The organism is Thermococcus thioreducens (assembly GCF_002214545.1).
GTDB classification, from domain to species: domain Archaea; phylum Methanobacteriota_B; class Thermococci; order Thermococcales; family Thermococcaceae; genus Thermococcus; species Thermococcus thioreducens.
The window spans coordinates 1,600,734-1,706,251 of record NZ_CP015105.1 but is presented as its reverse complement, the minus strand read 5'-3'; the positions used below and the strand labels follow the sequence as shown (position 1 = coordinate 1,706,251).

The window sequence follows — 105,518 nt, the reverse complement described above, 5'->3', positions numbered from 1 at the left end:
CCCAGGGCCAGGGTCAGGGGCAGAGCTATAGTCCTCACCGCGTCACCTCCTCTATCGTGAAGAGGAAGACGCCTATAACCACCGCACCGACGACTATCGCCGAGAGTGCTACATCCGGTGCCTTAAGCTCGAAGAGTGCCAAGACGAACAGCAGGCTGAGGAGAGAGTATTTAACGACCGCACTAACCAGGTTCTTCTCTTCAACGACTGCTATGGCCAGCAGTATCATCGCTATGAAGACCACGTCAAGGATTGTCCCAAGCATACATATCCACCACTACCTTAGGCTTCACACCGTATCTATAGGCCCCCCTCGCTATGGCGTGGCTCACCATGGGGTTTATCATCGCTATCAGGAAGGCCAAAACCAAGAACTTGGCCCTGACCACTGCGGGGGCGTCCATTATCAGGATTAGGGCCAGGATTATGCTCATCGCTCCCCCTGTGTCACACTTAGTGGCCGCGTGGAGGCGAGTGTAAACGTCGGGGAAGCGGAGTATCCCCAGAGCCCCGAAGACCATGACGGCCTCTCCAAACAGCAGGAGGATTATCTCAATCATGTAAAGCCCTCCTTTCCATGTATTTGGCGAGTATAAGCCCGCCGACGGCGTTCACCATCAGCAGGACTATCGCGAGGTCTATCAGGTAGTACTCTTCTCTCATGACTGAAACGACAGCTATTATGACGACCACCTTCGTCGTTATCGTGTTCAGGCCCACTATCCTGTCTGGCAGGGTCTGTCCCCTAACCACGCGGTAGGCTATCAGCATCGCCGTGAAGACGAGGACGTAGAAAGCGCTCACCAGAAGACCTTCTTGAGCCATTCCTCGATGTCCCCCTTTATCTTTTCTCCGGCCTTCTCGCGGTTGAGTGTCTCCAGGTCTATCCAGTGGACGTAGAGGTAGGTCTCGCCGAGCTTTTTGCTGACGTCAAGGGTGAGCGTCCCAGGGGTCAGGGTTATTGAGTTGGCCAGTATGGCTATTCCCGTATCTGAGTGGAGGTCGCTCTTTATCTTGACTATCCCCGGGTTGATGTCCATGAAAATTACGTTCTTTGCCACCTTCAGGTTGCTCTCCAGCAGGCGAAAGGCCATTATCACGAGGTACTGCGGGAGGTATATGAACGCAAAGTACAGGAGCTTCTCGACGATGTGCCCCGTCCTGCGTATGTCCTCCGTGAGCAGGTCGCGCATGAAAGCCGCTATCATCAAGGTAACGGCCGCGCCTAGGGCCAAATCCCCCGCTCTGGGGCTCCCGGTTATCACCACCCAGAAGGCCATAAGGACGACCCACGTTATGACGACCCTTTCCCAGGGCGGGAGCTTTGAGGCCTCAAACCCTTCGTGGATAACCCTTTCCCTCAGGCCTTCGAGCCTCTCCTTGAGGTAAAAGGGGACGCGGCTCATGTGGTATTTTAGTGATTGAGAGGTTATAACGGTTTTGCAGATGCAAAACTGTTGCCCAAAAATATGAAACAAGTTCGAAAAAACGGCCTCCAAACCCAGGCATCCTCGGTGGTCTTCCCCCACCCTGCGGCTAAGCTTTTTCCGGGGAAAGGTTTAAATCTCTGCCCGCGTAGGGAAAAACGGTGATGCTCATGATTGAGGTTGGGGAATACAAGGTCAAGGAAGGCCTTTACTACACCAAAGACCACGAGTGGGTTCAGGTTCTCGATGATGGGACTGTTCTCGTCGGAATAAGCGACTACGCCCAGAAGGAGCTCGGCGACCTTGCCTACGTCGAGCTCCCGGAGGTTGGGAAGGAGGTCAGCAAGGGCGAGGTTCTCTGTGAGCTTGAGAGCGTCAAAGCTGTGAGTGAAGTCTACGCTCCCGTTAGCGGCGAGGTCATAGAGGTCAACGAAGAGCTTGAGGACAGTCCCGAGCTCATCAACGAGGACCCCTACGAGAACTGGATCGCCAAGCTCAATCCGAGCAACCTCGACGAGGAGCTCGGCGAGCTTATGGACGCGAAGGCCTACGCCGAGTACCTTGAGAGCCTTTGAGGCCTTCCAACTTTTCTCTTCTCAGCTCGGAACCCTTAAGTATCTGGACGCCGATTAGTTTTTGGTGGTTTTCGTGAGGGTTCTCAAAGAATGGGATGTCAAGGTAAAGCTCGTGAAAACGAAGAGGGGAGCGGTTCTACACATGATCGAGCTCGAGCCCGGCCACTTCTACCTCGAGCAGAACCCGCTGAAGGACTCCAAGTACGGCGTTGCCTATCGGAAGATCAAGGAGAACTTCCCCGAGTTCTACATGTTCTGGGAGATAAAGAACAACCGCTATACGGGGAAGCTCCTGGCGGGGGCCTTCCTTGAGAAGTCCGAGATAGACGAGTTCGTTACACTCCTAGCGAAGACAGAGGACTTCAAGAAGTTCGAGGAGATGCTTGGAGAAATCGAGGAAATTGAAGAGGGTTGAGCTCAGTTCTTGACCGTCATCATTTTTCCGCGCGGAGCGCGGTCTCAGATACCCTAGAGGTCTTCATCGCCCGCTTTTTCCTCTCATCAAAGATGTTAAAAGCCTAGCGGCTCGGCCAGTATGCCCATCATCATATTATCCCTCAGCCACTCCAGGGCTCGTCATCGCCTTAGAACTACTCCTCTTGGAACTTTGATAAATGTGCCTCAACTACTGGGGCAGAAGTTAACTACTGGGGGGTAGTTGAAAAAAGAAGAGAGGCTCACGCGTTCTTGCTTTCCCTCTTCTTCGTGAGGTACTCGTGGATGGCCTTAGCCGCCAGCCTTCCGTCGCCCATAGCTAGGATAACTGTTGCCTCGCCCCTTATCGCGTCGCCACCGGCGAAGACACCGGGAATGCTGGTCATGAGGTTCTCGTCCACCACTATCTTTCCGCGCTCGACCTTGAGGCCGGGGGTGTTGACTATGAGCCTGTTGGGGTGCTTTCCGATGGCGATGATGACGGTGTCGGCTTCAAGCGTGACGTACTCGCCGGTGCCGACTATCTTCCTCTTGCCCCTGCCGTCCCTCTCGTCTAGGGGCTTCATCTTCTCGAACTTAACGGCCTTAATCCTGCCATTCCCGTCGCCGATGAACTCAACCGGGTTGACGAAGTAGACGAACTTTATGCCCTCCTCCTTTGCGTGCTCTACCTCTTCAACGCGCGCGCTAACATCCTCCGGGCCACGGCGGTAAGCTATGGTGACCTCAACGCCGAAGCGCCTCGCTGAGCGCGCCGCGTCCATTGCCGTGTTTCCTGCACCGATGACTATGACCTTCTTGCCGACCTTGACCGGTGTGTCGTACTCCGGGAACAGGTAGGCCTTCATGAGGTTGACCCTCGTGAGGAACTCGTTAGCTGTATAGATGCCGTTAAGGTTGATTCCCGGGGCATCCACGAGCCTTGGCGTTCCCGCTCCCGATGCTATGAAGACCGCATCGTACTCCTTCATGAGCTCCTCCATCGTGACGGTCTTCCCAACGACGTGGTCGGTGAGGATTTTAACGCCGAGCTTCCTCAGCTTGTCTATCTCGCTCTCGACGATGCTCTTCGGCAGCCTGAACTCCGGAATTCCGTACATCAGGACTCCTCCGGGCTCGTGGAGGGCCTCGTAGATTGTGACGTCGTAGCCGAGCTTCGCCAGCTCTCCAGCGGCGGTGAGTCCAGCCGGGCCGGCACCAATGATGGCAACTTTCTGGCCCTTCTTCTCTATCCTTGGCACCATCTCAAAGAGGAGCTCCTCGTCAATGCCCTTTTCGCGGGCGTAGTCGGCCACGAACCTCTCCAGCTTACCGATGTTGACCTTGTCGCCGACCCTGCCCATGACACAGTTCATCTCACACTGGTCCTCCTGCGGGCAGACCCTTCCGGTGGTTGCCGGCAGAGAGTTGCAGGCCCAGATGACGTTTAAAGCTTCTTTGACAGCCCTATCAGGGTCGTCGCGGTACTCCACGAGCTTGCTTATGAAGCCCGGAATGTCAATGTGAACGGGACAGCCCTTTATACAGGGCGCGTAGTCGTAGGGGCACTGCAGACAGCGCTCGGCCTCCTTAACCGCTAATTCAAAGGTGTAGCCGAGGTTGACCTCAACGAAGCTCTTAACCCTCTCCTCCGGCGGCCGCTCCGGCGTTGGAACGCGCTCCTTGATGATCCTCCTTTTGACGGCCATCACTGCCCACCCCCCTGGAGAGCTTTCATGTACTCCTGCATCGCCATCATCTCCATGTCGGTGTAGTAGCCGCTCCTTGATATGAGGACGTCCCAGTCGACCTTGTAGGCGTCGAACTCAGGCCCGTCTATGCAGGCGAACTTGACCTCGCCGCCTACTGTAACGCGGCAGGCACCGCACATACCGGTTCCGTCCACCATTATCGGGTGAAGGTCGGCCTTCATAGGGACGCCAAACTCCTTAACGACCTCAAAAACGGCTCTCTGGTCGCCGGACGGCCCGACCATGAAGACGAGATCCCACTCCTCCTTTTCGAGAAGCTCGCGCGCCTTCTCCGTGAGCCTCTTTGTCACGTTCTTCATGTTCTCGGGGAAGCTCTTGGTCATGTCTATCGGGACGGTCTCAAGGATGTGCCTGCCGACGGCCCTCTCCATCTCGTCCTTCAGGACGACCATCGGCTCAAAGGTGACGTGGAGCGTTGTGACGTCGTTTCCAAGCTCCTGCCAGGCCTTGGCTATTGGGTACACCTCGACTATTCCGGTGTAGGCACCGATGGCAAGTATCTTCCCGAACTTCTTCATCTCGACGGGGTTTCCGAGCGGGCCGGCTATGTTGAGTATCCCGTCGCCCTCCCTGAGCTCGGCCGCCATCCTTGCGGTGGTCTTCCCACGGGTGAACACTATGAGAACTATCCATCCCTCTTCCCTGTCCCACATAACCGGCGTGAGGGGAATCCTCTCGCCGTTTTTAAATGCCCTGACTATGACGAACTGGCCGGGCTGGACCTTCCTGGCCACGTGGGGGGCGTGAACCTTATACCACGTGTTCCTCATGGCGATTTCCCTTTTTTCGAGGATCTTATACACAATGAACACCTCCGTGCATGGGTTCAAAGTTGGACATCTAATGGTTCACAACTTTGGGTGCTTATAAATCTGTTGTTAACCTTTGGTTCAATACTCGGAAGGATTCTCGGCCCCGATGGGAAAAGACTAAAAAACGTTCGCAGAAAGGGGGCAGTGGGGTAAAGGCCATGAAGAAACTGGTGTACCAAATCTCGGTAGTCCTCACCGCCGTGTCGCTGTTCTGGCCCATCACCTACAGCAACGTTTCAGTGCTCCAGAGAATACCTGGCAACCCGGTGCTCCAAGCAATAGTCGGACTGCTGCTTTTCGGTAGCGTTGCATACATCAGCTACGATGGGAATGGTGGAGAAGGGGGCGCAGAAAAAAGCGACTTCACAGCTTCCTGATGAAGGTTATGTATCCGGTATGGGCCAGCATCGTTGTCTTTGGCCTCATGCACTCCTTCTTTACCTCGTGCTCCCTGACGAGGACTTCAACGACCTTTGGTTTGTAAAACTCCTCCCGGTACTCCTGGAAGGCCTGGAAGAAGCGGTGAACCTGGTTCATGCAGGGGGTGTATGCCACGAAGTAGCCGCCCGGCCTCAGAACCTCCACCGCATGGGGAAGGACGTTCTCCGGCTGGGGCAGGTCGAGGACGATGTGGTCGGCGCTTTCCTCATCAATGCCGTCGTAGATGTTTTTGAGCTTTATCGTTACCCTGTCGGAGAAGCCGGCAAGCTCGACGTTCTTCCTGGCTATCTCGGCGTGGTCTTCCCTGACCTCGTAGCTGATGACCCTTCCGCTCGGCCCGACGATGTTTGCCAGGAAAATTGTGAGCGCACCGCTCCCAACGCCGGCCTCTATGACGGTGTCTCCCGGAGAGATGCCGGCGTAGGCGATTATTATGCCCGCGTCCTTCGGGTGGACGATCTGGGGCCCGCGCCTCATCTTCGCTATGATGTCGTTGATGTCCGGTTTCAGAACGCGGAACTCCTCCCCCTTATGACTGGTTATCGAGGTTCCATAGTCCTTTCCGATGAGCTCACCGAGCTTGAGTATGCCCAGGTCGGTATGAAACTCCCTCTCCGAGACCATTACGAGGTATTTTTTTCCCCGTCTGTCGATAAGGAGAACCCTATCCCCCTCCCGAATCAAACGCCTCACCACCCTTTTTTACAATGACTTCTTCGTCCGACAGCTGGAACACTATCGACGCCATCTCTTCCAGCATAGCCAGATGAACCCTGCTGAGAACGTCCACATTGAGGAAGTGGATTCCGACCCAGTCCTCCATGGGGATGGTGCTTATTCCCGTCATTATGGCCTTCATTGCCTCGTCCCCGCCGAAGTGGACGTAGTGTGAGAGCCCAAAGGTTACGAAGTATTCCGGCTTCGTGGGAGAGTGCGTCATTCTGTTGACGACGGTGTGGTAGTTCTTGAGGAAGCTGTGGGAGTCGTAGACGGGGACAACCTCCTCTATGACCTCTCCGTAGCTGGCGGAGCCGGGGCCTATTTTAACGACCTTTATTTTCTTTATGAGCTCGATTATATCGGAGTACTCTTTGCCTGAAACCCTGCGTATGTAGTTTCTGAACAGCAGGTCACCTATGCCGAAGAAATCACCTATAACGACCCCTCCCCTCTCGATAAGGCTGGGTATGAGGAATCCCCACGAGAACTTTCCAAGAGGATACGTGGGTGGGTACTCAATAAGAACTGTGTCTCCCCTCTCAGCCCTTCCGAAGAGGTACTTTTCAAAGACAGAGGTCTCCATGGGACTCACCAAAAGGGTTTTTAACGCTCATCTTTTAAACCTTGTCAGGTGAAAGGGATGAAGAGGTTCATAGTGTGGCCCAGCGAGCTCGACTCCAGACTCAGCAGGCGGTATGGACGGGTGATAGGGAAGGAATTCGCGGTTGAAGGTCCCAGGATTCACGAAATAGCCGATGCCGCCAGGGCACTTGGCATGAAGATAGTTGAAATCGACGAGTCAAAGCTCAACCCCCGCTTGGCCGGCCTCGACGAGGAGTACCGCCTCAGGGGAATGCTCCGCATTGAGAGCAAGCACCCGAAGGGGAAGAGCCTCAGGATGCTGGGGCAGAAGATCAGGGAAATCAGGAAAACCCGGGCTAAAGCCAAAGGCAAGAAGAAGCACAAATCCAGGAAGAAAAAGAGGTGATCACTCCTCCTCTTCCATCTCCACGACTATGGCGGTAGTAGTGTCTATAACACCGTCGATGTTGTGTATGTCGTGGAGTATTTTTCTGGTGAGTTCTCCGAGGTCCTTGGCCTCGATGTGGACTATCGCGTCGTAGGGGCCGGTGACGGCGTCGGCTCTTATAACGCCCGGGATTCTCTTTAGGGCGTCTATAACGCTTTCGACCTTTCCAATCTCCACAGTCAATAAAACATACGACCTAACCATTTTCCACCACCGCTGAAAGGCTTTACGTCTTTATCTAGCCGACCATCTCATTTAAGCTTTTCGTAGGGCTTTCTGGGGTTTTCAAGCTGAAACCAAAAACCTATAAAGTGCCCTTCGGAGTTTTCGTGATTGGTATGAAGGTCGAGGAACTCCCGGTTGACGAACGCGTGAAAAGGCTCATAATCGAGAGGGGTATAGAGGAACTCTATCCGCCCCAGGCGGAAGCCCTTAAGAGCGGAGTTCTCGATGGGAAGAACTTAGTCCTCGCCATCCCCACCGCGAGCGGAAAGACACTTGTGAGTGAGGTAGTAATGGTCAACAAGCTCCTCCAAGAGGGCGGCAAGGCCGTCTATCTCGTTCCGCTGAAGGCTTTGGCTGAAGAAAAGTACCGTGAGTTCAAGGATTGGGAGGTTCTGGGTCTTCGCGTCGCGGCGACCACCGGCGATTACGACTCGACCGACGACTGGCTTGGGAGATACGACATAATCATCGCCACCTCCGAAAAGTTCGACTCGCTCCTGAGGCACGGCTCGAACTGGATAAAGGACGTCAAGCTGGTCGTTGCCGACGAGGTTCACCTTATAGGCTCCTATGACAGGGGAGCAACGCTGGAGATGATCCTCAGCCACATGCTCGACAGGGCCCAGATTCTGGCTCTGAGTGCCACCGTCGGAAACGCCGAGGAGCTGGCGGAGTGGCTCAACGCAGAGCTCGTCGTGAGCGACTGGCGGCCGGTTGAACTGAGGAAGGGAGTCTTCCACCTCGGGGAGCTCATCTGGGAGGACGGGAAGAGGGAGAGGTACCCGGAGAACTGGGAGAGTCTGGCGGTCGATGCTGTTAAAAGGGGAAAGCAGGCGCTGGTGTTCGTCAATACAAGGCGTTCAGCGGAAAAGGAGGCCGTCTCGCTGTCAACCAAGATAGCCCGCATTCTCACGAAGCCTGAAACGAGGCAGCTTAAGGAGCTCGCAGATTCCCTTGAGGAGAACCCGACCAACGAGAAGCTCAAAAAGGCCATCAGAGGTGGTGTGGCCTTCCACCACGCAGGGCTGAGCAGGGCGGAGAGGACGATGATAGAGGACGCCTTTAGGGGGGGTTTGATTAAGGTGATAACGGCCACTCCAACGCTGTGCATGCATCCAGAGACCCCGGTAATAACAAAAAACGGCGTTAAAAAAGTAAGCGAGCTTGGAGAAGGGGATGAAGTTCTAACTCACAGCGGCCATTTTAAGAAAGTTATAACACCCCTAAAAAGGCCTCACCGCGGTAAAATGCTAGTAATCAAAGCGAGGGGAACCGTTCCGGTGAGGGTAACTCCCGAACACATGGTGTGGGTCGTTAAGAGAATTCGCCATAAGTCCCATTACTCGGATGGTAGACAGGTAATCTGGTGGGAGTTCAAAGGGCCGGAGTGGATAACCGTTCAGGAACTCAAGGAACTCGTTGAAAACAATAAAGACAAAAAAGTGTCGTATATGCTCCTTCAGCCGGTTCCAGAGCCAAAAGTTGCAGTAGACAGAATCCCGCTGCGGGAACCAATCTATGTTTCAAATCAGTTCGGAAAAACGGATAAATTACACCCATCTATAGGGAGAACACCCGAATTCCTGCCTTTAAACTTTGAAACCGCAAGGCTGTTAGGCCTGTGGATTGCCGAGGGGTCTACCTCAAAAACAGGGGTCATAAACTTCGCCATTGGCTCCCATGAAAACCAGATTACAGAGTTCCTTGTACAGACCATCAAAAAGTATTTCCCACACGCTAACGTCGTTGTGAAGGACCACGAGCGGAACAGGAGGGTTGTCCGCTTCTGCAACAAGAGATTTGCTGAATGGCTCAGGGAAAACATCGGTCACCGGGCCTATGAGAAAAGGATTCCTGCGGTGCTTCTCTTTAATAGGAGCAGGGAGGTTCGGCTTGGCCTGGTTAGGGGCCTTATAGAGGGGGACGGCTATATACGGAGAGACGGTGAGAATAGAGCCAACTATATAAGTTACACCACAGTTTCGCCTACATTAGCCTATGGGCTTCAGCTCCTCCTTGGCTCACTCGGCTATGTGTCGTCGATTTCGAGAAGCGTGAGAAAGCCTGGAATTGGAAAAAGCAGGAAGCCAATCTACGAGGTTAAAATCAGCGGACGCTCCTACTATGAATTGCTCAAAGAGCTTGACCTTGAGGTTCCTCCGAAAGGAAATAGAACCTACAACGTGAACACAATATGGAACGGCTATCTTCTCTTTAAGGTACGCTCCGTTGAGGAAGAATTCTACGAAGGTGACGTCTATAATCTTGAGGTCGAGGATGACGAGAGTTACAGCGTTGGATTCATAGTCCACAACTCGGCCGGCGTGAATCTCCCTTCATTCAGAGTAATTATCCGCGACACCAAGCGCTACGCCGGCTTCGGCTGGACTGACATCCCCGTCCTCGAAATCCAGCAGATGATGGGTCGCGCCGGAAGGCCGAAGTACGACAGGGTTGGCGAAGCGATAATCGTAGCGAGAACCGAAGACCCAAGGAAGCTGATGGAGAAGTACATCCACGGTAAGCCGGAAAAGCTGTTCTCGATGCTCGCCAACGAGCAGGCCTTCAGGAGTCAGGTTCTGGCTTTGATAACGAACTTCGGCGTGTCAAACTTCAGGGAGATGATAGGCTTCCTTGAGAAGACCTTCTACTTCCACCAGAGGAAGGACACGAGCTCGATAGAGTACAAGGCGAAGGACATAGTCTACTTTCTTATCGAAAACGAGTTCGTGGACATGGACATGAACGACCGCTTCATAGCCCTTCCCTTTGGAAGGCGCACCTCTCAGCTCTACATCGACCCGCTGACGGCGAAGAAGTTCAAGGACGCCTTTCCGAGACTGGAGAACAACCCCAACCCCTTCGGAATCTTCCAGCTGATAGCCTCGACGCCGGACATGGCAACGCTGAACGCCCGGAGACGGGAGATGGAGGACTACCTCGACCTGGCGTATGAGTTCGAGGATAGGCTTTACACCAACATCCCCTACTACGAGGACTACAGGTTCCAGACCTTCCTCGGCGAGATAAAGACCGCAAAAATCCTCCTCGACTGGATAAACGAGGTTCCGGAGGCGAGGATATACGAGACGTACAGCATAGACCCCGGAGACCTCTACAGGATTCTGGAGCTGGCGGACTGGCTGATGTATTCGCTCATCGAACTCTACAAGCTCTTTGAGCCTGAGAAAGACGTGCTGGACTATCTGAGAGACCTGCACCTGAGGCTGAGGCACGGAGTTAGGGAGGAACTCCTCGAACTGGTCAGGCTGCCGAACATAGGAAGAAAGAGGGCGAGGGCGCTCTACAACGCCGGCTTCAGGACGCGGGAGGATATAATGCGCGCCAAGGTGAAGGACCTTCTGGAGGTCGAGGGAATCGGAATGAAGGTTGTTGAGGGGCTCTTTCGGCACTTCGGCGTGGAGCTCCCCAAGGGGGCTAAAAAGGATTCCAAAAAGGCTGAAAAGGCCCGGAAAGGGACCCTCGATGACTTCCTCAAGTAAGGGTCAAGCTTTTAAATCCAGCCCTTTTACTCTGGCGTGGGCACTATGATAATCATCGTGACTGGAATGCCTGGTTCGGGAAAGAGCAAAATCGTTAAGGAGTTTGAGCGGAGAGGTTTTCCAAGCGTTTCTATGGGGGACGTCGTGAGGGAAGAGACGGCAAAGCGCGGCCTAGAGCTGACCAAGGAAAACGTTGCCAAGGTCAGCATACGGTTGAGGCAGGAACTCGGACAGAACGCGGTGGCAAAGCTCACCGTCGAGAAGGTCAAGAGCCTCCTGAAAAAGAGCACGCTGGTTGTCATTGACGGTGTCCGCTCGCTCGACGAGGTTGGCACTTTCAGGAGCGCCTTCCCCGATGAGGAGATAGTCATCATTGCAGTCCACACACCTCCAAGGCTCCGCTTCGAGAGGCTCAAAGCCAGGGGGAGGCACGACGACCCCCAGACCTGGGAGGACTTCGAGGAAAGGGACTGGAAGGAGCTCAAGTTTGGCATAGGCAACGTTATAGCAATGGCAGACCACATGATAGTGAACGACGGGACGAAGGACGAGTACGATAAAAGGGTAAAGGAGCTGGTCGACAGGGTTCTAACCCAGCATTGAATCCAGGAACAGCATCACATAGAAGCCCAGGAAGAACCCGAGGGTTATGAGGGTCTCGTTCTTCTCCCCCCTGTATATTTCGGGTATCATCTCCTTCACTGTCACGTAAAGCATCGCCCCACCCGCCAGGCCGAGGCCGTAGGGGAGCATCCAGCTGAAGATGCTGAAGAAGTACGCCCCGAGGAGAACCATGGCCATCTCGGCGAAGCCGCTCAGCACGCCCATCGCTATCGGCTGGAGGCGCTTTTTCTGTATCGTGGCCAGGGGCAGGGAAACGACAGTTCCCTCGGGAAAGTCCTGAATCCCGATGGCCAGGGTGGTCACCAGACCGACCTCAAGGTTGTAGACGAGGGACGTTCCAACAGCGAGTCCCTCGGGCAGGTTGTGGATTATCACCGCTATGACCAGAAGCCAGACCTTTCTCAGCTTGTCCTTCATGGACTTGGGGCCCTCGTAGCCTTTGACGAGGTGCTCGTGGGGGAGGAAGCGGTCTATGGCGTAGATGAGCAGCACTCCAAGGGCTATCCCTATTCCTGCAGGTGCAAAGGAGCCGGTGCTCTCTATCGCTGGCAGGATGAGGGAAGTAAAGCTCGCCACTATCATAACTCCGGCGGCGAAGCTGAGGGCGAAGTCAACGCCTCCCTCTGGGAGGCTTTTCGAGAATATGGCCACCATGGCACCGAGGGACGTCATGAGTGCGACGAAAAGTCCGGCATAGAAGGCAACCCACATGATTTCGCCGTTCGAGATGCCCAGTATCCACTCCGCGAGGTTCGCTACAAAGCTCTCTAACACTATTAGGTCACCCTAACCATTTGGGCGGTTGGGTTTATAAGCATTCCCGCGAGCTTCTTCTGGGTGAGAAGATGGAGCTCTTTGAGGAAGTTGAGGTTGAGGCTTACGTTTATCCGACGGAGGATATCGAGAAGGTCAAGCGGGCGATGCTGAACCTGATTCCGGGGCTTGAGTTTGAGGTCCTTGACAGGGTCGATTACATCATTCTGACCGGAAAAACGAGGAGCAAAAAGGCCCTTAGCAGGCTCTACGAGCTCTTCCGGGGACAGGCCATATTAGACACCGCGCGCTCGTTCCTTGAGGAGGGCTACTTCGGCGAGGAGATAATCTTCAAAGTGAACAAGCAGGCGGCCTATGCAGGCGTCGTGAACTTCAACGAGGAGAGTCCTCTCGGCCCAATAACGATAATAATCCGCACGAAAGACCCGCAAAGGCTCATGAAGTGGCTCGCGCCGAGAACGAAGGACGGCGTGCCAATAGAGTAAAAAGGAAAGCTTTACCCGGTCTTCTTTTTCTTCTTGCCCCAGCTGACCCCTGCCGTGAGTATTCTCTCCGTGGAGAACAGCCATGCCGTGGTGTAGAGTACGAGGAGCGCCAGGACCGCCAGGTAAGCGGTGCTAATGATCAGCGGCGTGTAGTTGCTCAGGAGCACATGGCGGTAATCTATCACAGGATGCGTGAATGGTATTGCCAGCAGGACGTACCTGACGAGGGCCGGAAGGTCGTTGATGTCAGTGTACATCAGCAGGAAAGCCGGGAACGCCAGCGGGAGAATCACCGCACTTACAAGGGTCGTTGCACTCTGCACGTCTTCGGCGAAGGTCGCCACTATCATGGCCAGGCTGAGGGCGATTATTATCGTCAGGAACACCACCAGGGCGAACATCAGTGCCCCCGTTGGGGTAACGACTAAGCCCAGGTCTTCAAGGCTCACCCCGCCGGAGCCAAGCCCGAAGGAACTCATGTAGTAGCGCATGCCCACCATGTATGCCACCGCCGCCACCAGTCCCATCATGGCCGTCCCGAATATCTTCGCCGTGACTATCTTCGTCCTCGCCACCGGAAGGGTGAGGAGGGTTTCGAGGGTCTTGTTCTCCTTCTCGCTCGCTATTGCTCCAGCCGCCATCTGAGAGGTTATCATGACCATCATGAAGACTATGAGCGGTATCGTGAAAGCTTGGGCTGCTATAACGCTTGAAACCGCAGTTGGGGAGATGTCCACGACACGGTTGTTTATGACGGACCTGCTCTCGGTCCTTATCGGCTGGAGTATGGCGTCCGGATTGCTGGCTCCGAGGTTCTTCACCTTTATCCGGGCTATTTCGTCGCTGAGTATTCCCAAAACTGCGTTTATCCTTCCCTCGCTGACGCTCTCCTTTATACCGGTGCCTATGGTCGTGAAAATTCCATATATCCCAACTGTGGCTGTTTCGTTGGCCTGAAGCTTCGCCGTGAAGTCGGGAGGAATCACCACGAGAACGTTCTGTTTCTCTTGGGTGGCCTGCTGAATGGCCTCATCAAGTGTCGTCGCATTGACCACAGTTACCGTGACGTTGGGGGCAACATTTAAGGCCTTTATCAGCAGATTCCCATAGGCCCCCTCATCGAAGTTGACTATCGTGACCTGGGTCTCACCCTGTGCCTGCTCCATGCCGATGTTCACGGCCTTTCCCATCACCGGGAGCAGTATAAGCGGGACGACTACGAGGCCGAAGACGAGCTTCTTGTCCCTGAAGAGGTTCCACAGCTCCTTCTTGGCCATCACCCAGAAGTCGCTCAAGCTCCTTCACCCCCTATCGGCTCGCTGACGTTCGCTCCCACTGCCCTCATGAAGACTTCCTCAAGGTTCTCCGCGCTGTATCTGTCCTTCAGCTCTTTCGGCGTGCCTACCTCGACTATCCGCCCCTTATTTATCAGGGCCACTCTGTTGCAGAGGAACTCGACCTCAAGCATGTTGTGGCTCGATATGAGGAACGTGACCCCTTCGCTCCTCGCGAAGCGCCTTATCGTCTGCCTTATCGCGTAGGCGTTGACTATGTCCAGTCCGCTCGCCGGTTCGTCCAGTATCGCGAGCTTGGGTTTTACCATGAGCGCCCTCGCTATGAGCAGCTTCCTCGTCATTCCTTTGGAGTACGTAGACACCTTGTCGTACAGCCTCTCTCCCAGTCCGCTGAGCTCAACGCCCAGTTCGAGCATCTCCCTTGCTTTCCCCTCGTCCTTGGCGTAGAGCCGGGCCATGAACTGGAGGTACTCGTAGCCCGTCAGGTTCTTATAGGCGCCAGCCTCCTCCGGCAGGTAGCTGATGATCTCCCTGACCTTCTCGGCCTCCTTAACCACGTCGTGGCCGTCGATCCTCGCGGTTCCCGCGGTTGGTTTGAGAAGGGTTGCGAGGATCTTCAGCGTTGTGCTCTTTCCCGCACCGTTCGGACCGATGAGCCCGAAGATCTCACCCTCATTGATGGAGAAGCTTATCCCCTTGAGGGCCTTTATCTTCCCGTAGTCTTTTTCCAGGTTCAGAACTTCAACCATGGGCATTTTTGGCCCTCCCGGCGTCTTTTTGACCCTCCTCGTAGATAAAGATTTCCTCAATCCGCCTGTTGAAAAAGCGCGCTATCTTGAAGGCCAGCCTCAGAGATGGGTCGTAACGGCCCTTCTCGATGGCTATTATCGTCTGCCTTGTAACGCCGAGGGCTTTGGCAAGCTCCTCCTGGGTTATGCCCAGATCCTCCCTCAGCTCGCGCAGGCGGTTCTTCATGGGCTCACATCCTTTTAGCATAGTATGCCCTGAACGCCAAGTTGCCGAAGAATATGGTGGCGAATATAAGGGTAGCCAGGTTGGTGCACCGCTCGTCCCTGAGGATTAGCCATGAGTAGTAAAGCGCCGCCACTGTGACAAAAAGGACAAGCTTCAGCGTTTTCACCGCCGAGAGCTTGGCTATCTCAAAGGCCCTCTCGTCGGTGGGAACGCCGATATCTTTCATTATCGTCCGGATCATGAAATAGCCAAGAACTCCACCTCCAACCACTGCAACCAGCGAAATCAGGGCAAGCTCGTTCACTCACATCACCCTCGCGTACCAGTACTGGGAAACGAGGAGTACAAGGACACCTAGCGCGAGTGGAATGAGGAGCTTCGTTGCGGTTTCCGTGTTTCCGTTGGAGTACTCCCATAGGTACTCGGCAAAAAGAACTACGCTAATTACAGCAAATGCGTTCCTTGTGCTCTTGGTGCTTATCAGCTCTGTTCTTTCGTCCTCTATCTTCTCCACCCAGGAGTTGTAGTACCAGTTCAGGGCGTAGACCAGTAGGACTCCCAGGAGGAATATGCCTACCGCCAGATACGCCCTACCCGACTTCGTTGAGTAGGCTAGGCCGATAACCATCCCCCCGAGTAGAACCGCGAGCAGGCCTTCGTACTTCAGGTTCATTCACATCACCATGTAAAGTTTCCTTTACGTAAAGCTTCCTTTACATCATTATATGCCTTTCCCCTCAAAGTTTTTAAATTGAAGGCGAGAACTCTAACCCGCGCGGGGGTAGCCGAGCCTGGCCAAAGGCGCGGGATTTAGGGTCCCGTCCCGTAGGGGTTCCGGGGTTCAAATCCCCGCCCCCGCACCACACAAACTTCGCCTGCGTGAAGTTTGATTAAGGTTTGTGATTCCTTTTGAAAAAGTGTATTTTGGGTGGATTTCTTCTAGAGTTGTTTGGATGAGGTGAATCCGTCATGGGTAAGGCTCTTCTGGGGGTTCGAGTTTTTTAGCGCTCCTTTGGAGCGTGGTTCAAGTAGAACTCGCGTGGAAAAGCTTTATTTTAGAGGATTCGACCTTCTAAAGGCCAAGTTTAGAATTGAAATCCCTTTTGCAAAGGAGCCTTAATGGGAATCACGGACTTTTGGTCAAGCTTTGTTAAAGCTTGCTCTGTACTCTCAAACCCCTGGAGTGGGGCTACGCCCCACAGCCCCGCTCTTTCTCTAAAAACCTGGGAAACTACGTTTCCCCACCTTCCTTATTTCCTAATCCTTTGGGGGTTAATCCCCCACATCCCCTTACAGCCCTTGCTTCGCATGTTGAGGAAAGCCCCAATACCTCTGGAAACTTCGCTTCCCAATGAACGCTGGCGGAAGATTTTGTTAAAGCTTGCTTACGGCATCTTCAGCTCAGTCCTCACTTCCTCGTCCATCAGGACGAAGAGGATCAGGGCCGAGAGGAGGGTTAGAGTTACCGCCGGAAGGGACAGCCCCACCATTACCCAGAGGAGTCCGAAGAGCAGGTCGAGCAGGGCTATGTACGCCGCAAGGTCTACGATTGTCTCGTGGCCGACCCGGACCCCGTAGGCAAATAGGAGATGTATGCTCCCGACTACGACGTATCCCGGGAAGTTATACCTCTCTCCGAAGCTCATCGCCGCTATCCCGTAGAAAAAGAACGCAAGAAGAACGAAAAAGGAAACGATGAGGGGTTTAGGCCTCATCGCCCAGCTCCTCCACCGGGAGCCCCATCCTGGATACGACGACCAGCGTCAGGATTCCGAGGAGCGGCATCACCGCCAGCTCCCCAAGGGCAAGCCCTGTGCTCTGCCTGGCGAGGGCGTCAGTCAGGCCGGGGGCTATGACGTTGGCCGAGTTCGAGATGAGTCCAAGGGCAAAGCTGGCCTTCGGGAAGATGCTCTTTGGATACGTCGCCGGTGCGCTGGTCCAGAAGGCTGGCCCGGTTCCCTGGAGGGCACCGATGAGGACGACCGAGGCGAGGGCCAGGCTGTAGTTGCCCACCAGCATGGCCTTACCGTAGATGAGGAGACCGACGAACGCCACCGCGTAGGAGAATATCATGACCTGAACGATGGCCCTGAAAAGCCCTCTGGCGCTCGGGTTCTTCCTTGAGAGCAGATATCCGACATAGCCCATGCCTATGCTCCAGAGGGCTTTGGATACGTTGAGGCTCGTGCTCAGTGTTGCGACGTGCTCCTTTGTCCAGCCCATATCGTAGCCGAGGGAAGAGGAGAAGCCGACTATCGTGAATATCACCCACAGGGCCGGGAAGAACGTGAGGCCCAGCACCCAAGTGAAGGGCATCTTCCAGACGTTTGTCCTCTCTCCCCCTTCGGTCTTGTGGATTATCTCAAAGTCCTCCGTAAAGAGCCACCATAGGGCAAGGACCGCGTACATTATGAGAACCGTGACCCAGAAGCCGCCCTTCCAGCCGAAGGCTCCGACCGCGTACTTGGCGCTTATGCTTCCGAAGACACCTCCCCAGAAGATTCCGGAGAGGATTATGCCCTTGGCGAAGGGTCTTTCAGCCACAAAGAAGTGTGCTATCTGGGTGCTGAAGAGCGGCACGAGCGTGACCACGAAACCCTGGATGAACCTGAGGAAGACGACGGTGTACCAGTTGGGTGCGAGCGGTATGAGCGCCTGCGCTATGGCCGCCCAGCTGAGCGCTATGGCCACGCTCTTCTTAAAGCTCCCCTCGTATATCCGGGTGTGTCCGAGGAGGAACGCTATGAAGAGGCCGAAAACGTAAGCTATGTGCTGCCACTCGTACTCGGCACTTCCAATTCCGAAGTGGGCTATCACATCTGGCTTTGCGACCGCCATCATGGTCAGGGTTCCGAAGCCGGCGGTCATAACCAACGTGTCAAGCAGGACTGAACTCCACCGTTTGTCCATGTTTATCCCTCCTAGAGCTTTCCGAGTATCATGAGAACACCGAAAACAATGAAAAGTGCTCCCGCGAACTTGTGAACGACCTCCAGGGGCACCATGTTGCCGAGCTTGTCGCCGAGAAGTGCCCCGATGAGGTTTACCGCTGCGAGACCCAGAATGGCCCCCATAAACGCTACTCTCCAGCCGTACTTGGCCGCAAAAGCCATCGTCGCCAGCTGGGTTTTGTCACCTAGCTCTGCCAGAAAAATGGCAAAGAAGATGGCCAGAACCCCGTCCATTCCTTTCCCCCTTTATAGCTTTGACAGGGCCTCGTTCATCCTCTGCATTGCCTCGATGAGCTGGCTCTTCTTGGTGGCGTAGCTTATTCTTATCCAGCCCTCACCGGCCTTTCCAAAGGCAGTCCCTGGAATGACGACGACGCGAGTGTTTTCGAGGAGCCACTCCGCGAAGTCCTCGCTGCTCATGTCCAGGCCCGGGTCGATCTTTGCCCAGATGTAGAACGCTCCCTTTGGCTTGAACGGCGTTATGTGGGGCATCCTGTTGAGATGTTTGAGGACGAGCCTCCTCCTCTCGGCGTAGGTCTGGCGCATCTTTTCAACAGCTTCCCAGCTGCGCTTGTCCCTGAGAGCTGTTATTCCCGCTATCTGGATGAATGATGTGACGTTTCCAATGACGTAGGCGTGGAGCTTTATCATGTCCCTGATGACCTGGGTTGGGGCTATGGTGAAGCCAAGGCGCCAGCCTGTCATGGCAAATGTCTTGGAGAAGCTGTTCGCCAGAATCGTGTTGTCGGGGGCGTACTTTATCATCGGATAGTGCTTGGCACCCTCGTAGAGGAAGTGCTCGTAGGGCTCGTCGCTGAGTATGTAGAGGTTGTAGTCCTCTGCTATATCCGCTATTGCTTTCACGGTCTTCTTCTTGAGGATCGCACCGGTGGGGTTGTTGGGATAGTTGAGAACCAGCATCCTCGTGCGCTTGGTTATGGCCTCAACGAGCTCATCGGGGTCTATCTGGAAATCGTTCTCTTCCCTGAGGGGTATCCTGATGATCCCCGCCTCGGCTATCTTGGCGTCCTCTACGTAGCAGACGAACGCGGGGTCTGGGATGATAACGTCATCATCCTGCTCAAGGAGGGTCTGGAAGGCCAGGTAAGTGGCCTCATAGGCACCGGCCGTGACTATTATATCCCCGGGAGAAACGTCAACCTTGTAATGGGTCTTGTAGTATTCGGCAATAGCCTCGCGGAACTCGGGGATGCCCGCGTTGGGAGTGTAGTGGGTGTAGCCTTCATCTATCGCCCTTTTCGCGGCCTCCTTGATGACCTGGGGAGTGTCAAAGTCCGGTTCACCGATGCCGAGGGATATAACATCGTCCATCTTCTTTGCCTTCTCAAAAAGCTCCCTGATTTTTGAGCGCTGAATGAGGTTTATCCTGCCAGCAAGGAAATATTTGCGCTTTTTATACTTCATGAGCATCACCTCAGGCACTTCGAAAATGAGGAAGGGATTTTATAAACCTATCCTCAATTTGGTACAGAAACGGGCACAAAGTATCTACAAAACTTCAACAAGTGCCGCTTTTTCAAAAAAAGTTTTCACTTTTTCCCTCTCACAGTCGGCCATTGGAAGCTCGCTAAGGTTGAGTTCGCTCAGCACTTTCAAGGCCCTTTCGCGGGTCCCGAAGACAACCAAATAGTTCTCACCGTTTTTTATGCCGTTTCGGGCTATGGCATCTTTTATCTGGAGCGTCCCAGCCAGGCGAATGAGCAGTTCTCCCCCGAGGGTTCTCGCATGGTTTGTATTTCTCTCAAAAGAACGGAGCGCCATCAATGCTGCAAATGCCACGGCTTCCCAGCACTCGGCACTGACTATCTGAACGTCCCCTCCAAGTTTTGGAATAAGGCTCTCGGCGTTTTTCACGTGGACTTTTGTGATGTGGAGGTTTTCCTTTATCTCTCTCATTGAGCTCCCCGAAGTTGAGTGAAATATTCGATGTTAAAACCCTTTCTCCCCTCCAATTTTTATAAATCTGAAGCATTTTTTGTATTTTGGAGTATTTCCAAAAAATTTTTGAAATTAATAATATCATAATATTATCATGCATCCGCAAAGTATTTAACTAATTAAATCACTAGTTATTTCAGCGGCTTACTGAACTGGGTGGTGCAGGAATGAGCAGAATGCGTATCATCAGTGTACAGCTCCCCCAGGGCTTGATTAACGCCATGGATCAGCTGGTTAAGAAGGGTGTTTACCCCAACAGAAGCGAAATCATCAGGGAGGCTATTCGCGAGCTTTTGAAGAAGGAGCTTTATCAGCTTGAGACTGAGGAACGCTCAACGCCTGACTACATCCTGAAATAAGCCGCTAAAATCATGTAATAGAATCATTGTTATCCAAAGCCAGACATGTTGAGGGGGTTGGGGCGATGGTATTTAAACTCCTGGAACAGGCCGGAATAAAGCTTGATCTGGACGACGAGCCCAGAACCGCAAAGTTTGAGGGGTTCTCCGACGAAAACCTTGAGGATCTGATACGAATCGTCATAGTCGGCGTCGGCGGTTCTGGAAACAACACCATAACCAGGCTCTATGAGCTTGGCGTTCAGGGTGCGGAGCTCATAGCCATGAACACCGACGCCCAGCACCTTGCCAGGACGAAGGCCCATAAGAAGCTTCTCCTCGGCAAGGAGATAACTCAGGGGAAGGGCTCCGGCGGGAACCCTGAGATAGGCTACCGGGCGGCGGAGGCGAGCGCCCACGAGATTGCCGAGACCATTGGTGACGCCGATCTCGTGTTCATAACCGCTGGTATGGGCAACGGCACCGGTACAGGGGCCGCTCCAGTTGTTGCCAAGGTTATCAAGGAGCGTGCCAGGCACAACGGCCGCTTTAGGGAGCCCCTTGTAGTAAGCGTTGTAACCTACCCGTTCAAGAACGAGGGTAAGATAAGGATTGAGAAGGCCAAAGCGGGAATAAAGGCCCTCATGTACTACTCCGACACCGTCATCATAATCGAGAACGACAAGCTCCTCAAGCTCGTTCCGAAGCTCCCCATCAATGCCGCCTTCCGCTTCGCCGACGAGATAATAGCCAGGATGGTTAAGGGCATCACCGAGACCATAAAGCTCCCGTCGATGGTTAACATCGATTTCGCCGACGTTTATAGCGTCATGCACAACGGTGGTGCCGCTCTGATAGGAATCGGTGAGAGTGACTCAAGCAACAGAGCGGTCGACGCGGTCAAGAACGCGCTCGAAAACAAGATGCTTGAGGTCGAGTACGGTAGCGGGGACAGGGCACTGGTTCACTTCACCGTTGGTCCCGACGTGAGCCTCGGTGAGATAAACGACGCTATGAACATCGTTTACGAGAAGCTCGGCGAAAAGAGCGAAATCAAGTGGGGTGCAAGGATAGACGAGGACATGGGCAAGGTCGTCAGGGCGATGGTCATCATGACCGGCGTTAAGAGCCCGCACATCCTGGGCGGTGAGCACGCCCTCCGCGTTGGCTCCTCCTTCAAGGAGAACATCATAGCCCCGGAACCAGTTAAGCCATTCAAGTCGGCAGACAACGGCTTCGACAAGATATTCACGACAATCGCCAAGAAGGAGAAGAAGGAACTCCCGCCCTACGCGAAAAGGGTTCTCGATGACTTTATAGATATAGCCTGACCCCTTCTTTACCTTTGGCAGGTGGTTCCAGTGGCCGTCGTAATCAGCGTAGCCAATCAGAAGGGCGGGGTCGGGAAGACCACTCTGACCATGAACCTCGGCCATGCATTAGCGGCCATGGGCAAGAGGGTTCTTCTCGTTGACATAGACCCCCAGTTCAACCTTACCTTTGGACTGATAGGCATGGACGTCCTCCAGTACGGGGACAGCAACGTGGGGACGCTGATGACCAGGGAGAGCGATATCGAGGACACAATCGTCGAGGTGAGGGAGAACCTCCACCTAATTCCAAGCCACCTAAATCTCTCCGCCAGGGAGATAGAGATCATCAACGCCTACAACCGTGAAAGGCGCCTTGAGAAGGCCCTAACTCCGATACTGCCTGACTATGACTACGTCCTCATAGACAACCCACCGAGTATGGGAATTTTCCTGGTCAACTCGCTCACTGCCTCGGACTACGTTCTGATACCCCTTGAGCTGAGCTACTTTGGAGTCATAGGCATGCAGCTCATGTTCAACCTCATGCGCATGATCCGCGAGGAGACCAACGAGAACCTGAAGTTACTCGGCCTCGTCCCCAACAAGTTCACCCGCCAGACGAAGGTTCCGAAGATGCGTCTCAAGGAGCTTAAGGCCACCTACCCCGATGCCCCAATACTGACCACGATCCCGAAGGCGATAGCCCTGGAGAAGGCCCAGAGCCAGGGGATGAGCATATTTGAGTTCGACGGGGATGGTAGGGCCTCCAAGGCTCTTCTAAAACTCGCGAGAGAGGTGGTTGAGATTGTCGAAGGATAAAATCCCCAAGCTTTTTGATGGTTCCGTTAACGAGCTCACTAAGCCAAGGCCCAAGAAAGATCGAAAGGCCAGGTCAAAGGACATGAAAAGGGAGAAGAAGCAGAAGACCCTTTACATAAGCCTCGATATGAACAGAAAGCTCATCGAGCTCTACGGCGAGGAAGGCAGGAGGCAGAGCGTCATAGTCGAGGACGCGGTTAACCTCTACTACTACCTGAAGCTTGCCCTCGGGGAAAAGAAGTTCGATGAGCTGATGAGTGCGGTGAAAAGAGAAGACCCTGAGTTCCTGAGGGAGTACATGGGGAGATTCAAACTCTGACGTTAATCCAGACCACTCGATTCAGGGCTAGAATCAGCCCCCTAAAATCACGCCCCGGCTCCCTCTCACTCCAGTGGAATAAGGGGATAAAATCAGTCGCAGAACGTTTCTATTATCCTCTGGATTATTTTGCTGGTCTTCGCCCTGTCCCTCTTGTAGAGGTAGGGTATCCTTATGACCTCGGCGTCTATGCCGTGCTCCCTCAGTTCATCCTTAAGGCGCTCGCAGCTGAATCTCTGGTCGGGCCCTATTGCGACTATATCTGGGTTTATCCGCTTCACCAGCTCGTAGTCTATGCTCCCTGGGGAGCCTATGTAGACCTCGTCCACCATCTTGAGGGCCCTCAACAGTTCTGCCCTGTCTTCGGCACTGTTCACCGGTTCCCTACGCTTCTGTCTCCTAACGGTCTCGTCATGGGCGACTATTACTATCAACTCGTCTCCCAGTGCCTTGGCCTGGCTGAGAAAGTGGATGTGGCCGACGTGCAGGATGTCGAAAACTCCCCCAACCAAGACGCGGATTTTCCTTCCGCTTTCTTTTTCCCCCATCTCAGCCCACCGTCAGCTCCCAGATCCTGTCCTTGGCGTGGTGGATGTTCTTCACTGCTTTCCCCTTGGGCTTCTCCTTCATGGCCTTACCGCTCATCAGGGCGATGCCAATGGCCAAAGGCCTTCCGTAGTCCTCCTCCACCACGAAGACGAAGTCGCCCTCCCTGATGTTCTCATCGGCATCGGTTATTCCCGCGGCCATAACGTCCGCGCCCTTGATGATGAACGGCACCGCACCGGCGTCGACCACTACCCTTCTCGGCCACTTCCTCAAATCTTCTTCGTTGGAGAGCTCGTAGAGGGCTATGACCAGCGGGAATATGAGGTCTTTTCTCCTGATGAAGAATGGCCTGCCGTTAACGAGGAGTATCTCAGTTGTCTTGTCAAATTCAGCAACCTCGACCCTGTCCTTCTTGTTCAGCATCTTCTTCGCTATCTCCTCACCGAAAGTCTCGCTCATCTCACGGATTATCTCTTTGACTTCCTTCTTGCTGAGCGGGTGCTTGACTTTGAGCTCCATTAGACCACCTCCTTTATCTCCTCAAAAATCCTCCTCGCGCTCTCTCTGGGGTTCTCACTGGCGTAAATAGACCGCCCCACTATGATGTAGTCGGCACCGGCCTTTAAAACCTCTCTCACTTTACCGCCCTGGGCTCCGACGCCCGGGGTGAGAATTTTGAGCCCCGGCTTCAGCTTAGAGCGTATGTACGAAACGCGCTCTGGCCGCGTTGCGGGCGCTATAACTCCAAAGGGCTCAAGTTTGTTGGCCAGTTCGATTAGTTTGTCTGTCGCCGGCTGGATGAACTCCCTCGCTCCGGGGTGGCTCATCTCCACGACGATTATGGTATTCCCGAGCTCCATAACAGCCTTAACACTGTCCTTTCCAACGAAGCCGTGGGCTATTACGTAGTCCGCCCCGGCCTCGAAAACTTTACTCGCTATCAGCCTGTTGGTGTTTGGTATATCGGCGAGCTTCAAGTCGGCTATTATGGGCAGTCCCGTAACCTGTTTGAGCTCGGTGATGATGCCCAAGCCAGAGCCTATTATCAGCGGCCAGTTAACCTTAATTGCCCAGAGGTATTCCGCCGTGCACTCCGCTATCTCAAGTGCCCTCTTTCGGTCGTACACGTCAAGGGCGAGAATAAGCTTTTTCATACCTTCACCTCACGAGGGACTTTATCTCCTCAGGCAGTCCGTCGCCCTTGAGGGCCAGTGCAACGTGGTAGGCGCTCTTCATGGCGTCGGCCTCTTTCTCCGCCCAAGTTACCACGACCAGATCACCTTCGCTGGGCCTGAAGGATTGTTTGAGGTTCTTCGCAAGCTCTGGCATGGTTTCACCCAGGGGCCTCTCATCCTCCGGAAAAACTGGCTCACCATCTTTGACTACGAGTATCAGCGCGCCCCTCGCGAAGAACCTTATGGCCTCGTCGCGGAGCTCGATGCTCTTGAACTCCGGCGGATTTCTGACCACCAGGCCGTATGCAGGGTAGCCTTCGACCTCTCCAACCTTCTGAACCTCGGAGAAGTGCTCTGAGAGCCTCTCGAGGAGCTTCATTCCTTCATCGTTAAGTGAGTGTCCGCGCTGGGTTGAGCGTATAAGGCCTCGCCATGAAAGCTTCCTCAAAAGAGTCCTGACACTGCCCTCTCCAAGGTCTAAGGCCTCGGATATGGCCTTCCTCCCCGCCGGGTTCTGGAGCATAAAAAGAACCGCAACGGCATCCTCAAGCGTGAACTCGGGATAGGCTCCCCTCTTCCAGCTCATCGACTTCCCTCCGAGAAAAATAGGGCGAGGAGATTAAAAAGTTTTAGAGAATCAAAGCCATCTCGGTTTCAGACCGGCCCAAGCCCTCATCTTCTCGTGGGCGATGATGCGCGGTATGTTGCCCCTCTCCTTAGATCCCGGGTTCTTCATGTAGAAGGCGTTGACCTCGTAGACCGTTCCGAAGGCCCCCTTCTCAAGGGCTATCTTTCCAAGTCTCACAAGGTCGACGAGCAGTCCTGCCAGAGCCGGGCTGTCGTTTATCCTGCCGGTGATAACCAGCTCATCCCTGGCACCGTTGAAGCTGACGTACTCGATGTGCATGGCGATAAACTTCTTGTCTCCGAGCGGCTCAAGGAAGCCCGTCGGCTTGATGTAGTGCGGTGCATCGTAGCCGAGGAGCTCCTTGACGACCGAGCTCTTGGTGAACTCCTTGCTCTTGTTCCTCTCCTTGTCGGTCAAAGCCAGGAAGTCGTTGTTTCCGCCGATGTTGAACTGGGCTATGTCTAGGACATAGCGGTTCCTCTGGGCGAGGTGGCTCAGCACATCTGCGGTGAGCGGAGTGGCGCCGGTGGCGCCGTCGTCGCCGAAGATAACCATGTTGCTCTCCTTGGCGAGCTCGACGAAGGCCGGGTCGTTGGCTATCAGCGTTGGAATCGCGTTGACGAAGGCAGCGCCTCCGACCTCCTTGGCGTACTGGGCTATGGCATAGGCGTAGACCTGGGTCGCCGTGAGCCTCTCCCTGTTGTCCTCTGCGATGGCCTTCTCAAGCTCCTCCCTGCTTCCAAAGGGGACAAAAGCTTCGGTGGTGCAGACGTTGATGAAGACCTCCGCCTTGAGCTCCTTCCACTCGTTAACGAGGTGTTCGACCGCTTCTCTGAGCGTCATCTCGTCCTCAAGCCCAGTGGCCTCGATCGGAAGGTTCCTGAGGCTCCTCAAGTGGATTCCCTTCCTGATTGTGATGCCCTTGAGGCTCTCCGGTGCCTCCGGATCGTAGGCTTTGACGACCTCGTAGAGGTCCTTTCCGACCTTGCCTTTATCAACGTCGTAGGAACCGACTATCTGGATGTCCTTGATTTTAATCGGGAGCTCGTCGGCAAGGGGGACTCCGTACGGCTCCATCTTTCCGGCCTTTATCTTCTCAAGGCCGCTCGCAAAAATGCTAGCAACGTATCCCTGTCCGAGTATGACAACCCTGACCATTTCATCCACCTCCCTTTGTTGGTCTAAGATATTTTACAGTGGTTAAATAGTTTTCGGATACGAAACTTTTTTATGGACGAAATATGTGGTGAGGCCCACCCGCAGGTTCGTGAGCACAGCGAGCAGGAGGAAGAGTGCCTTAACCGAAGCCCCGACCGGATGCAGAAGAAAGAGCATGGTGGTGAAGATTCTCTCGTCCCTCTTGCCGGGGAGCTTTCTTAGGGCGGGAATCGAGCCGTAGGTGTCCTCACCGTAGGCGGCCTTGAACCTCTCGGTCGAGTAGCTCACCATCACTGAGCCGAGGAGTGCAAAGAGGGCTATTAGATACCAAAGGGGCTCTCTGAGGGCCGAATAGGCCAGGAGGGCCAGAAACGTGCCGTCAACGTAGCGGTCGAGGATAGAGTCGATGTAGCCCCCGAACCTGCTTTCCCTGAGCTGGGCCCTCGCCAGCTCCCCGTCAACGCCGTCGAGGATTGAGCTAATCTGATACAGTATTCCAGCCAGCGGAAGGCTGACTAGTGTCAGAAAGGCCGAGACCATTCCTAGGACAAATGTAATGACGGTCATCTGGTTCGGGGTGACCTTCTCGGCGAGGAGGCAGCTTATCTCGGTTGAAACTTTCCTGTTGAGGTGCCTGCTGATGAACCCGTCGCCCGTTCCCTTCACCGCGGTCTTGACGAGCATCCTCTTGGCCATCCTGAGGTCAGAGGGCGTGTCAACATCAATCCAGGGGAGGCCGTCGAGGAAGGTAACTGGCAGTTCGGCCCTCTTAACAATCTCGCTTAAGGGGTAGTCTCCTCCTCTCTCCCTCTCCAGCGCATCTGTTATCTCGAATATTGTGTCATCGAAGACAAAGAAGCCCGTATCGACCGCGTCCCATCCCTCAAGCTTCTTCCCTATCTCCGTCACCCTGCCGTCTTCAACCTTGAGCTTCGTCGCCTCGCCCACGTCCGTCCATCTCGGTTTTCTATCGGCTATCAGGCCGCTTCCCCTAAGGGCTTCCCTGATGAATTCCTCACCGTAAACGTGGTCGCCCATCACCAGAACGAATCTTCCAGAGACGTGGTTTTTGACCAGGTGGAGGGAGTGCCCGTTGCCCTTTTCAGGTTCGGGGTTGATTACCAGCTCGGCATTGAAACTGCTCTGCTTAAGGAATTCCCGGTAAAAAGGTGCATAGCGTTCGTTGGTGACTATCACGAACCTCTCAACGCCGTTTTGTCCGAGGAGGGTAAGCGTCCGGTACAGGATCTCCCTCCGGGCGACTTTCAGGAGCCCCTTGGGCCTCTCCCCCATCCTCGTCCCCAGGCCTGCCGCCAGAATTACCGCCGTTTTTGGCACCATTGGCATCACCTTTTTAAAGCCCCCGCCGAGCCTCTCTCAAGTGATGGTTATCCGACCAATGATTTGAAGCTTTCGGGTGAGAGAGATGCGCGTTGCCGTGCTGTATTCGGGCGGGAAGGACTCTAACTACGCCCTCTACTGGGCTCTGAAGCAGGGGTTCGAGGTCAAATACCTTGTCTCGATGGTAAGCGAGAGCGACGAGAGCTACATGTACCACGTGCCGAACATCCACCTCACAGAGCTCCAGGCGAAGGCGATAGGAATTCCCCTCGTCAAGGGCTTTACCAGCGGCGAGAAGGAGAAGGAAGTTGAGGACATGAAGGCCGTCCTTGAGGGGCTTAAGATAGAAGGCGTCGTTGCCGGTGCTCTGGCCAGTGAGTACCAGAAGAAGCGCGTTGACAGGGTAGCAAAGGAGCTCGGCATAGAGAGCTTTGCCCCGGCCTGGCACCGCGACCCAATCGAGTATATGCGCGAGATAATCGGCATCTTTGATGTTGTCATGGTCGGCACGGCCGCCTACGGCCTCGACGAGAGCTGGCTCGGAAGGAGGATTGACGAGAAAGCTTTGGAGGAACTTGTGAAGCTCCATGAGAAGTATAAAATCCACGTGGTCGGAGAGGGCGGTGAGTTCGAGACCTTTGTGAGAGATGCCCCCTTCTTCAGGGCGAGGATAGTCTTCGATGAGGTCGAGAAGAAGTGGAGCGAATGCAGCTATTCGGGCGTGCTTGAGGTGAAGAGGGCTCATCTTGAGTGGAAGTAGGCCATATTAATAACTCTTGTTTATCCTAAAACCCTTGTGAGGTTCCAAAAAGCTCTTATATTCTGACTTCGCCATATGGATAGGTGACTCTAGTGAGTGATAGAGAGGTTTACATAAGAGAAAGTTCCAAGCTCCAGAGGGCATTAGTAAGTGCCTTTAATGATTACATTGGTTCGGGAATGTATTTTGGACCCCCCAATGGAAAATTTCGAAGGATTCTCCTAGACAACGAGGTTCCCATGAGAAACCTCTACGACTGGGGTCACGCTCTTATTCACGACGATTATCGTCTTGGAGACGTACTGCTGGGGATAGTTAAATCTCAGGGTGTCATTGGTTATCAAAAGGACGTTAAGCAAATCTCAAGGGCACGGAGGGTATCGGACATACCCTCACCCCGTTCGGAATTCCTAATCCTGTGGGGAAAGCTATCAAATAATGGGGAAGGCATCCCAGTAGGATTGCTCGTGAACGGCGAGAGTTCGGAAGAGGTTATTGGGACCTACTATCGGGAGGTTCTGAGGGATGCCTTTGATTCAGAGGTGTTCAACAAGCTGTGGGAATCTCTAATGGACTATCTCACCTACAACTTCAACCCTTCCACAGGTCACCAGAAGTACAGGGACGTCCTGAAGACTCTCCCCAGCAAGAGTTCGGAGAAATTAATGAGACTGAACTACGAGGGCAAGAGCTTTCCGTCCTTTCCAGGGATAATAAGAACCGTCCGTCTGGCGGTCTTCCCAAACTCCGAGAAGTTCTATTCTGTCCCCCTCTTTGGAGAGGGCTGGGACGAGAACAGGAGTGTTCTAAGAATCCTCCTGAAGCATAAGGACAACCCACAGGTTGTTGAGTTTCTAAGGCATTATGGGATTGAGTGGTTGGAACCGGAGGAACTGAAGGCCCTCTTTGCCCTCAGGGAGAAGGTTTTTCCCAGAGTCCGAAAAAGGCTTGTCCAAATCTCACAAAAGCGTAAGCTCGGAGGGCTTGGCGCAATTCCCCTCTACGTACGTCGCACGGGAACAGTTAGAACAGGCTCAATCAGACCTACAAAGGTAGATAAAGTCACCAAAACAACATACCTCGTGAGTCTCTTCAAGAACAAAACAGGAACACCGAAGATCAAGAACATCCAGGAACTTCTCACGGTGATGATGGCCAACTCATATTACCTGCCAGAAACCATTGAAGTCCTCCAACAGAATCTTGGGTCGGTCTCAGGAAAAAGGTCAAAAGAAGTCGAAGAATGGACGAGCGTCATCAAGGCAACCTTTGATTCAGTCATCCTCTACGCGCTCTTGAGAAACGCCGTTAGAATTGAAGGACTGGAGCTTTCAAAGGGCCACATTGTTTTTCTGAATTTCCTCAACACGGCTGACAGGAACACGGTCGTTCACGACTACTATTACCACCTGCTGGATGGAGTGGAAGGCATGGACCTGCTCTATGGCACTGGAGAGAGGGCAAGGGTAAACGTTCAGAACTTTGGCCACGATGTCTATCCTTATGTACCAATTGGAGATGAGGAGGCGCTCAACCTCTGGGAAAAGGTACCGTCGAAAAAACGAAACGAAGTCGTTCCTTATCGCCTGTACGAATTCGAAGACGGTATTGGAGGGGTGGTCTACCTGCTTAATCCTTCGAAGAGAGGAAAACAGCCGTCCACGGCCTGGTACGTCGGAGCCTCGAAGCTACAGGCGTATGAGAACAATCTTGACAAGCACTGGGTCTGGGGAAGGATTTCCCAGCACAGGGAAGAATACTACGCCGCCATGTCCCTCAGGAACACCTCAACCGCGGGATATCTTCTTTCAATTGATGGGAGGGACGTTGCGACCCACGTCAGGGTTTATGCCCACGGAATATTTGCAAGGTCCCTTTACAGGGCAGGAGATTCAACGAGTAGCTCAAACTACTACATCAGGCTCCTGAAAACTTCCACATACGGCCTTTTGGACGGAAAGCGCGTTAGACTCCTCCCTGAAAGGATAATATACAGGAGGGACAATCCGAAGAAGGCCCTCGACAGTCACCCCCGGATATTTGAAGACCTTGAAAATGCTGTTAAAGAGGATGGGGTTCACTTGGTGCATGTGCAGAGCCTCAGGAACGTCGAAATTGGGGAGACCCTCAGTGGATTGCCTCCTTCCGCCATAATCGTGGACTGGGACGGGCTGGTTCTATCGAAGGAGGAGTTCGACAGAGCTATGGGCATCAAAAAGCATTACCGGTCGTGGCTGGCGGTGCTTGAGGTTGGGGGACATAACGCCCGGGTTTTTGTAACAAAGGACCTCCAGGAGAATTCCGAGTCCCGCATCTACAGGCATCCCCTGATGATGCTATTTTCGGAGGGCGTTCTCTCAGACGAGGAGATGCTGTTTACATTGGGATTGGCCGATGAGAAGGGAGGGGTTAGCTTGGCCGGAACGAAGCGTCTGTTCTATACTCCTTATCCTGATGTTTCGAGAAAGGTCATTCGGCCGTCCCTGCTCCTGGGAGGGGTTGTGGAATGAAGGAGAATCCTTTAACGGTACTTTATGGGGAGGCATTTGAGCTTGGAGTAAAAGCGGGCCTTGCTTCAAAGGCCTACCAACTACCCGACGGTTACGACGTGGAGGATTTTGAAGACGCCCTCCTTGAAGGAGACGATACCCTCTTAGAAATGGCGAGGGAGATTGCGGGGGAATCACTGCCCCTGTACAACTACGTTCTTGAAAATGGTCTGGATAGGGATGCAAGAATTTCCAGAATCGTTGAAGTATTTAGGAAGAAACAGGTCAAGAGGGCCCTCAAGTTCTCCATAGACGGGTCCCTCCTAGCAAACACGGATGTTGCCAACATTTTGTCTCTCCTTCAGATGGGGTACAGAACGGGAAAGATTTTAGGTGAGCGGTACGAAACGTTCCTTTTAGAGGCCCCTGTTGGATATTCCCTTGGTTATCTGTATCCAGATTTTATAGCTTTCAATGGAAGAACCCCAGTTGCCATTGGGGACTTCAAGGTGCTGTTCGGCTACTTTGACGCAGACTTGACCAACGTTGCCTGGAGCGTTAGTTTTGAGACGTATTCAATGGAAGAACTTCTGACGAGGGTGAAGAGGATTAGTGGATACAGTTTCAAAACCCTCTATAACGCCGCGGGCAAGTATGCAAAGGTTCTCAACTATGCGCGGAAATTCGACAGATTTCCAATTGAGGCCGTCGTTGTATTCCCGCTTGGGATTTCAATACTAGAACTCGGCTCCTTCTCTGCCATAGGCGAATACTACTCCAAGCTACTTGAACTGCTGGAAAAGATGATGCCTGAGTCTTTCATGGAGCATGCCAGGGAAATTCTCGACGGTTTCTACACCGGAAATGCATTCATAAAGTACGACGAGACAAGCGGGACCTTTTACTTCCACAAGAAAAGCAAGGATAAGGGGATCCAGCTCAGGTGGGACAAAAGACCAATACAGCAAAACATGGGGCACATTAAAACGCCGAGGCCATTCTATACCGGAGTTATGAAGAGAAGACTCAGGCATGAAAAGGACCTAATGAAGTATCTAGAGGAATTCGACCTCATCATTTTTATATCCCCCCGCCTGCACATTCTAAGCGAAACCAAGAGAAAACTAGAAAGAAACGGAATAAAAACTCTCCTTGTATCATCAAGTGCCCGAAGGAAGCTGAAAAAGAGAAAAACCTATGTTGAGACCCTTGAAGCACCTAAAACAGGGACTTATCAGGCATCTAGGAAACTTCTAAGGTCTCTTCGCACTGAAGAACCGGGGGTTGTCCTCGCAACTTCCCAGGCGTTCCAGTATCTAAATCCAGAGAGCTGGAAAAGTGTGCTCAAGTATACCGACCTAGTGGTATTCGACGAGTTCACCAACTCAGGAGCCGGGGCCGTTGAGAGCACGCTCAGTTTTCTTAGAACATTCTCCCGAAACCCTCGCGGGACTAAGGTAGCCATTCTCGACGCTTCCATGACGCACCCAGGCCTATACGTGGATGCCTTTAAGAAACATCTCTCGAGCAGAGGAATGGTTTACACGCCCCTTGAGGTCCTCGTGTCCAGGGTTGAGGAAGACCCCGCAGTTAGAGAGTTCAAAGTGAACTCGATAAGGGCTGTTTACTACCGCATCCATCTCGATTTCCCCCTCGAATACTACGCGATGGGTCTGGGTGTCCATTCCCAAATTCCGGACTGGAACGCAGTCATAGCTGGTGCCAGCGAACTTCTGGGGGAGAGGGAAGTAAATCTTGAAAACTTGTTAAAAGACGGGAAAGTCGTGTTCTACGTGGACAACCGTCTTTACGTCGATGACTTAACAGAGTTCCTCGTGGAAAGAGGGTACCCCACAACACCAGTCCACTCAGAGATTGGTCTTTCCAACGAGGAACTCGGGGGCAACGTTGTTGGAACATCAAGCTTGGCCTTTGGTGTGAACCTCGAAAACCACGACGTTCTTGTGTTTATCTCCCCCTACCCCGGCTACAGGCACGACAACAACGCATATGGGATAGAACTGTATCGTCAGGTGATAAAACGACTCAGAGGGTATGAGGGAGGAAAGAAGCACGTAATCTTTGTTGGACTGACGGGAAACGACGAAAACTACTCAGAGGGGGTGGCTTACCTTTCACTCGTAGGGTTCATCAGAAACCTGCTTCTGAACAGGGACTTTCACATCAGACTGCCGATGTTCTCGGGGGGTGGGCGTTTCTTCAAGCCTTCTGGAGGGAACATGAAGCCGGGAGAGAGCAGGGAGGTTTCATTCGAGGCTTTCATGAGGGACTACTATCCGTCCCTTAAACGTCTATTTATGGCCTCTGGATTTTCCCTTAGGCCGGTTTTCAAGTTTGAATTTGCCCTGAGTGAGGATTGGGAGCTTCCGGTTCCCTTCAGGGTCCACAGGATAACCGGAGAATACGTGGCCAACAATTTCACCCTCGAAGTGCTACCCCTGAGGGTCCAGTTTGACCACGTTGAACGCTTCCAGGAGGTTCTTGCGGACCGAAAGTACAGGAGAAGTGCAGAACTCCTCCGAAACTTAGTTCCCAAGATTGACGAGTATCTGTCTTCGGTGAAAAACGAGCACGAGCTTGCTAGAAAGCTCGAAAAAGCTCTTCGTCCTAGCTACATTCTCGCGGGCTACTCATCACTCCTGCTTGTGCCATTCCTGTATCCCCTCCACGTCGATGAAATGCCCCACAGAATAGAGTCCCCCCTGAAGAGACTCTTCTTTGGAGAATCAAGATACACAGAGATTCCCGTTAAGGTTGTGGAAAAGGATAAGGGAGTCGAAAACTTCGGCATACTGGCTATACATCCGGTTTTCGGAATGACAACGGGCAGAAGAGACGTTCCAGTTCAAGAAAAGTTAAGAATGGCGATGGTTGAGGAACGGCTGAGGAAAAACCGCTTCTACCTCCCCAACGTGTGGAAGGGACATGACTGGAGGAAATAAAAGAGACTAACCCTCCTCGACGTCCGCCCACAGACTGACCCGCGAACAGCCTCCGGAAACGCCGCAGACGTTGAAGCTCAGACCAAAGGCCTTGGTCGGAATCGCCGATGTTTGGTCCCAGTCGAAGTATTCGCCATCGAAGAGCAGGGTTATCCCCACGTTCCCCATGGGGTCGTCGTTGCCCCACTTTCCTGAATCCTGCTCCCAGCCGGAGTACTCCATGTACAGGAAGGGGACGTCGGCCCTGTCTCTCTTCAGGAGTTCCTTGTAGAGGAAGAGTGATTCCTTTGAAGTTGCCCCGTGCTCCAGCTTTCCTGAGGGCATGCATGACTCAACGTCATAGGTCAGTTCACCGCCCTGCGTTCTAAGTTTGGGGTAGGAGTAGGCACTTCCCACAGGTGCCATCGACGTTATCTCAAGCTTATGGAAGTCCTGGGGAACGTTCACACCGCTCGCCTCGGCAAAACCAGCACAGGCGCGGGCGTAGATGTAGTATTCGTCCGGCCCTATCTCGGTGTCCTTCGTGAAGTCCACTGAATGGAGCTGGGAGCTTAGAGATGCGTACCTGAGCGTCCTCGGCACCTCGACCGTGTAGAGGAGGTACGTGACGAGCATGTTTCCATCCTCTGACGGGGCCTCTACGAGGGCCCCCTTACTGAACTCGGCGGAGTTCGGCGGTAAAGCGTAGGAAGAAACCCCGACCATGTCCGGCTCGGCCCCAACGAGCCAGTTGAAAACCTCTCCCCAGACGTCCGTGGCGCTCTTTCCGCTTATGAGTTGGTTAGTCCACATGCCCCCTGTGTAGGCGTATTTGAGGGCGGTGCTTAGCTCTCCAGTCGCGAAGCCTATGGCGGTATCCATGAGGAATCCCGCACCCATGCTCACGTATTCGCCCGGCTCGTCCCTGTCCCACGCGGCCGTTTTAAACGCTATCAGCCTGTACTTCTCTGCCTCTTCAAGGGGCATCGCCAAGACCGGGTAGCCGTTTATGAAGGCGTAGTCAAGGCTGATGGCCTTATCGTCGTGGTAGAGCAGCCTGCTTCTGTCCTCCGCTTCAACCCAGTGGGCAACCGGGTAGCCGAAGGTGTATATCGGACTGTAGTTGATGGGCATGACCTTGCCCTCCGGCCAGTCAACGCCATAGGCCCACGAGACGAGCTGTATCTCGCCCTCAGCCCGGTCTTTGTTGCCCTTTATGTAGACATCCTCCACCACAATGACCAAGTATTTCTCAACGTCCTTCTCCACCGAAAACCCTTCGGTCGCGTTGAACCAGAGGTTTGCCTTCGCAGGGAATCTGAGCCGTGAATTACCGAACCATCCCCTGAAGTATCTCCAGGGGATCAGGCTGAAAATGTTCTCCAGGGTGACGTTGAGGACGTTGCCGTCCGCAAAGGCTTTTCCCTTGCGGTAGACGTTTCCGTTTGAGTCCTCCAGGATGTAGTGGTCAGCATAGATGTATGCAATCCAGTCGGCCTTTCCGTTGTCGGTGCTGTCGATGTAGAAGAACACCGGCAGTTTCCTCAGTTCCTCTTCACTCTCGAAGTAGAGGCTCAGGCTCAGGTCGTAGGAGTGGGCCTTTGCGCTTAGTCTGAGCTTCCCGCCGGGCTCCCCGTAGTAGGAAAAACTGGTGTAGTCAATCCACCCCCTCTCGTACTCGATGACGAAGACCCCGTTGCCGGGGTAGCGCACGACATCTCCGTCGCCCATGGGGACGGCCCTGATGCGCATATAGACCCTTCTCGGGAAAACGTCCCTGAAGTTCTCGATTGTGAAGCTCACGGAGGAGTCCTTGACGCTAACCTCTCCGCTTGAAAGCTCAACTGGACCGTTTTTTCCTATCTCGTAAAGGGTGAATCCACCGCTGTAAAGATGGAGCTCCCACATCCTTCCGAACTCGCTCCCCTCATCTAAGTACAGAACGGTTGGCTCAAGGGGTATCTTTTTCCCCGTCACTATATTGTAGAAGGCCGCAGGATGGACGTATGTCTCCGCCAGTTCTTTGTCGGCGAACTTTATCGTGAAGACGAGGTTCTTCCCTGGATCGGTGCTTGAGGTGAGAACGCTCACCCAGTCGATAACGTCCCTTTCTCCCGGCGAGAAGGCCATCGAGCTTATCGGCCCGGCGTAGCTGAAGTTGGCCTTAACCATCGTCACCGGCACTATTACTGGAGTTAGGCTCACGTTGAAGTCGAAGTTGAGCGAGAACCCAGGCCCTGTTCCGTTCCCGTTGGTCTCTCCGGCTTCACAGCCGAGGTCAGGGTCTTCACCTTCGCAGAGGATGTTTCCGTCCTCGTCGTAGCTTAGGCTTTCATTGGGTGGTGTTTCGGTTGGAGCTTCAGTGCCTGTATCTGTGGATGTTTGGGTCTCGGTTACAGTTTCGGTTGTTCCCGTCTCGGTTGTTGAGCTTTCCATCGTTGAGGTTGTCCCACCGTCATCTTCCTCCGAATTTCCAGTCATTGTGCCCGTGGAGGAGGGGGTGTTCCCGATACATCCGCCCACGAGCACCATGACACTCAATAATGTAAGGAGTAAGAGCTTAACGGTTTTTCTCATGAGTTTCCCTCCCGCTCCAAACCCGGGGCAGAAAAGGAAAGATAGCTCCAAACGGCTTGGACTTTACCCAATTATGCCCCCCATTTTATTTAAGAGTTTCTACGTCGACAAGTCACTCGACGATGGACTTAAGATAACTTTATTAATCCATTCCTGTTATTACCATCGGTGGTGGAATGATAGAGGTCGAAGGCCTCGTCAAGAGGTTCGGTTCTAACGTGGCACTCAAAGGGATAACCTTCACGGTCAAAGACGGCGAAATTTACGGCCTTCTCGGCCCCAACGGGAGCGGAAAGAGCACGACGATGAAAATCCTGGCCGGAATAATTCCCCCAAGCGGAGGAAAGGCCATCGTCAACGGGATAGACGTTTCCAAGGACCCCCTCCGGGTGAAGAGGATAGCCGGCTACGTCCCGGAAACGCCGGTCCTCTACGAGAGCCTCACACCGGTTGAGTTCTTCAACTTCATCGGAAGCGTGAGGAGGATTCCGAAGGAGGAGCTCCAGGAGCGCGTGGAGACCTTTGTGAGGGCGTTCGGAATAGAAAAATACCTCGGCGAGATGATAGGTTCCCTCAGCTTTGGAACCAGACAGAAAATCTCCCTGATAAGTGCCATGCTCCACGACCCGAAGGTTCTTGTCCTGGATGAGGCCATGAACGGTCTCGACCCCAAGAGCGCGAGGATCCTGAGGGAGCTTCTGCTCCAATTCCGAGAGGAGGGGAGGAGCATAGTCTTCTCCACCCACGTGCTGGCTCTGGCCGAGACGATATGCGACCGCGTTGGTGTCATATACAACGGTGAGATAATTGCTGAAGGAACTGTGGAGCAGCTCAAAGAGTTCGCCCACGAGGAGAGCCTTGAAGATGTGTTCCTCAAGCTCACCGAAAGCCAGGAAGAGGTGGCCGGAATAGTTAGGGCGCTTAAAGATGCTCTTTAGGGTGGGAGCATGTTAGAGATAGTCAGGATACTCTACAAGGAGCTCCACTACCGGCGTTTGAAGAGCAACCCCCAGATAGCCGCCGACCCGAAGAAGTTCAAAGAGCAGTTGCGGAAAACTGGGGGCATAAAGAGGGGGATAGCCTTCCAGTCGGTTGCGTTCCTGTTCTTTGGAATCATGATGGCCGGTGCGGTGGTAGCGGCCGGGGATGAGAGCCGGGCGGCGGTTATATTCGCCACATACGCCCTGCTTCCCTTCATAATGGCGCTCTACACGACAACGGTTAATGCCTCCTACGCCACATCCATGGGAATCTTTGAGCCCCTCAGACCGCTTCCCCTAAAGACCAGTTCCGTCTACCTCAGCGTACTCCTGGCGATTGATAACGTCCCCGCTGTCGTTGCCCTCCTGCCGGCGGTTGCCGCCATGACTGCAAAATACGGAATCCCCGGGGTACTGAGCCTCTTATGGATACTGACCGGGGCTTTTCTCGGCCACGTCCTTGGATTGGCCGTCTTCACCTTCTTCGGCTCGGCGAGCGTCGGCGGCAGATTTTCGAAGCTCAAAACCCTCGCCAGAACCCTTGGGGTTATCCTGTTCATCAGCATGTTCTATGCCATCAACTACCTCCAGCAGTACGTCAACGAGCACTACGAGGAGGTTCTGCCCTTCTTTTCGAAGTATTCTCTGGCATACCCTTTCTCGGTCGCCTCGATAACCGAGCCCTTCCATTCCTTCCTCCTAATTCTGGGCTACGTCGCGATCCTCGTTCCGCTCTACCGGTTCCTCCTCGGAAGACTATGGGGCAAGATGGAGGGGGCCGTGACCGTCTCCCTCACGAGGATCCTGAGGTTCAGGGCGGAGACCCATCATCCCGTCCTGGCGCTTGCGCTAAAGGATTTGAGGATAGCGTTCAGGAGGAGCGCACTGCTCGTAGGTTTAATATTCCCCCTCTTCATAATCCTTCCGAGTGCCATTGGCATTCTCTCTTCCGGAGAAGTTGAGGGTTGGGCAGTTGCATCGGTTCTCCTTATGATATCCTGGGTGGCCTCCGTGGGAATCGACACGGTGCTCAAAATAGACGGTCGGGAGTTCGAGTTCCTGCGGAGTCTCCCCATAACGGTGAACCAGTTCGTCAGGGCAAAGCTCATAGTCATGAACGCAGTCCCGGTGACCGCTGGGGCAGGGATGGTTCTGGTGGCTTCTTATTTTGATGTCCGCCTTCTTGCCCTGCTACCGGCGGCGGTGTTCCTCCCCTTCCTCACTTCATCGATAGCGATGGCATTCTTCTACCACGGCGAGAGCGAGTTGTCAGTTCCTGAGACCAGCTTCGGGCACGTTCTTGCGCTCATGGTGATAAACGGGATCGCACTGGGAGTGGTCGCGGGGATGTGGTATTTCATCGGGTATTCCTACGCGCTTGCCCTTACGCTCCTCGGGGTTCTGGTAATTCAGAAATCCCTCAGCAGGTGATGTGGAATATCGCAAGGACTTTTCTTTTTCCGTGGAGTTCGTTGAAGAGCTCCGCCGCTTCCTTGGTTGGCCTCTCAATTATCTACCTATCTCTCACGAGGGCCCTGCTTTTCGGGAGCAGCGACAGCCTCCCCCAGGCGCCAGTTCCGACTATCAAAACGTCGAAGTCCTCGCTCAGGTATTCCCTCAGCTCGTCCGGGTCGAGCCTATGGCTGGTGCCGTGCTTTTCTTTGCTCAGCCACTTTTTGCGCCTCTCGATTTTTCCGCTGGGGTAGATCACGATGTCGCCTTCGTAAACCTTCCCGTCCACGGCTATCTTGCCGAATCTCGGAAATTCTACCCTCATGATATCACCTCGGGCTCAGGGCGTCCCTCAGAATCTTCCCGTGGTCGAAGGCCAGCGGCAGCTTGAGGGCATCCTCTATCGGAACTATGTGGACGTCCTTTGCATCATCCCCTGCCTTGAGTTCCCCCGACCCAACCGCCAGAAAGGCCACCGTCACCGTGTGTCCCCTCGGGTCGCGCTTCGGGTCGGAGTAAACGCCGACGAGCTTGATGAGCCTCACGTCGAGGCCGGTCTCTTCCTTTGCCTCTCTCTTTGCCGCATCCTCAACGGTCTCGCCGTACTCAACGAAGCCGCCGGGCAGGGCGTAGTGGCCTTTAAACGGTTCGTGCTTCCGTTTTATGAGGACAACGCCGCCGTTGTAGAGGATGACGATGTCAACGGTAAGGCCTATGCACCTGTGCATCTCGACCCTGAGTTCCGGATGGGTTCTGGAGAGAAACTCTCTGAGCTCCTCCCGTACGGGGGTTATATCGTAGCCCTTCGGGGCCTTTACGAGCAGAACGTAGCGGTCCATAACACCACCTCAGGGAAGTCCCTTGTCATCATCTTCAGCATGCTGACGTTTCATCATCGGTGGTTATAGTTATCCCCGTGGATTTATATCGTTAAGCTTCTTGACCGAAACCTTCATCGCCAGCTCATTGACCTCTTCCATGGAGAAGGAGAAGCTTCTGTGCTTCAGAAAGAGCGCAGTAAACGTGTTCGCCCTCTTCAGCGCCTGGACGAAGGGACAGCGGGTGTAGAAGTACGAAAAGCTGGCGAGAAAGACATCGCCTGCCCCAGTTGATTCCTTAACTTCTACCCTAACGGGCCTGTATGCATACCTGCTACCCCTGAAATAGGCAAAGCCCGTCTCGGGGCCGTTGGAGGCCAAGAAAACTTCCACTTCCCCGGGCCTTAGGTTCTTCAGGTAATCCATCTCTGAGATATCCGCGTGGACGGCCTTCAGCCCCTTGAGAAATGACACGTCTGTCCTCTGGAGCATTACATTTCCTGGCACTGGGGCCCGTATAAACCCCTGGACGTCTGCGGCTAAAAACACCGCCTTTTTCTTCAACTTCTCGACAAGCTCAGGGGGGATTTCGTTAGCGACTGGGTTCAGCAGAACCATGTCGTACCTTTTTACGGGTGCTTTGGATATGGGTGCTGCCTTTGAGAGAAGTCTGAGTTCCCTCCAGTTGACATCGAGGTAGCGGAGCTCGTAGGCGGTGCTCTTCTCGGAGGGTATTATCCTGAGCTTTATCCCTACAGCCCTTAATTCATCGAGCCATTCGTCCGGGAAGTCTTCACCGACGCTCGTCAGCACCTCAACGTCGCAGAAATTCGAGAGGGTTATTGCCGAGTAGTACGCTCCCCCGCCTATCCTGGTCTCGGATTTTGAGCCCCCCACAATCGTGTCGATGACGAGGTGTCCGACTAGAAGGCACTTCATTTTAACCAGCCTAATTTTTTGTCCTAGAGGTCACTTAAATAAAAACCTTTTGGAAATTTTGCGAAAAGTTTATAAAGTCAAAATCGAAAAGCTTAAAAGGATATGTCCTTTTGGGGTGGGGCTATGAGGCGCCTGGGCAAAGTTTCTCACTATGCAAAGCAGGGGTTCCTTATTCTGCGCACTGACTGGGTTCCTTCGCTCAACGACCCGGTGGTTGACAAAAAGCTCACCGTGGTTGGGGTGGTGAAGGACGTCTTCGGGCCCGTCAAGAGGCCGTACGTTGCGGTCAAGCCCAGGGTAAAAAATCCCGAGGGCTACACTGGGGCTCTGCTCTACGTCGATACAAAACGCAGGAAGTCAAAGCCGGGGAAGACCGGCAGAAAGCGCACCAAGGGCGGAAAGGCTAGACGCCCTGCCCCCAGAAAGAGGGGGTGAGAGCTTTTGGCTGATAAGAATATCTGTCCGATATGTGGCTCCGATAAGCTGTTTTATGACCCGCGGAGGGGCGAAATTGTCTGTTCTGTCTGCGGTTACGTCGTTCAGCAGAACGTCATCGATGAGGGTCCCGAGTGGCGCGCCTTCGATCCGGATCAGAGGGCAAAGCGCGCCAGAACCGGCGCACCCATGACACTGATGATCCACGATAAGGGCCTCTCCACTGACATAGACTGGCGCGATAGGGACATACACGGCAACCAGATAACCGGAATGTACAGGACGAAGATGCGCCGCTTGAGGATGTGGCAGCGCAGGATGAGGATAAACGACGCCGCCGAGCGTAACCTGGCCTTTGCCCTCAGCGAGCTGGACAGAATGGCCGCCCAGATGATGCTTCCGAGGCGCGTCAAGGAAGTTGCCGCATCGCTCTACCGTAAGGCGGTTATGAAGAAGCTCATCCGTGGAAGGTCCATAGAGGGCATGGTTTCCGCCGCTCTGTATGCCGCCTGCAGGATGGAGGGCATCCCGAGAACTCTCGACGAGATTGCAGCGGTTTCAAAGGTCACGAAGAAAGAGATAGGCAGGAGCTACCGCTTCCTCGCGAGGGGGCTCGGTCTTAACCTCAGGCCGACCAGCCCGATAGAGTACGTTGACAGGTTTGGAGACGCACTCGGCGTCAGCCAGAGGACGAAGAAGCGCGCCAAGGAGATACTTCAGGAGGCCATCAAAAGGGGTATCACGAGCGGAAAGGGTCCAACAGGATTGGCGGCCGCTGCACTGTATGTCGCCTCGCTTTTGGAGGGTGAGAAGAAGACCCAGCGCGAGGTGGCAGAGGTAGCGCACGTAACCGAGGTCACGGTGAGGAACAGGTATAAGGAACTCGTCGAGAAGCTCGGCATAAACGTTCCAATATGAGGGATGCCCTTGCTGATAGCGGTAACGGGCGATACACACCACGGGGACAAAACGAGAAACCTTCCTTCTCTTCTTTTCGAACATCTCGGAAAAAGGGAGCCAGATTTAATCCTTCATACGGGCGATATTACTTCCCCCGATCTCCTGGAGGGGCTTGAGGATTTTGCGCCGGTAGTGGCCGTTAGGGGCAACGCCGACCATCTAAGTCTTCCAGAGGAGCAGATCGTCGATGTGGAAGACATGAGAATTGGCGTTCTCCACGGACACCAGTTTTTCTCGCTCAACGCTCAGTTTTTAACCTTGAAGGCCCTCGATATGGGGGTTGATATTCTCATATTCGGCCACACGCACCGTTTCTACTACGATACCTACTTGATTCACGGTGAAAGGGTAATTCTGCTCAATCCCGGCTCGCCCACGTTTCCAAGAATGGACTCCCCGGGTTTTGCGTTTCTGGAGGTTAACGGAGAGAGCGTTAGGGTGAGGAGAATACGTTTCTGGTGAAAGGTCTAAACTCAGAGAAAAGCGGAAAATGATGGAAAAGAAAGGTCATCAGCTCTTGATGGCGAGCTTTATGTCCTCGGCCTTGACGGTCTTCCTGCCGGCGTGGTGGGCGAGGTCGACGGCCTTCTTGGCGATCTCAAGGGCCTTCTCCTCAAGGTGCTCGGCCAGGAGCTTGGCGGCGTCCTCGCTGACGCGGGCGGCGCCGGCCTTCCTTATCAACCTGTCAACTGGGGCAATCGGCAACTCAGCCATTTTCCCAACCTCCTAAACGTTGTTTTGCAGGTATCTGCGTTCTATTCTAAGAACAAAGGTCTATATAAACCTTTCGGAAACCGGGCCCTCTGGGGGCAATAATCGGCCATTTTAGGGTGAGTTGTTGAGAAATTTGATATCCTTAGGCTGTTAACTTATAAACAGCCTAATGCTAGCCCGAGGACAAAGTTTTGAAAAAGGTTATCTGCCCCCGAAATTGAGTTTATGGGCTGGATACGGCTTTGGTTTTTAAAAGGAGGGCAGGAGTTTGGAGCGCTGGCGCTGGAAAAGCGTCTCCAATCACCACATAGAGCCATGAATGTCCCAATTATGCACCGTAGCCTTTTTATAGGGATTGATGCAATCATGAATTTACCAAGGAGGTGAAAGCATGAGCGAAAGATTCGACAAGATATATGACTACTACGTGGACAAGGGCTATGAGCCCAACAAGAAGAGGGACATCATAGCCGTGTTCCGCATAACCCCTGCGGAGGGATACAGCATAGAGGCTGTTGCTGGCGGTGTTGCCGCTGAGAGCTCAACCGGAACCTGGACGACGCTCTACAACTGGTACGAGGAGGAGCGCTGGGCTGATCTCTCTGCCAAGGCCTATGACTTCCATGACATGGGCGACGGCAGCTGGATAGTGAAAATAGCCTACCCTTTCCATGCCTTTGAAGAGGCCAACCTCCCCGGGCTTCTGGCCAGCATAGCCGGAAACGTCTTCGGCATGAGACGCGCTAAAGCGCTCCGGCTTGAGGACATGTACCTTCCGGAGAAGCTCATCAGGGAGTTCGACGGCCCTGCATTCGGTATCGAGGGCGTCAGAAAGATGCTTGAAATAAAGGACAGGCCAATCTACGGTGTCGTTCCAAAGCCGAAGGTCGGCTACTCGCCGGAAGAGTTCGAGAAACTTGCCACCGAGCTGCTCCTCAACGGAGCTGACTACATGAAGGACGACGAGAACCTTACCAGCCCCTGGTACAACCGCTTCGAGGAGAGGGCCGAGATAATAGCCAAAATAATCGACAAGGTCGAGAACGAGACCGGCGAAAAGAAGACTTGGTTCGCCAACATAACCGCCAACCTCCCGGAGATGGAGGAGAGGCTTGAAATCTTAGCGGATCTTGGACTGAAGCACGCGATGGTTGACGTTGTCATAACGGGCTGGGGAGCACTGCAGTACATCCGTGATTTGGCAGCCGACTATGGATTAGCTATTCACGGCCACAGGGCAATGCATGCGACCTTTACAAGGAACCCCTACCACGGTATCTCAATGTTCGTTCTGGCCAAGCTCTACAGGCTCATAGGTATCGACCAGCTCCACGTCGGAACGGCGGGAGCCGGCAAGCTCGAAGGAGGAAAGTGGGACGTCATCCAGAACGCGAGGATATTCAGGGAGAGCCACTACAAGCCGGACGAGGACGATGTCTTCCACCTCGAGCAGAAGTTCTATGGCATAAAAGCCGGATTTCCAACTAGCTCTGGTGGACTGCACCCCGGAAACCTCCCAATAGTCTTCGATGCCCTCGGAACCGACCTCGTCATACAGCTCGGCGGTGGAACCCTTGGACACCCGGACGGACCGGCCGCTGGAGCGAGGGCCGTCAGGCAGGCCATAGATGCCTACATGCAGGGAATTCCTTTGGAGGAATACGCCAAGACCCACAAGGAGCTCGCCAGGGCCCTCGAAAAGTGGGGCCACGTCACCCCTGTCTGACAGGTCTGACGGCTTTTTTCTTCCATTTTCGTCTTCCGTTCAACTTTTTGGCCGGAGGAGATTTAACAGCCGGAAGCCTTCTTTTCTTGGTGGGAATCATGGTTCACCCGGGAGGATTCCTAGAGGTGATCACCGGACCAATGTTCGCTGGGAAAACGACCGAGCTGATAAAGCGCATCGAGAGGCAGATGTTCGCGAAAAGAAAGGCGGCGCTCTTCAAGCCTGCCATCGACAACAGATACTCCGAAGACGAGGTGGTTGCCCACAACGGCCTCCGCTACGAGGCCTTCGTCATACCGACCGATGAGGAAGGGGTTGGCAGGATTGTGGAAATAACGAAAAGGGAAGGCTACGAGGTCATAGGCATCGACGAGGTCCAGTTCTTCCCGATGTCCATTGTGGAAGCCCTTGAGAGGCTCGCCGATGAGGGGGTCTACGTCATCGCCAGCGGGCTCAATCTGGACTTCAAGGGGGACCCCTTCCCGGTTACGAGGGAGCTCCTTGTGAGGGCGGACAACATAGTTTACCTCACAGCCGTCTGCACGGTCTGCGGGAGGCCCGCAACCAGGAGCCAGAGGCTGATAGACGGGAAGCCCGCCCCCAGAGATTCACCCGTCATCCTCGTCGGCGGAAGCGAGAGCTATGAGGCCAGATGCAGGGAGCACCACGAGGTCCCTAGCTCTGAATGACCCTGTTCCACGTGTCCGTGTCCTTGAGTCCGTGTCCGGTTGCCACAACGACGACGCTGTCCCCGCTCTCTATTATTCCTTCTTCCCTCATCTTCCTCGCGAGCGCCAGGGCAGTCGCGGATGAGGGCTCGACGAAGAGCCCCTCCCTTCCGAGGAGCATGCCAGCTTTGAGGGTTTCTTCGTTTGTAACGGTGCCGAGATGGCCGTCGCTTTCCCTAACGGCCCTTATGACGTTCTCCCCGTCCACGGGCTTTTTGACCGCTATTGCACTCGCTATGGTAGGCACTTTTTCAGTTATTCTCTCTACCGGTTTTCCTGTCTCCCATGCTCTAACTATTGCGTCGTAGCCCTCTATCTGGACTCCCGCTATCCTGGGAAGCTCGTCTATCAAGCCAACCCTCTGGAACTCTTTGAGCCCCTTCCATATGGCCCTCAAGTGGGTGCCGGCACCTATCGGCACGATTATCCAGTCCGGAACCTTAAAGTGGAGCTGGTCAATGATTTCGAAGCCAGTGGTTTTTTGCCCCTCAACCCTGAAGTGGTAGTTCCCGGTCAGATAGTAGCCCTCCTCCGTGGCCCTCCTCTCTGCCTCGGCCAGCGCTTCGTCGTAGGTCTTCCCGAAAACCTCCACCTTAGCGCCGTACATCCTGGCCTGAAGGAGCTTGCCCTCCGGCGTACCCTCGGGAACCACTATCGTTACATCAAGCCCCGCCTTTGCACCGTATGCGCTTATAGAGGCCGCCATGTTGCCCGTCGATGCCACTATGACCCTTCTGGCGTGAAACTCAAGGGCCTTTGTTATTTCAACGCTCGAACCCCTGTCCTTGAAGGCCCCCGTTGGGTTTTCGCCCTCGTTCTTGACGTACAGCATGGAAATTCCGAGCTTCTCTTCGAGCCGTTTCACCCGGTACAGTCTGGTGCCGCCCTCGTTCAGGGTGACGACCTTTCTCAGATTTGAAACCGGAAGGAACATCCAGTACTTCCACATGTGGGGGTGCTCCCTGAACCAGGGGTCGTTATCCTGGATAACCTCGGCTATGTCCTCGTAGTGATACCGAACGTCCAAAGGGGAGCCGCACTTCCTGCACTTGTAAACCCCACACGCGGAGGAGTACTCCTCTCCACATTTCGTGCAGACGAGCTTTGAAGCGAACATACCTATCACCGGTACTGATTTCAACGACGCCTTTTAAACCTGAAGCCGACCGAAAAGCTTAAAGTAATCTTTTCTTACATCAAGTTAGGGAAAGAGGGGGGTGAGAGCATGAAATCAAATAAGAACATGGGGAAGTTACTTGACATACTGGGGAACGAGACGCGGAGAAGAATACTCATCCTGCTCACTAAAAGGCCGTACTTCGTAAGCGAGCTCAGCCAGGAGCTTGGAGTGGGCCAGAAGGCAGTACTTGAGCACCTCAGGATACTTGAGAGCGCCGGCCTCATCGAGGGCAGGACTGAAAAGATACCGCGCGGCAGGCCCAGGAAGTACTACACAATAAAGCGCGGCTTCCGCCTTGAGGTCCTGCTCACACCCTACGCTTTCGGCACGGAGATGTACGAGCCCAAGGCCCCGAGACAGACCAAGGAGTACGCCCAGGCCAGGGCGCTTATAAAGTCCACCGAGCCGATGGAGGCGAAGATAGACGAGCTCCTCACCTTCCTGACGGAGATACAGGACAGGATAGAGGAAATCATCAGAACGAAGCAGGAGCTTGAGGAGGTTCGTCTCCTCACGGAGACCTACATTGAAAACCTGTTCCGCCGCATCGCTCAGGAGAACGAGATGGAATTCGAGAGGCTCCTGAAGGAGTTCAGAACAAGACTCCCGAGGAAAATACTTGAAGACCTTGAGGGCTTTTAGGAAGGAGCTTGAAGGGAATAAATCCTAGAAAAGGACCTCAGAGCATCTTGCCCTCTTCCTTCATCCTCACGAGCCGGGTTATGTAGCCCGCTATCCTGTTCCTGATGGTCTTGCTGGTGACGTTGGTGAGCTCTTCAACCTTCTTCTTGTTGTGCTCGAAGTCCCCGGTGAACTCGTTCGGGTAGCGGTCAAACAGCTCGCGGGCAACCCTCTTGATGAACGTCTGCTTGATGTTTCCCATCATCAATCCCCCCGTTAGCTTGATTCTTACAGCCGTAACTCACATCATAAGAGGCCTTTTAAAAGTTTTCCCAGAACAATTGAAAACAAAGGGGTTCTTCACTTTTTCCTGAGCTTCCTGCGGAAGAGTTCGAGCACGTCAACGCTGGTTTTTCCGGGATAGACTTTCCCAAGGGAGTTTATCCTTACGATAGCAAACCCCGAGTTGATCCTCAGGAGGGCCTTAACGGCGCGTCCCAGGTTCATCCTATCACCCTGTGTGGTATTTCTCCGCTACACTTAAAAAGTTTTTCACTCATTTGACCGGAGATTTATAAACCCCCGCTCGAAGCTGGAACCATGTTGAGGGAGGTAATCCGCTGCAGGGGTCACGAGAACGTCAGGGCAACGCACAGATCAACGCTGGAGTTCACGAAGGAGGATTACCTAACACCCCGCGGGGACTGCATACTCTGCATCGAGGCCGACAAGGGGTTAAACGACCTTAGCGATGAGTTCAAGGCCGCTCTAAAGGCCGGAAGGAAGCTCCTAATACGAATAAAGGTTGGGGATCTGGTTGATGAGGTTCTCGCCGAGGGAAGCCCAGACCTGATCCTCGACCATGACTACTCGATGGTCGTCAGAAAGAGCACCTACATTGACTCCAGGACACTCGCAATAAGGGCAAACAAGGCGGCTAAGGACATAGACAGGGAAATAGTGGAGCTCCTGAAGAACCCCAAAACGGAGGCTGAGATCGAGCTTATCCTCTTTGAGTAGGGGCCGTTGTAGTCACTGTCCCCTCGGGTTCTCCTCTTTCCTGGCCTCCAGGTTATCCCGGGAGAGCGCTCCAAAGAGCGTTATTTCCTCTGCCTCAGTGAGCACCCTCTCAATGTCAATGCGGGGAAGCTCTCTCCGTAGAATCGACAGCTGGGTCTCCGAAAATGAGCCCTCATCAATGGCGACGATTAGGGTCGATCCCGTCAGCACCATATAGTCCCTCAGAGTTGTGAGGAACTTCATCAGACTCCTGAAATCGTTGTAGAGCAGAAGGTGCTCCACACCATCTATGATTACCAGGGCCCCACTGCCATTCTCCGATATGAATCTCATTATCTCCCCCTGCAGAACGTGGAGCTTGGACGGGTCAACCGAGCCGGGGGCACCTATGCGGGTTATCCATACAACCTTGTCGAATGAAGGACATCCCTTGGGCTCAAGGCTTCTCCCGGCGTAGAGTACCGCGGTGGCCAATCTGCACAGCGGCTTTATCTTTGAAAGCTCTGAAACCTGGACTGTAAACCCCCCAACGGGCAGAGGGGTCCCCTCTTGTTCCTCCTTTGGTGCGGGGAATGTTCCTGATGGTATCTCGGGGATCTCTGGGACTTTCCCCTGGCCGATCTGATGGAGGAGCCTGAGATAGGTAAATATTGCGGTGAGGATAGTAACGTACGAAAGCGTGAAAAACGTCGCCATTACCCACCATGCCCTGAGGCCGGTCCCTGATTCTATTATAGTCCCCACGCTCCCGACGATGGAAAAGACGCTGGAGAGGAGGGCAAGATAGGCTAACCTCCTTGAGATTGGGGTCTCAAGTGTCTTAAGGTATCCGTACGCCCTGTACGCCGCCACCACTGATACGGAGAGGATTATGAGGCCCGCGACCAGGCCCGGAGGATTGTAGATTTCCATAGGGGGCCCCTCTTAGCCACCTTGTCTCCGGCCCTACTTAAAACTTGCTGAGCTTGGACCTATCGTCCCTATGGCAAGCCCGACGTGCCTGTCTGCTCCCCCGTAGTAGAGGTAGTATTTGCCCCCGTGCTCTATCATTGCCTCCGCGAACACCACGTTGTCAACCCACCCGTGCAGCTCCCAGTCGAAGGTCGGCCTGAGGATGGACTTCTCTGTTCTCCATATGAGCTTTCTTGGGTCTTCCAGATCAAAGAGAGCCGCGTGCGTGTAATAAACGAGCTTTTCGCCCTCGTGGAAGGCTTCGCTGTGTATCAGGAGTATTCCGTCCCCCGTGCGGATTGGAGGGGGTCCGGGCTCAACGAGATGACCCCTAGGCATCAGGACGGGCTCCCTCTCGTACTCCCAGTGGATTAAATCCTTTGAATAGGCGAGCCAGACGTTTGAGTCGCCGAAGTACATGATGTAGTGCCCCTTAAACGGCCCGGACTTCATTTTCTCCGGCAGAATGGCCCCACTCTTTGTCCAGTTGAGCTTTCCGTTCTTGGGGCAAGGAAACTCTTCAAAAACCACTCCATGTTTCTCCCAGTTCAGCAGATTCTTCGAGGTGGCGATGCAGAGCCGTGCCGTCTTTCCATCGTAGCCGGTGTAGGTCATGTAGTAGGTCTCTCCAATTCTCACAACGCGTGGATCCTCAACGCCGAGGCCCTCCCAACTGTATTCCGGCTCCATGACCGGCTCGGGGTGCCTGATGAAGTTGACTCCGTCCTCACTCAGTGCCAGTCCGATTCTCCCGGTTATCTTCTCCCTTTTAGCCTCCGCACGGTAGAGCATGACCACCTTTCCTCTCCTTTTGACCACCGCGGGGTTGTAGACGTTCTTTGAGTCGAATCCTTCATCTGAAGGGGAAAGCACGGGTTTTGGAAGCTTTTCAAACCTGAACTCATAGGGGCTCAACGCTAACACCCCCATTGGCCACTACGAGATATTTCCTTCCTCCAAATGAAAGGCCTCTCAGGACGATGTTTATTCCTTCTGCCGGCTGGATGGTAAGCCCATCCCCCGCCTCCATTCCCAGTGAGGCTGTGACGAAGGCAAAAACGCTCGCCGCGCTCCAGACCTGGGGGGAGTTGGCCCTAGGGACGGGAACGAGCTCGTTAAGGCCGCTGTACAGCTCCGGAAGCTCCCTCTCCGGCAGAAGCTTCGCGGCGGTGAAAACCCTCTCCATAAGCTCCTTCGCAAGGTCGGCCCTTCCAACCCTCGCGAGACCGAGGGCTATCAGCGCGTTGTCGTGCGGCCATACGCTTCCGCGGTGGTAGCTGAAGGGGTTGTAGGCTTTCTCTCTGGCACTGAGGGTTCTTATCCCGTACCGGGAGAGCATGTCCGGCTGGAAAAGCCTCTCCGCTAGTTCCCTCTCGTGATCGGCTATACCCGTCAGGAGCAGGTGCCCCATGTTCGAGGAGACGACTCTGAGTGGCCTTCCATCCCCGTCCAGCGCGAGGGCGTAGTAGGAGCCGAGCCAGAAGTCGCGGTTGAACCTTTTCCTGAGCCGTTCTGCCTCCCCGATTAAGGCCCCTCCATCGAGGTCGGTCAGCCCAAGCTCCCCTGCGAGCTTGAGCGCCCAGTAGGCGTAGCCCTGTACCTCGACGAGCGCTATCGGCGGCTTTGGAAGCTTCCCCTCTTCATCAACTATGGCATCCCTAGAATCCTTCCACCCCTTGTTGCCGAGTATCCCCGGGACGTAGGTTATGTAACCATCATCGAGCTTTCCGAGTATCCACTCGACGGCAGCGGTCAGGTTCGGCTTCAGTTCCTCTATCAGCCTCCTATCCTTGGTCCAGCGCAGGTACTCGCCCGCCAGCGCCACGTAGAGTGGGGTGGCATCGACCGTGCCGTAGTAGGGCGCGAAGGGAACCCTCCCAGACTGGGCGAGCTGACCAAGGCGGAACTCATGCGGTATCTTCCCCGGCTCCTCCTCGTTCTTCGGGTCGGTTTTCTTCCCCTGGAGTCTCCCGAAGAGCCTCAGCGTGCCGGCGGCGTATTCCGGGTAGTACGGCAGGAGAAAGAGTGAGGTTATTATAGCGTCCCTTCCGAAGGGGCATGCGAAGTAGGGAATTCCCGCGAGGGGAACCAGCCCGAAGCGCGTGAACAGCGTCAGGGCGTTTATGTTCTCAACCGCCCTCTCGAATATCCCGTCGATGGCGGGTGAGCCTGTGAAGGCGACGTTTTTTATCGTTTCCCTTTTCTCTGCGAGTATCTCCGAGACCCTGCCCTCGATTTTAGGAATGAACCGGACGTAGAGGACCGCCTTCCCGAGGGGAGGTAGCTCAAGTTCCGCCCTTAAGAGACTTTCCTCCCTTTCCATGTTGGTCTCGATGAAAAGGCTCCTCCTTCCGGCGGGGCTTTCCCTCAGGTGCCTTCCTCCGGCTGGGGCTATTGCCTCCCCGCCCTTCAGCCCCATGAAGCCCCGGACTTGGAATATGTCCTCAAGGGGAGCCTCGTAGGTGTATCTGACCTTGACACCTAGCGGTTTTTCGGATGTATTGTAAAAGGAGAACTTCTCCTCGTAAACCCCGTCAAGGGTTCTCAGCCTCACAAGGATTCCCCGTTCGCCGAGGGTGAAGTGTGAAACCGCCCTGGTGAAGGTCGAGGAGGCTCCTAGGAAGCCCGGCTCCGGAGAAACTTCAAGCTTGGCTTTTCTGACGAATCTGGTGTCGAGAAAATAAAAGCCGTCGTAGTGGGAGGGCATGTCTCCCCTCTCGTCGCTCAGGACGAAGGCCCCGTTGCCGGCTAGGATGGTTCTCATGGCTACCCCTCAAGGAAGGACTTTACCTCACCTGCATCGCCAAGGTCTATCGCCTTTACCTCCCATATCCTCGCGGTAAAGCGGAGCTCCTCGGTGTAGTCGCCGGGGACCAGCGAGAGGTGGTTGGCCCCCATGACCGAGATAAAGCCCTCCTTGTCGAGCGGGTTCCTTATGGCCGTATGCGGCCACTGCCTGCCCCATCTGAGCTTTGACTCCATTTCCTCTGTTATATCAATCCCCTCCGCGAGGAAGTAGAGCAGGTAGTACTCTCCACCGCGGCGTATGAGCCTGGCCACGGTGAAGGTAGCCGGTGGAGTCCTGTACGTGAGCGCCCCGCCGCTCGCCCCCTGGCACTGTCCCTGGACGGTTGTTGCTTTGAGGTTCTCCTCTGGGTTCTCGCTCAGCCTTGCGTAGTAGAGCGAAGCCGCGCCGCAGTTGGCTATCATGACGACCTCGTCGTCCACGTACTTTATATCTCCAAAGAGCGGGGGCTTTCCGCTCAGATAGAAGAGGAGCGCCGAGCTTATCGTGCCCTTGACGTCGCCCTCGCACGTCGCCGGGACTACCTCCTTCTCGCCCTCTGCATCGAGGCTGAACGGAAAGAGTGCGGGAATCAGACAGGCCGTAACGCCGTAGACCTCGCTCAGCTCCGGCTGACACTTTACCGAGACGGCCGAAACGCCTTTCTGCTCTTTCCAGCTCTCCTTTGCGGCGAGATATATGGCTATCTGCCTCCTCAAAGCCTCCGGTGTCAGCATGAGGTCGTCGAACTTCACCTCCATCTCCTCGGTCAGCCAGTCGTAGAACTCCTCCACCCGGACCCTCAGCATCTCGTCCGAGAGCATCTTCTCCGCTTTCCTCACCAGGATGTACTGGTCGAGCATTATGAAGTCGCCGATGATTCTCTTAAGCCCTGGCAGGTCGTCCATGAGGTGCTCCATTCCGAGGGTGTACGGGGCTCCCCAGAGGAGGAGGGACTTCTTAGACAGCTTTGAGACGGCTTCAACGGCCCTTGCCCAGGCCTTTACCTTTTCAACGTCTCCCTTGAGGCGGACGTGGTTCAGCGCGTACTCATTCACCCTACTCTCCCAGAGGGAAGCACCCACCGAGGTGATGCAAGTCGTCCCTGCCCAGGCCGGGTCGTCGTCGGCGTAGAGGAGGAGGGGCTTTTTCGCCTCCCTAACCATCGCCGTGACGAGGTTGCTCTCCGTCCAGTGCCAGAGGCCGGCTATTATTCCTGAGGCGGAGCTTCCTGCTATAATCTCCCCGGCCCTGAAGCTCTCATCCATCGAATCTATCCCGAAGTTCTTACCGGCTTTTAAAGCCTCGTATTTTCCAAGCCTCTCGTTCACGTCGAGGACTTCAAAGCCGGCCTTTCTCAGCTCCTCGATGAGGGCGGAGTGCTTCTCCATCAAAGCCCTCTCGCGCTCAATCGAGAGGGCAGTTGGCCGGGGGTCGGTGAAGGTGATTATGGCTATCATGGGACAACACCTAGGGAAAATCGGCAAAAAGGCATATATAACCGTTGTGTTATAAACCACCTTCAATGGTTGCATTTTGGTGGTGGGGATGATTGTCTCGATCGGTGAGGTGCTCATAGACTTCATAGCCCTCCAGGAGGGGAAGCTTAAGGAGGTAAAGTCCTTCGAGAAGCACCCCGGCGGCGCTCCTGCGAACGTTGCCGTCGGCCTTTCCAGGCTCGGAGTTGAGAGCGCCCTGGTGAGCAAGGTCGGAGACGACCCTTTCGGGGACTTCCTGATCGAAAGGCTCACAGATGAAGGTGTTAAGACATTCATCCCGAGAGACCTTGAGAGGCACACCGGCGTCGTTTTCGTCCAGCTCATCGGTGCTAGGCCGGAGTTCATACTCTACGACGGCGTTGCCTACTTCAACCTGAAGCCTGAGGACGTGGAGACTGCCCTTCTTGAGAGGGCGGAAGTTGTCCACTTCGGGAGCGTTCTCTTCGCCAGGGAGCCTTCGCGTTCGACGCTCTTCGGGATTCTGGAGGAACTTAAGGGAAAGGTTCCGCTGAGCTACGACGTCAACATAAGGCTCGACCTCTGGCGCGGAAGGGAAGATGAGATGCTCCAAGATATTGAGAGGGCCCTGAAACTTGCCGATATAGTCAAGCTCGGTGATGGGGAGCTGGCGTACCTTAGAGACAACGGAATAAGCCCCGAAGACTTCGACTTCAAACTATTCGCGGTGACTCTGGGTGCAGAGGGAAGCGAGCTGAGGAGCGGAGGCGCTGAGGTTCATGTCCCTGCTTACAGTGTCGAACCGGTTGACACCACCGGGGCTGGAGATGCCTTTATGGCCGCCCTCCTTGCTGGCCTTCACTACTCGAACATGGTTGGGCAAGAAGCCATCGATGGGGAACAGCTCAGAAAAATCGGCCGCTTCGCAAACCTCGTAGCGGCCCTCTCGACGACCCTACGGGGGGCCTGGAGCGTTCCAAAAATGGAGGAAATAGTCCTGATGAAAGAGGTGAGGGAGCTCTACCACCGCTCCAAGAGGTAGTCTTTCTCCTCAAGGAATACCTTAGCCCTCTCCTCTATCAGTTTTTCAGCCTCAAGGGTGCTCATGTCCATCGTTCTTTTGACGAAGTCCGCCGTCTTCGCGAAGTAGAGCGGCACAAGGGGTTCCGCCTCGGTTAGAATTCCGTTCCTGTACGCCACGGCTCCGTCGTAGAGGACGTGGCTCCAGAGCCTGTCGTCGAACTCGAAGGTCTTGAGTGCACTCACCACCCCCTTGAGCGTCTCTTCACTAAGCGCCCTCCTCAGCACAGGTTCGTGCTGGGCGAATAGCTCCTTCGCCCTTATCTCCAGGAGCTCCAGGGTCACCTTTACGGGCTCAGGTTCGCCCTTCTCGAGCTCCCCGAATACCGGGACGGGCTCTATCGTTCTCACGTGCTTCCAGATGTCCTCGTATTTCTTCATCAGCATGAACAGCGTCCCGACGACCTGGTTAAACATGGGGCCGAGGGAAGCTGCCGGATCCTTGGGGTCGTGTATCTTCATTCCCAGGGCAGTCTGAGTGATTTTGAAGCCCCTAGCTATGGCAGTCGTCGTCAGGAAAATATCCACGCCGAAGCGCGCCACGTGTGTCTTCCAGACCTCCTCGTCTTCGAGGTAGGCCTCCATGAGCTTCCTGCTTACTCCGAAGTCTCCTCCTATCGGCTGCCTGACGTTCTTCCCGTAGAGCGAGGCCGTCATCGGGTAGGCTATGTTGTTGGTTATGGTTCCGTCCCATTTGTGCCTTATGTAGAGCGGCGCCACGAAGTCGTAGCCTTCCTCGATGGGCCTGGCAAAGCGGTATATCCACTCGGGGGTTATGCTCCTTAAATCACTGTCGACGAAGACTATGGCATCGGCGTCTCTCCCGAGGGCGAACTCCATGAGCTCCTTCATGGCACTGCCCTTTCCCGGGATGGGCCATCTGTAAACGAAGCTGTGAACCTCGACACCGTCTGGGACATCTGTCCCCAGCACTGCGTCCCTCGTCCCGTCGCTGCTCCCCCCGTCGGCGTTGACGACTATTCCGCCTCCGAAATATCTTTTCAGCCCTTTTGCAGCCTGTTTAACGACAAAGGAAATCGTTTCTTCATTGTTGTAACTGGGAATCCCAACGACAACCCTCATTTTCTCCACCCTCGTAAGTTACAACCATTTAAAGTGGTTTATTTTGAAAAGGGTTATATACCTTTCGACCGTATCTGGAAGCAGGCGATGTCCATGGAGCTGAGGGTGGGAGTGATAGGCTGTGGAAACATATTCAACCTCGCCCACAAAAAGGCGCTGAGGGGAATAGAGGGGATTAAGGTCGTTGCCTGCATGGACATAGACGATGCCAGAGCGGAGGAAGGTGCCAAAGCTTTTGGAGCGAAGGCGTTCACGGGCCTCGATGAGTTCCTTGACCTTGACCTCGACGTTGTGGAAATACTGACGCCGACTTATACCCATGCCGAGCTGGCCCTCGCGGCCCTTAAGGCTGGAAAGCACGTGGTAGTGGAGAAGCCAATAGCCCTCACCGTCGAAGAGGGCGAGAGGATGATAAGGACCGCGGAGAAAGAAGGCCTGCACCTCTTCGTTGGCCACGTGAGGCGCTTTGACCTCAGATGGATTCAGATGAAGGAGGTTATAAAGAAGCGCAACATCCTCCCCATGCACATCAGGAAGGCCGAAGTCCAGAACCTCCCCTTCCCGAAGGACTACTGGTACTGGGACGAGAACAGGAGCGGCGGTGTTGCCGTTGACCTTGGAGTCCACGTCACGGACTTCCTGCGCTGGTTCTTTGAGAGCGAGCCCCTGAGGGTCTACGCAGTTGGAAAGTCCATCAAGGAGGAGGCAAGGGCAAACGAAACGTTCGACCACTTCATGATGATGATAGCGTTCGAGGGGGGAAAGACGGGCATAGCCGAGGTCAGCTGGGCGTACCCCTATCCCTCTCGCTACGGTGTGTTTTACCACCACGTTGACATCATAGGCAAGAACGGCAGGATACGCTATACCCCGCTGGATACTCCGGTCGTCGGTGTTGCCAAGGCCAACTTCGAGATGCCCCGTTTCTCACCGCTCCTGTCGACGTTTCCAGATGCCTTCGAGAGGGAGCTGAGGCACTTCTTCAACTGCATCAGGGGCAGGGAGGAGCCAATGGTTACAGCGGAGGACGCTCTTATTGCGCTGAAGATTGCAGAAAAGGCCAAGGAAAGCGCCCGGAAGGGGGAGGTGGTTGAGGTATGAGGAAGCTCAACTTCGGAGTAATCAGCTACGCCCATCCGCATGCCCTTCGTTTTGCCTCGGTAATTGCGGGGGGCAAGAGGACAAAGCTCGTTGCTATATCCGGGGACGGCTCGAACTCCGACGTGGCCAAGACCGAGGCGAGGAAGTACGGGGCGAAGTTCTATAGGGACTACGAGGCCCTCCTGGGGGACAAAAACGTGGAGGCCGTTTACATTGCCATAGAAACATATAGACACAAGGAAGTAGCCGTCAGGGCCGCGGAGGAGGGCAAGCACATACTCCTTGAGAAGCCCATCGCCCTGAACCTCAGGGACGCTGATGAGGTGATAAAGGCCGCTAAAAAGGCAGGGGTTAAGCTCATGCTGCCCTTCAACCCGCGCTTTACGGATCCTCTGAGAAAAGCCAAGGAGATGATAGACGCCGGCGAGATAGGTGCTCTGGAGTACATACAAACGATTTCTGAAAACGTCAAGCCGCCCATATTCCTTCAGGGACTCGATATGAGCTGGTTTCTGGATGCCAAAAAGTCCGGCGGCGGGGGGTTCATGGACACCGCACCCCACGGCGTTGACTCCCTCCTCTGGCTCACCGGCGATGTGCCCAGGAAGGTCTACGCCGACATAGGGAGCAAGATATACGGTTTTCCGGTGGATGACATAGGGACGGCCGTCCTTGAGTTCAGGAAAGGCGTCCTGGCGGTTCTTACCGCGGGCTGGGGCAACCCCAAGGGCTACTCCTACGGTATTGAGATAAAGTACTACCTCGTTGGCAGGGAGGGCTTCCTCGACGTCAGAACCGCCTACCCGGACTTCACGGTGTATCAGGACAGGGCAGAAAAGATATACTGGGACAGGCCGGACGTTAGGGGGATAGTGAACTCCTTCACCGAGGCCGTGCTCAAGGGCCGGGAGATCCCCATAACTGGAGAGGACGCCAAGAAGAACCTCGCCATAATCCTGGCGGCGTACGAATCCTCCAGGACGGGGAGGACAGTGAAGCTCAGGCTTTAATCTCAAACTTTTACTTTTGTGTAAATACAACCACTTTCAGTGGTTTTAAACACAAATCTTATATATGTTGTCCACATAAGTTCGTTGAAGTACCTTACTTAAGGTATCGGGTGATGCCCCATGAAGAGGTTGTTTGGACTTTTGTTGGCCGGTATTGTGGTTTTTGCAGTGGTGGCCAGCGGCTGTATCTCTCCCGGAGGGGAGACCAAGGTAACAGTGACGTTTCTATCGACCCAGCTGAACCCGCCCGAAGAGAGGGCCTTCGTTCAGGAGGAACTTTTGAAGGGCTTCACTGACGAGACGGGAATTGACGTAAACTTCGTCCCCATAGCATATACAGACCTGATTACAAGGCTGGAAGGCGAGCAGCAGACCGGAAAGGTTACCATAGACGTTATAGGCGACCTCCACGGCGGTCTTGATTACATGGCCGCCAAAGGATGGCTTGAAGATTTGGGAGGAATGCCAAAACTTGAGGGAAGGACGTTCATCAACACACTTGAGAAGTACTCCTACATCCGTGGTCAGAAGGTCTACGTTCCATGGATGAGCGCTACCTATGTGATGGTCGTCAACAAGGATGCCTTCAAGTACCTCCCGGAGGGTCTCACAGAAGAGGACGTTATGAAGGGCACGGAGAAGTGGACTTACGATGCCCTTCTCCAGTGGGCCAAGAACCTGAAAGAGGCAACAGGACAGCCGCAGCTTGGCTTCCCTGCAGGACCAAAGGGCCTGTGGCACAGGTTCCTCCATGGATACATCTACCCAAGCTACACGGGTTACCAGGCCAAGAAGTTCAACAGTCCCGAGGCAGTTGAGATGTGGAACTACATGAAGGGGCTCTGGCCCTACGTTCACCCCTCGAGCACCGTCTGGGACGCAATGGCAGACCCGCTCCTCAAGGGGGAGGTTATGATAGCCTGGGATCACACAGCGAGGATTAAGAACGCCATAGAGACCAAGCCCGACCAGTTCGTCGTCGTCCCGGTTCCAAGGGGACCCAAGGGAAGGGGCTTCATTGTTGTCATCGCTGGCCTTGCCATACCTAAGAACGCCCCCAACAAGGAGGAGGCCTGGAAGCTGATAGACTACCTCACCAGGCCGGAGACTCAGGTTAAGGTTCTGGAGAAGGTCGGGTTCTTCCCGACGGTCGAGGAAGCAAGCGGAAAGCTACCTGAAGGACCGCTCAAGATACTTGCTGAGGGTGTTCAGGCGCAGGCAAGCACGGAAGATGCCCTAATAGCCATAATTCCAAACCTTGGCGAGAAAGGAGGACAGTTCACAAGCCTCTACAGGGAAGCCTTTGAGAGGATTGTCCTTAAGAATGAGGATCCACAGGCGGTTCTCAACGAGCTTGGGCCGCAAATGGAGCAGATATTCCAGGAGGTAGGCATTCCAATGCCGTGAGGGATGGTGATGGAGAGAAGAGACTTTCTCCCTTATCTTTTACTTTTGCCTGCAATCCTGTATCTGCTGGGTTTTATTGGCTACCCTCTAATCCAGGCGTTTTATCTGGCCTTCACGAAGGATGGTGCCCTCTCTCTTGAGACATTTAGACGGGCCATTAGCGATTACTACTTTTGGGATGCCCTTAAAAATACGCTCCTCTTTGGGGCGGTTATAGTCCCAATCCAGCTGGCGCTGGCCGTTTTGCTGGCGCTGTTTATGAACAGGACGTTTAAAGGGCGTGACCTGGGTATCTACGCCCTTATAATACCTCTCACTATTAGCGATGTCGCCGCAGGTTTGATATGGTTTTCCATGCTCTCGCCCTACGGGTTTGTTAATAAGATCCTGATAAACCTCGGCATAACTGATGCCCCGATATATTTCTTTGGGTACCAGTTCAGAGCCAGGGAGTTCTTTGTGATAGTACTTGCTGAGATCTGGAGGGCGACCTCTATAGTCTTCGTCATAATTCTGGCGGGCCTCCAGATGATAAGCAAGGAGTACATCGAGGCGGCGGAGGTGTTTGGGGCGGGCTACTGGACAAGGCTCAGGCATATCGTCCTCCCAATGCTGAAACCGAGCATACAGAGCGCCCTCATAATAAGAACCCTCTTCGCGATGCAGATCTTCGGTATAGTCCTAATCCTGGCCGGAAGGGACATACCTGTTTTGGCAGCCGAAGGATTCCGGCAGATGGTTGATCTGAAAGATCCAGGCGTGGCCTCCATATACGCCCTGATAATCGCCGCAATCTCCCTTGTACTGGCTGGTCTCTACGTAAAGTTCCTTAAGGCTGAGTATCTGGAGGTGGGAGAGCGATGAACGACGAGACCAGATACCTGCTGAAAAGGATAGCAACTTACGCTGTGGTCTTCACTATAGTCCTCTGGATACTGCTCCCTCTGGTCATTGCGTTTTTGTACGGTTTCACCACGGCTGAGGACTACTACAACCCAACCAAAATAATTCCAACGAACTTTACCACTAAATACATCGAGACGATACTGTTCACCCTCGGAGCATGGAACGGCATCAAGAACAGCATCATAGTGGCTCTGATGACCATAGGGATCAGCTTTCTTCTGGGAATTCCCGCGGGGTATGCCATGGCGAGGTTCATCTTTCCGGGCAAGGACACCATAAAGCTATCCATAGTCGGAATCAGGATGTTCCCCGTGATAGTGATGGCAATTCCCCTTGTCGTCCTCTATATAAACCTGCGCCTTATAGACACACTCCTTGGGGTTGCGCTCGCCCACACAGCGATGGCGTTGCCCTTTGTGATACTTATAACCTCCAGCATCTTTGCGGGGGTTTCAAAGGAGCTTGAGGAGGCCGCACTGGTATTTGGCCTCACGAGGTTTGGATCCTTCCGAAAGATTACTCTGCCTCTAGCCCTTCCAGGACTGGCGGCGGCAGCCATGTTTACCTTTGTCATGAGCTGGAACGAGGTGTTCATGGCGTCAATACTCACCCTCAACAACAGGACGTTGCCGGCTCTCATACTCTCCATAGTGGCGGGGGCGGGGGGTGGAGCGGCACCGGACTACTACAAGTTTGCCGCGGCGTTCATAATGACGCTTCCCGCGATGGTGTTCGTGTTCTTCACAAGAAAATATCTGGTCACGATGTGGGGTATAACGCTCAAGTGAGGTGTTAACATGGTCGAGGTTAAGCTCGATAGGATAACCAAAAGGTTTGGGAGCTTTGAAGCGGTTAAAGAATTAAGCCTGAAAATAGATAACGGTGAATTCCTTGTGCTCCTCGGGCCAAGCGGCTGCGGGAAGACGACGACGCTGAGGATGATTTCCGGCCTTGAGACACCCACCGAGGGGAGGATATACTTCGGGGACAGGGATGTTACCTACCTACCCCCCAAGGACAGGAACATTTCGATGGTCTTCCAGAGCTATGCAGTGTGGCCCCACATGAAGGTCTTCGATAACATAGCCTTCCCGCTCAAGGTAAAGAAGTACCCCGAGGACGAGATAAGACGGCGCGTCAAATGGGCGGCTGAACTGCTCCAGATAGAGGAGCTCCTTGACCGCTATCCAGGACAGCTGAGCGGCGGCCAGAGGCAGCGTGTGGCCGTTGCAAGGGCGATAGTGGTCGAACCGGACGTTCTGCTGATGGACGAGCCTCTCAGCAATCTCGACGCCAAGCTGAGGGTCGCGATGCGTGCCGAGATAAAGAAGCTCCAGACTAAGCTCAAGGTCACGACGATATACGTCACCCACGACCAGGTCGAGGCAATGACCATGGGCGACAGGATAGCGGTCATGAACCAGGGGAGACTCCTCCAGGTGGGCCCTCCGACGGAGGTTTACCTCAAGCCGAACTCCCTTTTCGTGGCGACTTTCATAGGTGCCCCCGAGATGAACATTCTGGATGCCAGCCTCGTTGAGAATGAGGGGATAGCCCTTGAGGGTGACGGCTTCAGGATACCCCTACCCGAGGACTTCAGGGATATTCTCCTCGACTACCTCGGGAAGGATGTTCTGGTCGGCATAAGGCCGGAGCACATGACTGTGAAGGGAGTATCCACGCTGGAACATGTGACCAGAAGCGTTGAGATAGATGGGGTCGTCGATTTCATCGAGGCCCTTGGAACGGACACTATAGTGCATGCCAAGGTCGGTGGGAGCATCATCAAGATAAAGCTGCCCGGACACATACCCTTACCCATCGGAGAAAAGATTAAAATAGAGGTCGACCTTGATAACCTCCATATCTTTGACAAGACCACCGAAAAAGCGATAATCTGAGGCCTGCCTATGGAGGAGAAGGAGATAAAGTCCCTGCTCAAGGAGCTCGGCCTGAACGAGTACGAGGTTAGGGCGTACCTTACCCTCATCAGGAACGGCCCGTTGACCGCTGGAGAGCTCGCGACGCTCTCAAAGGTGCCCCAGCCCAGGATATACGACGTTATAAGAACCCTCATGGCCAAGGGCTTCGTGACGACGAGCCAGGGACGGCCGAAGCAGGTCATTCCCCTCAGCCCGGACAGCGTCATGGACGCCATAAAGAGGCGCTACGACGAAAAGATAGAGACCCTCAAGGCCGCCCTGGAGAAGCTCTACACTCCCCGGGGAGAGATCGGAAGCGTTACGGTCGTTAAGAGCAGAATAACCCTGGAGGAGTACATCAGGCGGGCGATACGGAACAGCCGGTTCCATCTCAGCATCGCGGTACCCAGGGAACTCCTCGACAGGCTTAAGGACGACCTCGGCGTGAAGAGAGACTCCGTCAGGATAAACCTCTTCGTCTACGGTGAGGGGGAAGTGCCTCCCATCGCTACAGAGATCCGCATGCGTGAAGTTCCAGACCCCATAATCATAATTCAGGACAGGGACATGGGCATATACCTGCCCTACGAGGCGTTAACTGCCGGCAGTTCCCTCCACGGCTACGGGCTGGTCATACACGACAACAACCTCCTATTCATGCTCGACCGCTACTTTTACCATGCCCTCTGGCCGACAGGGAGGGTCGTTTACAGGGAAGAGCGGGCGCTCCGGCTTCCGAGGGAGTACATACACATAAGGGAGCTTGTTTCGGATCTGCGGCGGTTCAGCATTCAGAACGCCAAGGTGGAGGTTTTCGGCCGCTTCGTCCGTTCGGGAGAGCCGGTTCATCTCGTGGGGAGGATTGTTGAGTTCTACGAGGACGAGGGCAAAGTTATCTCGAACATAACTGTGGAGACTGAAGACGGTGAGAGGCACGTGGTGGGCGGCTGGAACGCTTCCCTGGAGGACATAGAGGCCGAGAGGATAATACTCTTTGAGTAAGTTCTTCCTGCTGGAGGCAAGTGAGATGGACGCCGAAACCGCCGCGTTGGAGATTATGAACGCGGCTATCAAGAGTGCCGACCCCTACAGGGCAGTGCGTAGGAGCATCAGCGTCGATGGAAACCGCCTGATGGTTTTTGGAAAGGAACTTCCAGTACGGGGAAAAATCTATCTTCTGGCCTTCGGCAAGGCCGCCTGTTCAATGGCGCGAGCGGTGGTTGACCTCCTCGGAGAGAGGATTGAGGAAGGAGTAATAGTCACCAAGCACGGCTACGCCGGAAACTGCCCCAAGCTGGGAAGGCTGAGGGTCATTGAGGCCGGACATCCCGTTCCGGACGGGAACTCCCTCCTGGGTGGAAGGCTCGGCCTCGAACTGGCCGAGAAGGTTGGGGAGGATGACGTCCTCCTCGTCCTTATCTCCGGTGGCGGAAGTGCGCTCTTCCTCCTCCCGGAGAGGGGGATAACCCTGGAGGACAAAATTAGAACGAACGAGCTCCTTCTGGAGAGCGGGGCAAAGATATACGAGATAAACACAGTGAGGAAGCACATCTCTGCGGTTAAAGGCGGTAAGCTGGCAAAACGTGTAAAAGGTACCGTGATAAGTCTCATCCTCTCGGACGTCGTTGGCGACCCGCTTGAGGCGATAGCCTCTGGTCCGACCGTAAAGGACCCCACCACATTCCAGGACGCCTTCAGGATACTGAAGCTCTACGGCGTCTGGGAGAAGCTTCCAGAGAGTGTTAAGAGGCACATCGAGCTGGGACTTGAGGGAAAAGCCGAGGAAACCCTCAAGGAAGATCTGCCCAACGTCCACAACTTCATAGTTGGAGGCAACACCCTCGCCTGTGAATCTGCCCTGGAGAAGGCGGAGGAACTCGGCTACAACGCGGCGATACTCACAACGACCCTCGAAGGGGAGGCCAGGGAGGTAGCTTTAGCGATAGGCTCTATAGTCCAGGAGGTAGCCAGATACGACCGCCCGGTTCCAAAGCCCGCCGTCCTGATAGCCGGCGGAGAGTGGACAGTGACCATCGGGGAGAAGGCCGGCCTCGGCGGACCGAACCAGGAGTTTGCCCTGAGCATTGCCCGGAAGATAGAGGGGCTGAACGCCGTCGTCCTGGCGGTTGACACCGACGGGACGGACGGGCCGACCGACGCCGCCGGCGGGATAGTGGACGGGAAAACGCTTGGGCTTCTAAGGGAAGCGGGAATCGACGTCGAGGAAGTCCTCAGGGGGCACGACGCATATAATGCGCTGGAAAAGGCCGGCGCGCTCCTCAAAACAGGACCGACCGGAACGAACGTGAACTCTCTGGTTATAGCGGTCATACCAAGTCCTGCCACTCCCTCTGGAAATACAAAATCATGAGTGCGAGGATTATCATTGGAGTGCTCACTAGGAGGATTGCCACCAAAACCCTAATGTCCCTGGTGTCCCTGTACATATCTTGGATGGTCTTTATGAGGGGAACAAGGTAGATCATTCCGGCGAGCAAAGAGGCCGCTTTATAAGTCCTCTCGTTTCTTTTGAAGATTGCGATTTCCTTCCCGTGTCTGACGGCGATTTTGGCATTTCCAGGCGTTAGTCCGAGGACTAATATCAAAAGGGTTAGGGCAAAGAGGTATGGATTTAACCACAGGAGAACTCCTCCAAGGGCAGCGAGAGCCAGAAGCGATGTGATATTCAGCCCGGCTGTTCTCTGCAGGTTCACCCTCCGGTTCAGGGGGTCGAGGAAGTGGAGTTTTAGCCTCTTGGCGATGGAATTCCTGCTCCCCTCGAGCATTAGAACTTTCCGGCAGGGGACGGATATTTTAAGGGGCACCGTTGAGGCTATCAGGAAGCTCTTTTCTGGGAAGTCGATCAGATAAAAGTAGGTTTCGTAACGTTCTTTGATGTATCTCGGAGCGTAGTTCCAGATTTCCTCGTTCGCGCCTTGGACGTAGTGTATAAATCTCAGTCCGAGCACAACTCTCTCTACCGTTTTGACATCGTCATCCTCGAAGGGAATGAGCCTCTCAAACCTTACTTGCATGAGTGTCCCTGGGATTATGTCTTTTTATAGTTGTCGGAGAAAAAGTGATAAATGACCTCGTGGAATCAGTATGGGTGAAATCATGAACCGCATTCCACGAAGGGAGCTCGTGAGAAAGGGCTGGCACGTCCTCCCCGGGATCCTCGGTGCCCCTATAATCGTCTTCACCCCGAAGTGGGTTACCTTGGTGGTCGTCTGGTTCTTCGCCTTTCTCTACACGCTCCAGCACCTCAAGCTCCTCCGCGGCTGGAGCTTTACCGTGCCCATAGCAGACCTGAGCTACAGGACGATGGCGAGAGAGGACGAGAGGGACAACTTTCTAGGGAGCTTTCTGCTGTGGGTCACAATGGCCATAATCTGCACGGTCTTTCCTAAAATAGCCGCCCTCTCGGCCCTGTGGGTTTCGACCTTCGGCGACTGCTGCAACGCCATAGCCGGCCAGCTCCTCGGAGGGCCGAGAATTCCCTGGAACCGGAGAAAAACCCTCATCGGGAGCACCGTGATGCTGGCGGTTTCAATCCTGGCACTCTGGGCCAGTCACAGGGTTCTTGAGCTTGACCCATCTCCCGCTATCATAATGGGGGTTGCGATGGTCGCAACCCTCCTTGAAAGCCTCCCTCTCCAATCCGCCTACGATGAGTTCACCGTTCCATTCTCAACCGCGTTCCTTGTCTGGCTGGCCTACGGAGGGGCTCTGCTCTCTCCGACGTGGTAAGTCAGGGCTCTATGAACTCCCAGCCTCCCCTGTGGGTCTCTATTCCCCCCGCCTTCACGTGTAGGCCTCTTATCTCCTTCTTCAGCTCCCACAGAAACTCTTCAAAGGCACTGCCATCGGTCAGAACCTCGTAGCTTTCCGGGTACTCATCGCGGAGGAGCTCCTGGAATTCCCTTCCGGAGGCGCGGAGGTTGAGCACCTCGAAGAAGTAGTAGTCCGCAAAGCCCCTCGTGTCCTCTACTATGGCGGAGACGTCAGTTATCTCTGGAATTATGGGGCTGACGAAGACGTACGTCTTCAGGCCCGCCTCGCGGAGTTCCTTAAGGGCATTAACCCTCGCCTCGTGAACCGGCGTTAGAGGTTCGAAGAGCCTCTTTTCTCTACCCCTAAAGCCGTTTATCGTGAGGCCGACCTCTATCGTTCGGAACTCCTTGAAAAGGTCGATGTCCCGGGTTGCCAGGGGGGACTTGGTGAGCACCGAGAGTTCGTTCCTCTTGTCCATGTACCTCAGAACCTTCCGGGTGAGCTTTAACTCGGCCTCTATCGGCTGATACGGGTCGCTCACCGTTGACATGACGATGCTCCCGGAAACGTGCTTTCTAGCTAGGTCGGGCGCGTTGGTCTTGACCTCGACCCAGCTCCCCCATCTCCCGTAGTCCTTCCACCTCGTTAGAAACTTGGCGTAGCAGTACTCACAGGCGAAGGCACAGCCGACGTACTGGTTGACCGCCCACTCTACGCCAGGAATTTTGGATCTGGTGTAGATGCTCTTGGCGCGCCTCTCTATGACCCGAACCTTCATAAGGACTTTTTATCCATTCTTCTTAAAAGGTGAGCGGCAATGCTGAGGGTTCGCCGTCGGCCGGTTAAGTACGCGAGGCTTGAGGTGAGGCCGGACGGGACGGTCGTGGTCACGGCTCCGGATGGCTTCGACGTCGATGCCCTGATCGAGAGGCACCGCGGCTGGCTTGAGGGCAAGCTGGCCGAGATAGAGGGCCTTCGCGAGATAGCTGAGTCGGGCTTTCCCATCAACGGCGAGTTCTACGGGGTCATCCACGGGAGAAAGCCCAAGGTTCACGAGCGGTTCAAGACCGTCGTCCTCTCACCCAATCCCAGCGATGTCCTTGACTGCCTGAAGAAAATCCTCCGAAGGGAACTCCTGCCCCTTGTGGATTCCTACGCCCACAGGATGGGAGTTAAATATGGAAAGGTCTATATTCGCCATCAAAAGAGCCGGTGGGGGAGCTGTTCCCCCAGGGGGAACCTGAACTTCAACGTCCGTCTTATAGCCCTTCCTAGGGAGCTTAGGGAGTACGTTGTAGTCCATGAGCTTGCCCATCTGAAGCACATGAACCACTCGAAGGCCTTCTGGCAGCTCGTCGAAAGGTTCTACCCCGACTACAAAACCGCGAGGAAGGAGCTCAAGAAGTGGTGGACGATAGTCGAGCTGAACCCGTACTGGAAGTGGCTGGCCAGGGGCGAGGTTTAAAAATGAAGCGTATAAAAGCTGGGAATCTTCTCAAGCTCCTCGCGCTGATGGCCGACGAGGTAATAGTCGGCATTTTTATCTTTCTGATACTCCCAGGGGTGGGGATAGAGATCCCCCTCTGGGCGGGATTGCCCCTGATGCTACTTCTTCTGGCCAAGGACTTTCTAATAGCCCCCTTCGTTCTCGGCGGTGGAGCGGACAAAAGGCCCGAAACCGGCCCCGAGAGTCTGATGGGGAGGACTGCCCTCGTTGTTGAAGACCTTTCACCTGAGGGAGTCGTCAAAATTGACGGGGAGCTCTGGAAGGCGAGATGCTTAAACGGAACCGCAAAGGCCGGCGAGGGGGTCAGGGTGGTATCAGTTCGGGGCACTAAGGTGCTCGTGGAACGCCGAGGGTGACTAAAACCCTCGCGACCTCCTCCGGGTTGTTGGTTGAGAAGGATACAGTTTTTCCGTTCCTCTTTCTTATGAGGACGCAACCCTTGGCGGGCAAGTTGAAGTGAACGAAACCACTGCAGGCCTTCCAGTCGTGCGCTACGTAAAAGCTCTTGATTTCATCTATCGGAACCGTTATCCTGATTAAGCCAAGGCCTCCCCGGATTTTTACCGCCCTTTCGTCTATGGTCAACCTGAAGTTCGAGACCTCAAAGGCCAAAAGTAGGGTAATTATTAGGCCTGTCCCCACTCCCCAGAGGCCTTGGCCTTCTTGATACGCGAAGTAGAGGCCAACGCCAAGCGCCACAAAGGCAGGGATGAGCAACAGGAAAATCCATCTTACTGAAAACCTCTCCTCGTAGAGCAAAGCCCTCACCGCAGAGAGTTTTCGGTTAGTGCTTTAAAGGTTGAGGTCGAGACGCTTCCGGTGATAGCATGGTCAGGATAATGCCCGTTGACAGGCTGAGCGACGATGAGATTAGGGAGATTTTGACAAAGTACAGAAAGATCGCCCTCGTGGGCGCTTCACCGAAGCCCCAACGCGACGCAAACGACGTGATGCGCTACCTCCTCGAACACGGCTATGAGGTCTATCCAGTCAACCCCCGCTATTCCGAAGTCCTCGGAAGGAAGTGCTACCCGAGTGTTCTCGATATCCCTGATGACGTCGAGATAGTCGACCTCTTCATAAGGCCGGAGTTCACGATGGACTACGTCGAGCAGGCGGTAAAGAAGGGCGCAAAGGTCGTCTGGTTCCAGTTCAACACCTACAACAGGGAGGCGTTCAAAAAGGCCAAGGAGGCCGGTTTAATAGTTGTGGCACATAGATGCATAAAGCAGGAGCACGCGAGGCTCCTTTAGCCCCGGTACCTCAGCACGTGGATGTCCCTAACCAGGCGGTGCCTCTCCTCATAGTCGGTGTACTTTCCAAGGACTTCAAAGCCGAGCTTGGTCAGCCACTTCCTCTCCTTCCTGTATATTCCCCCTCCGCTCAGCCTGTAGGCAGGGAAGACGAAGACCACCCTCCCGTTTCTCTTGAGAACATCTCCGAAGCTCTCGAAGACGGAATAATAGAACCTGTCCAGCTCGTTGGCGAGCTTTATCGCCTCCCCCCTGCCCGGGTTCCTTTTGAGGGGCTTCCCGAGGTATGGCTCGGTGACTACCGCGTCGAACCGCTGGCGGAAGCACCGCCTCAGCTTCCTCGCGTCGCAGACCTCAAGGTGTGCCGAGTTTTTGATCCGGAACTCCTTTCTGAGCCATGCAAGGTTCTTCTTGGCTTCGCTTATTCTCTCCGGGTCGCGGTCGCTTCCATAGGCGTTTAACCCTTGCAGGACGAACTCCTGGACGATTGTCCCTATGCCGCAGAATGGGTCGAGGAAGGCGCCCTTCCTCACCTCCGTCAGGTTCACCATTATCCTCGCGAGCCTGGGAGGGATTGAGAGTATCGGTCTCTGGATGGGCCTCTCAACGTCGAGCTTCTTCAGCTCAAACGGGTCGGTGACCTTTACTGTCTCGCCTACGAGAAAGCTTCCGTCTTCCCTAAAGAGGAATACGAAGTCCTTAACTTCGGGGAAGCCTTTCAGGATTAGCTCTGCTGGCATCGCGTAAACTTTAGCCGGCTTGAAGAACTTTGAGGGGCCTTCCACTCTGAACTCCCTCTTTACCGCGCTCCCCAGCTTCCTCCAGAGCTTCCAGTCGTTCCTGCCGTAGAGGCTCACGGTGAAGAGCTTCGCGTATTCCAGGTCTTTTATGGCATCTTCGCCTTCACCAAGGATCTTCACCAACTTGAGAGAGCCACCGAGCCAGTGGAAGTACCTCTCGATCTTTGAGCTTGAGTCAAATACCATCCAGTCACGGTCTGCCTCGATAATATTCACCTTTAGGTTAAACCTTTTCGTGAACGCGTGAAACTCTGCCTCACTCAGGCGGGGATTTTTTCCAAATATCGCGGCGTACATAGTCGTTCACTCCACGCCGGTTCTTAAAAACATTCCGAGGGTTAGATTAATAAGAAGAAGCGCGTAATATGTTAAATGATAGTTTGGGTAAAATCTACAATCATGCGGGGGATATGTCGTATGATTGCCAAAGAAGTGCTGGCATCTGTTGAGGTAATTCCAGACCCCTATATAAAATCTGCAACGTATGCTAAAATCGGTGAGAGATTAGCCAAAGCCAAGAACAACCTGTACAGAACCGCTTTTCTACGTGCCGTTGAGACCGCCAAGGAGATAGACGATCCAGTGGCGATGTTCCGCGCCCTGCTGTCCGTTGGCTACTCTATGGGGAAAGCGGGGCTTAAGTCGGCCAAAAGGATATACCTGAGGGTTCTAGAGGATTCCAAAATGCTCCCGGCGCCCCAGAGGGACATGCTCATGCAGAGCGCCGCGGCCTACATGCTGGCCCTTGGGGAGGTGAACGAGGCCATAACCTATGCCATGGAGATAGAAAACCGCAGGGTTAGAAACGAGATGCTCCTCGAAATCCTCCGCACCAACACGCGCATGATAGAAAAAGAACGTCTGAAGGTGGCCTACCGGCTCAGAAAGAGCAAGCTCATTGTGGATTACATAGATTCCGAACCCCACCGCTCCAAGGCAATGCTGGAGCTCATAAAGGCCTATCTTTTCCTCGAAAGCTACGAGAACGCTATCTCTCTCCTCAGGGAAATAGGCGTCAAAGACTGGGCCAGGCAGGCCTTCAAGGAAGTTGCCTTCTACCTGAAGGAAAAGGAGGTTCTCGGGCACTATATAGACACGCTGGAGGCCGTGGCCAACGACCTCATAGAGAAGTTCGGGGATGACTTCACGGTAGAGCTTGCCTTTGTTTTCGCCCTCAGCGGTGAAGGCACTCCTGCCCTCGACCTTATCAGGGGCCTCGACAACAGGGAAGCCATACTGGTCGAGATGGCCCTGGAGCTCCTTGAGAGGGACCATGACGTTCTCCCGAACTTCATCTCCGCCATGAACGAGGAGGAGGTAGCCCTTGCAGGAAAGGCCGTGATGAACAGAATCCTTGAAAAGCCCGAGAGGGGTAGCTTGGCCATTGTAAAGGCGATAGGGAACGGCACAACCAGTGAGGAGGTGTGGGCCAAGATAGCTCGCTACTACGTTATCAAGGGCGAGCTGGAAGGTGCAGTGAAGATAGGAAACCTGATTCGGGACGAGCGGTTACGTTCGATAATAATGGCCGATGTCGCCCACCACCTCGTTAAGAGGGGGGATGTTGAGAAGGCAATAGATGCCGCGCTTGAGGTCAGAAACCCGAGGTTCTCCTCGATTCTCATCTCGGAGATACTCATTAAGGCTCTGGAGCAAGAGCTTCCGGGGAGGGTTAGGTCATGGAACGGCTCAAGGCACTGATAGGCAGAAAAGAGGACAGGGTTGATTTCGTCAGCTACCTCATAACAATTCTCCTGACGAACAAGGAACTGTACTCCGACGAGGTGCTATTCAGAGACGCTGTTGAGGAGATATACAGAACCCTCCGCTCGGAGGTCGTGGAAGGGGGCCGGAAGGATCTTATAGATGCGTATGAAACCGCCGTTCTCCTCAGGGCGGCTGTTTCTGGCCCCCTGGATTCCCCGGATAAGCTTCTCCTGGAGCTCAAGAAAAACCTCGCCCGGTGGGGCTGATGCTGTTTGAGGTTAAGGTTCCCACGGAGAAGAAGTTCCAGGTGGTTGACATAACCGACGAGATTCAGCACCTCGTGTGGAAGAGCGACGTGACCTCTGGTATAGCCGTTGTCTTCACCACCCACACCACGACGGGACTGGTAATAAACGAAAACGAAAGTGGATTGCTTGAGGACATTAAGGCAAAGATGAAAGAGCTCGTTCCTAGAGGGGCAGGATATTCCCACGACCGCATAGACAGCAACGCCCACTCACACCTGAGGGCGACCCTCTTTCTGAATCCAGAGGTCGTCGTCCCGATAGATAACGGCGAACTGCTCCTCGGAACCTGGCAGAGAATCCTGTTCATTGAGCTGGACGGCCCGAGACACCGAAAGGTTCTGGTGAAAATCTGCAGGTGCTAGACGTACTGTGCGTAATACGCCAGCCTCCTGATTAGCTCGTTGAACCCCTCGTAGGTGACCAGTGACAGGGGTATTGCATCCTGCTCAAGGCGCTTCTTTATTATCTGCCTTATCTCCTCCACCTTCTCCTGTGGAACGAGATCTATCTTGTTGATGACAACGATTATCGGCTTCTCGTAGCGGAACTTGAGCATGTGGTGAAGCTTCTCCATGCCCCTGTGCAGGCCGACCGTGGCATCGACCATGTGGATGATTATGTCAGACGAGACTATCTCGTTGATTATCTCCCTGAACTTCTCCTCGCTCAGAACTTTGCCCCTCAGCTCCTTCTGGGGGTCAAAGAGTCCGGCGGTGTCTATGAGGACGAACTCGTCGGCTCCTCCGAGGGGGTTCTTCATGCTCTTCGGTATCTTGAGCTTTCCGAAGCGTCTCCGTATCGTCCCCTTGGTCGTCCCGGGGAGGTCCTCCACCTCCGATATTTTACCTCCTATGAGGGCGTTCATGAGCGTTGACTTGCCGACGTTCTCGGCACCGATAATCGCAACCTTTATCATACCCTCACCCCACAGATATTTACAAGGCTGGCCTATAAAGGTGATGAGCATGCCCAAGCGGGTCAAACTGGGTCATCATTACTATTACATCGTTACGGTTGATGAGCTGAATTCCGGCGGTTTTCGCGGTAAGAACGTCGTCATCGAGGGCACCATCGAGGACAAACCCCTGGTGGAGTTCCTCCCCATGGAGTTGCCTGGATACAGAACCACCTTTAAAGTTTCCGGGCTCAGGGTGGAGTTCTCTGGAAGTCCGTGCCTCGGAAAGGGCGAGTGGGTGAAGGTCTACGGCCGCTTTCTCGGCGACTGCATAATGGCCAGCGCCATTGAAACTGAAAGAACTCTCTACACGACGGAGGAGTGAAAATGTCCCTTCTTGACCTTTTCCTGGAAGCCGGAAACCTGAAGAGGCTTCCCAGGACTGGCTGGCTCCTGCGGGGTGTTTCTAACCCCGAGAGCATAGCAGACCACAGCTACCGAGTGGCGTTGATAACCCTCTTTCTGGCCGACGAGCTGAAGGCTAATGGCGTTGAGATAGACGTTGAGCGGGCCCTCAAGATAGCCCTTCTCCACGACCTGGCGGAGGCGAGGGTCACAGACATACCCCTGACGGCGCAGTACTACCTCGACAAGGGCAAGGCCGAGAAGAAGGCCGTGATGGAGCTCTTCATCAAAACATCGACTCCGAGGGAGTACTTCAGGCTGTGGAGGGAGTACGAGGAGGGGCTTAGCTTGGAGGGCAGGCTCGTGAAGTTCGCCGACAGGCTGGAGATGCTGATTCAGGCGCTCGAATACGAAAGGGCCGGCTTTTCCAATCTCGGCGAGTTCTGGAAGGCCGTGGATTCCCTCCGGAAGAGCGAGTTCTACGGGCACTTCCGGGAGATTGTTGAGGAGCTGGCTGAAGGGAGAAAAGAGGAACGGTAGGCCTCACCTTGGATCGCGGTGCCACCTCAGCCGATCCTTTATCTCAACCGGCAGATTCCCATATATCTCCATCAGCGCCTCGATGAGTTCCACCAGCTCTTTCGCCGTAAGCACGGATGTCTTTGGCCCCAGCTCAAGGACCAGCGCCTCGTACTCCTCGGGCGAGACCTCCTCCAGCTCGTCGAGGTGCTCGCTCTTCCGGGGTATCAGGTTGACCTCTCCTATCTGCCTCGATGAGGGTATATCAAGCTCCTCCTCCGGAACAGGAGTCTCTCCCGGGCAGTCAAGCCTCTCCACGAGAATCTTGATGTCAAGGACAGGCGTCCCCTCCATCGCGTCTATCCAGTCGATGTAGAGCCTGTTCTCCTCGATGCGGTTTATTCTCACCGCGTAAATCGCCAGAGGGTTTGGCCTGACCGGTGAGCGCGTGGCAAAAACTCCTCTGAGCGGATTTTCCGGGTTGTTGTAGGGGTGAACCTTCAGGACGTTCCTCCTTTCCGGGGTGTCGCTGGCGTGGAACCATAGGATCAGCTTTATCCAGTCGCCCTCGTGGAGGCCATCGAGGGCTTCTCTGAACTCCGGGGCAATTTCGATGAGGGTCTCCCCGTTCTTCCTCACGTAGCCGACGGGAACGAGTTTGAAGGGTTCGAAGTCCATAATCATCACCCGAAAAGAAAAGGAGGGGCTTAAGTCCCGTGCTCCCAGCTCTCCAGGTATTTCCTCTGCTCCTCCGTGAGCTCCTCGATTTTTATTCCCATGGCGTTCAGCTTGATCCTTGCCACCATCTCGTCTATCTCCCTTGGAAGGACGTAGACCTTTGGCTCAAGCCTCTCGTGGTTGTTCAGTATGTATTCGGCCGCCTTCGCCTGCAGAGCGAAGCTCATATCCATTATTTCCGCTGGGTGCCCGTCTGCCGCGGCGAGATTTACAAGCCTGCCCTCCGCGAGGAGATAGAGCCTCCTTCCATCTTTGAGCTTGTACTCGGTTATGTTCGGCCTGGGCTGGTTTATTTCAACTGCAAGTGCCTCAAGGTCCGGCTTCCATATCTCAACGTCGAAGTGGCCGGCGTTGGCGAGGATTACACCGTCCTTCATGACCCTGAAGTGCTCTCCCCGGATGCACTTGATGTCGCCCGTCGAGGTGACGAAGATGTCTCCGACCTTGGCGGCTTCCTTCATGTCCATGACGAGGAAGCCGTCCATCCTCGCCTCTAACGCTCTAATCGGGTCAACCTCGACGACTATGACGGTAGCCCCGAGGCCTTTAGCCCTCATCGCTATGCCCCTTCCGCACCAGCCGTAGCCGACAACGACGACGTTCTTGCCCGCTATGAGGAGGTTCGTCGTCCTAAGGATTCCGTCCCACGTTGACTGGCCGGTGCCGTAGCGGTTGTCAAAGAGGTACTTGGTATAGCTGTCGTTCACGGCTATAATGGGGAACTTCAGAACGCCGTCATTCTCCATCGCACGGAGCCTTATCACTCCTGTGGTGGTTTCCTCGCTCGCGCCCCATACGTTATCAACGAGCTCCTGCCTCTCCCTCATCAGGGTGCTTATCATGTCGGCCCCGTCGTCTATGATTATGTTGGGCTCTATGTCCAGAGCTTTGTGCATGAACTCGTAGTACTGCTCCCGATCCTCTCCTCTAATGGCATAGACCTTGACGCCTGCCTTTGCCAGTGCCGCGACGACGTCGTCCTGGGTTGAGAGGGGGTTGCTCGCGGCGGCGGAAACCTCTGCCCCCCCTGCCTTCAGAGTAAGGAGCAGGAAAGCCGTTTTCATCTCAAGGTGCAGCGTTGTCGCGATTCTGACTCCCTTGAAGGGTTTCTTCTCCTCAAACTCCTTCCTTATCGCCTGAAGAACCGGCATAAACCGGGAGACCCAGTCTATTTTTCTCTCGCCTTCCGGAGCAAGATTGAGGTTCTTAATGCAGTAATCCTTCGTGCACTCCACTTTCATCACCGGTGAAAACTTTGGGGCACCCCTTAAAACACTTGGGCTACCATTTTTGTGTATTTGATTTCATATTTAAAGTGCTTCATCCTATTCCGGAAAGGTTTTTAGGCTGATATGGATACACCTTTTGGTGTTCCCATGATAGTTGACCTCTCGGTGCCTCTCTCAGATGAGACCCCGGTATATCCCGATGACCCCCCGGTGAGCGTTAGGCTCTGGGCGGTTATCGATAGGGATGGCTACTACATGAACGCCCTTAAGCTCGGTGAGCACACCGGAACCCACGTTGACGCCCCTGCGCACTTCATTCCCGGTGGGAAGACCGTTGATGAGATGCCTCTTGAGAAGTTCATCGGCCGCGGCCTTGTCCTGGACGTTCGCGCCGGGGACGGGCCGGTAAAGCTCGACGAGATTCCAGATGAAGGATATTTTGACAGGGTGGTGCTGTTCTTAACTGGAGGGAGGGAGCTCTCGCCGGAGGTTGCGCTGTTCCTGGTGGCCGAGGGGGCAAAAGCCGTCGGAACCGACGCGATGAGCATCGGCGACGACGCCGTTCACAGAATACTCCTAAGCGCGGAGGTGCCCGTGTTCGAGAACCTGGCCAACCTGGAACTTCTCGTGGGCAGGGAGTTCACATTCATGGCATTCCCACTTAAGATCGAAGGTGGTTCCGGGAGTCCCGTGAGGGCTGTGGCCTTTGTGGAGTGATGCTAACGCTTGTTTTTCAATCCAAGTGTCATTGATCCTTTGTGGGACTATTATTCCTGATTTAGCGGAGATTAAACGCAGTTAAACGTTGTAAAACCTTCTTTAACAGTTAAAGATGAAAAGTCTCCTCCCAGGGCTTTTTTCTAAACAATCGACAATGTAAGTAGACGATTTCGTGAAAAAAGCTTAAATATTGCTTTTTTCATAAAGATATCCGAGGTGAGGGCTAATGATGGGGGAGAAAGTGCTGGCAATCCTCCTCGGGTTGCTGATGGTAGCGACGTCAGTAACGTTCAGCAATGTAAGTGCGAGCACGAGTGTGACGGTGATCTTAGTGAGTGACAACGCGGCAGATAAAGCAGTTGCCGAGTACCTGGCGAACGTTACTGGGGCCGTGGTGGTTACCACTACCTGGGGTGTTTATGATCCTAACGTTACGGCGGAGATTATGAGCTACGCTCCGGACGAGGTCATCATAATCGGGGGACCAGATGCTGTGGTTGAGCAGTATGTGGCTGACCTTGAAGAGCTCGGCATAACCGTTGAGCGCTGGGGCGGCCAGAACAGATACGAAACAAACTTCATTGTAATGGAACAGGCGAGGATAAAGTTCCGGCTCCAGTTCAGCGGGAGTGTTATCGTTGCTGGAAACGACAGCCTGGCTATAAGGAACGCCCTTCAGATCGCGGTTCAGAACGGGGCAGTGATTGTCTACGTTAACAAGAGCACCAACGTCACGGGGGTCATGGGGAGGTTCCAGGTGAAAACGGCCACTATGGTCGGGACACCGGCATCAGAGAGGGTCATGGAGCACGTTAAGGAGCAGCTCCGCGAGTGCAACTGCACCGCCGAGGAGGTTCAGGTTAACATCACCAAGGAGACGGTTCTTCAGCTGATGGTTCAGGTTAGGGAGAGGGTCAGAGCGATAGAGGAAATAGCCAACGAAACCAACTCCACCCAGCTCATGCAGCAGGTCAGGGTCATGGAAATGACGATGGAGAAGGCCAACCAGGCCCTCCAGGCGGGCAACTGCACCTACGCGTACCAGCTCATGCTTGAACTCCAGGTAAAGACGCAGTTCAGCCTCAAAGTCGCGAACAGTGAGATGAGGATCGCCATGAAGAACAGCGAGAAGATCGCCCTTGAAAGGGAAATGGCCAAGCTCCAGGCGCAGGTATCGGTGATGGAAAGGGCGGGCATCAACGTTACCGAGATAAACTCCCTCATGGAGCAGCTCAGGGTTGCAATTCAAAACGGCCAGTACGAGCAGGCGAGGCAGCTCATGAACCAGATTAAGGCGATGATAAGGGAGGCCTATCAGAACGGGAGGCGGAGCATCAGGGAGAGCGCCCAGAGAACCCCTGGAATGGGCTCCTCGCGTCCCTGAACAGGCCAACACACGTTGAGCACCACCAACCCCCGGTATGGGCGGTAAAATCAGGGGCTTGAATCAATTTCTTTTTGCCGCGCTCTTCTTCTCTCTTTCTGCTCCCTGGTGTACGGATACCTCATGATGTGGCCGCAGTTGAGGCACTTGATGACAACGTGGCCGTTTCTGAGCCTTACTCTGGCGTTGACGCCCGGGACAAGGAAGGAATGACAGCGCTTGCAGTAACGGCGCTTCCACTTTCTCGGCATTCTGATTCTGGCCTTCTGCTGTACCGCGAGGGCTATCTCAACGTAGCGGTTGGCTAATTCTGGCTCGTAGGGAAAGGCCCTTTCCGCGAGGGTAAAGAGAACGTTTATCCTCTCTCGGGCGATCCTGCGCTTTTCCCTCTGCTCCCTCTGGCGAATGAATTTCTTGGACATATCATCACCCTATCAGCCTGAGCTTTCCCGGGAACGGCTCGTATACGTAGCCGGTGGCTATAAACCTTTCAAGGAGTTCGGAGGCGTCACTCTCGGAGAAGCCGTCCCTGACCAGTTCACGGAGGAAGACCTCCCTCGTTACCTCGTTTGAGGGGCTCACAGAGGCCAGGTCGTGGAGTATCTCCAGCGCCCTCTGAGCTTTGAGTGTTCCCGGGACGTACATACGGTATTCCCTCAGGAGCTTTATCATCTCCGAGGGGTGATCCCTGAGAACGACCATCCAGTCGTTTACGATGGCTTCATTTATTAGTTTGACGTCTCTGGCGGCCTTTTTGGTGATCCTGCCGTTGAACCTGACGATTGACCCGAAGAGCCTCTTGCCGAGCTCCACCCTGAGTCTAATGTTCATCGGGCCGCTGGGAGCAGTTAAAGCCCTGAACGGGTCCCCGTAGTCGTCCCGTGATTCTCTGAGCCACCTCAGGAATTCTTCCTCAACGACACGGGTCTTTTTTCTGTCAAGGGCCCCCAGCTTTTCTCTCTGGGTGAAAACGGTAACGAGAAGGTTTGGTATGAGCTGAAGGAACTCCCTGTTCTCTTCGAAGTAGGGTTTTTCCTCGGAAGGCAGGAGGACAAAGGGAGTCTCCGAGACCCTCGCCATCCTGTCGAGGGGATTAGCGTCGACATTCTTGGGGAGCAGACCAATGGCGCGCTTGCTCAGTATTCTATCCGCGGCCCATTTGGGCAGGCTGAGGGTTCCTTTCTTAGTTGGAGGCACGTAGTACCTCATGTCGCTTTCGTTGGGGTTTCCGAGCCTGAAGTCTATGCCAAGAAACGGGTCGTCTATTTCAAGAACCCTTTTTCTGGTGAGGCGAACCTCCCAGGGAAGGCTTGAGTGGAAATACTTGAGGGCCTTCCAGAGCGCGAGAAGCCCTGAATCCTCCCGGTATTTAAACACGGTGAACTCAAATCCTTCACCCCACCCCTCCCCTGGTATGTAGGGGACGCCGTATATCGAGTAGATGAGGGCCTTTCGCATGTCATCACGCAGATAAACCGTTCTTTCAAACAGATCCAGCACTTCCTGCCTGCTGAGCGCAAACTCACGGTGGTCCTTCCAGTACTCCGAGTAGTCCCGCCCTTCAATTCTGGACGCGTGGATCATCCTCAGGTTTCCCCAGCGGTAGGCATCAATGATTCCCCTCACGAGAACGTAGCTACCGGGTTTTACCTCTCCGGAGAATTTTGTCCCCTCCGTTGCCCGAATAACCAGATACGTGCGGAAGGCGTTTTTGTCAATGTAAGACAGTTCGGATGGCGACAGGGGAGAGAGCATGTAGTAGAGGGCATCCGCCGGCGCGTGGGGCGGCTTCCTGCCCAGCAGAAAACCGGCTATCTCGATTTCATCTCCGTTCTTGAGCCGCTGGATCTTCATCTGGAACTCTCTCAGTCTTTTCCCGGGACTGAGGGGCTCTCGTGTTCTTTCCAGCCTCAGCAGTTCAACTAACTCCTCCATCACGGGGTCACACCCGGTCTCGTTTCGACCCCGGAAGTTAAGCCCGCCAGCGATCCCGGTTGTACTGCCCTCCGGGAGGGGGCGGGAAGCCGGGGACGCCGCCGGCCACTATCCTTCTGAGACACTTCTCGCAAGTCTTAAATCGTTTGGGTGCATACTCCTTTTCGATGAGTCCTATGGTTTCCGAGGAGGAACTCCTGAGAAGATGGGAGAGAACCGTTGAGAGGCTTTTCAGGGAGGGGGTTATCCGAAGTGAGGCCGTTAGGAGGGCTTTTCTCAAGTATCCGCGCTACCTCTTCGTCCAGAAACGCCACTGGGACTATGCCCACGTTGATGAGCCCCTTCCGATTCCCGCCGGGCAGACGATAAGTGCCCCCCATATGGTGGCGATAATGCTGGAACTGGCGGAGCTTAGGCCGGGAATGAACGTCCTTGAGGTGGGAACAGGCAGCGGATGGAATGCCGCTCTTATTGCTGAGCTCGTGAAGACCGACGTTTACACTATCGAACGGATTCCCGAGCTGGTGGAGTTCGCCAGGAGGAATCTTGAGAAAGCTGGAGTGGAAAACGTCCACGTGATTCCCGGGGACGGCACCAGGGGCTTTCCCCCAAAGGCTCCCTATGACAGGATAATAGTCACCGCAGGAGCGCCGAAGGTTCCCGAGCCCCTTCTGGAGCAACTGAATCCTGGAGGAAGGCTGATAATCCCCGTGGGGGGCTATCACCTCTGGCAGGATTTATATGTAGTCGAGAAGACCGAGGGCGGGAGAATAAAGAAAAAGCGGTGGGGAGGCGTCGCCTTCGTGCCCCTCATAGGGGAGCACGGCTGGAGGGAATAGGCTTTTAAGACCAAAACCGGCTCTCCTTTAAGGTGGTAAGATGGTAAGACTCATAGCCTTTGATCTCGAAGGAACTCTGGTTAAATCCGTATCCAGCTGGGTGGAGCTCCACAAGAAGTTCGGAACCTGGGAGAAGGGAAAGGAATATGCTGAACTCTTCTTCTCGGGCGAGATAGATTACGTAAAGTGGGCCGAGCTGGATGCTTCCCTCTGGAAGGGCCACACGAGGGAGGAGATCATGGAATGGGCGAACTCGGTCGAGTACATGGATGGAGCAAAGGAGCTCATCGAGTTTCTGAAGGAGAACGACTTCAGAATAGCGATACTCAGCAGTGGATTGATGTGCCTCGCTGGAAGAGTGGCTAGGGAGCTCGGGGGTGACTACGTCTTTTCCAACGAGCTGATCTTTGAAAACGGTGTCGTTACCGGGAAAGTTAATCCCCTCGTTGACTTCAAGAGCAAGGGGACCTTACTCCGGGAGCTTAAAGATGAACTCAGGCCCGAGCTGACGGTAGCGGTCGGCGACGGATACAACGACCTGAGCATGTTTAAAGAGGCCGACGTCAGCATAGCGATAAACCCACACGAGGGAGTGGAAGGAGACCACAACGTCGAGAGCCTCTATGAGGTCATGGAGATCGTCAGGGGGCTCATAGAAGAGCGGGGTCAGTGAAGGGCGTGCTCATCACAGTCAGCAAAGCAAAAGCTCGTCATCCCCCTGTCGGCCCGACCGGAACCCCCGCCTCACTCCTCCGCGGGGTGGGCGGGTGCCGGGCCGGATAAAGGTTCGGCGACGGTTTTAAATCCTTTTCTCAAAGTCCGGCTATTTTGAGCTGTATCCACCAGAACATGTCGCCCCAGAAGTAGCTTATCAGGAAGCCGAGGAAGAGCGCCGGGGCGAAGGGCATCGACTTCTTTCTTAGGAAGCTGTTTTCAAGCCTTCCCTCATCAACGAGGCGCTTCAGCTCCTCGATCTGTTCCCCCGTCAGCCCCTCGGCGGTCGGGGAGGCTATGACCCTGCCGTAATCCGGGTGGAGTGCGCCTAGATCGGCGTTCAGGATGGAGTTCTTTATCCTTGTGAACGGGTCGGTTCTGTCCCTGAGGATTTTTCCGTCCCTCTCAAAGACAGTCTCGCCCAGGATGTCCCACTCCCTGAGATCCTCCACAGTGACCTCTTCCATCAGAACTTCGGTGCGCATGAACTTCACGAGGGATAGGAAGGCCTTGAAGAGGTACAGCACGACGAGGAGCTTCAGAAACGCCCCCACAGCAGTTGCAGGTTCCTGATAGACCAGGTATGTCAGGACGCCGATCCCTATAACATCCCCAACTCTCCTGAACTTTCCGAGGACGTATATCACGGCGATTGTGAATACCCACGACCACAGTCCAACGATTGAGGCCCCCGTGACCTCGTAGATTATCAGCCTGAGGCCCAGGGCGGCCATTATCCAGAGGGATACCTCAAGGGTGAGCCCGGCCTTGTCTATGAATATCTCCCTCAGCTCGGCGAACTTCCTCCTGGCGATGAGCACCCCGAGGGAGTATACGAATATGAAGGGGAATATAGCTATGATGCTGTTGAGCAGTATAGTCAGGGGGTAGAGGGGATATCCAACGGTGTAGGGGGCGACGATGGAAGCCGTTGCCGGTGCATATGGCAGGAGCGCGGAAAAGCCGGCGAGTATCACCGCGTCGCCGCTCGCCCATGCCCCGATGTAGTAGAGGAGCAACCCCAAGACGAAGCCCAGTACAAGCCCGATGAGGCCCGAGGCTGCTAGGAGTGCATCCCCTCGGCTGATTCCAAGGTAGAGATAGTATATTATCCCCACCTCGACGGCGGGTATTATGAGCCTGGGAATCCATCTTGGGAGGCCCTGTTCTTCTTCCTCCCCCTCCTCCCATCCGAGGAGCCTTCCTATCAGCGTGAGCGTCGGGAAGATGTGGTTGTCAAAAACGAATCCGGTCTTCATGTCGGTATAGGAAGTAACGACTCCCATAACCAGCCCCAGAATCAGGGGGACGTAATCCATGATTCCACCTCATAGGTCTTCGAGAATCTGTTTCCTTACCTGGGCCGTGTAGTTTGATATCGCCTCGTTGAGGTTTCTCGTGCTGTTGAGGACGACCCTGGCCGCTATGGTCACCAGGATGAGAACCGCCGCCAGCATGAAAAGGTACTCAAGGGCTCCCTGGGCTCGTCTCATCTCTCACACCTCAACCATCTAAGGTGCTAAAGGATTTAAAAGTTTCCATAGGGTAAGCTTTTAAGGAAAAGGGGAAGGCGGTATGTGGTGAAAATGAGGGTCTATCACCTGAGGGTTCGCGAGGAATACCTGGAATACATAAAGTCCGGAGAGAAAAGGATAGAGGTTCGCGTGGCCTACCCCCAGCTTAGGGGCATCAAGCCCGGCGACAAGCTAATCTTCAACGACTCGATCCCGGCAGTTGTCACCGAAGTCAAACGCTACGAGACCTTCCGGCAGGTTCTGAGGGAAGAGCCGATAAAGAAAATCTTCCCGGACGAACCGAGCTTTGAAAGGGCAGTTAAGAGATTTCACGGCATGTATCCGAAGTGGAAGGAGAACCGCTACGGGGTTATAGCGATAAAGTTCAAGCTCCTCGGTGAGGGGAGATGAGGCACTTAGAGTTCGATGGACGCTACGCTGAGGCCATACTGAGCGGAAGGAAAAGGGCAACGGTAAGGCTTGGAAGAAAGCCGAACCTCAAACCCGGCGACGAGGTTCTCATACATTCGGGAGGCCGCGTTATAGCGAGGGCGGTTATCGAGAGGGTCGATAGCAAGACCGTCGGCGAGCTTACCGATGAGGACGCCTTTCTGGACGGGTTTTCCAGCAGGGAAGAGCTGGTAATGGCCCTCAAAAGCCACTACAAGTACGTTAACGATGACTCAAAGGCCCACATTATAATCTTTCGCATCGTGGAGCGGTTCGAGAAGCCTGTTATGAGTTCGGACTACGCCTATGAAGGGAACCTGCCGGTGGAGATTGCCGAGAAGGCCCTGAAGTACCTCAACCTGTCGGAGGAGGACAGAAAACTCCTCGAACTTTTCCTCCAGGCGGGAAGTCTGAGAAAAGCAGCTTACAGGCTTGGTGGTATGAACAAGAGGTACTTGATTAGGGACGCCCTCAGGAGGGCCTACGAGGAGCTGAAAAGGAGGGGGATTATGGGGCCAAAGGTTTGAGCCCCTCAAGAACGCTTGTTTCTCCACCGTTTTTAACGGCTGAAATAACAACCGGAATGAGCTTAAAGGTCCCACCGTGGATTATCCGCTTGAGACCCCTCATAAACTCCTCCATCTCGAACTCGTCTCGAAATTCCACCTTCGCTATGAAGTCGTACTCCCCGTAGAGCCAGTACCCTTCGACGGGGAGCTTTTCCAGAACCTCGTCCCGAACGCCCCAGACGAGGAGTATCGCCTCGATCTCCACCACCCCTGCTTCGTCCCCGGGAGCGGATAAAAGTCTTTCTAAGGTTTTTCTGTCATGGATGCAACTTTTTGAAGGATTTTAGAGTTCAACTTGTCGTTCTGCCGGGCAAGTGTTTTAACGTCCGCACCCAATACCCTCCGGTGGTCTCGATGAAGGCCGTCTTCTTTGACTTCGTGGGCACGCTCATAACGAAGGAGGGCGAAAACGTTACCCATCAGAACATCGTGAGGGAGGTACTCAAAAAGGCCGGGAGGGAAGACCTCGATTACATGAGGCTCTGGGAGGAGTACGAGGCTGAAAGCTCCGCGATGTTCAAGGAGCTGGCCGGCAAGCCCTACGTCAAAATCCGGGACGTTGACACCCGGGCCATGCGGAAGGTGGCCGAGCGCTACGGTTTTACAGTTCCGGAGGACTTCTGGGAGATAAGCATTGCCATGCACGAGCGCTATGGGGGCCTCTTTCCCGACGCCGTTGAGACGGTTAAGGCCCTCAAAGACCTCGGCCTCCACGTCGGAATCATAACCGACTCGGACAACGACTACATCGAGGCCCACCTGAAGGCACTCGGCATCTACGGCCTCTTTGACTCGATAACGACCAGCGAGGATGCGGGCTTCTACAAGCCCCATGAGGGGCCTTTCCTTCTGGCGCTTGAGAGGGCGGGCGTTGAAGCAGGTGAGGCCATCTACGTCGGCGACAACCCGTCAAAGGACTGCGTTGGGGCCAAGAAGGTCGGCATGATGAGTGTCCTCCTCGACCTGAATGGAGAAAAGCGGGGGCTGTGGAGGGAATGTGACTTTGTGGTTTCAAAGCTGGACGAGGTAGTCGAAATCGTAAGGAGCCTGATGGAAAGTAGGTCATCCAGACAATAAAAAGAAGGACAGCAAGGGTCGGCAACGGCAGGGCTCTTCATCGGCGGAGCCTCACCTAGCGAAATTCTCGTCATCCCCTTTATTTTCACTCCCTGAGCCTCTGGTAGGCCGCGTAGAGCCTCTGGAGAACGGTTATCCACGAAAGGATTGCGACGGCGTAGACACCGTACTCAACGTAGCCGAAGAGCGCGGTGATGATTATTATAAGCAATCTCTCGGCCCTCTCGGCTATCCCAACGGCCAGCCTTCCTGAGCCGGCCAGCTCGGCCCTGCACCTCTCGTAGCTCACCAGGTAGCTTCCCATGAAGGCGATGAATGCAACGCGCCAGTCGGCGAGGTTGCCAAGGGCTATTCCGAAGAGCACAGCACCGTCGCTTATCCTGTCGAAGGTGGAGTCAAGGAAGGCCCCAAAGCGGCTCGTCTTCCCTGTTAATCTTGCGAGCGTTCCGTCGAGGGCATCTATGAGCGAGCCGAAGAGCAGAACGAGTGCCGCGATGACCTGTTCGCCGCGGTAGAAGAAGTAAGCACCGGTGAGGCTTATCAGCAGGCCGAGGACGGTTATCTGATTTGGCGTAACTCCGGCCCTCGCGAGGGGTCGGACGATGGCTTCAAGGTAACCCCTGACGTTTTCGCGGTAGTTATTGAGCACCATCCCTAACCCTCACTCCAGCTCGATTACCTTCTTGCCTTTCTCCTGGGGGATTATCCTCAGCTTAGCGTTCTCAAAGCTCTTCCTCAGGCCTTCGCCCTCCAGAAGCCTGTCCAGGAAGACCGCCAGGGCTGCAACCTCGCTGTGGGGCTGGTTCCCAACGCCGACGTTGTAGTCGGAGATATCGTAGACCTCCCTGGGCACCTTCTCGGCACCGACCACGATGAGAACGTCCCGGTCATCCTTCAGCTCGCTCTTGATTCTTGGCACGGCGTCGTCGATGTGAACCCCATACATCGTGAGGTGGACTATTATGCCTTTTTCCTTCCATTCTCTCATAATTCTCTTCCAGCTTGGATTGAACTCTATCTCAAAGGGCCCTCCCCACCTCCTGACAACGTCCTCGACGCTCTCCCTGACGTGCTCGTCTTCTTCGGCTGCAATGATTATTTTATCGGCCCCGAAGGCCCTCGCCGTCAGTGCCACGTGGGTGGTTATCCGCTTGTCCCTCTCGGGCCTGTGTCCGAGCCTTAGAACGGCTATCATCACACCTCCCCCGCAAATATCTTCCAGTATCTGGTAAAGTCGTCCCTCCAGCTCATGTCCTTATAGAACTCGTACATGGTTTTTACGTCTTGCTCTATCTTGTCCGTGCTGTACTCGCTCAACACCCTGTTCAGGTCATCCTCGCTGGGTGCTGAGGCAAAGATGAAGAGGGCGTATAGCCTCTCGTTCTCATCGAGGTTGTTCATGACTATCATGAGCTTTGAGCGGAGCTCGGGGTTCAGCCTCTCATTCACTATCTTGAGGAGCCTGTCCTCCAAGTTCGCGAGGAAATCGCCGGTGACGTCGACGTGTTCGTGTCCTTTCAGAGTGGCCGGTGCCTGGGCGACTATCCGGTATCCATCCCTAGTCACAAGCTGGTAAACCTTCGGGAAGTACGGGCTGGCGATGTACTCGTCAATCGAGCCGACGAACCCGTGCCTCACGTCCACTATGTACCAGCCGTCGGCGGTGTAGAACTCCGTCATGGGCCTCGCTGTACAGTCTGTTCCGTTCGAGAGCGTTATTATCCTCGCCGGAACATCCACCGAGCGGAGCATAGCAGTGATCAGTATCTGTGCCTCGGCGTAGCTTATCCTGTCCTGCTGGAGTATCTTTGAAGGTTCGAGGCTGGAAGTTGTATCGCCCAGGGAATATGTTCTCATCATCCATTCGTATATTGCCTCCGCGGCCTGGAACTCGGATTCGGAGTTCCCTATTATCTTAAGGGTGATGTTCCTGAACTCGATCCTGTTGAACTCCGACGTTGAGTTGTAGCGCTCCGTCCAGTAGCCGTCAACTATGTATCCGTCGGTTACCCAGTGGTACTTCAGACCGTAGGCCTCTTTGAGGATTTCACTGCTCTGGTTCCATGGCCTCCACACCACCTTCATTGGAAAGCTTTTAACGGTGCTGCCCTCGGCGCCGCTTATCGCGTACTTGAGGATCGCCGAGATGTACCCCTCGCGGTAGGCGTAGGGAGCCTTTACCGTGTAGCTTACCCTGACCTCCCCCTTTCCGTCAACCGTTGCGGGGAGGGCTGTGGCGCTTACGACCTTCATGCCGTTGAACAGGTTGAAGCTGAGGTCACGGAGCTCCACCGGGACATCGAGCTTGTTTTTGATTACCACCGTTAGGTTTGCGGTTTCTCCACCGCCGATCATCCTGGGCGCCTCCACGCTGACCTCGACCTCGTCTGATGGCCCGGCCTCGCTCGATACCGTTATCCTGAACTGTCCGTAAAAGCCCGTCCAGGAGCGTTTGAGCTCGTCTGTAAGCTCAAGGGACAGCTTCAGGTTGTAAACTCCGGGCTTCATAGGCGCCCTCAGAATCCAGACAAGCTGCACTGCATCTCCTACAGGGAGTATCTCCGGGAACTTTGGCTCTTGGAGTATCTGGAAGCTGTCATCGCCCAGGACAAGCGTCGCACCGGTAAGGCCAACTTTGCCGGTGTTGTTGACAAGGATCATCACGTGAATCGTTCCGCCCGGCCGTACAAGAGTTCTGTCAACGGAGAACCTCACCTCGGCCGGTGGTTTGAAGAGGCAGCCCGAAACCACCACGATGAGAATCAGCAGGAGGGGGATCAGCCTTCTCATGACCATCTTCCAAACCCTTTAAAGCCCCAACCGTTAATAAGCTTTAGGTGGTGCCCATGATAACGCTGACGACTGACTTCGGCCTTAGGGGCCCTTATGTTGGAGAGATGAAGGCTGCCATGCTGAGGCTCAACCCGGAGGCGGTAATCGTTGACGTCAGCCATTCAATAACCCGGCATTCCATTCTTGAGGGCTCTTTTGTGATGGAGCAGGTGGTCAAGTACTCCCCCGAGGGGACGGTTCACGTTGGCGTTATAGACCCCGGCGTTGGAACCGAGAGAAAAGCAATAATAATCGAGGGCGAGCAGTTCCTCGTCGTTCCGGACAACGGCCTGGCCACGCTTCCGCTCAAGCACATTAAGGCGAGGAAAGCTTGGGAGATAGACTTTGAGAAGGTGAAGCGCTTCACGAAGTGGGGGATAAGCTCGACCTTCCACGGAAGGGACGTCTTTGGGCCGGTTGGTGCCCTGCTTGATGCATGGGTCGAGCCGGATAAGCTCGGAAGCGAGATTCCTCTGGAAAGCTTAATCAGGCTGGACATCGAGCCGAGAAAGGAAGACGACCTCTGGCTGCTCAAGGTGATTTACGTCGACGACTTTGGCAACGTCATACTGAACCTTGAGGACTACGGAAGGCCCGGGGAAGTCGAGCTGGTTGATCTGGGGCTCAAAATACCCTATCTGGACACCTACGGCCAGGTGGAGCCCGGCAAACTGCTGGCTCTCCCAGGAAGCCACGACTACCTTGAGATAGCCGTCAACCAGGGGAGCGCCGCTGAAATGCTCGGTCTGAAGGTTGGGGATGAGGTCAGGGTGAGGTTGATTTAGAAAGCGTTTTGAGGAGAATAGTGGTAATTGATTTGGGTGAAAGGAATGGGGAAATAACAATTCGGGTTCGTGTTCCAGATGGCATGGAGCGACTGTTTGAGCGGGAAGTAAAGGCACTGGTTAAAGCGTTCGAAGGGGAAAGAAAGGGACCGAGGGTTACACTCGATGAGGTGTTCGGCATCGTCAGGAGCGAAAAGAGTGCTAAGGAGTTGAGGTTGGAGGCCTATGAGGAGCTCTTTGGTTGATTCATCGGTTATCATTGAGGCTCTAAAGGGTAATCCCGTTGCCAAGCGACTGCTTCAGTCAATTGAGAACGACCCGAAGTTCATAAACCCAATAATTTTCAGTGAAGTCCCCTTTGTTTTTCTGAAACTCGTTACTGGTAAGAGCTACCTTACACTGAGGGGCAATCCTGAGGCGATTGAAAAACACCGTGACAAACTTGAGAAGGTGTATCTTTATCTCAGGGACAATTTCTCGGAGCTTCCCCTTACGGAGGAAATCGAGGAAAAAGCCTTTGAGTTTATTCTAAATTACGGCCTGCTCCCCAACGATGCCCTAATACTTTCCACCGCGAAGTTCTATGGGCTGGCACTCGTGACCCCTGATGTGGACTTTTCCTTCCCTGCCAGCTCGGAGGGGATAGCCCTTATCACGGGCGATTCGTTCGGCGAAACTGAACGAGTCGTTCAGAAAGATTGAACGAGGTGGTTATCATGGTCAAGCGCGGCCTCTTCGTCGGCCGGTTTCAGCCGGTCCACAACGGCCATATAAAGGCTCTCGAATTCGTTTTTTCACAGGTCGATGAGGTCATCATAGGCATCGGAAGCGCCCAGGCGAGCCATACGCTGAAAAACCCCTTCACGACGAGCGAGAGGATGGAGATGCTTATCAGGGCCCTGAACGAGGCCGGCATGGACAAACGCTACTACCTGATTCCGCTCCCGGACATCAACTTCAACGCCATCTGGGCGGCCTACGTGGTGAGCATGGTTCCCCGCTTCGACGTCGTCTTCACCGGCAACTCCTTGGTTGCACAGCTCTTCCGCGAGAAGGGCTATGAGGTCATCGTCCAGCCCATGTTCAGGAAGGACATCCTCTCTGCCACAGAGATAAGGAAGCGCATGGTTGAAGGAAAACCCTGGGAGGAGCTGGTTCCAAAGAGCGTGGCCGAGTTCATCAGGGAGATAAAGGGCTGCGAGAGGATAAAAATGCTCGCCACGAACCTTGAGAAGAACGAGAAGGAGCTCCAGGCGCCGATAAGGATTCCGGAGTTTTGAGCTCTCTACCTCTTCAATTTTTCTTCAATGATCCTCAGAACGTCCTCCAGTGAAACCTCCTTGGAAGGCCGAACGTTATCCTTGGAACCGACGTGCTTATGATGTGGAAATGTTTCTACGTTTTTGTGATGGGGCGCGTTGTCCCAGCGGACTATAAGTTTTCCGTTTTTCTGCCATTGGAAAGAGTAGTTGTAATCTTCTTCCGATACAAATTCCCTGATGTAAAGAACGCTTCTATCTATCAGTTCTACCCTGATTTTCAGAAAGTAAAAACTGTCCCCCTGCTTGTAGTCTAGAATCTCGTAGCTTTTGACTGCTAAGCTCTTCTCAAGCAACTCTAACTCTCTCTGAGCCTGCTTTTAAGCTCTTCCAGTCTCTTTACGTAGGCTTTCCACTCAATGTAGTCGTCCCATGCCTCAAAGGACTCCTCCGAGCTTTTGATTTTTTCTCGAACTCTTCAAACCTCATCCCGTATTTCTCCTCAAATAGCTTGATTTTCTCGCGTATCAGGGCAAGCTCGGAGATTACCCTCAGCCTCTCGTGGGCCAGCACGTCCCTCTTCGAAATCACGACCTCGCTCGTTTCTATCACGTCCCTAACTCGCGGTTTTTGAATAGATACCTTTCCCAGCCAGCCACCAGAACATAGCTCCAGCCGCCAAAAACAGCACCAGACTCGCCGCGTACGGGAGCGTCGCGTGAAGGCTTGCCAGTGCTCCGGCAACGAAGGGCGTGAAGAGGCCGATAAGCCTGTTGTAGCTCGATATCGCCGCATGAAACTCGCTGGTGCGCTCCTTTGGAATCAATGAGAACTGCCAGGAGCGGTAGAAGGGGAACCAGAGGGTGTTTCCGAAGTCTCCCAGCGTGTAGATGACCAACACAAGCCAGAAGGGCGGTGCTAGAGCCATCACGAGGGCATAGAGGGCGTTGATGAACATCCCGAGGCCTATGACCTGGAATCCCTTCCCCTTCGGAACCCTCTCGCTTGCGTAGGTGCCGATTATTGAGGCCAGACTGCTCGCGCAGGCTATCAGCGTTACCTCAAACACTGTCTTGTGAAGCACGAAGACGACGTAGTTGATGAGCACCAGCTCTGGAGCTAAAGCCCAGGCGAGGGTCAGCAAAGCCTCGAACGCCAGCAGGAGCTTGAACTCGCCGGCCTTAAACGTGAAGCCCTCCGGCGTTATTCTCTCCTCCCTGCCGACCGGGGGCAGGAAGAACCAGATGTAGGCAACAGTTACGGCTGAAAAGAGGCCGAAGAAGACGAACGCCCAGCGGTAGTTCTCCGCGCCGGGATAGAGGTAGCCGAAGATATAGCCGAGAACCGGGAAGGTTATCAGCCTCGCTATCTCCGGCAGACGGAGGTGCCATGCGAATATCTCCTCGTACTTGTCCTCGGGGTAGATTATCTGCTCGTAGGCCCTGTAGAGGGGGTAAAGCACGGTTGATAGCTTCTCCACGGTTCTTCCGGCGAAGAGTATTAGCGGGGCGACGGCGCCCTTGGCGAGGCCATACAAAACGTAGGCGATGCCGTCGAGGAGGTCTATAACTATAAGGCCCTTCTTGATATCCCAGCGGTTGAAGAGCCGGCCGAAGAGATAAGTTAGGGGAACCGCGACGATGTTTATGGCGGTAAAGAACGCCCCGACCTCAAGAACGGAGTAGCCGGTCTCCATTAGGTAGAGCGGGAAGAGTATCCAGACTATTAAACCGGGAGCGATGAGCGTGTGGTAGAGCATGTACGCCTTAGCATCTCGCGGAACTTCGCTCCAGCGCATCTGAAGCCCCGTTCATGTTACGATTGGAGTTTTTAAACGTTTCTCAGGCATTTGGCGTAAATCAGCGCCGGCTCGCCCCACTCGGGGTAGGGGTCAATCAGCGCTATCCTGACGAAGCCCCTCCGCTCGTAGAAGCGCCTCGTCTCGTCGTAGGGCTTATACGAGAGGTCGCCCGAGGTCTTGACGACGAGGAGCTCGAAACCCTCCCCTTTTGCCCAGTTTTCCACGAAGCGAAGCAGTTTCGTACCTATCCCCTTACCCCTCAGCTCCCGCCTAACGGCCATCCAGAGGATTTCAAGGGCTTTTTCGTTGAGGGGCTTGAGGATTATGAAACCGAGGACTTCCTGCTCCCTGTCATTAACGGCTATGAACGTCTTTTCACTTCTCAGGTCGCGCTTCATCGTCCTAAGCCCGGCCTCGTTGAACCACTCCGGCAGGTCCTTGGCAATCTCAAGGCATTTTCTTAGCTCAGTATCGGTTTCAAGGAGTTTGATCCTCATTTAGCTTCTCCTCGCTTCCACGTTTAAACCAGCTTTTTCCTGAATACCAGCACGTTCGGTTCCTCGGTTTCGTCCCAGAGGAAGAGGCCGAGCCTCTTCAGTCCCGGCAGGACTGGTTTCATGCCGCTGGGGATCATGATGTCGAACTCTCCCCGTCCCTTCTCTCGTGCAACCCACGCCATTCCGGGAAGCATAGCCTTTAAGCACGCCAGACCGGTGGAAAGCGGAGTGAAGGTAACCTCGCCCTTCGGGGCAAGGAACTTGAAGCCGTTGATCTCGTACACCTCACCCTTTTCCCTCAGCCAGTCGAGGGCTTCCCCGCTTCTGTGGACGAACTTCCAGCCAAGAGGGATGATGCCAAAGGCAAGGTCCTCCATACTCAGCTCCGTCCTCCCCGCCCTCTCCGGCTCAAAGGTCTCCACACTCGCCCCCAGGTTGAAGAACTTCGCGGTTATCGAGAATCCGTCCCTCTTTGCCATTGCTATGCTCTCCCTGTTCAGGAAGTACGTGGAGAACTCAAGGGCCTCAATCTCCCCCTCACGGGCGAGCCTTTCGCCCAGTTCGAGCATGAAGCTGTGGAGCTTCCTCCCGTAGCCCCTGCCCCTGTAGTCCGGATGAACCCTCAGTCCCTCCAGCCAGCCGACCTTTCCCGGGAGAAGCGTCAGCTTAGCCGTGCCTATAACCTTTCCATCGACCTCAAGGACGTAGAAGTTATCGCCGAGCCACTCATCGAAAACCCTCGCCAGGTAGTCCTCACCACCCCACGTCAGGCTCGCTATCTCCTCTATGAAGGGTTTATCCTCAAGCTTGGCCTCGCGGATGATGGGTTTCATAAGGCTTCACCTGATAAATATGTTAATGCCTTAGATTTTATGCTTTTGTCTCTCTGGGTACTTCCTGGATGAACAGAGATGTAGTAACAGCCAGAGACCTCTATGACGAAAGTAAATTTTGGACTCACGCCTTGGTTTAGGAGTCACCTGCCTCGATGAGCACCGGACACTCCCCTTTTCCCATGCTGTACACTCTACCCTCCCATTTTTTACTTCCATCAGTATAAACAACCTTTATCCATCCCCTCTCAAGCCCTTTCTGGTGTTCTGCTATGATATTTGACCGAATAATCTCAACTTCTTCACCATTTCCAGGGGATAATAAAACGATCAGAGTATTATTTTCAAATTTTAGCTCTCTGAATCCGTATCCTTCCAAAATCCTAATCTTCGCAATCTCGGTCAAGTTGTAAGGACTAACGACATAGTGCATTCCCTTGATGTTACCCCCTTTGTCGAAACTCATGATGTAATCTCTGCAGGTTGGATACAAAGGTGTTCCATCAATATCAACCACAACGGTTGCGTTCTCAAGGTCGAGGTTGCAGAGAAAGCACCGAATTTTGAACTTTTCGAAGTGCCCTTTGAGGCCCTCAGAACCCTTGAGGACGTGGAACTTCAGAGTTATTTGATCATCTTTTACGTAGTAGCCATCAGCCTCGAGTTCTCCAGGATAATAGACGGTCACATAAATCTCGGCCGTTTTCATTGCTCGGGAAAATACAAAAGCTCCGAAAAATAGCAAAAGAAGAATGGAAACGGCTATTATCGAGCGCTTACCCATTGTATGCAACCTCATATTTCCCAGCTCACGGAATATTCCGTCAATTTCACTGAAACCTGTGATTGTTGTCCCTTCCACTCCGCCGAAGTGAATTCCCACTATCCTTGTACTCGGAGTATAGTACGGCTTCACGAACACCGGTGCCCCACTATCCCCTCCTGCATGCTCCATCCCTACGACTTCGGAAGTATCTGTAATTAAAATGTTCCCTTTTAGCACTGAGACCTTATTTGTTTTCATAACATGACCACAATTTGTTTCTCTTGTCCCTATTCCGAATTTGCACACATATAACCCAACTACACTTATTGTGGTTCCTTCAACTTCCCATCCGGAATAAATTTGCGGAGCTATCCCTCTTCCAGAAACTTTTACTAACAAACTGTCACTCTCTCTAACATGGTTCCCGTTTTCATACCTGAGGGGAGGATTTTTGAATACTATACCAACTTTGCGCCATGAACCATTACCCCAGGGTTGATATACCGAATCTCCTGTATTTCCAAATCCGGCACAGTGGCCCGCAGTTACAAAGTAATCCTCACCACTGATTTTCGCGGTGAATCCAAGAGTACATGTTGAAGAATCCCCTGGGCTTATCCGAATGCCAATTCCCCCAATGAGGGGATCAAACACTTCAGTAGGGGAACTATCAAGTGACATTCTTCCAACTTCTTCTATTCGTATGGCTGTTTTGGGTATCCTCAGTCTGTCCAATTCATGTTCAAGAGTCTTTAGCTTTTCTTGTGTTACCTTTGTAAGTTCTATTGTTAGCATATTGTGGGCCTCATCAGCGTCAATGCCTGAAATACCGAGTTTTTCAATGTCAAGATTTAAAGCCAAGTTCTTCCACTTTACTAACTGTTCAAAGCTATATTTTCCTCTTAGGAATACTACGTTCACTTTTCCTCTGTATTTTCCTAATGCCTGTTTGAGTTCCTCCTTATCTTTCTCATCCTTCACATACACGAAGATTAATCCTTTCTCCTCGTTAATAAACATCCCACCGTAAGAAGGCAAACTTGTTGAGAATTTCCCCTTGAGTTCATTAATTCCTACCAACTCCATTAAATCCCTTGCAGCTTGGTGCAAAGCCATTGGGTCCGTTTCTTGAACAAGCCATAGGGCATTTCTTTGAATGCAAACCCTTCAAAACCTCTGGCTTTCTCAGGCTCTTGGCAGTACCGCCAGACTCTGGGCTCGCTCTTCTGAACCCACTGTCCATTCTCAAAAACCCAGTAATTCACGGGCTGGCAAGCTTTGTCATTGCTGTCCTTAACAATACTTGCACTCCCAAAAGAGCCCAAAACCAATACACCAAGCAACAAAACACTTAATAATTTCCGTCGCATTGACATCGCCAGAGAGGTTTTTTCATAATATTGTGTGCGTTCAGATTATTTAAAGGTTTCTATCTTATATGCGTAAAATCACTCAGAAAAAAAAAGTAATTTGTAATACCGGCGTTTCCGAGAACGGCTGAGATTAAAGTGAAATAACTTTGAAGAGTAATTTAAGGGCTGGGAATTACACAATAACTAACATACGGCACCATGGTAGGAAGTCCTACTTAGATTATTCCCTTTGGGCCGTGGAGAACTTAACAAAACAAACATACGACAGAGCTGTTCCAATGCATGCCAATCCACCGCAAGGAAGCCACACAAATGTCGGGAAGAATCAGAGAAAAACCTTTTAAGGCCTTTCCCAATTACGCCCGGTGGTATTGATGGGGCGCATTGCGTCGCTCATCATCGCCGTGCTCTTGGTCGTTGCCGCGTCCCTCGGTTACTTATACCATCAGGGGGAAAGAGAGGTTAAGGCCGCTGTGAACGGGCTGTTTGGGGTTTCAAACACCGCCCTTTTCTGCCTTGAAGACATGAACGCCATCGCAATCATGCTCGAAAACAACGTGAGCAATGATGTCCTTAGGGAAAGGCTGGGCAGATACGCTTACTGCTCCGTGACGCTGGAAAAGGCAGCGTTCTCCCTCTATCTGTTGGATGGAGATGAGAGCTACTGGAGGCTCCACGTGGCGGCCAGTAATCTGGAAATTTACTTCCACACGGCCATGAACAGTCCAAATCCTCGGGAGAAAGTATCCGACAATGTTGAGATTATCAACGAGATATCCCGGGAAATAAACGCGATACTCCAGAATGGGGGAGTGAAAGGGCTGAATGATGCCCAAGCGGAAAAGCTCTTTAACCTAACCCAATCCCTCTTAAGCTGAAGCCAGTTTTTAACTTACCTCAACTTCAATCACATCCCAGCTCTTCCAGCCGTTTTCTCCAACGGCAACTATGTAGAGGTAGTAAGTCCCCGCTTTTTGAGGTGTTATCTCAATTTTGAACTCGGCTCTTTCGTTGGGCTTTAAACACAACTTCTGTGGGTCAATTTTGACATCCAATCCCTCTACCTTCGTCAGCTTTTCCCCTATATAGCTCCATGCGGACTTTGAAGTTTTTGGGCCAAGATAAGCCCTAAGCGTTACGTTGCCATCATAGTAGCATGTCTCGTTCCCAACGTGGAAGGCCTTTCCTGTGAGGACACCAATGAGCGTGACGGTTTTCCCGGGTTTAAGTGTGATAACCGTTTTGTCCAAGAAAATCAGGTTGGAGCTAAACTCACCGTATCCAGGGGGAACGCAGGAAAAGACGAGTTCAGATGTCTCAGCCTGAGGATGGCTAAGCAGGGTATCCTCTTTCATGTATAGGATGACCGCCGCGATTAAAAGAATCATTAAACTGACGAAAATTATTTGTCCGTGCCACTTTTTCATATAGACCCACTACTCTGTTTTTGTTGGGTTGGAGTGTATAAACCTTTGCTCTTCTGCTCACCCCTGACCGGAAAGACTAAAGGATTGACCACCCTATCCTTAAACATGCCTGACGATGACCTCACCAGGGAAGTCCAGGAGCTCAGAAAGGCACTTGAGGAGCTCAGGGAGAGCTTCGCAGTGGTCTCCCAGATGGCGCAGGCCTATCTGAGGCTCATCAACCTCTACGCCCAGTACGGCGGGCTTGGCATAGAAGTTGCCGTCCCTGAGATAAAGCATGACCCCATATCGCGTGAAATTGTTCGTATCCTCTTCGACCTGAAGAGGGCGAACATGAGCCAGATAGCGCGGGAGCTGAAGGGCAGGCGCGGAAAGGCCTCTCGGAACACGGTCAGGACAAAGCTGAGGGAGCTGGTTGAGCTCGGCATCGTTGTCGAGGTTCCCGGTGAGAGGGGAAAGGTCTATGCACTCTCCCGCGAAGTGGTCAAAAAGTGGCTCGAAATGATCGGAATGCCGATTAGGTTTGACCAGACTAACGATTATTGAGGTGGTTGATATGGTGGACGAAAAGATGGGAACCCCGAAGAAGCTGGAGGAGCTCCTCGACGAGCTGGTCGAGGGGATAAGGAACGCAAAGACCGAGGAGGAGGTCGAGCTCCTCAAAAAGAAGGCCGAGATCGTGGAAGACCTCATCCAGACCTACGAGGGCGACAAAGACCTTGAGAAAATCCCGGCCATCATGGACAAGGTAGGGGACATGATAGAGGACATCCTCGTGCCGCTCAAGGAGCTCCTCAATGAGCTCTACAGCCCGGAGAGGGTTCAGGCTATGGGCAGGAGCGTGGCCGAGTTCTACAAGAACCTGGCTGAGGCGGGGATGGACAGGGGAGCGGCCCTTGAGCTGACGAGGGAGTACATGGACAGCATAAACCCCGGCAAGAAGCTCATGGAGATTTTGGCCAGCTTTGGGAAGGGTGGCTTCGGAAACATAAATATTCCCGGCCCCCCGCGGGGCCCCGGAGGGGATGAGCGAAAGGAGGAGTGAGCTTGGGGCTCTTTCACTTTTTTCTTCGACTGCCAGTGCTGGCGTTTAGGATGGCTGGCATAGTTAGGGTATCAAATCGGGCGAAGCGGCGGTTCAGGAGGGAACTTGTGGGGAGCGGCCTTCCTGATGAGATTGTTGAGGAGTTGGTTAACTACTTCAACCCGTCCACGCCGCTTAGGGAGACGCTTTTCAGGTTTTCCAGGAGGTAGCCACTCTGTTTTCATCTAAAAATTTCCCTTTCAAGTTGTTTTGGCGGGTCGTTCATAGTTCTCTCTAAACCTCTCGTATATCAGCTCGTCGAGGTATCTCCCGTCGCTCCAGACGTGCTCCCTCAGCCTGCCGGCGAGAGCAAAGCCGTTCTTTTCGAGAACTCTGATTGATGGCAGATTGTCCTCATGGACTTTCGCCCAGACCTTGCGGAGGTTGAGGTGAGCGAAGGCGTATTCGCAGAGGAGCTTTACCGCCTCCGTCCCGTAGCCCTTCCCCCTCTCCTCCGGCGAGAGGTAGTAGAGTATCCCCCCACCTTGCCCCCCAGTTGATCCAGTTGAAGCCCGCTATCCCGATGAGCTTTTCTCCCCCGTTTTCTATCACTGCGAACGTCGGCATCTTGTCCTTGTTCTTTTTTAGCTCCTCGTAGAACTCCTCTTCATCTTCGGGGAGCGTGAAGTGGGCCGAGTTGAGGAGATTCCTAACCGTGCTCCTCTCGTTAAACCACTCCCAGCTCTTCTTTAGGTCATCATGGAGGAGTATCCCAAGAGAGACCTTTTTGCCTTTCAGGATTACGGGTCTCATTTTCATCACCTACAGTATGAAGTTTAAAAACCAGGTGAATGTCTGGAACTTCAGGGTGCTCCTTTTTCAGGCGATGTAATAGGTAATGAGAGCAAAGGATATCGGTTTCTTCCTCGTCCTACCTCCTAAAGCCTTCTCGCATTTAGTACAAGCGCAAACATCTCAACGCTCTCCTCACTGAAAGGTGTAATATGAAAAAACTTAAAAATATTTGGCGAAAACTCACTCATGTTCAAAATGGAGAGATGGTTCAAAGGCTTCCTGCTGACCATTGGACTGAGCGCGATGGTGGTCTCAAACAAGTTCATCAACTTGGGCCCGGCCCGGAGGTTTCTCTGCATTGGGGAGGTAGCCTTCATTGTCTTTGCCGTCCTAAATCTTTCAGGTTACAGCCGGGAAGAGCTCGGTCTCGGCGGGGAGTTCAGCTTTGCCAAACACGTTCTCTTCCCCTTCGCTTTCTTCGTACTCCCCCTTGCAGTTGTGGTCTTTCTCCCCCACAATGCCATGCCACTCTGGAAGTTCATCCTCTACTTCCTGAACTTTCTCATCACAGTGGGCCTCGTTGAGGAGCTTCTCTTCAGAGGCCTTCTCTTCGCGTCCCTTGAGGAACGTTTCGGCAGTTGGGTTGCCCTCCTCGGAAATTCAACAATACATTGGCTCTTTCACTTCGCCGCTGGAATTAATATAAGCCAGCTCATCGCGGCATTGATACTCTCTTCATACAGGCTTACCTTCAGGAGGATAGAACCACTAATCATCGTCCACGGATTGTGGGACGCGACGTTCATAGCATTGAAACCCGAGTTTAAGGGTTCCTCGGCCCTTCTAGTACTCCTGCCTTTCTGGGGTGGAGCGTTGCTTTCCATCATTGTCTACCTCGCTGAAAAGGGGATGGAAGAGACAAAAGGTGATGCTTCCGAGGGTTAATGCCCTGTTATACGGGCGTAAGAATGCTCAGAATGGAAAGATGACCATCTCCCTGCCCTTAACACCGAGCGCGAGGGTCTGGGAGAGAACCTCCACCCATCCGTTCTCCCAGAGCTCTATTATCTTCGGCTCTCTTTCCCCGGAAACCTCGACCACAACGGCATCCCCTTCAAGCTCGCCCCCAACGAGGAGCTTATTTCCGATTGGCAGCAGCGTGGTAGCGCTTCCCTCACCGAGCTGGATTTCCCCCTCTCCAACCTGAACCCAGAAGTTTTCCCCGCGGTAGCCGGCCAGGACGAGCTTTCCCTGCCACCGGCAGGCGTTCAGTGCTATTCCCTCGGTGAGAACCTTTTCACCGAGCGGCTCGCCGTCTTTGGTAAACTCGAAGGCTTTGACATTCCAGCCGTTCTCTTTAACGCTCCCGATGAGCTTTAGACCATCCTCGGATTGGAGCAGAGTGGTAAAGAGTCATCCTCCCAGCACCCAAATTCCCTCAGCCAGAGAAGCTCGCCGTTCATCGAGAATCTCCCTATGAAAAACCTCTTGTTGTCGGGCTTTCCAGTCTCGCCCGCGATGAAGATCGCCCCGCCGATTGGAACAACGGAGCGGTTTACTCCGTTGTCCCTGCTCTCAATCTTCTGCTTCCAGAGGACGTCCAAACTTCCATCAAGTCTCGCGACGTAGGCCTTCCAGCCATTTCCTCCGTCAGAGGTAGCCCTTCCTTCGACAGCACCTCCAATTATGTAGCCGTCATCTAATTCCGCTACGCCCTGCCCTTCCCACTCGTTTTTGCCGGCCAGAAAGCGGGTTTCGACGATTTCCTCTCCGTTGATCCTCGCCAGCATTATTTTGTAGTTCTTCTCCAAGACGCTTCCAACGATTATGTCTTTGGCTATAGCAACTGGAACGGTTTCTTTTCCAAATGTGTAAGTTTTCATTGTTTAACCCCCACTGTCAAAACTATCCTCTCTTATGTAATGGCTTTGTACTTCAAAACCAGCTTTTCTTAGGATGAATTCTGCAATCCATGGTGCCCAAAGGTAGAACTTAACGCTAAAAGTTGTTCCGTTGTTTAAATTTATGAAAAATCTTTCTTCTAAGCCTTCAACGGAGTTAAAGCCTTTGTAAATGGAAATCAACAAGCCCTCTACAAAAACATCTCTGTGCCAGCTATAAAGTCCTTTTATCGTATCTATGTATTCAATTACAAGCACTCCCTTTGGCTTTAAGACCCGGTAAGCTTCCATAGTTATCTCGTCAAAGTCGTAAACACTAAAATGGGGTAGGGGAGAGCCCAATAAAGTTACAAGATCAAAGCTTTCATTTTCAAACTCCAGTCTTTTGGCATCCATAAAATAAAACTTGGCTTTTGAGCCTCTTTCCTTTGCGATTTCCTTAGCTTGATGGATTGCTTCTTTTCTAATGTCTATTCCAATAACCTCGAAGCCGAGCTCTTCTAAGGCAAAAGTTGAAATTCCAGTGCCACAGCCAACATCCAAAGCTTTTCCTTCCTTTATGGGCAGATGCTTCCTTAAGGTCTCTTTTAACTTTATTATTCTCTTCTTCCCAATTTCACTCGTTGCATCCCAAGTAGTGGGAAAGGCTTTGTAATAAATGTCGGCACCTTCGCCGAGATATCTGAACATTTTAAACACCCGAAGGTTTTCTACCAACAGTCACAACACTAAACGTCCCCAGATAGTGCGTCTTCACATCAAACCCAGCTTTTCTAAGCACGAACTCCACAAGCCAAGGCGCCCAGACATTAATCTTTATCTAAAGAAATAGCCCTTCTCTTCTCAAGGTTAATGAAAAGCCGCTCTACTTGGCCCTTTGTCGTATCGAGGGAAACATGGAAAGAAATGAATGGATCTTCAACGAGCGCATCTCTATAGCCTTGATGGAGCAGTCTAACCCAGTCTGCATATTCAAGGAACAGAACCCCACTAGGTTTGAGAACCTTGAAAGCCTCTTGGACAATTTTATCAAAGTCATAGATGCTTAAATGAGGAAGGGGATTCCCTAAAAGCGCAACTAAATCAAAGTTCTCATTTGGGAAATCGAGTTTTCTTGCGTCCATAACTCTAAACTCCGCTTTATATCCAAGCTCTTCTGAGATTTTCTCTGCTTTCTCTATGAGTTCCTTCTGAACATCTATCCCAACGACTTCGAAGCCAAGTTCTTCAAGGGCAAAGGTCGAGATCCCATGCCGCAGCCAATATCCAGAGCCCTGCCGCCCTCTATGGGGAGAAAATTCTCAAGTAGGGCTTTCTGCTTCTCCCTTCTCTTTCTCCCAACTTCCGTCCTCGGGTCGTACATCCAGAGCTTTTCCCTATAGGTTGGCTCGAACGTGGCCCCGAGGTCCCTGAACATCGGCTCCACCGTTCTTACAACGACGAATGGTTTTTAAGGTTTAGCCATGATTTGGAATTCAGGTGATCTTGGTGGACACTAAAAGGGCCCTGGAGCTTGCCCTCTCGGTGGGGGCTGAATACGCCGAGGTCAGGGAGGAGAGGGTTCTAAAGACGGAAATCGTGGTCTCCGAGGGGCTAAGGATTTCTCGGCGGATTCTCGGGGGCTTCGGTGTCAGGGTTCTCGTGGACGGCTCCTGGGGCTTCAGCTCAGTCAACTCCGAAAAAGACCTCGAATGGGCGATCAGGAACGCCGTGAAGCTTGCGGGAATCCAACGGGGGAAAGTTAAGCTGGCTGAGATCAAACCAGTCCGCGACGTCGTCAGGAGCAGGATGAAGAGAAAGCCTTCCGAGGTTCCGCTTGAGGAGAAGATTGAGCTCGTGAAGGGGCTTCACTCGTCCCTACCGGCTGATGCGGTCTCCCGCAAGGTTGTCAAGTACTCGGACTTCTCCGGGTTCAAGAGGCTCGTAACGAGCGAGGGAACGGAAATCGAGTGGGAGTTAACAGGGGTTTCCTTCGTGGCCGATTTAGCGGTCTCTTCCGGCGGGAGGAGCGCATGGCTCTTCGACGTGTCGGGTTCGATTGAGCGGGGCTTTGAAGCGGTGGACGAGATTCTTGAGAGAATAGACCAGTCCATCAGGGGCCAGCTGGAGTGCTTCCTCCGCGGAAAGAGGCCGAAGCTGGGGAAGGCTCCCGTTCTCATGGCACCCTATTTCGCGGGCATGGTAGCACACGAGGCCCTCGGCCACTTGGCTGAGGCGGATCAACTGCCGAGCACGCCTTTAGCCAAAAAGCTTGGAGAGCAGATTGCGCCGGAGTTCGTTAGCTTAAGCGACGGGAACGTCGAGAACGGCCACGGAAACGACATCTACGACGAAGAAGGTGTCCCGGTGAGGAAGGTCGAAATCCTGAAGGATGGAATTTTCAACGAGCCCCTCGTGGACAGGGAGAGGGCTTATGGGCTCGGGGTTTCCCCGAACGGCCACGCAAGGGCCGAGAGCTACGCCTTCGAGCCGATGGTGAGGATGAGAAACACCTACTTCGAGCCCGGGGATTACACTTTCGAGGAGCTCCTGGCTGAGGTGAGACGTGGCTACTACCTCGTCCGCCCCGGACCGGGACAGACAGGATTGGACTCGTCTTTCACCGTTGGCGTTATGGAGGGCTACGTTATTGAAAACGGCGAAATTGGGGAGCCAATATTCAACGCCACAGCCAGCGGAAGGGCTCTGGATGCGCTCCCGGGGATCCGGGGCCTCGGTAAGGAGCTCGACTTCGAGAACACCTACTGCGGAAGGGGCCAGGTGGTTAGGGTGAGCATGGGAGGGCCCCATGTCCTTTTCGAGAGGGGAATAAGGGTGGTGTGAATGGAGCGGGAGATTTACAGACTGCGTGAGGAGCGGAAGGGTGTCTCCCTTGAGGGAAGCCTCAGGCCCTTCGCCCGGGTTAGGGAGTTCACGGCGGTCAGGCTCATCGAGAACGGAAAAATGGGCTCGGCGCTTGCAGAGGGCAGTGATGAGGCTGAGGCCTTGAGGCTTGCCCGCGAGACACTTCGCTTTTCCAGTGAAGAGGACTACAGGCTCCCAACCGGCTGTAAATCCCGCTGGAAGAGGACGTTTGAAGTTGACGTTGGCGACCTTGCCAGAGAGTTCTCCGCGCTGGCCGACGAGCTGGGGAATCTTTCCCTCTCGAGTACGGTGGAGCTCATAACGAGGAGCTTCTCGGTGGAGAGCACCGCGGGAGCTGACGTTGAGGGTTCATACTCCTTCCTGAGGGCTGAGCTCGAAATCGGAGGCGGGCTTTCCTTTCAGGTTTCCGCGGGCTCGGCTTCAAAAACGGAACTGACTGAGTTCATCAGGCCTTATCTCGGGCTTATCGATAGGCTCGATGAAATCGCGCCCCCGAAGGGAAAAGTTGAAGCCATCTTTGCCCCGACGCCGCTTTACACCCTCCTTCTCCCCCCGGTCCTCTGGAAGTTTCGGGGAAGAACGGCAGTGAGCTCACCGGGAATGGAGGCGAAGGAAGGGGAAGTCCTGGCCTCGCCTCTCGTGACGGTTCTCGATGATCCGCTCGACAGGGATTCGCTCCGCCACGTTAAGGCGGACGATGAGGGAGTTAGGGCGAGGAAAAACTTCCTCATTGAGAAAGGCATTGCTAAAGGACTCCTATGGGACAGCTACACCGCCTGGAAGGCCGGGAGGAAGAGCACGGGCAACGGAATAAGAATAGAAGAGGGGGTTTTCGATGGCCCCCACAACCTGACGCTTGCACCGGGAAGAGAAACCCTTGAGCGGATGATAGAGGAGGTGGGGAAGGGCTTTTTGGCCCTCGGCCTCAGGGGGGCGAATGCACTCGACCCGGTGACGGGCAACTTTTCGGTTGTTGTAACTCCCGCCCTAATAATCGAAGGGGGTGAAGTTAAGGGTTTTTCTCGCTTTGAACTCAGGGGAAACGTCTGGGGACTGCTCAAAACCACCACTGGAGTGGGGAGTGAGCTCACAAGGGTGTGGCTCGACGAGGGTCTTTCGTTGTCTTTGCCATTTCTCCGGGCAGAGGTGGTGGTATGAAGGACGCCCTGGCAGTTCTCGCGGTTCTCCTCCTCATCGCCCTCTTCTTCCTGCCGGCTTATTTCATCGGCAGGCTCTACTTTCTCCTTGCGACTCTCTACATGATAGCGTTGGCTATCTCCGATAAGCTCAAACTTGGCAAAGCTGTTGAGAGGGCAATTTCTTTGGCTTTCCTGTTTGTGGTTCTGTACCTCATAGGTAGGAAAGAAGGGGATCCCTGGAATTTCGTGGCGGTTGGAATCCTTGTGGTTGCGCTGGACGGCTTGAAGGGACACATCTCAAGGAGGGAGAAAAATGAAGGTAGCTCTAATCCCGATGAAGGTTGAGGTTGGGAACTTTGAGGCCAACTGGAGAGAGTTTGAGAAGCGCTTTAAAGAGTCCATAGAGCACGCCCCTGACTTCGTTGTCTTCCCAGAGTACTGTTTAACTGGCTTCGAGGAGTGGGACTTCAGCGGGGCGGAGCTTTACGGCGAGATAGTTGAGCGCGTAAGCTCACTCGCAAGAGAAGCAGGCGTTTACATAGTCTTTGGTCTTCTCGAACCCCACAAAAACTGCGTCTACAACTCTGCCCTTCTCATAGGCCAGGACGGAAGAGTTATTCTCAAGCACCGCAAGTTCCAGGAGCCGATGAAGTTCTGCACCGGCAACACAGTAAGGACTGCAAGAACTGAGTTTGGAAAGGCCGCGATAATCATCTGCGGCGACCTCTATAACAAGAGGATAGCGAAGTGGGTTCGGAGAAAGAAGCCGGACTTCATTTTCGTGCCGATGGAGTACTCGCCGGACTACGGCGAGCCAAACGAGGAGGATGTGAAGGCAATGTCCGAGCGGGCTGAACTCCTCGGTGTTAGGACATTCATAGTCAACAGCTCACCGCCGGGCGGGGCTTGGGTTTTCAGTTCCGATGGAAAGCTCGTGGCATCGTCAGATGGGGATGGAACGCTGGTTGTGGAAGTGCATGCCAAAGGTATTAAGTTCCCATCGCAAAGCTCAGACCGGTGGTAGCATGTGGCGCCCGGCCAGATTCGTCGACGATAACGTTGCATTCTCGCGGATGCCGGCGAGGAGTGAGATAGGCGAAGTTGCCGAAACCTTCGATGCGGTGGTGGTTCTCGTTGAGGAGTTTGAGCTCCCCTACAGCCTAGACGAATGGAGGAAGAGGGGCGTTGAGGTTCTCCACAGTCCCGTTCGGGATTTCTCGGCCCCTGACCTGGGGCAACTCCTCGAAATCCTCCGCTGGATTGAGGCGAGGGTTGCGGGGGGCAAAAAGGTCCTGATCCACTGCATGGGAGGTCTCGGGAGGAGTGGGACGGTTGCCGTTGCATGGCTCATGTACTCGAAGGGCCTCCCCCTGCGCGAGGCCCTGAGAAGGGTTCGCTCCCTGAGGCCCGGTGTGGTTGAGGTGGAGGAGCAGATGGGAGTTTTAAAAGAACTTGAAAGGCTCCTCAGAAGCCGTTGAAGGACACAACGTCCTCCAGCTTCTTTCTCTCGTATTTGGGCTTTGGGTCGGCTGGATAGCCGACTGGAAGTATTGTCTGGAGCTTGTATTCCGGAGGGGCCTTCAGGAGCTCTTCGATTGGCTTAGGATTCGGTGGTGTGTAGGTCACCGTTCCGAGGCCGAGCTCTTCGAGCGCAAGGAGAAGGTATCCGACGGCTATCCACGTTGACTGGAGCCAGTAGGGGGCTCTGGTGTGTCCGAAGACGAGGATTAGGTAGGGGGCCTCGCTCAGGAAGGGCTTCTCCGGCTTGAACCCCTTCGCGTTTAGCCAGGCCATCAGGTCGCCCTTGGTTCTGGAGTAGGACTTTTTCTCTTCCTCCTCGCAGAGCTCCCTTATCTTCCCCTTGAGCCAGTCGTCATCGATGATTACGAACTTCCATGGCTGGGCGTTCATACCGCTCGGCGCTTCCTTTGCCGCCTTGATGGCTTTCATTAAATCATCCTTTGAGGGCCTCTCTGGAAGAAACTGCCTCACTGTCTTCCTCCTCTTTGCCAGCTCAAGAACGCGCATGGCATCACCGGTTCTCCTTGAGCAAAAGCTGATAAAAACGTTTAGACGTAGAACACCATGCCGTCGTAGGCGACGAGAACCCTGTTCCCCCACCTCTTCCTCACGTACTCGGTCAGCTGGAGGAAGGGCAGGTTTTTGTGGGAGATGTGGCTGAGGACGGTCCTCTCGGCGGGCTCAAGCCCTATCTCAGC

General features: G+C 54.0%; 130 protein-coding genes, 1 tRNA gene, 1 rRNA gene and 2 pseudogenes (2 of these 134 cut by a window edge). 64 read left to right on the top strand and 70 right to left on the bottom strand.

Annotation, left to right across the window (positions count from 1 at the left end):
• The 5 genes in view from A3L14_RS09470 to A3L14_RS09450 are tightly spaced (each overlapping or abutting the next) and all read right to left on the bottom strand, a layout consistent with a single transcriptional unit that may run on beyond the window.
• Positions 1-38, bottom strand: partial view of a hypothetical protein gene (locus tag A3L14_RS09470; protein WP_055430175.1) — the beginning only. 205 nt of this gene lie to the left of the window's left edge; 38 of the gene's 243 nt are visible here — the first part of the coding sequence; it begins with the start codon at positions 36-38; its stop codon lies beyond the left edge, outside the window.
• On the bottom strand, positions 35-265 hold the full coding sequence (locus tag A3L14_RS09465) for a hydrogenase subunit MbhD domain-containing protein (protein ID WP_055430174.1): 231 nt from the start codon (positions 263-265) through the stop codon (positions 35-37). The genes A3L14_RS09470 and A3L14_RS09465 overlap by 4 nt, the downstream gene beginning before the upstream one ends.
• Positions 246-560, bottom strand: coding sequence for a monovalent cation/H(+) antiporter subunit G (gene mnhG, locus A3L14_RS09460; protein ID WP_055430173.1), 315 nt, complete (start codon positions 558-560; stop codon positions 246-248). The genes A3L14_RS09465 and mnhG overlap by 20 nt, the downstream gene beginning before the upstream one ends.
• Complete coding sequence (locus A3L14_RS09455) at positions 553-825, bottom strand: monovalent cation/H+ antiporter complex subunit F (RefSeq protein ID WP_055430172.1); 273 nt, start codon at positions 823-825, stop codon at positions 553-555. Before A3L14_RS09455 ends, mnhG begins: the two co-directional genes overlap by 8 nt.
• Positions 801-1,406 (bottom strand): Na+/H+ antiporter subunit E, encoded by a 606-nt coding sequence (locus A3L14_RS09450; protein WP_055430171.1) that lies wholly within the window; start codon positions 1,404-1,406, stop codon positions 801-803. Before A3L14_RS09450 ends, A3L14_RS09455 begins: the two co-directional genes overlap by 25 nt.
• Positions 1,407-1,597: 191 nt before the next feature.
• Here A3L14_RS09450 and gcvH point away from each other — a divergent pair, with 191 nt between their 5' ends.
• Both gcvH and A3L14_RS09440 read left to right on the top strand, forming a co-directional pair.
• On the top strand, positions 1,598-2,002 hold the full coding sequence (gene gcvH, locus A3L14_RS09445; RefSeq protein ID WP_055430170.1) for a glycine cleavage system protein GcvH: 405 nt from the start codon (positions 1,598-1,600) through the stop codon (positions 2,000-2,002).
• Positions 2,003-2,075: 73 nt separating this feature from the next.
• Entirely contained in the window at positions 2,076-2,417 is a 342-nt protein-coding gene (locus A3L14_RS09440) for a DUF7132 family protein (RefSeq protein WP_055430169.1), read from the top strand.
• A 262-nt stretch (positions 2,418-2,679) separates the two neighbouring features.
• On the opposite strand, the gene gltA is transcribed toward A3L14_RS09440, so the two are convergent.
• Positions 2,680-4,125, bottom strand: a complete 1,446-nt coding sequence (gene gltA, locus A3L14_RS09435; RefSeq protein WP_055430168.1) for an NADPH-dependent glutamate synthase — start codon at positions 4,123-4,125, stop codon at positions 2,680-2,682.
• Complete coding sequence (locus A3L14_RS09430; protein WP_055430167.1) at positions 4,125-4,991, bottom strand: sulfide/dihydroorotate dehydrogenase-like FAD/NAD-binding protein; 867 nt, start codon at positions 4,989-4,991, stop codon at positions 4,125-4,127. Before A3L14_RS09430 ends, gltA begins: the two co-directional genes overlap by 1 nt.
• A 167-nt stretch (positions 4,992-5,158) precedes the next feature.
• On the opposite strand from A3L14_RS09430, the gene A3L14_RS09425 reads away from it, so the two are divergent.
• Positions 5,159-5,377, top strand: coding sequence for a hypothetical protein (locus tag A3L14_RS09425; protein ID WP_055430166.1), 219 nt, complete (start codon positions 5,159-5,161; stop codon positions 5,375-5,377).
• On the opposite strand, the gene A3L14_RS09420 is transcribed toward A3L14_RS09425, so the two are convergent.
• Positions 5,364-6,125 (bottom strand): tRNA (adenine-N1)-methyltransferase, encoded by a 762-nt coding sequence (locus A3L14_RS09420; protein ID WP_055430165.1) that lies wholly within the window; start codon positions 6,123-6,125, stop codon positions 5,364-5,366. The genes A3L14_RS09425 and A3L14_RS09420 overlap by 14 nt on opposite strands.
• Positions 6,106-6,744, bottom strand: coding sequence for a DUF257 family protein (locus A3L14_RS09415; RefSeq protein WP_055430164.1), 639 nt, complete (start codon positions 6,742-6,744; stop codon positions 6,106-6,108). Before A3L14_RS09415 ends, A3L14_RS09420 begins: the two co-directional genes overlap by 20 nt.
• Positions 6,745-6,801: 57 nt before the next feature.
• Here A3L14_RS09415 and A3L14_RS09410 point away from each other — a divergent pair, with 57 nt between their 5' ends.
• On the top strand, positions 6,802-7,149 hold the full coding sequence (locus A3L14_RS09410) for a signal recognition particle protein Srp19 (protein WP_055430163.1): 348 nt from the start codon (positions 6,802-6,804) through the stop codon (positions 7,147-7,149).
• Here A3L14_RS09410 and A3L14_RS09405 read toward each other — a convergent pair whose 3' ends face one another.
• On the bottom strand, positions 7,150-7,395 hold the full coding sequence (locus tag A3L14_RS09405) for an Lrp/AsnC family transcriptional regulator (protein WP_055430162.1): 246 nt from the start codon (positions 7,393-7,395) through the stop codon (positions 7,150-7,152).
• A 134-nt stretch (positions 7,396-7,529) separates the two neighbouring features.
• Between A3L14_RS09405 and A3L14_RS12080 the strand changes: the two are divergent.
• Positions 7,530-10,809: pseudogene (locus A3L14_RS12080) on the top strand (DEAD/DEAH box helicase); the annotation flags it as partial.
• Positions 10,810-10,964: 155 nt separating this feature from the next.
• Positions 10,965-11,522: a dephospho-CoA kinase gene (locus A3L14_RS09395; RefSeq protein ID WP_055430161.1), complete on the top strand. Its 558-nt coding sequence runs from the start codon at positions 10,965-10,967 to the stop codon at positions 11,520-11,522.
• Here the strand turns inward: A3L14_RS09395 and A3L14_RS09390 are convergent.
• Positions 11,508-12,317 carry a ZIP family metal transporter gene (locus A3L14_RS09390; RefSeq protein ID WP_055430160.1) on the bottom strand — a complete coding sequence of 270 codons (810 nt, stop codon included), beginning with the start codon at positions 12,315-12,317 and terminating at the stop codon, positions 11,508-11,510. The two genes, A3L14_RS09395 and A3L14_RS09390, sit on opposite strands and share 15 nt — an antisense overlap.
• 71 nt (positions 12,318-12,388) lie before the next feature.
• On the opposite strand from A3L14_RS09390, the gene A3L14_RS09385 reads away from it, so the two are divergent.
• Positions 12,389-12,802, top strand: a complete 414-nt coding sequence (locus A3L14_RS09385; protein ID WP_055430159.1) for an RNA-binding domain-containing protein — start codon at positions 12,389-12,391, stop codon at positions 12,800-12,802.
• Positions 12,803-12,813: 11 nt separating this feature from the next.
• Here the strand turns inward: A3L14_RS09385 and A3L14_RS09380 are convergent, their stop codons facing one another.
• From A3L14_RS09380 to A3L14_RS09360, 5 genes are read right to left on the bottom strand one after another with little or no spacing between them, the layout of a single operon-like run.
• Complete coding sequence (locus A3L14_RS09380) at positions 12,814-14,097, bottom strand: ABC transporter permease (RefSeq protein WP_055430158.1); 1,284 nt, start codon at positions 14,095-14,097, stop codon at positions 12,814-12,816.
• Positions 14,094-14,852 carry an ABC transporter ATP-binding protein gene (locus A3L14_RS09375; protein ID WP_055430157.1) on the bottom strand — a complete coding sequence of 253 codons (759 nt, stop codon included), beginning with the start codon at positions 14,850-14,852 and terminating at the stop codon, positions 14,094-14,096. The genes A3L14_RS09380 and A3L14_RS09375 overlap by 4 nt, the downstream gene beginning before the upstream one ends.
• Positions 14,839-15,072: a helix-turn-helix transcriptional regulator gene (locus A3L14_RS09370; RefSeq protein ID WP_055430156.1), complete on the bottom strand. Its 234-nt coding sequence runs from the start codon at positions 15,070-15,072 to the stop codon at positions 14,839-14,841. Before A3L14_RS09370 ends, A3L14_RS09375 begins: the two co-directional genes overlap by 14 nt.
• A 4-nt stretch (positions 15,073-15,076) precedes the next feature.
• On the bottom strand, positions 15,077-15,376 hold the full coding sequence (locus tag A3L14_RS09365) for a DUF2178 domain-containing protein (protein WP_055430155.1): 300 nt from the start codon (positions 15,374-15,376) through the stop codon (positions 15,077-15,079).
• Positions 15,377-15,745, bottom strand: coding sequence for a DUF2178 domain-containing protein (locus A3L14_RS09360; RefSeq protein ID WP_055430154.1), 369 nt, complete (start codon positions 15,743-15,745; stop codon positions 15,377-15,379).
• Between the two features lie 102 nt (positions 15,746-15,847).
• On the opposite strand from A3L14_RS09360, the gene A3L14_RS09355 reads away from it, so the two are divergent.
• Positions 15,848-15,935, top strand: a tRNA-Leu gene (locus A3L14_RS09355).
• 522 nt (positions 15,936-16,457) lie between these two features.
• On the opposite strand, the gene A3L14_RS09350 is transcribed toward A3L14_RS09355, so the two are convergent.
• From A3L14_RS09350 to cgi121, 5 genes are all read right to left on the bottom strand, one after another.
• The gene (locus tag A3L14_RS09350) at positions 16,458-16,787 is read right to left on the bottom strand and encodes a hypothetical protein (protein WP_055428859.1); all 330 of its coding nucleotides are present in this window, start codon (positions 16,785-16,787) and stop codon (positions 16,458-16,460) included.
• The gene (locus A3L14_RS09345; RefSeq protein WP_055428860.1) at positions 16,777-17,982 is read right to left on the bottom strand and encodes an MFS transporter; all 1,206 of its coding nucleotides are present in this window, start codon (positions 17,980-17,982) and stop codon (positions 16,777-16,779) included. The genes A3L14_RS09350 and A3L14_RS09345 overlap by 11 nt, the downstream gene beginning before the upstream one ends.
• 11 nt (positions 17,983-17,993) lie before the next feature.
• Positions 17,994-18,257 (bottom strand): TMEM165/GDT1 family protein, encoded by a 264-nt coding sequence (locus tag A3L14_RS09340; protein WP_055428861.1) that lies wholly within the window; start codon positions 18,255-18,257, stop codon positions 17,994-17,996.
• A 12-nt stretch (positions 18,258-18,269) separates the two neighbouring features.
• Complete coding sequence (locus tag A3L14_RS09335) at positions 18,270-19,448, bottom strand: pyridoxal phosphate-dependent aminotransferase (protein ID WP_074631116.1); 1,179 nt, start codon at positions 19,446-19,448, stop codon at positions 18,270-18,272.
• Positions 19,449-19,532: 84 nt separating this feature from the next.
• On the bottom strand, positions 19,533-19,940 hold the full coding sequence (gene cgi121 / locus A3L14_RS09330; RefSeq protein WP_055428862.1) for a KEOPS complex subunit Cgi121: 408 nt from the start codon (positions 19,938-19,940) through the stop codon (positions 19,533-19,535).
• A 209-nt stretch (positions 19,941-20,149) separates the two neighbouring features.
• Between cgi121 and A3L14_RS09325 the strand changes: the two genes are divergently transcribed.
• The 4 genes from A3L14_RS09325 (at position 20,150) to A3L14_RS09310 (ending at position 22,771) form a co-directional block, all read left to right on the top strand.
• On the top strand, positions 20,150-20,341 hold the full coding sequence (locus tag A3L14_RS09325) for a ribbon-helix-helix domain-containing protein (RefSeq protein ID WP_074631118.1): 192 nt from the start codon (positions 20,150-20,152) through the stop codon (positions 20,339-20,341).
• Positions 20,342-20,406: 65 nt separating this feature from the next.
• Positions 20,407-21,651: a cell division protein FtsZ gene (gene ftsZ, locus A3L14_RS09320; RefSeq protein ID WP_055428863.1), complete on the top strand. Its 1,245-nt coding sequence runs from the start codon at positions 20,407-20,409 to the stop codon at positions 21,649-21,651.
• Between the two features lie 30 nt (positions 21,652-21,681).
• Entirely contained in the window at positions 21,682-22,452 is a 771-nt protein-coding gene (locus A3L14_RS09315) for a ParA family protein (protein WP_074631120.1), read from the top strand.
• Positions 22,439-22,771, top strand: a complete 333-nt coding sequence (locus tag A3L14_RS09310) for a hypothetical protein (RefSeq protein WP_055428864.1) — start codon at positions 22,439-22,441, stop codon at positions 22,769-22,771. Before A3L14_RS09315 ends, A3L14_RS09310 begins: the two co-directional genes overlap by 14 nt.
• Before the next feature lie 92 nt (positions 22,772-22,863).
• Here the strand turns inward: A3L14_RS09310 and A3L14_RS09305 are convergent, their stop codons facing one another.
• The 6 genes from A3L14_RS09305 to A3L14_RS09280 are packed head-to-tail and all read right to left on the bottom strand — an operon-like array spanning position 22,864 to position 27,622.
• Positions 22,864-23,319 (bottom strand): adenylyltransferase/cytidyltransferase family protein, encoded by a 456-nt coding sequence (locus A3L14_RS09305; RefSeq protein WP_055428865.1) that lies wholly within the window; start codon positions 23,317-23,319, stop codon positions 22,864-22,866.
• A gap of 1 nt (position 23,320) precedes the next feature.
• Positions 23,321-23,839, bottom strand: coding sequence for an RNA-binding protein (locus tag A3L14_RS09300; RefSeq protein ID WP_055428866.1), 519 nt, complete (start codon positions 23,837-23,839; stop codon positions 23,321-23,323).
• On the bottom strand, positions 23,839-24,474 hold the full coding sequence (gene pyrF / locus A3L14_RS09295; protein ID WP_055428867.1) for an orotidine-5'-phosphate decarboxylase: 636 nt from the start codon (positions 24,472-24,474) through the stop codon (positions 23,839-23,841). Before pyrF ends, A3L14_RS09300 begins: the two co-directional genes overlap by 1 nt.
• 4 nt (positions 24,475-24,478) lie before the next feature.
• Positions 24,479-25,081: a DUF4443 domain-containing protein gene (locus tag A3L14_RS09290; protein ID WP_055428868.1), complete on the bottom strand. Its 603-nt coding sequence runs from the start codon at positions 25,079-25,081 to the stop codon at positions 24,479-24,481.
• Between the two features lie 51 nt (positions 25,082-25,132).
• Complete coding sequence (locus A3L14_RS09285) at positions 25,133-26,281, bottom strand: inositol-3-phosphate synthase (RefSeq protein ID WP_055428869.1); 1,149 nt, start codon at positions 26,279-26,281, stop codon at positions 25,133-25,135.
• 42 nt (positions 26,282-26,323) lie between these two features.
• Positions 26,324-27,622, bottom strand: coding sequence for a bifunctional L-myo-inositol-1-phosphate cytidylyltransferase/CDP-L-myo-inositol myo-inositolphosphotransferase (locus tag A3L14_RS09280; protein ID WP_055428870.1), 1,299 nt, complete (start codon positions 27,620-27,622; stop codon positions 26,324-26,326).
• A gap of 85 nt (positions 27,623-27,707) precedes the next feature.
• On the opposite strand from A3L14_RS09280, the gene A3L14_RS09275 reads away from it, so the two are divergent.
• The 3 genes from A3L14_RS09275 (at position 27,708) to A3L14_RS09265 (ending at position 33,834) form a co-directional block, all read left to right on the top strand.
• Positions 27,708-28,382, top strand: coding sequence for a diphthine--ammonia ligase (locus tag A3L14_RS09275; RefSeq protein ID WP_055428871.1), 675 nt, complete (start codon positions 27,708-27,710; stop codon positions 28,380-28,382).
• A gap of 92 nt (positions 28,383-28,474) precedes the next feature.
• Positions 28,475-30,892, top strand: coding sequence for a hypothetical protein (locus tag A3L14_RS09270; protein WP_143597766.1), 2,418 nt, complete (start codon positions 28,475-28,477; stop codon positions 30,890-30,892).
• Positions 30,889-33,834: a hypothetical protein gene (locus tag A3L14_RS09265; RefSeq protein ID WP_088886129.1), complete on the top strand. Its 2,946-nt coding sequence runs from the start codon at positions 30,889-30,891 to the stop codon at positions 33,832-33,834. Before A3L14_RS09270 ends, A3L14_RS09265 begins: the two co-directional genes overlap by 4 nt.
• Positions 33,835-33,840: 6 nt before the next feature.
• Here A3L14_RS09265 and A3L14_RS09260 read toward each other — a convergent pair whose 3' ends face one another.
• Complete coding sequence (locus tag A3L14_RS09260) at positions 33,841-36,390, bottom strand: hypothetical protein (RefSeq protein ID WP_055428875.1); 2,550 nt, start codon at positions 36,388-36,390, stop codon at positions 33,841-33,843.
• Positions 36,391-36,566: 176 nt separating this feature from the next.
• Here A3L14_RS09260 and A3L14_RS09255 point away from each other — a divergent pair, with 176 nt between their 5' ends.
• Entirely contained in the window at positions 36,567-37,328 is a 762-nt protein-coding gene (locus A3L14_RS09255) for an ABC transporter ATP-binding protein (RefSeq protein WP_055428876.1), read from the top strand.
• 9 nt (positions 37,329-37,337) lie between these two features.
• Entirely contained in the window at positions 37,338-38,801 is a 1,464-nt protein-coding gene (locus A3L14_RS09250; RefSeq protein ID WP_055428877.1) for a hypothetical protein, read from the top strand.
• On the opposite strand, the pseudogene A3L14_RS09245 reads toward A3L14_RS09250, so the two are convergent.
• From A3L14_RS09245 to A3L14_RS09235, 3 genes and pseudogenes are all read right to left on the bottom strand, one after another.
• A pseudogene (locus A3L14_RS09245) lies at positions 38,791-39,147 on the bottom strand (Mth938-like domain-containing protein). The gene A3L14_RS09250 and the pseudogene A3L14_RS09245 sit on opposite strands and share 11 nt — an antisense overlap.
• A gap of 4 nt (positions 39,148-39,151) precedes the next feature.
• The gene (locus tag A3L14_RS09240; protein ID WP_055428878.1) at positions 39,152-39,661 is read right to left on the bottom strand and encodes an NUDIX domain-containing protein; all 510 of its coding nucleotides are present in this window, start codon (positions 39,659-39,661) and stop codon (positions 39,152-39,154) included.
• A 69-nt stretch (positions 39,662-39,730) separates the two neighbouring features.
• Entirely contained in the window at positions 39,731-40,579 is an 849-nt protein-coding gene (locus A3L14_RS09235) for a PfkB family carbohydrate kinase (RefSeq protein ID WP_074631122.1), read from the bottom strand.
• 123 nt (positions 40,580-40,702) lie between these two features.
• Between A3L14_RS09235 and A3L14_RS09230 the strand changes: the two genes are divergently transcribed.
• From A3L14_RS09230 to A3L14_RS09220, 3 genes are read left to right on the top strand one after another with little or no spacing between them, the layout of a single operon-like run.
• Positions 40,703-41,014, top strand: coding sequence for a Gar1/Naf1 family protein (locus A3L14_RS09230; RefSeq protein WP_055428879.1), 312 nt, complete (start codon positions 40,703-40,705; stop codon positions 41,012-41,014).
• 6 nt (positions 41,015-41,020) lie between these two features.
• Positions 41,021-41,932, top strand: a complete 912-nt coding sequence (locus A3L14_RS09225) for a transcription initiation factor IIB (protein ID WP_055428880.1) — start codon at positions 41,021-41,023, stop codon at positions 41,930-41,932.
• Between the two features lie 9 nt (positions 41,933-41,941).
• Positions 41,942-42,436: a YfcE family phosphodiesterase gene (locus A3L14_RS09220; RefSeq protein ID WP_055428881.1), complete on the top strand. Its 495-nt coding sequence runs from the start codon at positions 41,942-41,944 to the stop codon at positions 42,434-42,436.
• Between the two features lie 48 nt (positions 42,437-42,484).
• Here A3L14_RS09220 and hpkB read toward each other — a convergent pair whose 3' ends face one another.
• A complete protein-coding gene (gene hpkB, locus A3L14_RS09215) occupies positions 42,485-42,688 on the bottom strand; it encodes an archaeal histone HpkB (protein ID WP_055428882.1) in 204 nt (67 codons plus the stop codon).
• 391 nt (positions 42,689-43,079) lie between these two features.
• Here hpkB and rbcL point away from each other — a divergent pair, with 391 nt between their 5' ends.
• Positions 43,080-44,414 carry a type III ribulose-bisphosphate carboxylase gene (gene rbcL / locus A3L14_RS09210; RefSeq protein WP_055428883.1) on the top strand — a complete coding sequence of 445 codons (1,335 nt, stop codon included), beginning with the start codon at positions 43,080-43,082 and terminating at the stop codon, positions 44,412-44,414.
• A gap of 98 nt (positions 44,415-44,512) precedes the next feature.
• The gene (locus A3L14_RS09205; RefSeq protein WP_055428884.1) at positions 44,513-45,103 is read left to right on the top strand and encodes a thymidine kinase; all 591 of its coding nucleotides are present in this window, start codon (positions 44,513-44,515) and stop codon (positions 45,101-45,103) included.
• On the opposite strand, the gene A3L14_RS09200 is transcribed toward A3L14_RS09205, so the two are convergent.
• Complete coding sequence (locus A3L14_RS09200) at positions 45,090-46,259, bottom strand: threonine synthase (RefSeq protein ID WP_055428885.1); 1,170 nt, start codon at positions 46,257-46,259, stop codon at positions 45,090-45,092. The two genes, A3L14_RS09205 and A3L14_RS09200, sit on opposite strands and share 14 nt — an antisense overlap.
• Positions 46,260-46,367: 108 nt before the next feature.
• Between A3L14_RS09200 and A3L14_RS09195 the strand changes: the two genes are divergently transcribed.
• Positions 46,368-46,964, top strand: a complete 597-nt coding sequence (locus A3L14_RS09195) for an ArsR/SmtB family transcription factor (protein WP_055428886.1) — start codon at positions 46,368-46,370, stop codon at positions 46,962-46,964.
• A gap of 37 nt (positions 46,965-47,001) precedes the next feature.
• On the opposite strand, the gene A3L14_RS09190 is transcribed toward A3L14_RS09195, so the two are convergent.
• Both A3L14_RS09190 and A3L14_RS11730 read right to left on the bottom strand, forming a co-directional pair.
• On the bottom strand, positions 47,002-47,205 hold the full coding sequence (locus tag A3L14_RS09190) for a 30S ribosomal protein S17e (protein WP_055428911.1): 204 nt from the start codon (positions 47,203-47,205) through the stop codon (positions 47,002-47,004).
• 98 nt (positions 47,206-47,303) lie between these two features.
• Positions 47,304-47,450 (bottom strand): hypothetical protein, encoded by a 147-nt coding sequence (locus tag A3L14_RS11730; protein ID WP_157628423.1) that lies wholly within the window; start codon positions 47,448-47,450, stop codon positions 47,304-47,306.
• A 93-nt stretch (positions 47,451-47,543) separates the two neighbouring features.
• On the opposite strand from A3L14_RS11730, the gene A3L14_RS09185 reads away from it, so the two are divergent.
• Entirely contained in the window at positions 47,544-47,963 is a 420-nt protein-coding gene (locus tag A3L14_RS09185) for a DUF371 domain-containing protein (protein WP_055428887.1), read from the top strand.
• Between the two features lie 12 nt (positions 47,964-47,975).
• Here A3L14_RS09185 and A3L14_RS09180 read toward each other — a convergent pair whose 3' ends face one another.
• From A3L14_RS09180 to A3L14_RS09165, 4 genes are read right to left on the bottom strand one after another with little or no spacing between them, the layout of a single operon-like run.
• Entirely contained in the window at positions 47,976-48,875 is a 900-nt protein-coding gene (locus A3L14_RS09180) for a DUF835 domain-containing protein (RefSeq protein WP_055428888.1), read from the bottom strand.
• Between the two features lie 33 nt (positions 48,876-48,908).
• Positions 48,909-49,829: a glycoside hydrolase family 130 protein gene (locus A3L14_RS09175; protein ID WP_055428889.1), complete on the bottom strand. Its 921-nt coding sequence runs from the start codon at positions 49,827-49,829 to the stop codon at positions 48,909-48,911.
• Complete coding sequence (locus tag A3L14_RS09170) at positions 49,816-51,678, bottom strand: MGH1-like glycoside hydrolase domain-containing protein (RefSeq protein WP_074631123.1); 1,863 nt, start codon at positions 51,676-51,678, stop codon at positions 49,816-49,818. The genes A3L14_RS09175 and A3L14_RS09170 overlap by 14 nt, the downstream gene beginning before the upstream one ends.
• Positions 51,679-51,680: 2 nt before the next feature.
• Positions 51,681-53,159, bottom strand: coding sequence for a fucose isomerase (locus A3L14_RS09165; RefSeq protein WP_055428890.1), 1,479 nt, complete (start codon positions 53,157-53,159; stop codon positions 51,681-51,683).
• Between the two features lie 88 nt (positions 53,160-53,247).
• Between A3L14_RS09165 and A3L14_RS09160 the strand changes: the two genes are divergently transcribed.
• A complete protein-coding gene (locus tag A3L14_RS09160) occupies positions 53,248-54,198 on the top strand; it encodes a carbohydrate kinase family protein (RefSeq protein WP_055428891.1) in 951 nt (316 codons plus the stop codon).
• On the opposite strand, the gene A3L14_RS09155 is transcribed toward A3L14_RS09160, so the two are convergent.
• The gene (locus tag A3L14_RS09155) at positions 54,177-55,319 is read right to left on the bottom strand and encodes a glycosyltransferase (protein WP_055428892.1); all 1,143 of its coding nucleotides are present in this window, start codon (positions 55,317-55,319) and stop codon (positions 54,177-54,179) included. The two genes, A3L14_RS09160 and A3L14_RS09155, sit on opposite strands and share 22 nt — an antisense overlap.
• Before the next feature lie 87 nt (positions 55,320-55,406).
• Between A3L14_RS09155 and A3L14_RS09150 the strand changes: the two genes are divergently transcribed.
• The 8 genes from A3L14_RS09150 (at position 55,407) to A3L14_RS09115 (ending at position 64,036) form a co-directional block, all read left to right on the top strand.
• On the top strand, positions 55,407-56,420 hold the full coding sequence (locus tag A3L14_RS09150) for a Gfo/Idh/MocA family protein (protein WP_198300089.1): 1,014 nt from the start codon (positions 55,407-55,409) through the stop codon (positions 56,418-56,420).
• Positions 56,417-57,430 carry a Gfo/Idh/MocA family protein gene (locus tag A3L14_RS09145; protein ID WP_055428894.1) on the top strand — a complete coding sequence of 338 codons (1,014 nt, stop codon included), beginning with the start codon at positions 56,417-56,419 and terminating at the stop codon, positions 57,428-57,430. The genes A3L14_RS09150 and A3L14_RS09145 overlap by 4 nt, the downstream gene beginning before the upstream one ends.
• 120 nt (positions 57,431-57,550) lie before the next feature.
• Complete coding sequence (locus A3L14_RS09140) at positions 57,551-58,837, top strand: ABC transporter substrate-binding protein (RefSeq protein WP_055428895.1); 1,287 nt, start codon at positions 57,551-57,553, stop codon at positions 58,835-58,837.
• A 9-nt stretch (positions 58,838-58,846) separates the two neighbouring features.
• Entirely contained in the window at positions 58,847-59,701 is an 855-nt protein-coding gene (locus A3L14_RS09135) for a carbohydrate ABC transporter permease (RefSeq protein WP_074631296.1), read from the top strand.
• The gene (locus tag A3L14_RS09130; RefSeq protein WP_055428896.1) at positions 59,698-60,531 is read left to right on the top strand and encodes a carbohydrate ABC transporter permease; all 834 of its coding nucleotides are present in this window, start codon (positions 59,698-59,700) and stop codon (positions 60,529-60,531) included. Before A3L14_RS09135 ends, A3L14_RS09130 begins: the two co-directional genes overlap by 4 nt.
• A 9-nt stretch (positions 60,532-60,540) precedes the next feature.
• Positions 60,541-61,644: an ABC transporter ATP-binding protein gene (locus tag A3L14_RS09125; RefSeq protein WP_055428897.1), complete on the top strand. Its 1,104-nt coding sequence runs from the start codon at positions 60,541-60,543 to the stop codon at positions 61,642-61,644.
• Between the two features lie 9 nt (positions 61,645-61,653).
• A complete protein-coding gene (locus A3L14_RS09120) occupies positions 61,654-62,667 on the top strand; it encodes a TrmB family transcriptional regulator (RefSeq protein WP_055428898.1) in 1,014 nt (337 codons plus the stop codon).
• A gap of 25 nt (positions 62,668-62,692) precedes the next feature.
• Positions 62,693-64,036 carry a glycerate kinase type-2 family protein gene (locus A3L14_RS09115; RefSeq protein ID WP_055428912.1) on the top strand — a complete coding sequence of 448 codons (1,344 nt, stop codon included), beginning with the start codon at positions 62,693-62,695 and terminating at the stop codon, positions 64,034-64,036.
• Here A3L14_RS09115 and A3L14_RS09110 read toward each other — a convergent pair.
• Positions 63,993-64,700: a hypothetical protein gene (locus A3L14_RS09110; protein ID WP_055428899.1), complete on the bottom strand. Its 708-nt coding sequence runs from the start codon at positions 64,698-64,700 to the stop codon at positions 63,993-63,995. The genes A3L14_RS09115 and A3L14_RS09110 overlap by 44 nt on opposite strands.
• Positions 64,701-64,782: 82 nt before the next feature.
• Here A3L14_RS09110 and A3L14_RS09105 point away from each other — a divergent pair, with 82 nt between their 5' ends.
• A complete protein-coding gene (locus A3L14_RS09105; protein ID WP_055428900.1) occupies positions 64,783-65,415 on the top strand; it encodes a diacylglycerol/polyprenol kinase family protein in 633 nt (210 codons plus the stop codon).
• A 1-nt stretch (position 65,416) separates the two neighbouring features.
• Here the strand turns inward: A3L14_RS09105 and A3L14_RS09100 are convergent, their stop codons facing one another.
• On the bottom strand, positions 65,417-66,217 hold the full coding sequence (locus A3L14_RS09100; protein ID WP_055428901.1) for an SPL family radical SAM protein: 801 nt from the start codon (positions 66,215-66,217) through the stop codon (positions 65,417-65,419).
• 39 nt (positions 66,218-66,256) lie between these two features.
• Here A3L14_RS09100 and A3L14_RS09095 point away from each other — a divergent pair, with 39 nt between their 5' ends.
• Together A3L14_RS09095 and A3L14_RS09090 are read left to right on the top strand one after the other, a co-directional pair.
• Complete coding sequence (locus tag A3L14_RS09095) at positions 66,257-66,904, top strand: M48 family metallopeptidase (protein WP_055428902.1); 648 nt, start codon at positions 66,257-66,259, stop codon at positions 66,902-66,904.
• 2 nt (positions 66,905-66,906) lie between these two features.
• On the top strand, positions 66,907-67,302 hold the full coding sequence (locus tag A3L14_RS09090) for an NfeD family protein (RefSeq protein WP_055428903.1): 396 nt from the start codon (positions 66,907-66,909) through the stop codon (positions 67,300-67,302).
• Here the strand turns inward: A3L14_RS09090 and A3L14_RS09085 are convergent.
• Entirely contained in the window at positions 67,274-67,714 is a 441-nt protein-coding gene (locus A3L14_RS09085) for a hypothetical protein (protein WP_232473333.1), read from the bottom strand. The genes A3L14_RS09090 and A3L14_RS09085 overlap by 29 nt on opposite strands.
• Positions 67,715-67,773: 59 nt before the next feature.
• On the opposite strand from A3L14_RS09085, the gene A3L14_RS09080 reads away from it, so the two are divergent.
• On the top strand, positions 67,774-68,199 hold the full coding sequence (locus tag A3L14_RS09080; RefSeq protein ID WP_055428905.1) for a CoA-binding protein: 426 nt from the start codon (positions 67,774-67,776) through the stop codon (positions 68,197-68,199).
• Here A3L14_RS09080 and A3L14_RS09075 read toward each other — a convergent pair.
• On the bottom strand, positions 68,196-69,296 hold the full coding sequence (locus A3L14_RS09075) for a TRM11 family SAM-dependent methyltransferase (protein ID WP_055428906.1): 1,101 nt from the start codon (positions 69,294-69,296) through the stop codon (positions 68,196-68,198). The genes A3L14_RS09080 and A3L14_RS09075 overlap by 4 nt on opposite strands.
• 120 nt (positions 69,297-69,416) lie before the next feature.
• Here A3L14_RS09075 and A3L14_RS09070 point away from each other — a divergent pair, with 120 nt between their 5' ends.
• The 3 genes from A3L14_RS09070 to A3L14_RS09060 are packed head-to-tail and all read left to right on the top strand — an operon-like array spanning position 69,417 to position 71,376.
• Positions 69,417-70,700, top strand: coding sequence for a hypothetical protein (locus A3L14_RS09070; RefSeq protein WP_055428907.1), 1,284 nt, complete (start codon positions 69,417-69,419; stop codon positions 70,698-70,700).
• Positions 70,679-70,972: a hypothetical protein gene (locus A3L14_RS09065; protein ID WP_055428908.1), complete on the top strand. Its 294-nt coding sequence runs from the start codon at positions 70,679-70,681 to the stop codon at positions 70,970-70,972. The genes A3L14_RS09070 and A3L14_RS09065 overlap by 22 nt, the downstream gene beginning before the upstream one ends.
• Positions 70,972-71,376 (top strand): secondary thiamine-phosphate synthase enzyme YjbQ, encoded by a 405-nt coding sequence (locus A3L14_RS09060; protein ID WP_055428909.1) that lies wholly within the window; start codon positions 70,972-70,974, stop codon positions 71,374-71,376. Before A3L14_RS09065 ends, A3L14_RS09060 begins: the two co-directional genes overlap by 1 nt.
• Here A3L14_RS09060 and A3L14_RS09055 read toward each other — a convergent pair.
• Complete coding sequence (locus A3L14_RS09055; protein ID WP_055428910.1) at positions 71,373-71,930, bottom strand: Era-like GTP-binding protein; 558 nt, start codon at positions 71,928-71,930, stop codon at positions 71,373-71,375. The genes A3L14_RS09060 and A3L14_RS09055 overlap by 4 nt on opposite strands.
• Before the next feature lie 49 nt (positions 71,931-71,979).
• Between A3L14_RS09055 and A3L14_RS09050 the strand changes: the two genes are divergently transcribed.
• Complete coding sequence (locus A3L14_RS09050; protein WP_074631125.1) at positions 71,980-72,294, top strand: GTP-binding protein; 315 nt, start codon at positions 71,980-71,982, stop codon at positions 72,292-72,294.
• Between the two features lie 2 nt (positions 72,295-72,296).
• A complete protein-coding gene (locus A3L14_RS09045) occupies positions 72,297-72,854 on the top strand; it encodes an HD domain-containing protein (RefSeq protein WP_055430313.1) in 558 nt (185 codons plus the stop codon).
• 3 nt (positions 72,855-72,857) lie between these two features.
• Here A3L14_RS09045 and tsaA read toward each other — a convergent pair whose 3' ends face one another.
• Both tsaA and A3L14_RS09035 read right to left on the bottom strand, forming a co-directional pair.
• Positions 72,858-73,511, bottom strand: coding sequence for a tRNA (N6-threonylcarbamoyladenosine(37)-N6)-methyltransferase TrmO (tsaA, locus tag A3L14_RS09040; protein ID WP_055430314.1), 654 nt, complete (start codon positions 73,509-73,511; stop codon positions 72,858-72,860).
• 29 nt (positions 73,512-73,540) lie between these two features.
• A complete protein-coding gene (locus tag A3L14_RS09035) occupies positions 73,541-74,806 on the bottom strand; it encodes an adenosylhomocysteinase (RefSeq protein WP_074631127.1) in 1,266 nt (421 codons plus the stop codon).
• Between the two features lie 141 nt (positions 74,807-74,947).
• Here A3L14_RS09035 and A3L14_RS09030 point away from each other — a divergent pair, with 141 nt between their 5' ends.
• Both A3L14_RS09030 and A3L14_RS09025 read left to right on the top strand, forming a co-directional pair.
• Positions 74,948-75,517 (top strand): cyclase family protein, encoded by a 570-nt coding sequence (locus tag A3L14_RS09030; RefSeq protein WP_055430315.1) that lies wholly within the window; start codon positions 74,948-74,950, stop codon positions 75,515-75,517.
• A gap of 229 nt (positions 75,518-75,746) precedes the next feature.
• Positions 75,747-76,904, top strand: a complete 1,158-nt coding sequence (locus tag A3L14_RS09025; protein WP_055430316.1) for a cell wall-binding repeat-containing protein — start codon at positions 75,747-75,749, stop codon at positions 76,902-76,904.
• Positions 76,905-76,954: 50 nt separating this feature from the next.
• Here the strand turns inward: A3L14_RS09025 and A3L14_RS09020 are convergent, their stop codons facing one another.
• Both A3L14_RS09020 and A3L14_RS09015 read right to left on the bottom strand, forming a co-directional pair.
• Entirely contained in the window at positions 76,955-77,326 is a 372-nt protein-coding gene (locus A3L14_RS09020; protein WP_055430317.1) for a ribonuclease P protein component 4, read from the bottom strand.
• Positions 77,327-77,330: 4 nt separating this feature from the next.
• On the bottom strand, positions 77,331-78,839 hold the full coding sequence (locus A3L14_RS09015) for a hypothetical protein (protein ID WP_074631128.1): 1,509 nt from the start codon (positions 78,837-78,839) through the stop codon (positions 77,331-77,333).
• Here A3L14_RS09015 and rrf point away from each other — a divergent pair.
• From rrf to A3L14_RS09000, 3 genes are all read left to right on the top strand, one after another.
• Positions 78,838-78,935: ribosomal RNA gene (gene rrf, locus A3L14_RS09010) — 5S ribosomal RNA — on the top strand. The two genes, A3L14_RS09015 and rrf, sit on opposite strands and share 2 nt — an antisense overlap.
• A gap of 80 nt (positions 78,936-79,015) precedes the next feature.
• Positions 79,016-79,678, top strand: a complete 663-nt coding sequence (locus A3L14_RS09005; protein ID WP_055430319.1) for a protein-L-isoaspartate(D-aspartate) O-methyltransferase — start codon at positions 79,016-79,018, stop codon at positions 79,676-79,678.
• 40 nt (positions 79,679-79,718) lie between these two features.
• Positions 79,719-80,351, top strand: a complete 633-nt coding sequence (locus A3L14_RS09000) for an HAD-IB family phosphatase (protein WP_088886128.1) — start codon at positions 79,719-79,721, stop codon at positions 80,349-80,351.
• Between the two features lie 139 nt (positions 80,352-80,490).
• On the opposite strand, the gene A3L14_RS08995 is transcribed toward A3L14_RS09000, so the two are convergent.
• Positions 80,491-81,711: an A24 family peptidase C-terminal domain-containing protein gene (locus tag A3L14_RS08995; RefSeq protein ID WP_055430321.1), complete on the bottom strand. Its 1,221-nt coding sequence runs from the start codon at positions 81,709-81,711 to the stop codon at positions 80,491-80,493.
• Between the two features lie 9 nt (positions 81,712-81,720).
• Complete coding sequence (locus A3L14_RS08990; protein ID WP_074631129.1) at positions 81,721-81,885, bottom strand: class III signal peptide-containing protein; 165 nt, start codon at positions 81,883-81,885, stop codon at positions 81,721-81,723.
• Between the two features lie 93 nt (positions 81,886-81,978).
• Here A3L14_RS08990 and A3L14_RS08985 point away from each other — a divergent pair, with 93 nt between their 5' ends.
• Together A3L14_RS08985 and A3L14_RS08980 are read left to right on the top strand one after the other, a co-directional pair.
• Positions 81,979-82,317 carry an ASCH domain-containing protein gene (locus A3L14_RS08985; RefSeq protein WP_055430322.1) on the top strand — a complete coding sequence of 113 codons (339 nt, stop codon included), beginning with the start codon at positions 81,979-81,981 and terminating at the stop codon, positions 82,315-82,317.
• The gene (locus A3L14_RS08980; RefSeq protein WP_055430323.1) at positions 82,314-82,883 is read left to right on the top strand and encodes an ASCH domain-containing protein; all 570 of its coding nucleotides are present in this window, start codon (positions 82,314-82,316) and stop codon (positions 82,881-82,883) included. The genes A3L14_RS08985 and A3L14_RS08980 overlap by 4 nt, the downstream gene beginning before the upstream one ends.
• Here the strand turns inward: A3L14_RS08980 and A3L14_RS08975 are convergent.
• The gene (locus A3L14_RS08975) at positions 82,864-83,133 is read right to left on the bottom strand and encodes a hypothetical protein (protein WP_232473331.1); all 270 of its coding nucleotides are present in this window, start codon (positions 83,131-83,133) and stop codon (positions 82,864-82,866) included. The two genes, A3L14_RS08980 and A3L14_RS08975, sit on opposite strands and share 20 nt — an antisense overlap.
• Positions 83,134-83,279: 146 nt before the next feature.
• Between A3L14_RS08975 and A3L14_RS08970 the strand changes: the two genes are divergently transcribed.
• Positions 83,280-84,002, top strand: coding sequence for a TIGR02253 family HAD-type hydrolase (locus A3L14_RS08970; RefSeq protein ID WP_055430325.1), 723 nt, complete (start codon positions 83,280-83,282; stop codon positions 84,000-84,002).
• An 85-nt stretch (positions 84,003-84,087) separates the two neighbouring features.
• Here A3L14_RS08970 and pgsA read toward each other — a convergent pair whose 3' ends face one another.
• From pgsA to A3L14_RS08955, 3 genes are read right to left on the bottom strand one after another with little or no spacing between them, the layout of a single operon-like run.
• On the bottom strand, positions 84,088-84,654 hold the full coding sequence (gene pgsA, locus A3L14_RS08965; RefSeq protein ID WP_055430326.1) for an archaetidylinositol phosphate synthase: 567 nt from the start codon (positions 84,652-84,654) through the stop codon (positions 84,088-84,090).
• A gap of 9 nt (positions 84,655-84,663) precedes the next feature.
• Positions 84,664-85,197 carry a tRNA (cytidine(56)-2'-O)-methyltransferase gene (locus A3L14_RS08960; RefSeq protein ID WP_055430327.1) on the bottom strand — a complete coding sequence of 178 codons (534 nt, stop codon included), beginning with the start codon at positions 85,195-85,197 and terminating at the stop codon, positions 84,664-84,666.
• Positions 85,197-86,798, bottom strand: a complete 1,602-nt coding sequence (locus tag A3L14_RS08955; RefSeq protein WP_055430328.1) for a transglutaminase-like domain-containing protein — start codon at positions 86,796-86,798, stop codon at positions 85,197-85,199. Before A3L14_RS08955 ends, A3L14_RS08960 begins: the two co-directional genes overlap by 1 nt.
• Before the next feature lie 50 nt (positions 86,799-86,848).
• Between A3L14_RS08955 and A3L14_RS08950 the strand changes: the two genes are divergently transcribed.
• From A3L14_RS08950 to A3L14_RS08935, 4 genes are read left to right on the top strand one after another with little or no spacing between them, the layout of a single operon-like run.
• On the top strand, positions 86,849-87,619 hold the full coding sequence (locus A3L14_RS08950) for an SAM hydrolase/SAM-dependent halogenase family protein (RefSeq protein ID WP_055430329.1): 771 nt from the start codon (positions 86,849-86,851) through the stop codon (positions 87,617-87,619).
• Between the two features lie 20 nt (positions 87,620-87,639).
• Positions 87,640-87,864, top strand: coding sequence for a hypothetical protein (locus tag A3L14_RS08945; protein ID WP_143597767.1), 225 nt, complete (start codon positions 87,640-87,642; stop codon positions 87,862-87,864).
• Positions 87,845-88,321, top strand: coding sequence for a type II toxin-antitoxin system VapC family toxin (locus tag A3L14_RS08940; protein ID WP_055430330.1), 477 nt, complete (start codon positions 87,845-87,847; stop codon positions 88,319-88,321). The genes A3L14_RS08945 and A3L14_RS08940 overlap by 20 nt, the downstream gene beginning before the upstream one ends.
• Positions 88,322-88,335: 14 nt before the next feature.
• On the top strand, positions 88,336-88,899 hold the full coding sequence (locus tag A3L14_RS08935; protein ID WP_055430331.1) for a nicotinamide-nucleotide adenylyltransferase: 564 nt from the start codon (positions 88,336-88,338) through the stop codon (positions 88,897-88,899).
• Positions 88,900-88,904: 5 nt separating this feature from the next.
• On the opposite strand, the gene A3L14_RS08930 is transcribed toward A3L14_RS08935, so the two are convergent.
• The 6 genes from A3L14_RS08930 to A3L14_RS11970 all read right to left on the bottom strand — a co-directional run bounded on the left by A3L14_RS08930 (position 88,905) and on the right by A3L14_RS11970 (position 93,861).
• A complete protein-coding gene (locus tag A3L14_RS08930; RefSeq protein ID WP_055430332.1) occupies positions 88,905-89,234 on the bottom strand; it encodes a toxin-antitoxin system TumE family protein in 330 nt (109 codons plus the stop codon).
• A gap of 43 nt (positions 89,235-89,277) precedes the next feature.
• Positions 89,278-89,490: a hypothetical protein gene (locus A3L14_RS08925; protein ID WP_232473329.1), complete on the bottom strand. Its 213-nt coding sequence runs from the start codon at positions 89,488-89,490 to the stop codon at positions 89,278-89,280.
• Between the two features lie 4 nt (positions 89,491-89,494).
• Positions 89,495-90,676, bottom strand: coding sequence for an MFS transporter (locus tag A3L14_RS08920; RefSeq protein ID WP_055430333.1), 1,182 nt, complete (start codon positions 90,674-90,676; stop codon positions 89,495-89,497).
• Between the two features lie 32 nt (positions 90,677-90,708).
• The gene (locus A3L14_RS08915; RefSeq protein WP_074631130.1) at positions 90,709-91,176 is read right to left on the bottom strand and encodes a GNAT family N-acetyltransferase; all 468 of its coding nucleotides are present in this window, start codon (positions 91,174-91,176) and stop codon (positions 90,709-90,711) included.
• Positions 91,177-91,199: 23 nt separating this feature from the next.
• On the bottom strand, positions 91,200-92,009 hold the full coding sequence (locus A3L14_RS08910; protein WP_055430334.1) for a GNAT family N-acetyltransferase: 810 nt from the start codon (positions 92,007-92,009) through the stop codon (positions 91,200-91,202).
• A gap of 136 nt (positions 92,010-92,145) precedes the next feature.
• The gene (locus tag A3L14_RS11970; RefSeq protein ID WP_232473328.1) at positions 92,146-93,861 is read right to left on the bottom strand and encodes a S1 family peptidase; all 1,716 of its coding nucleotides are present in this window, start codon (positions 93,859-93,861) and stop codon (positions 92,146-92,148) included.
• Between the two features lie 661 nt (positions 93,862-94,522).
• Here A3L14_RS11970 and A3L14_RS08895 point away from each other — a divergent pair.
• A complete protein-coding gene (locus A3L14_RS08895) occupies positions 94,523-95,026 on the top strand; it encodes a hypothetical protein (protein ID WP_055430336.1) in 504 nt (167 codons plus the stop codon).
• A gap of 9 nt (positions 95,027-95,035) precedes the next feature.
• Here A3L14_RS08895 and A3L14_RS08890 read toward each other — a convergent pair whose 3' ends face one another.
• Entirely contained in the window at positions 95,036-95,575 is a 540-nt protein-coding gene (locus A3L14_RS08890; protein ID WP_055430337.1) for a hypothetical protein, read from the bottom strand.
• A 105-nt stretch (positions 95,576-95,680) separates the two neighbouring features.
• Here A3L14_RS08890 and A3L14_RS08885 point away from each other — a divergent pair, with 105 nt between their 5' ends.
• From A3L14_RS08885 to A3L14_RS08875, 3 genes are read left to right on the top strand one after another with little or no spacing between them, the layout of a single operon-like run.
• Entirely contained in the window at positions 95,681-96,121 is a 441-nt protein-coding gene (locus A3L14_RS08885; RefSeq protein ID WP_055430338.1) for a BlaI/MecI/CopY family transcriptional regulator, read from the top strand.
• A 10-nt stretch (positions 96,122-96,131) separates the two neighbouring features.
• Positions 96,132-96,620, top strand: a complete 489-nt coding sequence (locus A3L14_RS08880; RefSeq protein ID WP_088886126.1) for a hypothetical protein — start codon at positions 96,132-96,134, stop codon at positions 96,618-96,620.
• A gap of 2 nt (positions 96,621-96,622) precedes the next feature.
• On the top strand, positions 96,623-96,829 hold the full coding sequence (locus A3L14_RS08875; protein WP_232473326.1) for a hypothetical protein: 207 nt from the start codon (positions 96,623-96,625) through the stop codon (positions 96,827-96,829).
• Positions 96,830-96,859: 30 nt separating this feature from the next.
• On the opposite strand, the gene A3L14_RS11965 is transcribed toward A3L14_RS08875, so the two are convergent.
• A complete protein-coding gene (locus A3L14_RS11965; protein WP_232473458.1) occupies positions 96,860-97,135 on the bottom strand; it encodes a GNAT family N-acetyltransferase in 276 nt (91 codons plus the stop codon).
• Between the two features lie 505 nt (positions 97,136-97,640).
• Here A3L14_RS11965 and A3L14_RS08865 point away from each other — a divergent pair.
• On the top strand, positions 97,641-98,339 hold the full coding sequence (locus tag A3L14_RS08865) for a CPBP family intramembrane glutamic endopeptidase (RefSeq protein WP_055430341.1): 699 nt from the start codon (positions 97,641-97,643) through the stop codon (positions 98,337-98,339).
• A gap of 27 nt (positions 98,340-98,366) precedes the next feature.
• Here the strand turns inward: A3L14_RS08865 and A3L14_RS12025 are convergent, their stop codons facing one another.
• The 5 genes from A3L14_RS12025 to A3L14_RS11950 all read right to left on the bottom strand — a co-directional run bounded on the left by A3L14_RS12025 (position 98,367) and on the right by A3L14_RS11950 (position 100,721).
• A complete protein-coding gene (locus A3L14_RS12025) occupies positions 98,367-98,495 on the bottom strand; it encodes a hypothetical protein (protein WP_257789381.1) in 129 nt (42 codons plus the stop codon).
• A 275-nt stretch (positions 98,496-98,770) separates the two neighbouring features.
• Complete coding sequence (locus A3L14_RS11960) at positions 98,771-99,277, bottom strand: hypothetical protein (protein WP_232473324.1); 507 nt, start codon at positions 99,275-99,277, stop codon at positions 98,771-98,773.
• A 3-nt stretch (positions 99,278-99,280) separates the two neighbouring features.
• A complete protein-coding gene (locus tag A3L14_RS08855; RefSeq protein ID WP_055430342.1) occupies positions 99,281-99,985 on the bottom strand; it encodes a class I SAM-dependent methyltransferase in 705 nt (234 codons plus the stop codon).
• A gap of 119 nt (positions 99,986-100,104) precedes the next feature.
• Positions 100,105-100,497 (bottom strand): class I SAM-dependent methyltransferase, encoded by a 393-nt coding sequence (locus A3L14_RS11955; RefSeq protein ID WP_232473455.1) that lies wholly within the window; start codon positions 100,495-100,497, stop codon positions 100,105-100,107.
• Positions 100,494-100,721: a class I SAM-dependent methyltransferase gene (locus A3L14_RS11950; protein ID WP_232473323.1), complete on the bottom strand. Its 228-nt coding sequence runs from the start codon at positions 100,719-100,721 to the stop codon at positions 100,494-100,496. The genes A3L14_RS11955 and A3L14_RS11950 overlap by 4 nt, the downstream gene beginning before the upstream one ends.
• A 62-nt stretch (positions 100,722-100,783) precedes the next feature.
• Between A3L14_RS11950 and A3L14_RS08845 the strand changes: the two genes are divergently transcribed.
• From A3L14_RS08845 to A3L14_RS08825, 5 genes are read left to right on the top strand one after another with little or no spacing between them, the layout of a single operon-like run.
• Positions 100,784-102,118: a TldD/PmbA family protein gene (locus A3L14_RS08845; protein ID WP_055430343.1), complete on the top strand. Its 1,335-nt coding sequence runs from the start codon at positions 100,784-100,786 to the stop codon at positions 102,116-102,118.
• Entirely contained in the window at positions 102,119-103,318 is a 1,200-nt protein-coding gene (locus tag A3L14_RS08840; protein WP_055430344.1) for a TldD/PmbA family protein, read from the top strand.
• Entirely contained in the window at positions 103,315-103,644 is a 330-nt protein-coding gene (locus A3L14_RS08835) for a hypothetical protein (protein ID WP_055430345.1), read from the top strand. Before A3L14_RS08840 ends, A3L14_RS08835 begins: the two co-directional genes overlap by 4 nt.
• Positions 103,613-104,323, top strand: a complete 711-nt coding sequence (locus tag A3L14_RS08830; RefSeq protein WP_055430346.1) for a carbon-nitrogen hydrolase family protein — start codon at positions 103,613-103,615, stop codon at positions 104,321-104,323. The genes A3L14_RS08835 and A3L14_RS08830 overlap by 32 nt, the downstream gene beginning before the upstream one ends.
• Position 104,324: 1 nt before the next feature.
• Entirely contained in the window at positions 104,325-104,777 is a 453-nt protein-coding gene (locus A3L14_RS08825; RefSeq protein ID WP_055430347.1) for a protein-tyrosine phosphatase family protein, read from the top strand.
• Here the strand turns inward: A3L14_RS08825 and A3L14_RS08820 are convergent.
• Positions 104,764-105,327 (bottom strand): nitroreductase family protein, encoded by a 564-nt coding sequence (locus A3L14_RS08820; RefSeq protein WP_055430348.1) that lies wholly within the window; start codon positions 105,325-105,327, stop codon positions 104,764-104,766. The genes A3L14_RS08825 and A3L14_RS08820 overlap by 14 nt on opposite strands.
• A 41-nt stretch (positions 105,328-105,368) precedes the next feature.
• Positions 105,369-105,518 carry the 3' end of an MBL fold metallo-hydrolase gene (locus A3L14_RS08815; RefSeq protein WP_055430349.1) on the bottom strand. Its footprint extends 600 nt past the window's final position, so only the last 150 of its 750 coding nucleotides appear in the window; its start codon lies beyond the right edge, outside the window; the stop codon is at positions 105,369-105,371.

Coding starts and splice junctions, on each gene's coding strand:
- A3L14_RS09465 (WP_055430174.1), bottom strand. CDS start 265: ATGCTTGGGACAATCCTTGACGTGGTCTTCATAGCGATGATACTGCTG.
- mnhG (WP_055430173.1), bottom strand. CDS start 560: ATGATTGAGATAATCCTCCTGCTGTTTGGAGAGGCCGTCATGGTCTTC.
- A3L14_RS09455 (WP_055430172.1), bottom strand. CDS start 825: ATGGCTCAAGAAGGTCTTCTGGTGAGCGCTTTCTACGTCCTCGTCTTC.
- A3L14_RS09450 (WP_055430171.1), bottom strand. CDS start 1,406: ATGAGCCGCGTCCCCTTTTACCTCAAGGAGAGGCTCGAAGGCCTGAGG.
- gcvH (WP_055430170.1), top strand. CDS start 1,598: ATGATTGAGGTTGGGGAATACAAGGTCAAGGAAGGCCTTTACTACACC.
- gltA (WP_055430168.1), bottom strand. CDS start 4,125: ATGGCCGTCAAAAGGAGGATCATCAAGGAGCGCGTTCCAACGCCGGAG.
- A3L14_RS09425 (WP_055430166.1), top strand. CDS start 5,159: ATGAAGAAACTGGTGTACCAAATCTCGGTAGTCCTCACCGCCGTGTCG.
- A3L14_RS09415 (WP_055430164.1), bottom strand. CDS start 6,744: ATGGAGACCTCTGTCTTTGAAAAGTACCTCTTCGGAAGGGCTGAGAGG.
- A3L14_RS09410 (WP_055430163.1), top strand. CDS start 6,802: ATGAAGAGGTTCATAGTGTGGCCCAGCGAGCTCGACTCCAGACTCAGC.
- A3L14_RS09405 (WP_055430162.1), bottom strand. CDS start 7,395: ATGGTTAGGTCGTATGTTTTATTGACTGTGGAGATTGGAAAGGTCGAA.
- A3L14_RS09395 (WP_055430161.1), top strand. CDS start 10,965: ATGATAATCATCGTGACTGGAATGCCTGGTTCGGGAAAGAGCAAAATC.
- A3L14_RS09385 (WP_055430159.1), top strand. CDS start 12,389: ATGGAGCTCTTTGAGGAAGTTGAGGTTGAGGCTTACGTTTATCCGACG.
- A3L14_RS09375 (WP_055430157.1), bottom strand. CDS start 14,852: ATGCCCATGGTTGAAGTTCTGAACCTGGAAAAAGACTACGGGAAGATA.
- A3L14_RS09370 (WP_055430156.1), bottom strand. CDS start 15,072: ATGAAGAACCGCCTGCGCGAGCTGAGGGAGGATCTGGGCATAACCCAG.
- A3L14_RS09360 (WP_055430154.1), bottom strand. CDS start 15,745: ATGAACCTGAAGTACGAAGGCCTGCTCGCGGTTCTACTCGGGGGGATG.
- A3L14_RS09350 (WP_055428859.1), bottom strand. CDS start 16,787: ATGAGGCCTAAACCCCTCATCGTTTCCTTTTTCGTTCTTCTTGCGTTC.
- A3L14_RS09345 (WP_055428860.1), bottom strand. CDS start 17,982: ATGGACAAACGGTGGAGTTCAGTCCTGCTTGACACGTTGGTTATGACC.
- A3L14_RS09340 (WP_055428861.1), bottom strand. CDS start 18,257: ATGGACGGGGTTCTGGCCATCTTCTTTGCCATTTTTCTGGCAGAGCTA.
- A3L14_RS09335 (WP_074631116.1), bottom strand. CDS start 19,448: ATGAAGTATAAAAAGCGCAAATATTTCCTTGCTGGCAGGATAAACCTC.
- cgi121 (WP_055428862.1), bottom strand. CDS start 19,940: ATGAGAGAGATAAAGGAAAACCTCCACATCACAAAAGTCCACGTGAAA.
- A3L14_RS09325 (WP_074631118.1), top strand. CDS start 20,150: ATGAGCAGAATGCGTATCATCAGTGTACAGCTCCCCCAGGGCTTGATT.
- ftsZ (WP_055428863.1), top strand. CDS start 20,407: ATGGTATTTAAACTCCTGGAACAGGCCGGAATAAAGCTTGATCTGGAC.
- A3L14_RS09305 (WP_055428865.1), bottom strand. CDS start 23,319: ATGGGGGAAAAAGAAAGCGGAAGGAAAATCCGCGTCTTGGTTGGGGGA.
- A3L14_RS09300 (WP_055428866.1), bottom strand. CDS start 23,839: ATGGAGCTCAAAGTCAAGCACCCGCTCAGCAAGAAGGAAGTCAAAGAG.
- pyrF (WP_055428867.1), bottom strand. CDS start 24,474: ATGAAAAAGCTTATTCTCGCCCTTGACGTGTACGACCGAAAGAGGGCA.
- A3L14_RS09290 (WP_055428868.1), bottom strand. CDS start 25,081: ATGAGCTGGAAGAGGGGAGCCTATCCCGAGTTCACGCTTGAGGATGCC.
- A3L14_RS09285 (WP_055428869.1), bottom strand. CDS start 26,281: ATGGTCAGGGTTGTCATACTCGGACAGGGATACGTTGCTAGCATTTTT.
- A3L14_RS09280 (WP_055428870.1), bottom strand. CDS start 27,622: ATGGTGCCAAAAACGGCGGTAATTCTGGCGGCAGGCCTGGGGACGAGG.
- A3L14_RS09275 (WP_055428871.1), top strand. CDS start 27,708: ATGCGCGTTGCCGTGCTGTATTCGGGCGGGAAGGACTCTAACTACGCC.
- A3L14_RS09265 (WP_088886129.1), top strand. CDS start 30,889: ATGAAGGAGAATCCTTTAACGGTACTTTATGGGGAGGCATTTGAGCTT.
- A3L14_RS09260 (WP_055428875.1), bottom strand. CDS start 36,390: ATGAGAAAAACCGTTAAGCTCTTACTCCTTACATTATTGAGTGTCATG.
- A3L14_RS09255 (WP_055428876.1), top strand. CDS start 36,567: ATGATAGAGGTCGAAGGCCTCGTCAAGAGGTTCGGTTCTAACGTGGCA.
- A3L14_RS09250 (WP_055428877.1), top strand. CDS start 37,338: ATGTTAGAGATAGTCAGGATACTCTACAAGGAGCTCCACTACCGGCGT.
- A3L14_RS09240 (WP_055428878.1), bottom strand. CDS start 39,661: ATGGACCGCTACGTTCTGCTCGTAAAGGCCCCGAAGGGCTACGATATA.
- A3L14_RS09235 (WP_074631122.1), bottom strand. CDS start 40,579: ATGAAGTGCCTTCTAGTCGGACACCTCGTCATCGACACGATTGTGGGG.
- A3L14_RS09230 (WP_055428879.1), top strand. CDS start 40,703: ATGAGGCGCCTGGGCAAAGTTTCTCACTATGCAAAGCAGGGGTTCCTT.
- hpkB (WP_055428882.1), bottom strand. CDS start 42,688: ATGGCTGAGTTGCCGATTGCCCCAGTTGACAGGTTGATAAGGAAGGCC.
- rbcL (WP_055428883.1), top strand. CDS start 43,080: ATGAGCGAAAGATTCGACAAGATATATGACTACTACGTGGACAAGGGC.
- A3L14_RS09205 (WP_055428884.1), top strand. CDS start 44,513: ATGGTTCACCCGGGAGGATTCCTAGAGGTGATCACCGGACCAATGTTC.
- A3L14_RS09200 (WP_055428885.1), bottom strand. CDS start 46,259: ATGTTCGCTTCAAAGCTCGTCTGCACGAAATGTGGAGAGGAGTACTCC.
- A3L14_RS09195 (WP_055428886.1), top strand. CDS start 46,368: ATGAAATCAAATAAGAACATGGGGAAGTTACTTGACATACTGGGGAAC.
- A3L14_RS09190 (WP_055428911.1), bottom strand. CDS start 47,205: ATGGGAAACATCAAGCAGACGTTCATCAAGAGGGTTGCCCGCGAGCTG.
- A3L14_RS11730 (WP_157628423.1), bottom strand. CDS start 47,450: ATGAACCTGGGACGCGCCGTTAAGGCCCTCCTGAGGATCAACTCGGGG.
- A3L14_RS09185 (WP_055428887.1), top strand. CDS start 47,544: ATGTTGAGGGAGGTAATCCGCTGCAGGGGTCACGAGAACGTCAGGGCA.
- A3L14_RS09180 (WP_055428888.1), bottom strand. CDS start 48,875: ATGGAAATCTACAATCCTCCGGGCCTGGTCGCGGGCCTCATAATCCTC.
- A3L14_RS09170 (WP_074631123.1), bottom strand. CDS start 51,678: ATGAGAACCATCCTAGCCGGCAACGGGGCCTTCGTCCTGAGCGACGAG.
- A3L14_RS09165 (WP_055428890.1), bottom strand. CDS start 53,159: ATGATAGCCATAATCACCTTCACCGACCCCCGGCCAACTGCCCTCTCG.
- A3L14_RS09160 (WP_055428891.1), top strand. CDS start 53,248: ATGATTGTCTCGATCGGTGAGGTGCTCATAGACTTCATAGCCCTCCAG.
- A3L14_RS09155 (WP_055428892.1), bottom strand. CDS start 55,319: ATGAGGGTTGTCGTTGGGATTCCCAGTTACAACAATGAAGAAACGATT.
- A3L14_RS09150 (WP_198300089.1), top strand. CDS start 55,407: ATGTCCATGGAGCTGAGGGTGGGAGTGATAGGCTGTGGAAACATATTC.
- A3L14_RS09145 (WP_055428894.1), top strand. CDS start 56,417: ATGAGGAAGCTCAACTTCGGAGTAATCAGCTACGCCCATCCGCATGCC.
- A3L14_RS09140 (WP_055428895.1), top strand. CDS start 57,551: ATGAAGAGGTTGTTTGGACTTTTGTTGGCCGGTATTGTGGTTTTTGCA.
- A3L14_RS09135 (WP_074631296.1), top strand. CDS start 58,847: ATGGAGAGAAGAGACTTTCTCCCTTATCTTTTACTTTTGCCTGCAATC.
- A3L14_RS09130 (WP_055428896.1), top strand. CDS start 59,698: ATGAACGACGAGACCAGATACCTGCTGAAAAGGATAGCAACTTACGCT.
- A3L14_RS09125 (WP_055428897.1), top strand. CDS start 60,541: ATGGTCGAGGTTAAGCTCGATAGGATAACCAAAAGGTTTGGGAGCTTT.
- A3L14_RS09120 (WP_055428898.1), top strand. CDS start 61,654: ATGGAGGAGAAGGAGATAAAGTCCCTGCTCAAGGAGCTCGGCCTGAAC.
- A3L14_RS09115 (WP_055428912.1), top strand. CDS start 62,693: ATGGACGCCGAAACCGCCGCGTTGGAGATTATGAACGCGGCTATCAAG.
- A3L14_RS09110 (WP_055428899.1), bottom strand. CDS start 64,700: ATGCAAGTAAGGTTTGAGAGGCTCATTCCCTTCGAGGATGACGATGTC.
- A3L14_RS09105 (WP_055428900.1), top strand. CDS start 64,783: ATGAACCGCATTCCACGAAGGGAGCTCGTGAGAAAGGGCTGGCACGTC.
- A3L14_RS09100 (WP_055428901.1), bottom strand. CDS start 66,217: ATGAAGGTTCGGGTCATAGAGAGGCGCGCCAAGAGCATCTACACCAGA.
- A3L14_RS09095 (WP_055428902.1), top strand. CDS start 66,257: ATGCTGAGGGTTCGCCGTCGGCCGGTTAAGTACGCGAGGCTTGAGGTG.
- A3L14_RS09090 (WP_055428903.1), top strand. CDS start 66,907: ATGAAGCGTATAAAAGCTGGGAATCTTCTCAAGCTCCTCGCGCTGATG.
- A3L14_RS09080 (WP_055428905.1), top strand. CDS start 67,774: ATGGTCAGGATAATGCCCGTTGACAGGCTGAGCGACGATGAGATTAGG.
- A3L14_RS09075 (WP_055428906.1), bottom strand. CDS start 69,296: ATGTACGCCGCGATATTTGGAAAAAATCCCCGCCTGAGTGAGGCAGAG.
- A3L14_RS09070 (WP_055428907.1), top strand. CDS start 69,417: ATGATTGCCAAAGAAGTGCTGGCATCTGTTGAGGTAATTCCAGACCCC.
- A3L14_RS09065 (WP_055428908.1), top strand. CDS start 70,679: ATGGAACGGCTCAAGGCACTGATAGGCAGAAAAGAGGACAGGGTTGAT.
- A3L14_RS09060 (WP_055428909.1), top strand. CDS start 70,972: ATGCTGTTTGAGGTTAAGGTTCCCACGGAGAAGAAGTTCCAGGTGGTT.
- A3L14_RS09055 (WP_055428910.1), bottom strand. CDS start 71,930: ATGATAAAGGTTGCGATTATCGGTGCCGAGAACGTCGGCAAGTCAACG.
- A3L14_RS09050 (WP_074631125.1), top strand. CDS start 71,980: ATGCCCAAGCGGGTCAAACTGGGTCATCATTACTATTACATCGTTACG.
- A3L14_RS09045 (WP_055430313.1), top strand. CDS start 72,297: ATGTCCCTTCTTGACCTTTTCCTGGAAGCCGGAAACCTGAAGAGGCTT.
- tsaA (WP_055430314.1), bottom strand. CDS start 73,511: ATGGACTTCGAACCCTTCAAACTCGTTCCCGTCGGCTACGTGAGGAAG.
- A3L14_RS09030 (WP_055430315.1), top strand. CDS start 74,948: ATGATAGTTGACCTCTCGGTGCCTCTCTCAGATGAGACCCCGGTATAT.
- A3L14_RS09025 (WP_055430316.1), top strand. CDS start 75,747: ATGATGGGGGAGAAAGTGCTGGCAATCCTCCTCGGGTTGCTGATGGTA.
- A3L14_RS09020 (WP_055430317.1), bottom strand. CDS start 77,326: ATGTCCAAGAAATTCATTCGCCAGAGGGAGCAGAGGGAAAAGCGCAGG.
- A3L14_RS09015 (WP_074631128.1), bottom strand. CDS start 78,839: ATGGAGGAGTTAGTTGAACTGCTGAGGCTGGAAAGAACACGAGAGCCC.
- A3L14_RS09005 (WP_055430319.1), top strand. CDS start 79,016: ATGGTTTCCGAGGAGGAACTCCTGAGAAGATGGGAGAGAACCGTTGAG.
- A3L14_RS09000 (WP_088886128.1), top strand. CDS start 79,719: ATGGTAAGACTCATAGCCTTTGATCTCGAAGGAACTCTGGTTAAATCC.
- A3L14_RS08995 (WP_055430321.1), bottom strand. CDS start 81,711: ATGGATTACGTCCCCCTGATTCTGGGGCTGGTTATGGGAGTCGTTACT.
- A3L14_RS08990 (WP_074631129.1), bottom strand. CDS start 81,885: ATGAGACGAGCCCAGGGAGCCCTTGAGTACCTTTTCATGCTGGCGGCG.
- A3L14_RS08985 (WP_055430322.1), top strand. CDS start 81,979: ATGAGGGTCTATCACCTGAGGGTTCGCGAGGAATACCTGGAATACATA.
- A3L14_RS08980 (WP_055430323.1), top strand. CDS start 82,314: ATGAGGCACTTAGAGTTCGATGGACGCTACGCTGAGGCCATACTGAGC.
- A3L14_RS08970 (WP_055430325.1), top strand. CDS start 83,280: ATGAAGGCCGTCTTCTTTGACTTCGTGGGCACGCTCATAACGAAGGAG.
- pgsA (WP_055430326.1), bottom strand. CDS start 84,654: ATGGTGCTCAATAACTACCGCGAAAACGTCAGGGGTTACCTTGAAGCC.
- A3L14_RS08960 (WP_055430327.1), bottom strand. CDS start 85,197: ATGATAGCCGTTCTAAGGCTCGGACACAGGCCCGAGAGGGACAAGCGG.
- A3L14_RS08955 (WP_055430328.1), bottom strand. CDS start 86,798: ATGGTCATGAGAAGGCTGATCCCCCTCCTGCTGATTCTCATCGTGGTG.
- A3L14_RS08950 (WP_055430329.1), top strand. CDS start 86,849: ATGATAACGCTGACGACTGACTTCGGCCTTAGGGGCCCTTATGTTGGA.
- A3L14_RS08940 (WP_055430330.1), top strand. CDS start 87,845: ATGAGGAGCTCTTTGGTTGATTCATCGGTTATCATTGAGGCTCTAAAG.
- A3L14_RS08935 (WP_055430331.1), top strand. CDS start 88,336: ATGGTCAAGCGCGGCCTCTTCGTCGGCCGGTTTCAGCCGGTCCACAAC.
- A3L14_RS08920 (WP_055430333.1), bottom strand. CDS start 90,676: ATGCGCTGGAGCGAAGTTCCGCGAGATGCTAAGGCGTACATGCTCTAC.
- A3L14_RS08915 (WP_074631130.1), bottom strand. CDS start 91,176: ATGAGGATCAAACTCCTTGAAACCGATACTGAGCTAAGAAAATGCCTT.
- A3L14_RS08910 (WP_055430334.1), bottom strand. CDS start 92,009: ATGAAACCCATCATCCGCGAGGCCAAGCTTGAGGATAAACCCTTCATA.
- A3L14_RS11970 (WP_232473328.1), bottom strand. CDS start 93,861: ATGGAGTTGGTAGGAATTAATGAACTCAAGGGGAAATTCTCAACAAGT.
- A3L14_RS08895 (WP_055430336.1), top strand. CDS start 94,523: ATGGGGCGCATTGCGTCGCTCATCATCGCCGTGCTCTTGGTCGTTGCC.
- A3L14_RS08890 (WP_055430337.1), bottom strand. CDS start 95,575: ATGAAAAAGTGGCACGGACAAATAATTTTCGTCAGTTTAATGATTCTT.
- A3L14_RS08885 (WP_055430338.1), top strand. CDS start 95,681: ATGCCTGACGATGACCTCACCAGGGAAGTCCAGGAGCTCAGAAAGGCA.
- A3L14_RS08880 (WP_088886126.1), top strand. CDS start 96,132: ATGGTGGACGAAAAGATGGGAACCCCGAAGAAGCTGGAGGAGCTCCTC.
- A3L14_RS08865 (WP_055430341.1), top strand. CDS start 97,641: ATGTTCAAAATGGAGAGATGGTTCAAAGGCTTCCTGCTGACCATTGGA.
- A3L14_RS11960 (WP_232473324.1), bottom strand. CDS start 99,277: ATGAAAACTTACACATTTGGAAAAGAAACCGTTCCAGTTGCTATAGCC.
- A3L14_RS08855 (WP_055430342.1), bottom strand. CDS start 99,985: ATGTTCAGATATCTCGGCGAAGGTGCCGACATTTATTACAAAGCCTTT.
- A3L14_RS08840 (WP_055430344.1), top strand. CDS start 102,119: ATGGAGCGGGAGATTTACAGACTGCGTGAGGAGCGGAAGGGTGTCTCC.
- A3L14_RS08835 (WP_055430345.1), top strand. CDS start 103,315: ATGAAGGACGCCCTGGCAGTTCTCGCGGTTCTCCTCCTCATCGCCCTC.
- A3L14_RS08830 (WP_055430346.1), top strand. CDS start 103,613: ATGAAGGTAGCTCTAATCCCGATGAAGGTTGAGGTTGGGAACTTTGAG.
- A3L14_RS08825 (WP_055430347.1), top strand. CDS start 104,325: ATGTGGCGCCCGGCCAGATTCGTCGACGATAACGTTGCATTCTCGCGG.
- A3L14_RS08820 (WP_055430348.1), bottom strand. CDS start 105,327: ATGCGCGTTCTTGAGCTGGCAAAGAGGAGGAAGACAGTGAGGCAGTTT.